107 protein-coding genes, 4 tRNA genes, 1 pseudogene and 1 riboswitch (2 of these 113 cut by a window edge) are annotated in these 115,343 nt (G+C 41.9%); of the genes and pseudogenes, 70 read left to right on the forward strand and 42 right to left on the reverse strand.

Annotated features, from left to right (window positions below):
* Window positions 1-1,180, forward strand: partial view of a 2-oxo acid dehydrogenase subunit E2 gene (locus FTU22_RS02065; RefSeq protein WP_180092724.1) — the 3' portion only. It extends 806 nt beyond the left edge of the window; 1,180 of the gene's 1,986 nt are visible here — the last part of the coding sequence; its start codon lies beyond the left edge, outside the window; it ends in the stop codon at window positions 1,178-1,180.
* A 48-nt stretch (window positions 1,181-1,228) separates the two neighbouring features.
* Here the strand turns inward: FTU22_RS02065 and FTU22_RS02070 are convergent, their stop codons facing one another.
* Window positions 1,229-1,936 carry a methyltransferase type 11 gene (locus tag FTU22_RS02070; protein ID WP_180092727.1) on the reverse strand — a complete coding sequence of 236 codons (708 nt, stop codon included), beginning with the start codon at window positions 1,934-1,936 and terminating at the stop codon, window positions 1,229-1,231.
* A 58-nt stretch (window positions 1,937-1,994) separates the two neighbouring features.
* A riboswitch (yybP-ykoY riboswitch) is annotated at window positions 1,995-2,137 on the forward strand.
* A 74-nt stretch (window positions 2,138-2,211) separates the two neighbouring features.
* Between FTU22_RS02070 and FTU22_RS02075 the strand changes: the two genes are divergently transcribed.
* The 7 genes from FTU22_RS02075 (at window position 2,212) to recJ (ending at window position 9,762) form a co-directional block, all read left to right on the forward strand.
* Window positions 2,212-2,790: a TMEM165/GDT1 family protein gene (locus tag FTU22_RS02075; RefSeq protein WP_078193209.1), complete on the forward strand. Its 579-nt coding sequence runs from the start codon at window positions 2,212-2,214 to the stop codon at window positions 2,788-2,790.
* 194 nt (window positions 2,791-2,984) lie between these two features.
* Window positions 2,985-3,782, forward strand: a complete 798-nt coding sequence (locus FTU22_RS02080; RefSeq protein WP_078190564.1) for an MBL fold metallo-hydrolase — start codon at window positions 2,985-2,987, stop codon at window positions 3,780-3,782.
* A 98-nt stretch (window positions 3,783-3,880) separates the two neighbouring features.
* Entirely contained in the window at window positions 3,881-4,246 is a 366-nt protein-coding gene (locus tag FTU22_RS02085) for a YkgJ family cysteine cluster protein (protein ID WP_078193208.1), read from the forward strand.
* 220 nt (window positions 4,247-4,466) lie between these two features.
* Complete coding sequence (gene guaB, locus FTU22_RS02090; protein WP_180092729.1) at window positions 4,467-5,933, forward strand: IMP dehydrogenase; 1,467 nt, start codon at window positions 4,467-4,469, stop codon at window positions 5,931-5,933.
* Window positions 5,934-6,051: 118 nt separating this feature from the next.
* Window positions 6,052-7,383 (forward strand): phosphoglucosamine mutase, encoded by a 1,332-nt coding sequence (gene glmM, locus FTU22_RS02095; protein ID WP_111884469.1) that lies wholly within the window; start codon window positions 6,052-6,054, stop codon window positions 7,381-7,383.
* A gap of 18 nt (window positions 7,384-7,401) precedes the next feature.
* The gene (gene pdxH / locus FTU22_RS02100) at window positions 7,402-8,058 is read left to right on the forward strand and encodes a pyridoxamine 5'-phosphate oxidase (protein WP_180092732.1); all 657 of its coding nucleotides are present in this window, start codon (window positions 7,402-7,404) and stop codon (window positions 8,056-8,058) included.
* Window positions 8,059-9,762, forward strand: a complete 1,704-nt coding sequence (recJ, locus tag FTU22_RS02105; RefSeq protein ID WP_180092735.1) for a single-stranded-DNA-specific exonuclease RecJ — start codon at window positions 8,059-8,061, stop codon at window positions 9,760-9,762. It begins immediately after the preceding gene.
* Window positions 9,763-9,832: 70 nt separating this feature from the next.
* Here the strand turns inward: recJ and FTU22_RS02110 are convergent, their stop codons facing one another.
* Both FTU22_RS02110 and FTU22_RS02115 read right to left on the reverse strand, forming a co-directional pair.
* Entirely contained in the window at window positions 9,833-10,618 is a 786-nt protein-coding gene (locus FTU22_RS02110; protein WP_180041702.1) for a putative porin, read from the reverse strand.
* A 324-nt stretch (window positions 10,619-10,942) separates the two neighbouring features.
* A complete protein-coding gene (locus FTU22_RS02115) occupies window positions 10,943-11,791 on the reverse strand; it encodes a porin (protein ID WP_180092737.1) in 849 nt (282 codons plus the stop codon).
* Window positions 11,792-11,972: 181 nt separating this feature from the next.
* On the opposite strand from FTU22_RS02115, the gene prfB reads away from it, so the two are divergent.
* The 5 genes from prfB to FTU22_RS02140 all read left to right on the forward strand — a co-directional run bounded on the left by prfB (window position 11,973) and on the right by FTU22_RS02140 (window position 17,051).
* Window positions 11,973-13,068 (forward strand): peptide chain release factor 2 gene (gene prfB / locus FTU22_RS02120; RefSeq protein ID WP_111884474.1). Its coding sequence is split into 2 segments (ribosomal slippage): window positions 11,973-12,044 and window positions 12,046-13,068, totalling 1,095 coding nucleotides; the frame shifts between segments, so codons are not numbered across the junction.
* Between the two features lie 154 nt (window positions 13,069-13,222).
* Window positions 13,223-13,522, forward strand: a complete 300-nt coding sequence (locus tag FTU22_RS02125) for a helix-turn-helix transcriptional regulator (protein ID WP_078190555.1) — start codon at window positions 13,223-13,225, stop codon at window positions 13,520-13,522.
* 37 nt (window positions 13,523-13,559) lie between these two features.
* Complete coding sequence (locus tag FTU22_RS02130; protein WP_180092740.1) at window positions 13,560-14,648, forward strand: alkene reductase; 1,089 nt, start codon at window positions 13,560-13,562, stop codon at window positions 14,646-14,648.
* Window positions 14,649-14,735: 87 nt separating this feature from the next.
* Window positions 14,736-16,016, forward strand: a complete 1,281-nt coding sequence (locus FTU22_RS02135) for a 3-deoxy-D-manno-octulosonic acid transferase (protein ID WP_180092744.1) — start codon at window positions 14,736-14,738, stop codon at window positions 16,014-16,016.
* Window positions 16,017-16,340: 324 nt separating this feature from the next.
* A complete protein-coding gene (locus FTU22_RS02140) occupies window positions 16,341-17,051 on the forward strand; it encodes a 16S rRNA (uracil(1498)-N(3))-methyltransferase (RefSeq protein WP_180092747.1) in 711 nt (236 codons plus the stop codon).
* On the opposite strand, the gene FTU22_RS02145 is transcribed toward FTU22_RS02140, so the two are convergent.
* Entirely contained in the window at window positions 17,037-18,008 is a 972-nt protein-coding gene (locus tag FTU22_RS02145) for a mechanosensitive ion channel family protein (RefSeq protein WP_180092749.1), read from the reverse strand. The genes FTU22_RS02140 and FTU22_RS02145 overlap by 15 nt on opposite strands.
* 123 nt (window positions 18,009-18,131) lie before the next feature.
* A complete protein-coding gene (locus FTU22_RS02150) occupies window positions 18,132-18,710 on the reverse strand; it encodes a DUF805 domain-containing protein (RefSeq protein ID WP_180022760.1) in 579 nt (192 codons plus the stop codon).
* Between the two features lie 284 nt (window positions 18,711-18,994).
* Here FTU22_RS02150 and acs point away from each other — a divergent pair, with 284 nt between their 5' ends.
* Together acs and FTU22_RS02160 are read left to right on the forward strand one after the other, a co-directional pair.
* On the forward strand, window positions 18,995-20,938 hold the full coding sequence (gene acs, locus FTU22_RS02155) for an acetate--CoA ligase (protein WP_111884479.1): 1,944 nt from the start codon (window positions 18,995-18,997) through the stop codon (window positions 20,936-20,938).
* A 305-nt stretch (window positions 20,939-21,243) separates the two neighbouring features.
* A complete protein-coding gene (locus FTU22_RS02160; protein ID WP_180092752.1) occupies window positions 21,244-22,422 on the forward strand; it encodes an acyl-CoA dehydrogenase family protein in 1,179 nt (392 codons plus the stop codon).
* Between the two features lie 71 nt (window positions 22,423-22,493).
* Here the strand turns inward: FTU22_RS02160 and FTU22_RS02165 are convergent, their stop codons facing one another.
* From FTU22_RS02165 to msuE, 4 genes are all read right to left on the reverse strand, one after another.
* Window positions 22,494-23,108, reverse strand: a complete 615-nt coding sequence (locus FTU22_RS02165; protein WP_111884481.1) for a riboflavin synthase subunit alpha — start codon at window positions 23,106-23,108, stop codon at window positions 22,494-22,496.
* 125 nt (window positions 23,109-23,233) lie between these two features.
* Complete coding sequence (locus tag FTU22_RS02170) at window positions 23,234-24,652, reverse strand: deoxyribodipyrimidine photo-lyase (RefSeq protein ID WP_180092755.1); 1,419 nt, start codon at window positions 24,650-24,652, stop codon at window positions 23,234-23,236.
* A gap of 495 nt (window positions 24,653-25,147) precedes the next feature.
* Window positions 25,148-26,254 (reverse strand): dimethylsulfone monooxygenase SfnG, encoded by a 1,107-nt coding sequence (gene sfnG / locus FTU22_RS02175; protein WP_078190545.1) that lies wholly within the window; start codon window positions 26,252-26,254, stop codon window positions 25,148-25,150.
* Window positions 26,255-26,293: 39 nt separating this feature from the next.
* Window positions 26,294-27,025, reverse strand: coding sequence for an FMN reductase (gene msuE, locus FTU22_RS02180; protein ID WP_180092758.1), 732 nt, complete (start codon window positions 27,023-27,025; stop codon window positions 26,294-26,296).
* A gap of 374 nt (window positions 27,026-27,399) precedes the next feature.
* Here msuE and FTU22_RS02185 point away from each other — a divergent pair, with 374 nt between their 5' ends.
* On the forward strand, window positions 27,400-28,050 hold the full coding sequence (locus FTU22_RS02185) for a response regulator transcription factor (protein WP_078190543.1): 651 nt from the start codon (window positions 27,400-27,402) through the stop codon (window positions 28,048-28,050).
* A gap of 168 nt (window positions 28,051-28,218) precedes the next feature.
* Here FTU22_RS02185 and FTU22_RS02190 read toward each other — a convergent pair whose 3' ends face one another.
* Both FTU22_RS02190 and FTU22_RS02195 read right to left on the reverse strand, forming a co-directional pair.
* A complete protein-coding gene (locus FTU22_RS02190; RefSeq protein WP_180092761.1) occupies window positions 28,219-28,986 on the reverse strand; it encodes a hypothetical protein in 768 nt (255 codons plus the stop codon).
* 429 nt (window positions 28,987-29,415) lie between these two features.
* On the reverse strand, window positions 29,416-32,904 hold the full coding sequence (locus tag FTU22_RS02195; RefSeq protein WP_078193193.1) for a PAS domain-containing hybrid sensor histidine kinase/response regulator: 3,489 nt from the start codon (window positions 32,902-32,904) through the stop codon (window positions 29,416-29,418).
* 181 nt (window positions 32,905-33,085) lie between these two features.
* Here FTU22_RS02195 and FTU22_RS02200 point away from each other — a divergent pair, with 181 nt between their 5' ends.
* Both FTU22_RS02200 and FTU22_RS02205 read left to right on the forward strand, forming a co-directional pair.
* Entirely contained in the window at window positions 33,086-33,418 is a 333-nt protein-coding gene (locus FTU22_RS02200; protein WP_078193192.1) for a DUF485 domain-containing protein, read from the forward strand.
* Between the two features lies 1 nt (window position 33,419).
* A complete protein-coding gene (locus FTU22_RS02205; protein ID WP_111884487.1) occupies window positions 33,420-35,135 on the forward strand; it encodes a cation acetate symporter in 1,716 nt (571 codons plus the stop codon).
* An 89-nt stretch (window positions 35,136-35,224) separates the two neighbouring features.
* On the opposite strand, the gene FTU22_RS02210 is transcribed toward FTU22_RS02205, so the two are convergent.
* Complete coding sequence (locus tag FTU22_RS02210; protein ID WP_180092764.1) at window positions 35,225-35,599, reverse strand: hypothetical protein; 375 nt, start codon at window positions 35,597-35,599, stop codon at window positions 35,225-35,227.
* Window positions 35,600-35,866: 267 nt separating this feature from the next.
* Here FTU22_RS02210 and FTU22_RS02215 point away from each other — a divergent pair, with 267 nt between their 5' ends.
* Window positions 35,867-36,562, forward strand: a complete 696-nt coding sequence (locus tag FTU22_RS02215; RefSeq protein WP_180008803.1) for an ion channel — start codon at window positions 35,867-35,869, stop codon at window positions 36,560-36,562.
* A gap of 58 nt (window positions 36,563-36,620) precedes the next feature.
* Here FTU22_RS02215 and omp33-36 read toward each other — a convergent pair whose 3' ends face one another.
* A complete protein-coding gene (gene omp33-36, locus FTU22_RS02220; RefSeq protein WP_078193188.1) occupies window positions 36,621-37,496 on the reverse strand; it encodes a porin Omp33-36 in 876 nt (291 codons plus the stop codon).
* Window positions 37,497-38,592: 1,096 nt separating this feature from the next.
* Here omp33-36 and FTU22_RS02225 point away from each other — a divergent pair.
* Window positions 38,593-40,299, forward strand: coding sequence for a diguanylate cyclase (locus tag FTU22_RS02225; RefSeq protein ID WP_180092767.1), 1,707 nt, complete (start codon window positions 38,593-38,595; stop codon window positions 40,297-40,299).
* 41 nt (window positions 40,300-40,340) lie between these two features.
* On the opposite strand, the gene FTU22_RS02230 is transcribed toward FTU22_RS02225, so the two are convergent.
* The gene (locus FTU22_RS02230; RefSeq protein WP_180092770.1) at window positions 40,341-41,150 is read right to left on the reverse strand and encodes a toxin-antitoxin system YwqK family antitoxin; all 810 of its coding nucleotides are present in this window, start codon (window positions 41,148-41,150) and stop codon (window positions 40,341-40,343) included.
* Window positions 41,151-41,352: 202 nt separating this feature from the next.
* Between FTU22_RS02230 and blaOXA the strand changes: the two genes are divergently transcribed.
* A complete protein-coding gene (gene blaOXA / locus FTU22_RS02235) occupies window positions 41,353-42,204 on the forward strand; it encodes a class D beta-lactamase (protein ID WP_373886232.1) in 852 nt (283 codons plus the stop codon).
* 187 nt (window positions 42,205-42,391) lie between these two features.
* On the opposite strand, the gene FTU22_RS02240 is transcribed toward blaOXA, so the two are convergent.
* Both FTU22_RS02240 and uvrA read right to left on the reverse strand, forming a co-directional pair.
* On the reverse strand, window positions 42,392-43,225 hold the full coding sequence (locus tag FTU22_RS02240; protein ID WP_180092773.1) for an AbiJ-NTD4 domain-containing protein: 834 nt from the start codon (window positions 43,223-43,225) through the stop codon (window positions 42,392-42,394).
* Between the two features lie 147 nt (window positions 43,226-43,372).
* A complete protein-coding gene (uvrA, locus tag FTU22_RS02245; protein WP_180092776.1) occupies window positions 43,373-46,204 on the reverse strand; it encodes an excinuclease ABC subunit UvrA in 2,832 nt (943 codons plus the stop codon).
* Window positions 46,205-46,383: 179 nt separating this feature from the next.
* Here uvrA and FTU22_RS02250 point away from each other — a divergent pair, with 179 nt between their 5' ends.
* The 3 genes from FTU22_RS02250 (at window position 46,384) to FTU22_RS02260 (ending at window position 48,152) form a co-directional block, all read left to right on the forward strand.
* Window positions 46,384-46,767, forward strand: coding sequence for a hypothetical protein (locus FTU22_RS02250; protein WP_180092779.1), 384 nt, complete (start codon window positions 46,384-46,386; stop codon window positions 46,765-46,767).
* Window positions 46,768-46,901: 134 nt separating this feature from the next.
* Window positions 46,902-47,240: a GlpM family protein gene (locus FTU22_RS02255; RefSeq protein ID WP_111884495.1), complete on the forward strand. Its 339-nt coding sequence runs from the start codon at window positions 46,902-46,904 to the stop codon at window positions 47,238-47,240.
* 189 nt (window positions 47,241-47,429) lie between these two features.
* The gene (locus FTU22_RS02260) at window positions 47,430-48,152 is read left to right on the forward strand and encodes a hypothetical protein (RefSeq protein ID WP_180092782.1); all 723 of its coding nucleotides are present in this window, start codon (window positions 47,430-47,432) and stop codon (window positions 48,150-48,152) included.
* Window positions 48,153-48,261: 109 nt separating this feature from the next.
* Here FTU22_RS02260 and tenA read toward each other — a convergent pair whose 3' ends face one another.
* Complete coding sequence (tenA, locus tag FTU22_RS02265; protein ID WP_111884497.1) at window positions 48,262-48,927, reverse strand: thiaminase II; 666 nt, start codon at window positions 48,925-48,927, stop codon at window positions 48,262-48,264.
* Between the two features lie 207 nt (window positions 48,928-49,134).
* Here tenA and FTU22_RS02270 point away from each other — a divergent pair, with 207 nt between their 5' ends.
* The 3 genes from FTU22_RS02270 to ssb all read left to right on the forward strand — a co-directional run bounded on the left by FTU22_RS02270 (window position 49,135) and on the right by ssb (window position 52,379).
* Window positions 49,135-50,220: a DUF475 domain-containing protein gene (locus tag FTU22_RS02270; protein WP_078193178.1), complete on the forward strand. Its 1,086-nt coding sequence runs from the start codon at window positions 49,135-49,137 to the stop codon at window positions 50,218-50,220.
* Between the two features lie 155 nt (window positions 50,221-50,375).
* Window positions 50,376-51,740, forward strand: coding sequence for an MFS transporter (locus FTU22_RS02275; protein ID WP_180035455.1), 1,365 nt, complete (start codon window positions 50,376-50,378; stop codon window positions 51,738-51,740).
* A gap of 51 nt (window positions 51,741-51,791) precedes the next feature.
* Entirely contained in the window at window positions 51,792-52,379 is a 588-nt protein-coding gene (gene ssb / locus FTU22_RS02280) for a single-stranded DNA-binding protein (protein ID WP_078193176.1), read from the forward strand.
* A 123-nt stretch (window positions 52,380-52,502) separates the two neighbouring features.
* On the opposite strand, the gene FTU22_RS02285 is transcribed toward ssb, so the two are convergent.
* Entirely contained in the window at window positions 52,503-52,967 is a 465-nt protein-coding gene (locus tag FTU22_RS02285) for a hotdog fold domain-containing protein (protein ID WP_168378960.1), read from the reverse strand.
* A gap of 132 nt (window positions 52,968-53,099) precedes the next feature.
* Between FTU22_RS02285 and FTU22_RS02290 the strand changes: the two genes are divergently transcribed.
* Complete coding sequence (locus FTU22_RS02290) at window positions 53,100-53,738, forward strand: TetR/AcrR family transcriptional regulator (protein WP_180092785.1); 639 nt, start codon at window positions 53,100-53,102, stop codon at window positions 53,736-53,738.
* 162 nt (window positions 53,739-53,900) lie between these two features.
* Window positions 53,901-54,464 carry an alkyl hydroperoxide reductase subunit C gene (ahpC, locus tag FTU22_RS02295; RefSeq protein WP_078190520.1) on the forward strand — a complete coding sequence of 188 codons (564 nt, stop codon included), beginning with the start codon at window positions 53,901-53,903 and terminating at the stop codon, window positions 54,462-54,464.
* A 67-nt stretch (window positions 54,465-54,531) separates the two neighbouring features.
* Here ahpC and FTU22_RS02300 read toward each other — a convergent pair whose 3' ends face one another.
* The gene (locus tag FTU22_RS02300) at window positions 54,532-55,455 is read right to left on the reverse strand and encodes a LysR substrate-binding domain-containing protein (RefSeq protein ID WP_180025069.1); all 924 of its coding nucleotides are present in this window, start codon (window positions 55,453-55,455) and stop codon (window positions 54,532-54,534) included.
* Between the two features lie 107 nt (window positions 55,456-55,562).
* On the reverse strand, window positions 55,563-56,195 hold the full coding sequence (gene ycaC / locus FTU22_RS02305; RefSeq protein ID WP_180092934.1) for an isochorismate family cysteine hydrolase YcaC: 633 nt from the start codon (window positions 56,193-56,195) through the stop codon (window positions 55,563-55,565).
* A 322-nt stretch (window positions 56,196-56,517) separates the two neighbouring features.
* On the opposite strand from ycaC, the gene FTU22_RS02310 reads away from it, so the two are divergent.
* The 3 genes from FTU22_RS02310 (at window position 56,518) to FTU22_RS02320 (ending at window position 59,954) form a co-directional block, all read left to right on the forward strand.
* Window positions 56,518-57,396, forward strand: coding sequence for a pirin family protein (locus FTU22_RS02310; RefSeq protein WP_180025915.1), 879 nt, complete (start codon window positions 56,518-56,520; stop codon window positions 57,394-57,396).
* Window positions 57,397-57,826: 430 nt separating this feature from the next.
* Window positions 57,827-59,125 (forward strand): FAD-dependent oxidoreductase, encoded by a 1,299-nt coding sequence (locus FTU22_RS02315; protein ID WP_180002759.1) that lies wholly within the window; start codon window positions 57,827-57,829, stop codon window positions 59,123-59,125.
* Between the two features lies 1 nt (window position 59,126).
* Entirely contained in the window at window positions 59,127-59,954 is an 828-nt protein-coding gene (locus FTU22_RS02320; RefSeq protein ID WP_180002761.1) for a cyclopropane-fatty-acyl-phospholipid synthase family protein, read from the forward strand.
* A gap of 51 nt (window positions 59,955-60,005) precedes the next feature.
* Here the strand turns inward: FTU22_RS02320 and FTU22_RS02325 are convergent.
* The 3 genes from FTU22_RS02325 to FTU22_RS02335 form a co-directional block, all read right to left on the reverse strand.
* Window positions 60,006-60,081: transfer RNA gene (locus FTU22_RS02325), tRNA-Thr, on the reverse strand.
* A gap of 190 nt (window positions 60,082-60,271) precedes the next feature.
* Window positions 60,272-60,499 carry a hypothetical protein gene (locus tag FTU22_RS02330; RefSeq protein ID WP_078190515.1) on the reverse strand — a complete coding sequence of 76 codons (228 nt, stop codon included), beginning with the start codon at window positions 60,497-60,499 and terminating at the stop codon, window positions 60,272-60,274.
* 430 nt (window positions 60,500-60,929) lie between these two features.
* A tRNA-Ser gene (locus FTU22_RS02335) sits at window positions 60,930-61,020 on the reverse strand.
* 122 nt (window positions 61,021-61,142) lie between these two features.
* Between FTU22_RS02335 and FTU22_RS02340 the strand changes: the two genes are divergently transcribed.
* On the forward strand, window positions 61,143-63,023 hold the full coding sequence (locus FTU22_RS02340; RefSeq protein ID WP_180009243.1) for a potassium transporter Kup: 1,881 nt from the start codon (window positions 61,143-61,145) through the stop codon (window positions 63,021-63,023).
* A 203-nt stretch (window positions 63,024-63,226) separates the two neighbouring features.
* Here FTU22_RS02340 and FTU22_RS16455 read toward each other — a convergent pair whose 3' ends face one another.
* A complete protein-coding gene (locus FTU22_RS16455; RefSeq protein ID WP_180092788.1) occupies window positions 63,227-63,943 on the reverse strand; it encodes a hypothetical protein in 717 nt (238 codons plus the stop codon).
* A gap of 263 nt (window positions 63,944-64,206) precedes the next feature.
* Here FTU22_RS16455 and FTU22_RS02350 point away from each other — a divergent pair, with 263 nt between their 5' ends.
* Both FTU22_RS02350 and FTU22_RS02355 read left to right on the forward strand, forming a co-directional pair.
* On the forward strand, window positions 64,207-65,295 hold the full coding sequence (locus tag FTU22_RS02350; RefSeq protein ID WP_078193159.1) for a DNA/RNA non-specific endonuclease: 1,089 nt from the start codon (window positions 64,207-64,209) through the stop codon (window positions 65,293-65,295).
* A 117-nt stretch (window positions 65,296-65,412) separates the two neighbouring features.
* Window positions 65,413-65,661 (forward strand): hypothetical protein, encoded by a 249-nt coding sequence (locus FTU22_RS02355; RefSeq protein ID WP_078193158.1) that lies wholly within the window; start codon window positions 65,413-65,415, stop codon window positions 65,659-65,661.
* A gap of 99 nt (window positions 65,662-65,760) precedes the next feature.
* On the opposite strand, the gene aqpZ is transcribed toward FTU22_RS02355, so the two are convergent.
* Window positions 65,761-66,447 carry an aquaporin Z gene (gene aqpZ, locus FTU22_RS02360; RefSeq protein WP_180063003.1) on the reverse strand — a complete coding sequence of 229 codons (687 nt, stop codon included), beginning with the start codon at window positions 66,445-66,447 and terminating at the stop codon, window positions 65,761-65,763.
* A 166-nt stretch (window positions 66,448-66,613) separates the two neighbouring features.
* Window positions 66,614-67,624: an AraC family transcriptional regulator gene (locus FTU22_RS02365; RefSeq protein WP_111884518.1), complete on the reverse strand. Its 1,011-nt coding sequence runs from the start codon at window positions 67,622-67,624 to the stop codon at window positions 66,614-66,616.
* A 111-nt stretch (window positions 67,625-67,735) separates the two neighbouring features.
* Between FTU22_RS02365 and FTU22_RS02370 the strand changes: the two genes are divergently transcribed.
* On the forward strand, window positions 67,736-68,356 hold the full coding sequence (locus tag FTU22_RS02370; RefSeq protein ID WP_111884519.1) for a hypothetical protein: 621 nt from the start codon (window positions 67,736-67,738) through the stop codon (window positions 68,354-68,356).
* 375 nt (window positions 68,357-68,731) lie between these two features.
* Here the strand turns inward: FTU22_RS02370 and hisF are convergent, their stop codons facing one another.
* On the reverse strand, window positions 68,732-69,493 hold the full coding sequence (gene hisF / locus FTU22_RS02375) for an imidazole glycerol phosphate synthase subunit HisF (protein WP_320109244.1): 762 nt from the start codon (window positions 69,491-69,493) through the stop codon (window positions 68,732-68,734).
* A gap of 110 nt (window positions 69,494-69,603) precedes the next feature.
* Here hisF and FTU22_RS02380 point away from each other — a divergent pair, with 110 nt between their 5' ends.
* The 3 genes from FTU22_RS02380 to FTU22_RS02390 are packed head-to-tail and all read left to right on the forward strand — an operon-like array spanning window position 69,604 to window position 71,640.
* Window positions 69,604-70,554, forward strand: coding sequence for a homoserine kinase (locus tag FTU22_RS02380; RefSeq protein ID WP_180092791.1), 951 nt, complete (start codon window positions 69,604-69,606; stop codon window positions 70,552-70,554).
* 27 nt (window positions 70,555-70,581) lie between these two features.
* Window positions 70,582-71,208 carry a DUF1294 domain-containing protein gene (locus FTU22_RS02385; protein ID WP_180010574.1) on the forward strand — a complete coding sequence of 209 codons (627 nt, stop codon included), beginning with the start codon at window positions 70,582-70,584 and terminating at the stop codon, window positions 71,206-71,208.
* A 39-nt stretch (window positions 71,209-71,247) separates the two neighbouring features.
* On the forward strand, window positions 71,248-71,640 hold the full coding sequence (locus tag FTU22_RS02390; RefSeq protein WP_168378990.1) for a hypothetical protein: 393 nt from the start codon (window positions 71,248-71,250) through the stop codon (window positions 71,638-71,640).
* Window positions 71,641-71,730: 90 nt separating this feature from the next.
* On the opposite strand, the gene FTU22_RS02395 is transcribed toward FTU22_RS02390, so the two are convergent.
* The 8 genes from FTU22_RS02395 to hisB form a co-directional block, all read right to left on the reverse strand.
* A complete protein-coding gene (locus FTU22_RS02395; protein WP_180092794.1) occupies window positions 71,731-72,618 on the reverse strand; it encodes a DMT family transporter in 888 nt (295 codons plus the stop codon).
* Between the two features lie 69 nt (window positions 72,619-72,687).
* A complete protein-coding gene (gene hisA / locus FTU22_RS02400; RefSeq protein ID WP_078190493.1) occupies window positions 72,688-73,419 on the reverse strand; it encodes a 1-(5-phosphoribosyl)-5-[(5-phosphoribosylamino)methylideneamino]imidazole-4-carboxamide isomerase in 732 nt (243 codons plus the stop codon).
* A gap of 193 nt (window positions 73,420-73,612) precedes the next feature.
* Window positions 73,613-74,377 carry a hypothetical protein gene (locus tag FTU22_RS02405; RefSeq protein WP_180092797.1) on the reverse strand — a complete coding sequence of 255 codons (765 nt, stop codon included), beginning with the start codon at window positions 74,375-74,377 and terminating at the stop codon, window positions 73,613-73,615.
* A 433-nt stretch (window positions 74,378-74,810) separates the two neighbouring features.
* Window positions 74,811-75,476 carry a 3'-5' exonuclease gene (locus FTU22_RS02410; RefSeq protein ID WP_180092800.1) on the reverse strand — a complete coding sequence of 222 codons (666 nt, stop codon included), beginning with the start codon at window positions 75,474-75,476 and terminating at the stop codon, window positions 74,811-74,813.
* 155 nt (window positions 75,477-75,631) lie between these two features.
* A complete protein-coding gene (locus tag FTU22_RS02415) occupies window positions 75,632-76,105 on the reverse strand; it encodes a DUF805 domain-containing protein (RefSeq protein ID WP_180092803.1) in 474 nt (157 codons plus the stop codon).
* 275 nt (window positions 76,106-76,380) lie between these two features.
* Window positions 76,381-76,845, reverse strand: a complete 465-nt coding sequence (locus FTU22_RS02420) for a DUF805 domain-containing protein (RefSeq protein WP_180092805.1) — start codon at window positions 76,843-76,845, stop codon at window positions 76,381-76,383.
* A 130-nt stretch (window positions 76,846-76,975) separates the two neighbouring features.
* Entirely contained in the window at window positions 76,976-77,593 is a 618-nt protein-coding gene (gene hisH, locus FTU22_RS02425; RefSeq protein WP_078193147.1) for an imidazole glycerol phosphate synthase subunit HisH, read from the reverse strand.
* A complete protein-coding gene (gene hisB / locus FTU22_RS02430) occupies window positions 77,593-78,186 on the reverse strand; it encodes an imidazoleglycerol-phosphate dehydratase HisB (RefSeq protein WP_078190487.1) in 594 nt (197 codons plus the stop codon). The genes hisH and hisB overlap by 1 nt, the downstream gene beginning before the upstream one ends.
* 97 nt (window positions 78,187-78,283) lie before the next feature.
* On the opposite strand from hisB, the gene FTU22_RS02435 reads away from it, so the two are divergent.
* From FTU22_RS02435 to FTU22_RS02480, 10 genes are all read left to right on the forward strand, one after another.
* Window positions 78,284-78,673 (forward strand): GNAT family N-acetyltransferase, encoded by a 390-nt coding sequence (locus FTU22_RS02435; RefSeq protein WP_180084397.1) that lies wholly within the window; start codon window positions 78,284-78,286, stop codon window positions 78,671-78,673.
* Between the two features lie 194 nt (window positions 78,674-78,867).
* Window positions 78,868-78,943, forward strand: a tRNA-Phe gene (locus tag FTU22_RS02440).
* Between the two features lie 137 nt (window positions 78,944-79,080).
* Window positions 79,081-79,156 (forward strand) — tRNA-Phe (locus FTU22_RS02445).
* 150 nt (window positions 79,157-79,306) lie between these two features.
* Entirely contained in the window at window positions 79,307-79,747 is a 441-nt protein-coding gene (locus tag FTU22_RS02450; RefSeq protein ID WP_180092807.1) for a hypothetical protein, read from the forward strand.
* A gap of 30 nt (window positions 79,748-79,777) precedes the next feature.
* Complete coding sequence (locus FTU22_RS02455) at window positions 79,778-80,503, forward strand: hypothetical protein (RefSeq protein WP_180092810.1); 726 nt, start codon at window positions 79,778-79,780, stop codon at window positions 80,501-80,503.
* Between the two features lie 103 nt (window positions 80,504-80,606).
* Entirely contained in the window at window positions 80,607-81,341 is a 735-nt protein-coding gene (locus tag FTU22_RS02460; RefSeq protein WP_180092813.1) for a class I SAM-dependent methyltransferase, read from the forward strand.
* Window positions 81,342-81,534: 193 nt separating this feature from the next.
* Window positions 81,535-82,062, forward strand: coding sequence for a hypothetical protein (locus tag FTU22_RS02465; protein WP_257225868.1), 528 nt, complete (start codon window positions 81,535-81,537; stop codon window positions 82,060-82,062).
* A 192-nt stretch (window positions 82,063-82,254) separates the two neighbouring features.
* Window positions 82,255-83,004 carry a hypothetical protein gene (locus FTU22_RS02470; protein ID WP_180092816.1) on the forward strand — a complete coding sequence of 250 codons (750 nt, stop codon included), beginning with the start codon at window positions 82,255-82,257 and terminating at the stop codon, window positions 83,002-83,004.
* Window positions 83,005-83,083: 79 nt separating this feature from the next.
* Entirely contained in the window at window positions 83,084-83,362 is a 279-nt protein-coding gene (locus FTU22_RS02475; protein WP_078190480.1) for a hypothetical protein, read from the forward strand.
* Window positions 83,363-83,738: 376 nt separating this feature from the next.
* A complete protein-coding gene (locus tag FTU22_RS02480; RefSeq protein ID WP_180092826.1) occupies window positions 83,739-85,100 on the forward strand; it encodes a GGDEF domain-containing protein in 1,362 nt (453 codons plus the stop codon).
* Window positions 85,101-85,155: 55 nt separating this feature from the next.
* Here FTU22_RS02480 and FTU22_RS02485 read toward each other — a convergent pair whose 3' ends face one another.
* Window positions 85,156-85,776, reverse strand: coding sequence for a hypothetical protein (locus FTU22_RS02485; RefSeq protein WP_180092829.1), 621 nt, complete (start codon window positions 85,774-85,776; stop codon window positions 85,156-85,158).
* Between the two features lie 297 nt (window positions 85,777-86,073).
* Here FTU22_RS02485 and tehB point away from each other — a divergent pair, with 297 nt between their 5' ends.
* Complete coding sequence (gene tehB / locus FTU22_RS02490) at window positions 86,074-86,946, forward strand: SAM-dependent methyltransferase TehB (protein ID WP_180092833.1); 873 nt, start codon at window positions 86,074-86,076, stop codon at window positions 86,944-86,946.
* Between the two features lie 337 nt (window positions 86,947-87,283).
* Here the strand turns inward: tehB and FTU22_RS02495 are convergent, their stop codons facing one another.
* The 3 genes from FTU22_RS02495 to fadB form a co-directional block, all read right to left on the reverse strand.
* Window positions 87,284-88,132: a hypothetical protein gene (locus FTU22_RS02495; protein WP_180092836.1), complete on the reverse strand. Its 849-nt coding sequence runs from the start codon at window positions 88,130-88,132 to the stop codon at window positions 87,284-87,286.
* A gap of 126 nt (window positions 88,133-88,258) precedes the next feature.
* On the reverse strand, window positions 88,259-89,431 hold the full coding sequence (gene fadA / locus FTU22_RS02500; RefSeq protein ID WP_078193136.1) for an acetyl-CoA C-acyltransferase FadA: 1,173 nt from the start codon (window positions 89,429-89,431) through the stop codon (window positions 88,259-88,261).
* 12 nt (window positions 89,432-89,443) lie between these two features.
* Entirely contained in the window at window positions 89,444-91,597 is a 2,154-nt protein-coding gene (gene fadB / locus FTU22_RS02505) for a fatty acid oxidation complex subunit alpha FadB (RefSeq protein WP_180024931.1), read from the reverse strand.
* Between the two features lie 471 nt (window positions 91,598-92,068).
* Here fadB and lpxO point away from each other — a divergent pair, with 471 nt between their 5' ends.
* The 3 genes from lpxO (at window position 92,069) to FTU22_RS02520 (ending at window position 95,015) form a co-directional block, all read left to right on the forward strand.
* A complete protein-coding gene (gene lpxO / locus FTU22_RS02510) occupies window positions 92,069-92,983 on the forward strand; it encodes a lipid A hydroxylase LpxO (protein ID WP_078190472.1) in 915 nt (304 codons plus the stop codon).
* A gap of 354 nt (window positions 92,984-93,337) precedes the next feature.
* Window positions 93,338-94,420 carry a diguanylate cyclase domain-containing protein gene (locus FTU22_RS02515; RefSeq protein ID WP_180092839.1) on the forward strand — a complete coding sequence of 361 codons (1,083 nt, stop codon included), beginning with the start codon at window positions 93,338-93,340 and terminating at the stop codon, window positions 94,418-94,420.
* Window positions 94,421-94,601: 181 nt separating this feature from the next.
* Window positions 94,602-95,015 carry a PH domain-containing protein gene (locus FTU22_RS02520; protein ID WP_180092842.1) on the forward strand — a complete coding sequence of 138 codons (414 nt, stop codon included), beginning with the start codon at window positions 94,602-94,604 and terminating at the stop codon, window positions 95,013-95,015.
* 53 nt (window positions 95,016-95,068) lie between these two features.
* Here FTU22_RS02520 and FTU22_RS02525 read toward each other — a convergent pair whose 3' ends face one another.
* Window positions 95,069-96,115 (reverse strand): AAA family ATPase, encoded by a 1,047-nt coding sequence (locus FTU22_RS02525; RefSeq protein WP_180092845.1) that lies wholly within the window; start codon window positions 96,113-96,115, stop codon window positions 95,069-95,071.
* A gap of 178 nt (window positions 96,116-96,293) precedes the next feature.
* Between FTU22_RS02525 and uvrC the strand changes: the two genes are divergently transcribed.
* The 3 genes from uvrC (at window position 96,294) to pgsA (ending at window position 99,716) form a co-directional block, all read left to right on the forward strand.
* Entirely contained in the window at window positions 96,294-98,093 is a 1,800-nt protein-coding gene (uvrC, locus tag FTU22_RS02530; RefSeq protein ID WP_078193131.1) for an excinuclease ABC subunit UvrC, read from the forward strand.
* A gap of 136 nt (window positions 98,094-98,229) precedes the next feature.
* Complete coding sequence (locus FTU22_RS02535) at window positions 98,230-99,024, forward strand: thioesterase family protein (RefSeq protein WP_180092936.1); 795 nt, start codon at window positions 98,230-98,232, stop codon at window positions 99,022-99,024.
* Window positions 99,025-99,128: 104 nt separating this feature from the next.
* Window positions 99,129-99,716 carry a CDP-diacylglycerol--glycerol-3-phosphate 3-phosphatidyltransferase gene (gene pgsA, locus FTU22_RS02540; RefSeq protein WP_078190467.1) on the forward strand — a complete coding sequence of 196 codons (588 nt, stop codon included), beginning with the start codon at window positions 99,129-99,131 and terminating at the stop codon, window positions 99,714-99,716.
* A 747-nt stretch (window positions 99,717-100,463) separates the two neighbouring features.
* Here pgsA and FTU22_RS02545 read toward each other — a convergent pair.
* Window positions 100,464-100,733, reverse strand: a complete 270-nt coding sequence (locus tag FTU22_RS02545; protein WP_078190466.1) for an oxidative damage protection protein — start codon at window positions 100,731-100,733, stop codon at window positions 100,464-100,466.
* A 27-nt stretch (window positions 100,734-100,760) separates the two neighbouring features.
* Complete coding sequence (gene argH / locus FTU22_RS02550; protein WP_171319324.1) at window positions 100,761-102,191, reverse strand: argininosuccinate lyase; 1,431 nt, start codon at window positions 102,189-102,191, stop codon at window positions 100,761-100,763.
* Here argH and FTU22_RS02555 point away from each other — a divergent pair.
* The 14 genes and pseudogenes from FTU22_RS02555 to trpE form a co-directional block, all read left to right on the forward strand.
* Window positions 102,182-103,335: pseudogene (locus FTU22_RS02555) on the forward strand (sensor histidine kinase). The gene argH and the pseudogene FTU22_RS02555 overlap by 10 nt on opposite strands.
* A 53-nt stretch (window positions 103,336-103,388) precedes the next feature.
* Window positions 103,389-104,129, forward strand: a complete 741-nt coding sequence (locus tag FTU22_RS02560; RefSeq protein ID WP_111886003.1) for a LytTR family DNA-binding domain-containing protein — start codon at window positions 103,389-103,391, stop codon at window positions 104,127-104,129.
* A gap of 95 nt (window positions 104,130-104,224) precedes the next feature.
* A complete protein-coding gene (hemC, locus tag FTU22_RS02565; protein WP_111886004.1) occupies window positions 104,225-105,142 on the forward strand; it encodes a hydroxymethylbilane synthase in 918 nt (305 codons plus the stop codon).
* A 3-nt stretch (window positions 105,143-105,145) separates the two neighbouring features.
* Window positions 105,146-105,925: a uroporphyrinogen-III synthase gene (locus FTU22_RS02570; RefSeq protein WP_180092851.1), complete on the forward strand. Its 780-nt coding sequence runs from the start codon at window positions 105,146-105,148 to the stop codon at window positions 105,923-105,925.
* Window positions 105,922-106,764 carry a hypothetical protein gene (locus FTU22_RS02575; protein ID WP_180092854.1) on the forward strand — a complete coding sequence of 281 codons (843 nt, stop codon included), beginning with the start codon at window positions 105,922-105,924 and terminating at the stop codon, window positions 106,762-106,764. Before FTU22_RS02570 ends, FTU22_RS02575 begins: the two co-directional genes overlap by 4 nt.
* 6 nt (window positions 106,765-106,770) lie before the next feature.
* Window positions 106,771-107,964, forward strand: a complete 1,194-nt coding sequence (locus FTU22_RS02580; RefSeq protein ID WP_180092857.1) for a heme biosynthesis protein HemY — start codon at window positions 106,771-106,773, stop codon at window positions 107,962-107,964.
* 9 nt (window positions 107,965-107,973) lie between these two features.
* Window positions 107,974-108,405, forward strand: coding sequence for a thioesterase family protein (locus FTU22_RS02585; RefSeq protein WP_180092860.1), 432 nt, complete (start codon window positions 107,974-107,976; stop codon window positions 108,403-108,405).
* Window positions 108,406-108,547: 142 nt separating this feature from the next.
* The gene (locus FTU22_RS02590; RefSeq protein ID WP_180078124.1) at window positions 108,548-108,874 is read left to right on the forward strand and encodes an H-NS family nucleoid-associated regulatory protein; all 327 of its coding nucleotides are present in this window, start codon (window positions 108,548-108,550) and stop codon (window positions 108,872-108,874) included.
* A gap of 167 nt (window positions 108,875-109,041) precedes the next feature.
* On the forward strand, window positions 109,042-109,785 hold the full coding sequence (gene gspN, locus FTU22_RS02595) for a type II secretion system protein N (protein ID WP_180092862.1): 744 nt from the start codon (window positions 109,042-109,044) through the stop codon (window positions 109,783-109,785).
* Window positions 109,785-110,651 (forward strand): type II secretion system protein N, encoded by an 867-nt coding sequence (locus FTU22_RS02600; RefSeq protein WP_180092865.1) that lies wholly within the window; start codon window positions 109,785-109,787, stop codon window positions 110,649-110,651. The genes gspN and FTU22_RS02600 overlap by 1 nt, the downstream gene beginning before the upstream one ends.
* A gap of 42 nt (window positions 110,652-110,693) precedes the next feature.
* On the forward strand, window positions 110,694-112,925 hold the full coding sequence (gspD, locus tag FTU22_RS02605) for a type II secretion system secretin GspD (RefSeq protein WP_180092868.1): 2,232 nt from the start codon (window positions 110,694-110,696) through the stop codon (window positions 112,923-112,925).
* Between the two features lie 77 nt (window positions 112,926-113,002).
* Window positions 113,003-113,752, forward strand: coding sequence for an FHA domain-containing protein (locus tag FTU22_RS02610; RefSeq protein WP_180092871.1), 750 nt, complete (start codon window positions 113,003-113,005; stop codon window positions 113,750-113,752).
* A 77-nt stretch (window positions 113,753-113,829) separates the two neighbouring features.
* Window positions 113,830-114,498, forward strand: coding sequence for a phosphoglycolate phosphatase (gene gph / locus FTU22_RS02615; protein WP_111886013.1), 669 nt, complete (start codon window positions 113,830-113,832; stop codon window positions 114,496-114,498).
* Window positions 114,499-114,615: 117 nt separating this feature from the next.
* On the forward strand, window positions 114,616-115,343 hold the 5' portion of the coding sequence (gene trpE / locus FTU22_RS02620; protein ID WP_078193306.1) for an anthranilate synthase component I. The gene runs 766 nt beyond the window's last position; the window shows 728 of its 1,494 coding nt (coding positions 1-728); the start codon lies at window positions 114,616-114,618; its stop codon lies off the right edge, out of view.

The raw sequence follows: 115,343 nt of genomic DNA on the forward strand, positions 1-115,343 counted from the left end.
AGACAAAGCAACGGTAGAAGTGCCAAGCTCTACTGCTGGTAAAATCACCGCGATTCATGTTCAGTTAGGGCAAAGTGTCTCTGAAGGCGTCGCTTTAGTGACGATTGAAGCTGAAGGTCAAGCTGTTGCAGCACCCGCGCCAGCAGCGAAACCTGCACCAGCTGTAGCACAGCCTGCGACAGTTGCACCTAAAGCTGAAAGCAAAGTTGAAGCAGCAGCACCGCAACCACAAGGCGCAGATAAGCTCACCAAAGAGCAAAATGCTGCCAATGCCAAAGTGTATGCAGGTCCGGCCGTTCGTAAGCTTGCACGTGAATTGGGTGTGGTTTTGGCAGAAGTAAAAGCATCTGGCCCGCATGAGCGTTTAATGAAAGAAGATTTATTCGCTTATGTAAAAACCCGTTTGACCACTCCGCAAGCTGCACCAGCAGCGCAAGCTGTGGCACAGGTTTCAGGTTTGCCGAAGTTGCCAAGTTTTGATGCTTTTGGTGGTGTCGAAGAGAAAGTTTTGACACGTTTACAACAAGTGTCGATTCCGCAATTGTCTTTAAACAACTTTATCCCGCAAGTGACGCAGTTCGATGCAGCGGATATTACTGATCTTGAAGCTTGGCGTAATGATTTAAAAGCTAACTTTAAGAAAGAAGGTATTGGCTTAACCATTATGGCTTTCATCATCAAAGCAGTGGCTTATTTGTTGAAAGAAGAGCGTGAATTTGCAGGTCATTTGTCTGATGATGGCAAGTCAGTATTGTTACGTAATGAAATCCATATGGGGATTGCCGTTGCCACGCCTGATGGTTTGACCGTGCCTGTACTGCGTAATCCAGATCAAAAATCGATTAAGCAGATTGCAATTGAGTTGGGTGAGCTGAGTCAAAAAGCACGTGACAAAAAACTATCGCCAAAAGATCTACAAGGTGCGAATTTTACCATTACCAGTTTGGGTTCAATTGGTGGCACGGCATTTACACCGTTGGTCAACTGGCCACAGGTGGCGATTTTGGGTATTTCACCTGCAACCATGCAGCCAGTATGGAATGGTGAAAGCTTTGATCCACGTTTGATGCTGCCGCTGTCATTGTCATACGATCACCGTGTGATTAATGGAGCGGACGCTGCACGTTTTGCCAATAAACTGACGAAGCTGCTCAAAGATATCCGAACTTTATTGATCTAATCTGACCTGTTTAAGTTTCAAAATGAACCCTGCTTTGGCAGGGTTTTTTTATGGCGTGGTGGTGGACTGACAAAGCCAATCAGGAAGTTCAATGGGTGAAGGGTAGAGCTTTAATGCCGAGTTTGCGTTGAGGTTATAGGTGAGTGGAAGCGTACGATGTGGCTGCGCCGTCGACCAAAGCTTATGTCGTAAATGTTCAAAGCGTTGGAAGTCTTTTAAAAATAAACCCCAAAACTTTTCATAATGTCCCAGTTCTTGCACATGTTGATGCTGATAAGCATGTGTTTGACCTTGTTGGTGTTGAAAGTCATAGCCCATCAGCCAAATACGATGCGGTTGAAAGAGATGTGCGAGTGAATAGGCTTGAAGGCCGCAATTATTACCATACACAAAGTACGGTGAATGAAATAACTCCGCTTGCGTATCGATGCGCACGGTTTTGAAGTTAATCACTTCATGTTCAGGATATGGACGGTTGTGACCTAAACCACATCCGCTAATGATGTCACCTTGAAAGGATGCATTAAGCATGGGGTGATACTGCAACCACCATGCATAGTCTGAATGATGGGCAATTTGAGCCTGAGGAAGTTGAAGAAAACTTTGATTACAGCAAATGATCAGCAGCTTTTTTGAGGGCTGAATGGTGGTTAAGTCGAAATTGAGCTGAGATGGACCACCTGCAATGATTAATACATCCTGCACATGCATATAGTGTTGAATAAATTCTTGAAATTTTTGATTATTGTTTTGCATATCAAATTGAGTCATCGAAAATTAAAATTGCGAAAACATGCATTCCTCGCTAGAATAGCATTACTTCATTGGGGAGTAGCCGCTTTTTACGCAAAGTAAAAAGGTGATGGTCAACATATTTGCTCTAAAACGAGCATGGTCATCATAGCAAAGAACCAAATGAGCTCTTCGTAGCTTTCTTTTGTTGGCAAGACCTTTGATTTATCACTCTGCACATTGGCTAGCAGGAGGGATAAGTCATCGGTATATGTTATTGCTAGCCAGAGAAATGCACCATGTTAACCGCTTTCTTCATTTCCCTTGCTGTTGTTGCCCTGTCAGAAATGGGTGATAAAACACAATTACTTGCCTTACTGCTTGCTGCACGTTTTCGTAAACCCGTTCCGATCTTAATTGCAATTTTCCTCGCGACTGTGGTGAACCACGGGGTTTCTGCTGTGCTGGGTCAATGGATTACCACCGTTTTAAGCCCAATCGTTTTATTGTGGATCGTTTCTCTGGGCTTTATTGCCATGGCGGTGTGGATGTTGATCCCCGATCAATTGGATGATGAATCTGAAAGTATCAATAAGTGGCAAAAATATGGGGTTTTCGGCGCCACTTTCGTTTTGTTCTTCTTGGCTGAAATTGGAGATAAAACCCAAATTGCCACTGTTGCACTGGCTGCACGCTTTGACAGTATTGGCTGGGTGACTTTGGGGACGACATTAGGCATCATGTTGGTTAATGCGCCTGCGGTATTTATTGGCAACAAACTAGCAGAAAAACTACCGATTTCACTGATTCATAAAATTGGCGCCTTGGTATTCTTGGTGATTGGTTTGGCTGCGTTGGCACAACACTATTTATTTTAAATAATGATCTCACCATATTAAAAATACATGAAATCCTGAGTTAAAAACTCAGGATTATTTGCCAATAAATGAGACCCAATTCACTGATATTTCAGATAATATTGACTGAATATTTATTGTAAGTTTCCCTAAATAAATATATGTTATTCACCTATAGAATATATATTTTTTGATAAAAAATTTGGGGAATGGGAATGGCTTTCGAACGCACAACATCACAGGTACTTTATGATGATGGAAAGCATAAATGTATTAGCTTTACCAGCTTGGTAAAAGGCGAGGGCGTACAGGCGAACCAGTTCCTGATTTTGGATAATGAGCGCGCAGCAGTGCTCGATCCGGGTGGTGACTTGACCTATGTCCCACTGACTATGGAACTGAATAAATATACCCGTTTGACCAATCTTGACTATGTGATGGCCTCGCATCAGGACCCTGACATTATTACTTCGATGCCACGTTGGTTGGTTTATACCGACGCCAAAGTGGTGGCATCTAAACTGTGGGCGCGTTTCTTACCACATTTAAACTCTGCATTCATGAGTGACCGCATGAAAGGCAACTGGTTGGATCGTCTGATCGAACTGCCAGATCATGGTCAGGTGATTCCATTAGGCAACAGTCATTTGGTGGCTGTTCCTGCACACTTCCTACATTCAGTTGGTAACTTCCAATTTTATGACCCGATTGCCAAAATTTTATTCTCAGGGGATATGGGCGCATCTATGGTGGATGATGCCTCTAAACCTTTAGAAAATTTTGCCGCCCATATTCCTAAAATGAAAGGCTTCCATCAGCGCTACATGTGTTCAAACAAAGTGATCCGTCTTTGGGTCAACATGGTACGGACGATGGATGTGGAAATGATCGTACCGCAGCACGGCACGCCATTTATTGGTAAAGAACAGATCAATCAATTCTTAGATTGGATCGAAACCTTGCAGTGTGGTGTCGATTTAATGGATGAAACAGTCTTTACTTGCCCAGTATAATGACTTGAAAATTTCAAAAAATAATTGAGTTTGCAGATAACATTTTTTAATATTTTTCGTCCATAAAATAAGCTTTTAGATGACGAGAATAGATAAAAATGTTGTCTCAAATACCGACTCAGGATGCATGTTTAACCTGTGGAGCATGTTGTGCTCACTATCGCGTTTCTTTTTATTGGGCAGAAGGGCTAAATATGCCTGAACATTATACGGAACCTGTGACATCGGTGTATTCATGTATGGTGGGTACGAATCAGGCAAATCCACGTTGTATTGCTTTAGGTGGAGAAGTAGGCAAACAGGTGAGTTGTAACATGTATGAGGCACGTAGTTCATCTTGTAAAGAAGTTCAAATCGCCGATGAGCAATGTAATAAAGCACGCATCGCGCATCAAATGATTCCATTGATCAGTATTCCACTGCATGATGCTGAAAATGACGAAGATTTCGATCAAGTCAGTTAAGGCTTTATTTCCAGAATAAATTTATTGAAATCTAAGAGGTAGAGTCTTCGGATTCTGCCTGTATTGCACTGGATGCTGACCAACCCCCAGAGTATTCTTGCTGAAAACAGCATATTCGATGGTTAATATTGAAAACTCCGTAAAGAATTGCCGCAATTAAAATGAAAATTGAACGGAAATTTGTATATAATGGCTCACGGAAATTACCAGCGAGACTGTTATGTTGACCATCGTTCAAGAAGCCCTAACCTTTGATGATGTCTTATTACTCCCTGCCTATTCTACTGTTCTCCCAAAAGATGTCTCTCTTAAGACACGTTTCACACGTGGCATCAATTTGAATATTCCACTTGTTTCTGCTGCAATGGATACTGTGACTGAATCACGTATGGCGATTGCAATGGCGCAAAACGGTGGTATCGGTATCCTGCATAAAAACATGGATATTGCTGCACAAGCTGCAGAAGTTCGCCGCGTGAAAAAATTTGAAGCAGGTATGGTGAAAGACCCAATTACCGTTACACCAGAAACGACTGTACGTGAGCTGATTGCTTTAACTCAAGCAAATAACATCAGCGGTGTACCAGTGGTGAAAGACGGTCAAGTGGTGGGTATTGTTACTGGTCGTGACACTCGTTTTGAAACCAATCTTGAGCAACCTGTTAGTAACATCATGACAGGTCATGATCGTTTGGTGACTGTTCGTGAAAACGAATCAAAAGAAAACATCCAAGCATTACTTCAAAAACACCGTATTGAAAAAGTCCTTGTTGTAAATGACAACAACGAACTGAAAGGTTTAATCACGGTTACTGATTTCCGTAAAGCTGAAAACTATCCAAACAGTTGCAAAGATGACTTAGGTCGTTTACGCGTTGGTGCTGCAGTTGGTACAGGTACAGAAACACCAAGCCGTGTAGAAGCATTGGTGGAAGCGGGTGTTGATGCGATTGTTGTTGATACAGCACATGGTCACTCTGCAGGTGTAATTGAACGTGTACGTTGGGTAAAAGCCAACTATCCACAAGTTCAAGTGATTGGCGGTAACATCGCGACTGGTGATGCAGCACTTGCATTATTAGATGCTGGCGCAGATGCAGTGAAAGTGGGTATTGGCCCAGGTTCAATCTGTACTACACGTATTGTGGCTGGTATTGGTATGCCGCAAATCTCTGCGATTGACAGCGTTGCCAATGCACTAAAAGATCAAATTCCATTGATCGCAGACGGTGGTATCCGTTTCTCTGGTGATATGGCAAAAGCGATTGGTGCAGGCGCGAGTACCATCATGGTAGGTTCATTGATGGCGGGTACGGAAGAAGCACCGGGCGAAGTTGAATTCTTCCAAGGTCGTTACTACAAAGCGTATCGTGGTATGGGTTCATTGGGTGCGATGGCAGGTGCAACAGGTTCTGCTGACCGTTATTTCCAAGACTCAAAAGCAGGCGCTGAAAAACTTGTACCAGAAGGTATTGAAGGTCGCGTACCGTACAAAGGCCCAATGGGTAACATCGTTCATCAAATGATGGGTGGTTTACGTTCATCTATGGGTTATACCGGTTCTGCGGTGATCGATGACTTACGTAAAAATGCACAGTTTGTCAAAATTACTGCGGCAGGTATGTCTGAATCTCACGTACATGACGTGACTATTACTAAAGAAGCACCAAACTACCGTGTTGGTTGATATTTAGTAGCTTTTAGCCAAAAAGGCCGTCATTAATATGACGGCCTTTTTGTTTTTGGTGTAAAGTATTTGCAGTAAAAAGTGATGATTAAGATCACCATTAAGAAGTGAGTACAACATGAGTTATTTTGGTACAGATGGCATTCGTGGCAAATTCGGTGAATTGCCTATTACCCCTGAATTTGCATTAAAACTAGGATTTGCCGCAGGTAAAGTATTAAAACAATACAGTAAAAAAGCAAAGCCCATCGTTGTACTAGGTAAAGATACCCGATTATCGGGCTATATTTTAGAGTCAGCATTACAAGCCGGTTTAAACGCAGCAGGTGTTTATGTTCATTTGTTGGGTCCATTACCTACACCCGCAATTGCCCATTTAACCCGTGCATTACATGCCAGCTTAGGCATCGTGATCTCGGCGTCGCATAATCCGTATTTTGACAATGGTATTAAGTTTTTCTCGAGCGAAGGTAAAAAATTGCCGGATGAAATTCAAGAAGCCATTAACAAAGAACTTGAAAATGACTTGGTGATCGAAGACCCTGCAAACTTAGGTAAAAGTGTGCGTGTAAAAGATGCCAATGGTCGTTATATCGAGTTTTGTAAATCAACCTTCCCGTACCATTTTGACCTGACAGGCTTAAAAATTGTGGTGGACTGTGCCAATGGTGCAGCCTATAGCGTCGGCCCTTCGGTGTATCGTGAACTCGGTGCAAAAGTGATTGCGCTGTTTAACGAACCGGATGGTTTAAACATCAATAAAGACTGTGGTTCGACACATCCTGAGTTTTTACAAAAAGCAGTGGTTGAACATCAGGCAGATTTAGGGATCGCTTTTGATGGTGATGCCGACCGCGTGATTATGGTCGATAAAAACGGTCAGCAAATTACTGGTGACCATATTCTTTATATTTTAGCCACTCAAGCGAGTCAAAAACCTGCGGGTATCGTGGGTACCGTAATGAGCAATATGGCGCTTGAAATTGCTTTAGATCAAGCCAAAGTGCCGTTGCTTCGTGCCAAAGTTGGTGACCGCTATGTTCTACAAGGCCTAGAAGAAAAGGGCTGGGTAACGGGCGGTGAACCATCAGGTCATATCTTGACTTTGGACAAGAGCACCACAGGTGATGCGATCATTGCTTCACTTCAGGTGTTAACGGTGATGGTTGAGCAAGGTAAAGCTTTGCATGAATTGGTGGAAGGGTTTGAGTTATTACCAAATGTCTTGGTGAATGTTCGCTTGGCTGCGATGTTTGATCCCTACGCCGTACCTGCACTGGTGAGCGAGTTTGAAAAAGCTGAAGCTCAGCTTAAAGGGCGTGGTCGCATCTTGATTCGTAAATCAGGCACAGAGCCGGTCATTCGTGTCATGGTTGAAGGTAATGACCTTGAAGAAGTCACCGCATTGGCAAATCATTTGGCCGATGCTGTTCGTGCCAATGCAGCTTAAATCAAGAGGGGAAATTGCATGAATGATGTGATTAAGGACTTAAGTGAACTGCGTTTAACTTATCAAAAAGGTGAGTTGCATGAAGATCAGGTGAACCGTGATCCGCATGAGCAGTTTTTATTATGGTTTAACCATGCCTTAGAAGCACAATTGCATGAACCCTATGCTATGTCTTTGGCGACGGCAAATGCCCAAGGTCGTCCGCACGTGCGGACGGTCCTGTTGCGCGGTGCGACCCATTCAGGTTATGACTTCTACACCAACTATGACAGTCAAAAAGGTAACGATCTGCTCAATAATCCTTATGCAGAGTTATTGTTTTATTGGCAAGAGCAGGAACGTCAAATTCGGGTCAGTGGTCGTGTGGAAAAGATATCTCTAGAAGAATCTACGGATTATTACCATAAACGACCGCGTGACAGCCAAATCGCAGCGCACATTAGTACTCCACAAAGTGGTGTTATCGCCAGTCGTGAAGAATTACAACAGCGTTTCCAAAATTTGCATGATCAAGTGGAAAGCAAAGACGTTTTGGAGAAACCTGAGTTTTGGGGCGGCTATCGTTTAGTTCCGGATTATTATGAATTTTGGCAAGGCCGTCCGAATCGTTTACATGACCGATTGAGTTATAAACTACAGGATGGTCAATGGGTTTTACAGCGACTGATGCCATAAATGTCTAAACTTTTAATTCAACAAAGACCCTATTTGACGCGCCCTGAAGATATTCAGGGCGTTGCCCCGTTTATTGCTGATTTATTGGCACGTCGCGGGGTTTCTTCCGCACAAGAGCTGGAATTGAAGCTTAAGCATTTACATGCCCCGACCTTAAAAGGCATGCAGCAAGCCATAGAGTTGATCGACCAAGCCATTGATGCACAGAAAAAAATCGTCATTGTGGGCGACTATGATGCCGATGGTGCGACTAGTACTGCATTGATGGTCTTGGCACTGCGTGATATGGGCGCGGATGTTGAATATCTGGTTCCAGATCGTTTCAAATATGGTTATGGCCTGACACCCGCCATTGCCGATTTGGCCTTCGTGAGCTTTACCCCAGATGTGTTGATTACAGTCGATAATGGTATTTCGAGTCATGCTGGTGTAGCACAGGCACAGGCGCATGGTATGCAGGTGATCATTACCGACCATCACCTGACCACAAAGGAAACACCACAAGCAGAAGCGGTGGTAAATCCCAATCAATTGGGATGTGAATTTCCAAGTAAAGCCTTGGCTGGCGTAGGTGTTGCATTTTATGTGTTGGCAAATTTGGCCAGTATGCGTAAAAAAAATGCTAAATCCACAGCCAACCTCAGCCAATATTTGGACTTGGTGGCCTTAGGCACTTATGCCGATGTTGCAAGTCTAGATCTGAATAATCGGATTTTGATTGATGCTGGTTTGAAGCGGATACAGCAAGGATTATGTCGTCCAGGGATCAGTGCATTATTGGATATTGCCGGTCGTGATCCTGCACAGTTAAAAGCACAGGACTTGGGCTTTGTAGTTGGCCCACGACTCAATGCAGCTGGGCGTATGGAGACTATGGATATTGGGATTGAGTGTCTGATTGCGGCAGATTTAAGTACGGCTTATCCGATTGCGCAGCAGTTGAATCAACTCAATATTGAAAGACGCCAAGTCGAAGGGCAGATTAAACAGGAAGCTCTGGCTGAGTTAGAACATATTCAGCTTGATCAGGATAACTTACCTGCAGCCTTGATCATGTTTGAACAGCATTGGCATCAAGGGGTGATTGGGATTGTTGCAGGGCGTTTGAAAGAACAATTCCATAGACCTGCAATCGTCTTTGCCGCAGATGAGGATGGCGTACATATTAAAGGCTCTGCGCGTTCTATCGAAGGTATTCATATTCGAGACAGTATTGAGCGTATTGCTGAATTACATCCGCATTTGGTGAGTCATTTTGGTGGACATGCTGCCGCAGCAGGACTAACCATTCAAAAGCAGCATTTTTCTGAATTTAAAACCGCTTTTGAAGCACTCATCGCTGCGCAAGATGAAAATTTATTTCAGGCCACTATTTGGACAGATGGCGAATTGCCCGATTCGGCCATTAATGTCGAAACCGTCGATCTTTTGCAAAATTTAAGTCCATGGGGACAAAAATTCCCTGCACCGGTCTATGAAGGCCTATTTAAAGTTTTAGATTATCGTTGGTTGAAAGATGTGCATCTGAAATTAAAACTTGCTTTAGATAATGGCTTAATGGTGGACGCAATTGCATTTAATGCGGCAGAAAAATATGAATTTAATCCTATGCAAGATAAAATCCGCTTGGTCTACGAACTCGATAAAAATGAATTTAGAGGAAATGTCAGTGTTCAATTGAGAGTTCTACACTTGGCTCAATAAATTCTATTTTTACAGGCAAATAAAAAACCGCTCAGAAGAGCGGTTTTTTTATGGTTTTGACTTCAATGGATTAGAAGCGGTATTTCGCTGCTACACCAAATGAATTGTAGTCATTGTTGCCAACTTCACCGAAACCAACACGACCTTCAAGGCTCACTTGTTGGTTGAAGAATTTACGTGCATTGATCCCTACTTCGTTACGATCAGTGACATCATTGTTGTAGTAGTCAGCACCAACACTGAATGTTTTGTCGATGAAGTAATCCGCTGCTAGATTGAATTCATCTAGATCACCGAATGCTGCACCCGCTTCAAGGTTGATGTCTTTACCATTGCTTAGTGTAGTGACATATTTTGCACGAAGTGTTGGATCTACACCGTCGTCATCGTCATTGTCCCAACCTTTTAGACCGGCAGCAACTAAGAAACCAGGTGCAGGAAGGTAACCCACTTCAGCTGCATAATAAGTTGTATCGTTATCTACTGTGCCGAATGGAGTGTCAACTTCGACATTATTACGGCTTACATCACCAGATACATAGAAATCTGAGTTTGGTACGAAATATTCGATACCAACGCCATAAGTATTGTCGTCAACATTGCCACGGTCAGCGAAAGTTGCATGTGCATTTACGTTACTTGCACGGTTTAAGAATGCAGCTTCTGCAAGAGGAGCGTTACGCGTTTGAACAGGGTTGAAGTAATAAGTACCGTTTACACCAAATTCACTGCCAGAGCTTCCATTATCTGGGTCGATGTAACCAGCTGATGCGCCTACTTCTGCTTGATAAGCATGAGCTGTACCTGTAATAGCAAGTGCAGAAAGAAGTGCTGAAGCAATTGCGAGTTTTTTCATGGAAACTACCCCTCTAAATTGTTTGGCTAAATTTAATACATTTTTTGTTACAAGTTTTAGTCTAGAGAATTTTTAGAGATGGTCAATCGCTGCAAAGTTGCAGAACTGTGTATTCGGTAATTTTATGTAATTTTAATAATTTAAGATGTTGAAAAATATATAATTATTATTAATGTTTTGTTTTATTAAAACTGTGTAGATATTATGAATTTGTAGACTATTTGGTCAATAACTGGACTTTTTTTAAAGTAAATATTACATCGAAAAGAAAAAAGCACCTCAAAATTGAGGTGCTTTTTTAGCAAACTTCTAATTCAAACGAAATTAGAAACGGAAAGTTGCATTGATGTTGAACGCTTGAACGTCATCACCAAAACCAACTTGACCACCGATTGCTAGGTTCGGGTTAAGGAAATATTTTGAACGAATAGCGAAGTAATCCGTGTCTTCATCACCATCATCTTCGATGTTATAAGATGCACCAATGCTAAAAGCTTGGTCGAAGTAGTAGTCTGCACCAATCGTAACAGAATCAATGTCACCAAAAGCACCGTCTGCTTCAAGGTTGATGTATTGACCATTGTTCAACGGCGCAACATATTTTGCTTTAACAGCAAAACGGTTATCGTCATCACCATCTTCAACTTTAACGCCGTCAACACCAGCAGCTAAAAGTAAATTAGAAACAGGTAAGAAGCCAACTAATGCACGATAAGTTGTTACATCATAGTCGTCTTTATAAGAACCTGACCAACTTGGGAATTTATAGTTTTCTTTGTACTTAACTCGAGAAGTACCAATTTCACCGTTTACATAAAATTGTTGATAGTAGTATTCGATACCAGCCGAAATTGAATGTACATCTTGTTCATCAGTTTCAGTACCAAGTTCAACGCCATCAAAAATTGCGTAATCAACACTTTCTTTGCGATTAAAAGCATATTGCGCATAGACGTTGCTATTATGCCCAAGGAATGCGGCTTCATTTAACGGACCATTACCAGTTTTTACTGACTCAAAGTACAATGTACCTTTTACATCAACAGAATGATCTGAATCTGTATAGTCATCATCCCAATCCGTATATGTATAACCACCATCAATTTGCGCATCATAAGCAAAAGTTGATGAAGTGATAACAGCTAATCCTAGTGCAAGTAATGTCTTTTTCATAAAACCCTCGAAACATTATTGTTGTAAATAAAATGTAATAAATAGTAACGCGAGCGTATTGTTCATATTATGTGCATTGAAGTCAATGATTTGGATGATCAATCTGGCTGAATCTGTGCAAATTCTCTGTGATATAATAGACGGCTATTTAAGCCAAATTTTTTGATTGAGAGTAATTCACGTGGAAATTAATCCGTATCTATTACAGCTAAAAGACTTAAACGACCGTGGTCAAACATTACGGGGGTATCTTTGACTACGATCTGAAAAAAGAGCGTTTAGAAGAGGTTCTACGTGAGCTGGAAGACCCAGCAATTTGGAATGATCAAAGCCGTGCACAAGCAATGGCAAAAGAAAAAGGTGAACTCGAAAACGTCATTAACGTGCTCGAAGGGCTTTCAACTCAGCTAGAAGATGCGCAAGCGATGTTGGATCTTGCGGTTGAAGCAGAAGAAGAAAGCTTACTTGCGGATGTGCAAGCAGAGTTAACTTCAGCGGAAGCAGAACTTGCGAAATTAGAATTCCGTCGTATGTTCAGTAATCCGATGGACCCGAACCCATGCTATGTCGAAATCCAAGCAGGTTCTGGTGGTACTGAAGCACAGGACTGGGCATCGATGTTACTACGTATGTATCTACGTTGGATTGAACGTCATGGCTTTAAAGCAGAAGTGATGGAAGAGTCTGATGGTGATGTGGCAGGGATCAAGTCTGCAACGATCCGTGTAGAAGGTGAGTATGCATATGGTTGGTTACGTACAGAATCTGGCGTACACCGTTTAGTCCGTAAGTCACCTTTTGACTCAGGTAATCGTCGCCATACTTCATTCTCAGCGGTTTTTGTATCGCCTGAAATTGATGACAATATTGAAATTGAAATCAATCCAGCTGATGTACGTACTGATACCTATCGTGCATCTGGTGCGGGTGGTCAGCACATTAACAAAACAGACTCTGCGGTACGTTTAACTCACGCTCCAACAGGGATTGTGGTGGCTTGTCAGAACCAACGTTCACAGCACGCCAACCGTGACCATGCATGGAAACAGCTACGTGCAAAATTGTACGAACTTGAAATGCAAAAACGTAATGATGCGGCACAAGCGTTGGAAGATACCAAGTCAGATATCGGTTGGGGCAGTCAAATTCGTTCATACGTTTTAGATGACTCGCGTATTAAAGACTTACGTACTAGTGTAGAAAGTTCAAACACCGGTGCAGTGCTTGATGGTGATTTAGATAAGTTTATTGAAGCCAGCCTCAAACAAGGTTTGTAATTTAAATTTATATAGAAAACAAAGTTCTATCTGTTCTTGATCAATATATCTAAAAAAATCGATATAAAAATCGAAAAAATACGATATAGTGTATTCAAGATGCTGAATAGAACTTTGTTGTCCAAATTTTTATTTAATTAAACCCGTTTAAATTATGGATATTGATTTAATTTTTAAAGCACTTGCCAATCCGACTCGACGTCAAATCTTGGAATGGTTGAAAACACCAGAACAGTTTTTGTCAGAAGAACAATGTGGCGGCTTTAATCGTGGTGTATGCGCTGGCAATATCGAAAAACTCGGTAATGTTTCGCAGTCTACGATGTCTAATCATTTGTCTGTGTTACAACAGGCGGGCTTAATTCAAGCCGAGAAATATGGTCAATGGTCGTATTTTTCACGCAATGAAGAACTCATTCAGCAATATATTGATTATCTGCAGAACTCACTTTAAATCATTTTTCGCATTTGAAGTGTCAGGCGAGACATATATGGCTGAACTTAATACTCCTCTCATTTTGGGTGATTTACACCTCAAAAATCGCGTTGTAATGGCGCCACTAACCCGTAGTCGTGCAACCATTGACCGTGTTCCAACGCCGATGATGGCTGAATATTATGCACAGCGTGCAAGTGCTGGATTAATCATTTCAGAAGCAACAGTCATTTCAGAAGCAGCTAATGGCTATTTGCAGACGCCGGGTTTATTTACCGATGCTCAAGTTCAGGGCTGGAAATTGGTGACCCAAGCCGTACATGAACAGCAAGGTTTAATTGTGGCACAATTGTGGCATGTCGGACGTGTCTCACATCCCGACCTTTTGAATGGTGATACACCAGTTTCTGCCAGTGCGGTACAACAGGCGGGTTATGTGAGTCTGCTTCGCCCAAAACGCGAATATGTCGTGCCACGTCCATTAGAGATTGCAGAAATCAAAAGCATTGTAGAACAATACAAACAGTCTGCGATCAAAGCCAAAGAAGCGGGATTTGATGGTGTGGAATTGCATGCGGCCAATGGTTATTTGATCGATCAATTCCTACAAAGCAAAACCAATTTACGTGAAGATGAGTATGGTGGTTCTGTAGAAAACCGCGCACGTTTATTGCTTGAAGTGGTGGATGCGCTGATCGAAGTGTGGGGGGCAGGTCGTGTAGGTGTGCATCTTGCGCCGCGTGGTGATGAACACGACATGGGCGATCATGATCCACGTGAAACCTTTGGCTATGCTTTAGAGCAGTTGGGGCAGAGGAAGATTGCATTTTTCTTTACCCGTGAATATCTGGCGGATGACAGTATTAGTGATTATCTTAAAAAGCGCTCAAATGGTGTGCCATATATTGCTAATATGCGTTTAAGTCGTGAAGATGCGGTAGATTTATTGGCCTCAGGTAAAGCCGATGCGGTGTCTTTTGGTAAAGCCTATATTGCCAATCCAGATTTGTTTGAACGTTTGCTGGCGAATGCTGCACTGAATGAATTGCAGTTGGAAAATATGATTGGAACAGATGTTGCCGAAGGCTATATTGATTATCCAAGCATGAAAAATAAATTTGGTTCAGGTCGTTCAACCTATTAATCGACACTTGAATACGCATTATCCATTAACATGTGGATAATGCTCTGATATATTCTGCCGATTCAAACCGTTTTTGAGCGTAATAATTTGACTACTCCTTTTTGGTATAACGCAGCTTTGGCACTGATTAAGCCGCTATATCAATGGCGCCTCAAAAAACGTGCTGAAGATCTCCAACTATATCAGCAAGAGTGTCTTGAGCGCTTTGGGCCATTTCAGCCAGTTAAAAACCGCGATGCAATTTGGTTTCATGTGGTTTCCGTAGGAGAAACCAACGCTGCACAGCCGCTGATTGAACATTATCTCAAAGCAGGTCATCCGGTCTTAGTCACCAATACTACCAAAACCGGACAAGCGCGTGCGAAACAATTATTTTTAAAAGCACCGTATGAATCACTGTTTCAGGCCGTGTATTTGCCGGCAGATCAAAAAAAGTTAGTCCGTCGTTTTATCGAAAAATATCAACCTAAAATGTTGGCTCTGGTCGAAACTGAACTCTGGCCAAATTTGATGATTGAAGCCGATCAGGCCAACGTTCCGAGTTTATTAATTAATGCCAGATTATCTGAAAAATCGGCGAAGGGTTATGGCAAAGTTCCGAGTTTGACGCAGCCGATGCTAAAGAGTTTGAAACAATTATTGGCGCAAGATCAGGCAACTTTAGCGCGATTTATTGAGTTGGGTGCAAACCCGCATACCAGTCAAGTCGTGGGAAGTATCAAGTTTGATATTCATGCGCCCGAAAGCTTTGTGCAACAAGCAGCGCAGTTACGACAAGATTGGGATTTGCAAGGCCGTAAAATCATTACCATTGCCAGTACACATGCACCAGAAGAACAAAAACTACTCGCTGCGCTGCAGCCGATTTTGCAACAACAGCCTGAGCTGTTATGTATCGTCGTACCACGTCATCCTGAACGCTTTGATGAAGTTTTTGTAGAAGCGCAGAAACTGAATTTACGCACACAGCGCCGCAGTTTAAACCAAACGATTCAGCCTGAAACGCAATTGTATTTAGCGGATAGTATGGGTGAATTATGGCTTTGGCTGGCACTGAGTCAGGCGTGCTTTGTCGGCGGGTCTTTAAATGAACCAGGCGGTGGACATAATATTTTGGAGCCTATCGCGTTACATGTCCCGACAGTATTAGGTCAGCATTATTTTAATTTTCAAACCATTGTGGATGAATTTGTAGCAGCTGATGCGGTTGTGGTTGTGCAGGATTTTGAGCAGGCGGCCAGTGCATTGGTTGAGATCATTCAAAATACTGCGAAAGCGCAGGCTTTAAATGATGCAGCGCAGCTGATTATGCAAAAGAATACCGGGTCGCTGCAAAAGCATATTCAGGTGATTGATCAGTACCTTTGATTTTTCAACCATGATTTGAATTGGTTGTTGCTTTAAACAGATGAATGAATAGGCTCGGCGGAGTCTTATATCTAAGGTTTGAAGAAAGGGCTTAGCCTTTGGCTGGAGGTACTCTTACGAAACGTTGTTCTCATTCGGCAAAATGGAATGCGAAGCTTCGTAAGGAAGCCATCTTGCGGTGCAATGCAGCTCACCGACAAAACACGTCGAATTTTTATGTCTAACAAATAATCGCTGAAACTTGAGTGATTCTATTGAGTGTTGCCTCGAACAGTTGTGGATGACGTTTTCGCATATCCAATTGAACTGGGTAAGAGAATTTTTATGAACATCGTCTTGCTTGACCCACGTCAAACTGAATCTGAACTGTGGAATATCAGTGCCAAACGCCAAATTGAGCATTTAAAAACCCATGTCGATGTACAAGTGGGCGATACCCTCAAAGTCGGGATTCGGGAAGGAAAACGCTATTTAACCCAAATCGTCAGTATTACGGATAACGGCATTCAACTTAAACCCTTACAAGAAGAAGAAGTACCAGCAAAGCATCCGGTGACTTTAATTGTGGCAATGCCTCGTCCGAAAGTGTTGCGCCGTCTGATCATGGATGCCGTCACCTTAGGCGTAGAAAAAATCATTTTGCTGCACAGTTATCGCGTGGATAAAAGCTATTGGCAGACCCCATTTTTACAGCAGCTCGATCACTATGTGACCTTAGGTTTGGAGCAGGCTGGTGACACTATTGCGCCCAAAATTGAACTGTATAAACGTTTTAAACCCTTTGTGGAGGATGTTCTACCGAGCATGATCTCGTCAGACTATCCCGCTTATGTGGCGCATCCTTATGTCGAAGATGTGATGCCTACAGGAATTCAACATGGATGTACGATCATCATTGGACCTGAAGGTGGATATATCCCTTATGAGGTAGATTTACTCATAAAAAACGGCTGCCAAGCAGTCAGCTTAGGCAACCGAATTATCCGTACAGAAACAGTGATTCCGTACGTTTTAGGGCGATTATTTAGCTGTTGACGCTTCTGCCTCAGCGTGATCACCACGGTAAACTTTCACTTCCTGTACAGGGTACGGAATTGAAATACCATTTTGATTGAATGCTTGGATCAAGTGTTCTTGTACTTCACTGATTGAGTTCGCAGTGGTGGTTTCTGTGGTATCTACCCACCAACGGACATTCAGATTGACCGAGAAATCAGCCAAAGCATTCACGTTTACGGTAAACGCAGGTTGGCTCAAAATGGTCGGGTCTTTGTCTAAAATGGCCAAAACAATGTTTTTAGCTTTTTGAATGTCATCTTCATAACCAATACCCACCACAAATTCACAACGACGACGTTGATAAGCGGTATTCACCGTTACCGCACTGGTGTAAACCGTCGCATTTGGAATCACGATACGACGACCATCGGGAGAGCGTAGGAAGGTTGCACGAATTTGAATATCTTCAACTGTACCTTCCATTCCTGACACAATAATGTCGTCACCGATTTTGAACGGTTCACCGAGGAGAATCAAAATACCCGACAGTAAGTTCTGGAAAATATCTTTAAACGCGAAACCGATTGCAACCGAACCAATCCCCAAGGCACTCATGAGCTGACCCGGTGTGAAACCAGGGATCGCAATGACCATTGCAATCAGGAAACCGAAGAACATAATGGCTGAGCTACCGACACGGTTCAGGACCAAAACTAGATTTTGTTTTGAATAAGAACGGTCAGTGAGTGCTTTACGAACAAAGAATCTAAAGAGTTTTGACAGTAGATAGAAGATCGTAAAAACAATTAATGCGATACAAATATAAGGCAGGCGTTCCCAAAATCCATCGACAAATTTATCGATCGTTGAGTATGCGTCATTATATTTAGAGGTATGTTCCAGCACGGTTTGTGCGGTTTTTTCTGTTGCCTCTTGCAAAAGTTGAGTCGTGCCTTGAGTGACATCACTCAAGGCATTTTCTTTTTCAGCCACGAGTTTTCCAAATGTTCAGATTTTTCGCTATTTTGCCTGAAATTAGTGGCGAAAATAACCCTCATTTACAGGCTTGCGAACAGATGTATCAAAATTCAGACAGGCTCAAATTCGGTCAGTGGCTTAGAAGTATTCAGTACCTTGTTGAATGATTTCTGTAGGCGATTCAATTTCTCCGCTACCCATCATATAAGACGTGATGCTACCTGTAGCCAAGAGCGACAAGACACTGATTAAAATCATCAACCATGCCAGAATTTTTTCCCAAACCGCAGCAGGGCGTGGCGCGCCGTATTGATTTACGGTCGGTGTGCCTGAGGCCAATAATAAATACAGGATAAAGAACAGATTGATCACGGGGATAAATAATAATAGTAGCAACCAACCGGCTTTATTGAGGTCATGCAGCCGACGCACGACAAAGACACAATAAAAATAAATGTAGAGAATAATAATCGCCAAATAGGCGAGGCCAGATACCCCGGTGAATATGCCAACAAATTGCTCATTTAACGCCATAGTATTGATATTGAAAATCCCAACGGCAAGGCTTAAAGCGATCAAGGCAAAAAAGCTGATGATATTGAGAAAGCCGTACCAACCAATCATGCTCAGTCGACCAAAACGTCCATCAGGTTTCAGGGGATTATCCGATGTAGTGGTCGTCTGACGGGAAAAGAAAGAAGAGTCATTGGTATTCATGCTTGGGTCAACTCAACGTGTATGGAAGAATAAAAAAGCGGAATGCTGAGTAAAATTACCTTTGCATTATAGGTTCAAATGAACTGATCAGATACTGAATTGAAACATGTTTTTGTTGAAATTTTGCTCAAAAATATGCTTTAAATGGGAAAGAATAATACGACCAAAGCATGATTGCTGCGATTAAAAATTAATCGTCATACTGCTGTGATGCAGAAATTATAAAAGTAGAAATGTGGCATGGCATCTCGTGATGAGATGAATCAGATCAAGGAAAATACAATATGAAAGAGATCTATCCAGTACCTGAAAGTTTCAAAAAAACCGCGCGCATCAATGAGTCGGAGTACTTTGAGCGTTATCAAAAATCGATTGAACAACCAGATGAGTTTTGGGCAGAGCAAGCGCAAAAGATCGATTGGATCAAACCGTTTACCCAAGTTAAAAATACCAATTTTAAGCAAGATGATTTTAAGATCGAGTGGTTTGCTGATGGTGAATTGAATGTCAGTGCCAACTGTCTCGATCGACATTTAAAAGAACATCCACATAAACCGGCCATTATTTGGGAAGGTGATCATCCTTCACGGCATAAAATCATTTCTTTTGAAGAACTGCATGATGAAACTTGCCGTTTTGCTAATGTGCTGAAAAAACATGGCGTGGGCAAAGGCGACCGTGTGGTGCTGTATATGCCAATGGTGCCCGAAGCGGCTATTGCTATGTTGGCCTGTACCCGAATTGGAGCAGTACACTGCGTGGTTTTTGGCGGGTTCTCACCAGACTCATTGGCAAGTCGTATCGATGATAGTCAGGCGAAAGTCGTGATTACTGCGGATTGTGGGATGCGTGGTGGTAAGCCCATTCCACTCAAAGAAAATGTCGATCTTGCACTCGACATTGAAGGCACATCTTCGGTTCAAAATGTCATTGTGGTGCACCGTACAGGTAACCCGATCGAAATGAAAGCAGATCGTGATTTGTGGTATCACATGGAAATCATGTCGGTCAATGATATTTGTCCACCTGAACCTATGAATGCCGAAGACCCGCTGTTTATTTTATATACATCAGGTTCGACAGGAAAACCGAAAGGTGTATTGCATACCACAGGCGGCTATTTAACCTATGTGAATTGTACCTTCCGTGAAGTTTTTGACCTTAAACAAGATGATGTGTTTTGGTGTACTGCCGATGTTGGTTGGATTACGGGACACTCTTATGTGTTGTATGGGCCATTGTCGAATGGCACCACGACCGTGATGTTTGAAGGTGTACCACAATATCCAAGTTGGGCTCGGACCGGACATATTGTTGATAAACACAACGTCACTATTTTATATACGGCACCGACTGCAATTCGCGCCATGATGCGAGAAGGGGATGCCTTTGTCCGAGAAAGTGACCGCAGTAGTTTGCGTTTACTGGGTTCGGTGGGTGAACCGATTAACCCAGAGGCATGGAATTGGTACTACACCGTGGTAGGTGAAAGCCGCTGCCCAGTGGTGGATACATGGTGGCAAACAGAGACGGGTGGTTTCATGATTACGCCATTGCCTGGAGCAACCGATTTAAAACCAGGTTCAGCGACGCGTCCATTCTTTGGTGTGCAACCTGCGATTGTCGATGCTGAAGGCAATGAGCTTGAAGGTGCCGTAGAAGGTAACTTGGTGATTAAGGATTCTTGGCCGGGACAAATGCGAACCATTTGGGGTGATCCTGAGCGCTTTATTGAGGCCTATTTCTCCACTTATCCGGGGACGTATTTTACAGGTGATGGCGCACGTCGTGACGAGTCTGGCTATTATTGGATTACGGGTCGTGTGGATGACGTCTTGAACGTTTCAGGACACCGATTGGGAACGGCTGAAATTGAAAGTGCATTGGTTGCACATGATGCTGTGGCAGAGTCTGCAGTGGTGGGTATGCCGCATGATATTAAAGGGCAAGGGATTTGCGCCTTTGTCACCCTACAAGCAGGGACAGCAGAGACGGATGAGTTACGTCAGGAACTGGTGGCTTGGGTACGCAAAATCCTTGGACCAGTGGCAACGCCAGATGCATTGCATTGGGCGCCGGCCTTACCAAAAACCCGTTCTGGTAAAATCATGCGCCGTATTTTAAGAAAAATTGCGGCCAATGAATTGGACTCTTTAGGTGATACCTCGACCTTGGCAGAACCTCAAGTGGTTGAACATTTGATTGCTACGGTTTATCCGAAGTCATAAAAACCATTTGAGCGTGAGTGATCACGTTCTGATGAAAGTTCACTATGGCTTATACGAAGGATTATTAAAGCAATAATGAACGTCCTTTCTCCTATAAAAGTTGATTAGGATGAAGGGCCGTTCATGATGCATTTTATCCATCCTAAATACGACGTATAAAATGATCAAATTATAAGTCGCCTGAATCTTGGTGACTTAGATTTCATTAGATATAGATTTTACAGATATAGACTGCAGGCATTGAGATAAGCTGAATGCCTCTACTTTGTTAAGCTAAAACGGTAACAGAATAATCAGACAGATATATGAACGCTTCAACTCCATTGACTCAAGATCCGATCGACATTGCCAAAAAACTGGCGGCAGAATTTGCCACGACGGCTGCTCAGCGTGATAAGCAGGGGGGAAATCCCAAAGCTGAACGTGATTTGATTCGTCAAAGTGGTTTGCTTGCACTTTCCATTGGAAAACAATACGGTGGACAGGGGGCAGATTGGCTGACGATTTTTAAAACCATTCAAACCATTGCTCAAGTGGATAGCTCATTGGCGCATGTTTATGGTTTCCATCATTTATTAATTGCAACGGTACAGTTGTTCGCGCAGCCAGAGCAATATGGCCCGTGGTTTGAACAGACTGCACGTGAGCATTTATTTTGGGGCAATACCTTAAACCCCTTAGACCGTCGTACTACAGCGACGCAACTGTCTGAACACGAATACGTCTTTCATGGCGATAAAAGCTTCTGTTCGGGTTCTATGGATTCAGACATTTTGTTGTGTTCTGGCTTCAATGACGACGGAAAATTATTGATCGGGGTGATTCCTACAGCACGTGAAGGCGTCAGTTTTCTCGGCGATTGGGACAATATGGGACAACGTCAAACCGACAGTGGAAGCAGCCATTTTGAACAAGTTAAAATTTCCAAAGATGAATTACTACTGAACCCAGGCCCATTAAGTAAACCTTATTCGAGTTTACGCCCTTTGATTGCACAGTTGATCTTTGTACATATGTTTCTAGGGGTGGCAGAAGGGGCTTTTGAAACAGCAAAACAGACGGTTCAAAACCAAAAAGCATGGTCAAAATCATTGGTTGAAAATGCAGTGAATGACCCTTTCATTCAAAAGCATTTTGCTGAGTTTTATGTGCAATTAGAAAGTGTACGTTTATTGGCAGATAAAGCGGTTCAGCGTTTGCAATGGGCTTGGGAGATTGGTGAAGCTTTGACGGCGGAACAACGTGGAGAAGTCTCTATTGCGATTGCAACTGCCAAAATCGCAGCCACCAATAGCTCGCTATACATTACGCAAAATATTTTCCAAGTGATGGGCGCACGTGCCACAACTGCCAAACTAAATTTAGATCGCTTCTGGCGCAATGTACGTACCCAGACCTTACACGATCCGATTGATTATAAATATCAGGAGGTCGGTGAATGGGTGCTCACAGCGAAAGTGCCAGATCCAAGTTTTTATTCTTAAACGTATATTGCACATGAGCCAATAAAAAGCCTCCGTTTTGGAGGTTTTTTTGCAATGTGCTGTCAGTCGATTTAACGCTGATGAATATTTTCTAAGGTATCAACTAAGGTTCGCGTTGTTTGATCAATCTCATAATTCACGGCATCACCGACTTGGACATCTTTCCATGTAGTGAGGCGCAGTGTTTCAGGAATAAGATCGATTGAAATTTCACTATTGGCACGATCAACACGGTTCACAGTCAAACTACAACCATTGAGCCCAATAAAACCTTTGAGAAAGAAATATTTAATATTGCCTGCCGGAATGTGAATATCGAGATGAAAGGTTTCCCCGCGATGCTCTAAGTTTTTGATCGTGGCTGTGCCTTCGATATGACCATATAGATTGTGACCACCATTTTCTGCTCCAACTTTGGCTGAGCGTTCGACATTGACCTCATCACCAGCTTTGAGAGTTTTCAGCGTGGTGAGTTGATTGGTCAAATCAGAGACATCAAAATGCACTTGGTTGGCTGCCAAATCAATATGTGTAGCCGTTAAACACACGCCATTAATCGCCACACTTGCCCCGATAAAGACATCATGAAAAAAATTCTGATGATTTGAAATCACCAAGGTTGTGAAGCCATTACCTTGACGAATCTCTAAGACTTTTTCTAAACCTTGCACGATGCCTGTATACATGGGAGCGTCTCTAAAATGATTTGCGTTTTCTATATTGTAGGGACAAAACGAACGCTCGGCTATGCCTTAGAGTGACCATTTCAGTACAGCATTTTGATCTGTCGCAGTTCGATTTTGGCAATGGCCTACAATGCTCGGAATGTTTCAATTGCCGCTAGGCGAGACTGTTTTAAGTCAACGATCGGCTGAGGGTAGTTCAATTCCAATTGAGGATTTTTGGCAAAGGGTTGGTGAATTTGCTTTGCATCCAAATCTGCCAGCTCAGGTAGCCATTGACGTAGATAATCTCCGTTCGGATCAAATTTCTGAGATTGGCTGATTGGGTTAAAAATCCGAAAATAAGGTACAGCATCTGTACCCGTCGAGGCGCACCATTGCCAACCGCCATTATTGGCCGCTAAGTCGCCATCGACAAGGTGCTGCATAAACCATTGTTCCCCCAACCGCCAATCGATCAGTAGATTCTTACTGAGGAACATGGCACAAATCATCCGCACCCGATTATGCATCCAACCCGTAGCCAGTAGTTGACGCATCCCTGCATCGACGATCGGAATGCCCGTCTGGCCGTATTGCCACGCAGCAAAGTCTTGTGGTGCATGGCGCCATTTTATTTTTAAGGTTTTGGTTTGAAACGGCTGGTGCTGAGAAACTTGCGGGTAGTCAAATAAAATGTGCTGGTAAAATTCACGCCAAAGCAGCTCATCGAGCCAAGTTTGTTGTCCTCTGTGGTCGATCTGGAAATAGCCGCCTTGTTCACGAAAAAGGGCTTGCAGACATTGGCGAATAGACAAGATGCCCAAGTTTAAATACATGCCAATTCGACTGGTTCCATTGAGCGCAGGAAAGTCCCGATCATCAGCATAACGATGCAGATGTTGTTCAATAAATTCATCTAAGCACTGTAGTGCGTGATCTTCTCCAATCGGCCAAAGCTCGATTTGAGCAGCTAACAGCCCTGCGGGATAAAAAGGACGCAGATCAAATTCATTTTGCCACAGCGGATGCGGTTCGAGAGCCGCTTGGGCTTCAATAGCGGGATAACAAGTAGGCAAACTGATGCTCAGTTTCTCGTAGCAATTTTTCTTAAATGCACCGAAAACTTGATAAGGATGTCCAGATTGATTGCGAATACTGCCAACAGGAAACAGGGTGCGGTCATGGTACAGCTCAACAGAGATGTGCTGCTGTTCTAATAACTGTTGTACTTCGCGATCTCGTTTAAGTTCATTCACACCATGTTCAATATGTGCATGAACAGTGTGTATATTGAGCTGAGTACATAGGGTTAATAGCTCAGTGGCGATGTCTGACCAATGGGGAATATGCTGAATAATCAGTGGAATATTTAGCTCAGCCAATTGCTGTCGCAAAAGTTCCAGTTGGGCAAGATAGCGATGGATTTTAATGGGGGCATCGTCATGCCTTGCCCATTGTTCAGGAGAAAGCGCAATAAAGGCAATCGTTGGACCAGACTGTGTCGCCTGCCACAGTGCGCTATGGTCATGTCGTCTTAAATCTTGTCGAAACCAAACCAGTTGCATATTTATTGCCTCGTTTGTGTTGGAAATATCACTGGAATTACGGGGGTGTCAATTGGTGATAAAATCATCTAAAAAATATCGATTTTAATAAAAAACCATATAATATCTATGGTTTAACTTAACCGATTGCGCACAATTCTGTCAGCTTAAGCGTACAAGCAACGAAGTTTTTGACGCTAGGCGCACTTTTAAATTTTACCTAAGATGAACTCATACAGGAACAGGACGTTCCGGAACATAAAACAATAACAAAGTGTTCACCATCAGGACTGTGAAGCAAGACAGGAGTCAGGCTTAAGTATCCATATAGAAAAAGCCCGACAGGATGTCGGGCTTTTTCTTTGTTTACAGATCCGCTCAATTTATAGAATCAGAGCATGTCTTTAAATGATACTCGAGATAAAAAATCCCCTAAGCCGAGCCTTAGGGGAGGAAAGTGAAGTGAGCCAGTTGTGATTATTATGCTGATTACATGAGCTGTGACTGCATCAACAATTATGCTGATTTAGCCTGCACAACTTGCTGCTGTTGAGCTTCCAGTTCACGAACCAGTGGCAACACTTTTTCGCCAAAGTATTCCACTTCTTCAATGAAGTGGAGAAAACCTGAGAGAACCAAATCGACACCTACACTTTTGAGTTCCACAATGCGTTCGGCAATTTGTTGTGGCGTGCCAATCAGATTGGTTTTAAAGCCGTCGTTATATTGAACCAAATCTTCAAAAGTAGATTTTGCCCAGTTACCTTCTCCTTCTTTGGTGGATGCACCTGCTTCACGAGTTGCATCGCCAAAGGCATTGACCGCTTCGGTATTGGCATTGTCGATAATAGCTTGAAGCACCGCTTGGGCTTCTTCCTCCGTATCTCGGGCAATGATGAAGGCATTCACCCCGATTTTGACCTGATGGTTGTTAGCTTTGGCTTTTTCACGAATATCATCGATCTGCTTTTTCAACTCAGCAGGGGTATTGCCATTGGTGAAGTACCAATCGGAAACACGTGATGCCATGTCACGTGCTGCACGTGAACTGCCACCTTGGAAGATTTCAATATGCGGTTTTTGCACCGGTTTTGGAGATAGGGTGTAGTCTTTAAATTGATAGTATTTACCATCAAAACTAAAGTTATCCTGCGTCCAAACGCCTTTTAAGCTACGAATGAATTCTTCAGAACGCGCATAGCGTTGATCATGTTCGGGCCATTCTTCACCAATCGCATCAAACTCACCACGGAACCAGCCACTCACAACATTGATTGCAATACGGCCATTGGTAAGATGATCGATGGTCGCCAATTGTTTTGCAGCCAAAGCCGGTTTCCAAGGGCCGGGTAAAATCGCTGCAATGACTTTGAGTTTTTCAGTTTTGGCCAAAATTCCATGGCTGAAACTAACCGACTCATGTTGATTTTCGGCGTTATAGCCTGCGGTAAAACGAATTTGAGTCAGCGCATAATCAAAGCCGCTTTTTTCTGCAGCTTGTGCCAAACGCACGTTATAGTCATAGCTCCAATCGGTACGCTGTTCAATATTACTGACCACCAAACCACCACTGACGTTTGGTACCCAATACGCAAATGTAATGTTTTTTTCTTGTACTGACATTTTGCAAACCCTCGGGATCGAATTGTTATGCTGTGGTGTTTAGGCCACTTGCGTTTTTGGCTTTTTACTATGCAGTCGAGCTTCAGCGGCATCCAAACTTGGAACAGCTGCAGAAGGAAGGACTTCTTCTTGCTCGATTTGCTTATTAATGCCCAAGTTTTGGTTGGCTTGTTGAGACTTGGCTTTCACCACTTCAGCACGCTGACCTTTGGCTGGAGCCCATTCCAAAATCGGCAGCGCACGTGCTACAGCTAAAGTAATGCGGTCACGGAGTAATTCACTATGAATGGTGTATTCAGGGGTGAAATCACGATCTGTTGCGTAGACCCCAATCGGTAATGTTTGCGCTTGGAAGAAACTGAACAATGGGCGCAGTTGATGTTCAAGCACTAAGGCATGGCGTTCAGAACCACCCGAAGCTGCAAGCAAGACAGGTACATCGACCAATGCAGTTTGTTCGACAAAGTCAAAGAAGTGTTTAAACAGGCCTGTAAATGAAGCACGGTAAACTGGCGTTCCAACAATCAGTGCATCAGCAGCTTCAACGGCAGCAAGGTCATCTTGTACACGTTGTGGCAATTGGTTACGGTAAATTGCGCCACCTAATAAATTGCCAATTTCGCTAAACTTAATAAAATGCACATTGATTGGAGTCGCATCACCGAGTTCATCAACAATAGCTTGCACCAAAGCTTCAGTTTTAGATGGATTGTTTAGACCACCTGACACAGCAACAATATTCAGGGGTTTTTGTAGATCAACTTGAGACATTTTTTAAACCTAAAAGTGTGGTTTCTCGGAATGCCTTTTATTAATCCCGATGGGTGGATCACTGTAAAATAACGAAAATCAGAAAAGTTATCTTATTTTTAGATATGTTGTAAAAACCTCAAGATTGGTGAAATTTCAAATTTTAAACTGTTGATATTTAAACATATAATGCTTAGATATAAGCATTTTTACTGAGTTGATAAAATTTATATGAAAATATGATTAGATTTAAAGATTTATAGAAAATGCGAAAAAAGACGCATTTTAGGTGAAAATCTACATTTTAAATGCAAAAAAATAAGTTCTTGCATATCCTTCACATAGCATGTGTGGTTAGAATAGGGGCATTGTGCACAAGATCTCTCACGTTGCTTATGAATATTTTAATCGTTGATGATCACCCGCTGTTTCGTCATGCTTTAATTCAGGCGGTTCGTTATAGTTTGCCTCAGGCGCAAATTCATGAGACTGCAGCAGTCAATGAATGCTATGAACGTCTTGAAAATGGCCCTGAGCCTGATCTTGTGTTATTGGATTTAAACTTGCCGGGTGCTTCAGGCTTTTCTGCCTTGGTACATATTCGCGCACAATATCCATCGATTCCAATCATTGTGGTCTCTGCGCATGAAGAAGCGTCGATTATCCAACGTGCGATTGCACATGGTGCGATGGGTTATATTCCAAAATCTGCACATCCAAGCCACATTGGTGAAGCGATTCGTCAAGTCTTAGAAGGCGAGATTTGGTTGCCACCAAATTTACCAGCCAATATGAACTTTGACCCACGTGCTGCAGATGAAACAGCATTGGCAGAACGTATTCAGTCTTTAACACCGCAACAATTCCGCGTGTTAATGATGGTGGCGGAAGGTTTGTTGAATAAACAAATTGCCTATGAGTTGGATGTGTCTGAAGCAACCATTAAAGCGCATGTGACGGCGATTTTCCGTAAGTTGGGCGTACAAAATCGAACTCAAGCTGTATTGGCAATTAATGCACTGAATATTGAAGAAAAGAAAATCTAAGGATTTTTTCAAAAAAAAAGACCTCCATCGTGGAGGTCTTTTTTTTTGTTTAAGCACTAAGGCTGGCGCTAGATCATTTCGCATTTTAAATGCCGTTTGGTCTTTACATGCGGTTTAAATGCAATAGAGCAATGCAACTTAACAATGACTTAAACAGACCACTTCAACTTAAGCAATATAGTCTTGCTTAGGCGTCAAATCCGTACAGTACAAAGGGTTGAGCGCACATTGCAGCTCATCAATTTGTTCATCGGACACATAGCCGCGCGCTTTGAGATAATCCGCGACACGGTCATCACGTAAACTTAGAAAAGCAGCATCATAAACACCCAAATCCACAAATAGGGCTGCAGTTTCTAAGCTGTTAAAACGGTCCAGATAGACATCATTGTCGTACATCAGGAAGATATGGTCTTGCTTGGAGTTGGCATCGACATTTAAACGTTGAGCCAATTCAAATGGCGCTGTTTTAATAAACAGTAAATCGGATAATTCATCAAACTGTGTTTTATCCAGCTGGTTTTGGTCGGTTTTGACTTTACCAAGCCACGCTTTAAATACCAAAACCGCACCACCACGCAGTAGCATGCTCCAAATCTGATGACGGGTGTCCAAACCCAAGCTATTGGATTCTGCTTCTAAATTCTGCAGCAGTAGATCTTCTTGTTCTGCCAGTCGATCGAATAAGCCAAGACCTTGGGGTTTGTAGGCATTTGGTGCAAAGACATCAAAATTCAGTTCGTCAAACACCTGCAACGCGAGAGGAACGGCACTGCGATAGAGCGTTTCTAGCGCTTCGACATGCACATCACTTAATTTGCTGAACTTAAATAGCTGACGCCAATCGATCTCTGGCAAAATGGCATTGGCACCATACTGACGATGAAACTGTAGATTTTGATCAAAACCATGCGGCATTGTTTCTGAAATATTCACAAGATCACTCCTAATATGCGGGGGAGATCAGCTTCTCAAGTGTTGAGTTATGACGCTTCTTGAATTGGCTTGAAACTGATCAACTTCTTATGAATATTTTTAAAACGAACGGCGGCAGCTAAATATAAGACTAAAGTTTTAGTTTTTATTTTAACCTATAAAATACTGAGTTAAATCAAATAGATTTTTAATTGTAACTAAGTGTACAAGTGTTCACTCATGCATTCGATATCTTTTGCCATAGGCAATCAAAATTTGATATTTATGGCTAATAAATAGACGAAATATCGGGGTGATTTTGAATGATCTTGCCGCTGAGAAAAATTTTTTTGCCAGTTAGGTAAGTTTAAGTAAGAACAAGGTAAACAAAAGCCCATTTCATGTGAATGAAATGGGCTATTTTTCACAGAGCGATGTCATGTAACAGAGCTACTGATTTGAAATCTTCAAACCAGATAACCATGAACGGAGTGAAGCCGGTTTCAACGGTTTTTTCAGTAAGACGATGTTTAACTCTTTTAGACGTTGCGGTAATTCAGGATCAGAATCTGCGGTAATCAGCGCCACAGGGACATTTTCCTGACGGTTATCTAAAATAAAGTCGAGACCGATCTTATTATTATTTAAGTGTTGGTCAACCAACCAAACTTGAATATTTTCTTGTTGAATCAACTCCATGGCCTGTTCAGGTTCAGTGGCTTTAAAGACTTGATAGCCCCATTTGGTCAGTAAGGTCGACATCCCTTCCAAAATCGTTTCATCATTGTCTAAGCACAGAATCTTATAGGCTTTGGTTTTCAGCGGAACGGCTTGAGTCGGTGCAGCGACCACTTTTGGCGCAGCGACTACAGGGACTTCAATCATAAAGCATGAACCATGACCAAGTTCTGAGAACACATGTACTGGGTAGTCGAGTAAGCTGGTCATGCGTTGCACGATGGCTAAACCTAAGCCCAGACCCTGTTCACCCCATGGAGAGGTGTGTCCACAGCGTTCGAACTCTTGGAACAACTTAATGCGCTGTTCTTCCGCGATCCCAGGACCTGTATCCCAAACGCCAATACGAATATGCCCCGGACGTGCTGAACGTAGCACACCCACCACAACACGACCACGCGCCGTATAGCGTAGGGCATTGCTGACGAAGTTTTGGATAATACGACGAATCCACTGTGGGTCGGTGTCAATCCAGAACTGAGCATCGTGTACGGTCAGTTTGATATTACGCTGTGCTGCAATCGATTTAAATTGCAGTTCAAGATCACTGAGCAAGTCATGTAGTGGATAAGGCTGACGTTTCGGTTGAATGGTTCCACCTTCGAGTCGTGCAATGTCCAAGAGGGCAGAGAGCATACTTTCCGCACCATGCAGCGCACGATCAAGTTGCTGAAGCGTTTTACGATCATCATCATTTTGTACGCTTTGCTCGAGGGCGGTACTAAACAGACGCGCAGCATGCATCGGTTGCAATAAGTCATGGCTTGCAGCAGCAATAAAGCGGCTTTTCGACATATTGGCTTTATCGGCTTGCTCACGTGCCAATTGTTGTTCAGACAGGGCATCTGCCAACTGTTGGGTACGGTCTTGTACACGTCCTTCAAGCAAGGCTTCATTTTCACGGAAAGCAGTAATATCGGCAAAGGTCGTGACGAAACCACCGCCTTCGATTGGGTTGCCGCGCATCTGAATCACACGACCATCTTTACGAATCCGTTCAAATTCGTGTGCGCTGCCGACTTGCATCCAATGCATGCGTTTACGCACATGTTCCTCGACTGAACCGGGACCACATTCGCCGCGTTCAGCGTTATAACGAATCAAGTCTGAAATTGGGCAACCGACGTAGACAATGTCTTTTGGATAATCAAACAGTTTGAGGTATTGATTGTTCCATGCCACCAAACACATATTTTCATCAACCACAGACACACCTTGAGTCATATGGTCGATCATGGTCATGATCAGGTTTTGGTTAAAGCGCTGCCACTGTGAGGCTTGGTCAAGAATATTGGCGACCTGACCGAGTGCTAAACCATTATTAACCATGGCTGTGGTGAGTAAGGTACGGGCAGATGCCGCACCGATGGTGCCTGCAAGATACTGTTCGGTAAAACGCCACCACATGCCGTTGGCGCTGCTATTTTCATTTAAAACGACATTGTTTTGTGCGCAGAACTGGTTGAAGGCACGCATGGTTGGACCTTCACCGGTAATACGTTTTGCCAAGGTAATCAAATCACCTACTTTTAGACGCGCCACATCATGGTGAATATAGCTGATGTCATTCGATGTACTTTGAGCAGGAAGGGGCTTGGTTTCATAATAAAAGAAACTTTCGGCCTGAATTTGCTCGGCAACACTTGGACGGAAGACGCGGGAAATCCAAATATAGAGGGTGATATTTAAACCGAGCGCCCAAACTACGCCATGGGTAAGTGGATCGAAAGATTCAAACCCTAACAGTGCTTCAGGACGTAACCAACTCAAGCCTAGCGGACCCTGACTTAAAAGATTTTCGGTAAATGTTTTAAATTGTTCAGGTAAGCTACGCAATACGGTTGGTAATAACAGGGTATAAGCCCACATGCCAAAACCGACCAACAAACCCGCATATACACCTTGCTTACTTCCGCCACGCCAATACAAACCACCAATTAGCGCCGGTGCAAACTGTGCCACAGCACTGAAGGCCAATAGGCCAAATACTGATAATTGGTCAATGTCATTGAAGAAATGGAAGAACAAGAAGCCCAATAACATGACCGCTAAAATACACACACGACGTGTGAATTTCAGTACGAGTGGTAGGCGTTTGTCATGACGTGACAATAAGCGTGTACGCCACAGTGCAGGCATGATCAAGTCATTACTGAGCATAATCGACAAAGCCACTGAAGACACCAACAGCATACCTGTCGAAGCTGAAAAACCACCGAGAAAGGCAAGTAAAGTCAACCAGTCTTGGTTATAACTTAAAGGCAGTGAGAGCACAGCAACATCGGGGATTGCCAAGTAGGCAGGTGCTGCATGCAGCGCCCAACTGGCAATCGGGATGATCGCGATAATGGTTAAAATCAGATAAATGGCAAACCAACGACGAGCACCACGGATATGCTTTTCATCACGTAGTTCAACCACCGCGACATGGAACTGACGTGGTAGACAAATAATCGCTAAAGCAGCCAATAATGTTTGAATCCAAAAGCTTTCTGGCACACCTTTGAGCTGGACATCTTTAAATGTACTGCTAATGTCATGGCTGATTTGCGCCATGTTTTCAGGTGATTCAAAAACAAAGAAAAATGCGACTGCAAGTAGTGCAAACAGCTTGACGAAAGACTCAAATGCCACAGCCAACATTAAGCCGCCGTGCTGTTCAGTATTGGCAATCTGTCGTGTCCCAAACATCATCGCCAAAATCGCCAATACACCGGTCAAAAACAGCACACTATTGGTGGTACCTGTCAGACCAGCGGTCGGTTCTAAAATGACCGTTGCACTTAGGGCAATCGCACGTAGCTGCAAGGCTAAATAGGGAATAATGGCAATTACGGCAAGGATCGTGACCAGTGAAGCTAAGGGGCCACTTTTACCATATCGTGCTGCTACAAAGTCGGCAATCGATGAAATGGCATGATGCTGACGGACACGCCCTAAACGTCGCCAAATATCATAGCCGAGCGCAACAAATAGCAGCGGTCCCAGATAAATTGGCAGGAAAATAATGCCCTCACGAACGGCGGCACCTGTTGCGCCATAAAATGTCCAAGATGAACAGTAAACCCCTAAAGTTAGGCTAAAGAGAAGCATTCTGCCGCGAGTACTGAGCCTGCTGGCATGCTTTTCACCAAAGAATGCACATACAAAGAGTAATGCGATGTAAAGGGCCAATACCCCGACGATAAGCCAACTATTCATAAAGCCTGCAGCATATTAATTCTCGCTTAATGATAACGCATCCATAGGCTTAGGGAGGTTATTGCTCAAAATTTAACGACCAAAGTCTAAATTACAAGAGATAAGGAACATTGGTAAGTTTAGCTTCGAAATAATTCGAATTAGAAAATTGCGCGCCAAGGTTCGGCGTAAGGAGAACATTATGGATGAGAGACAGGTAGAACAAATTCTACAGAATCCAAAATTTAAGGAAATGGTCAGCCGTAAAAGTAAGTTGAGCTGGACTTTGACGATCATTATGTTGGTGGTATATGTCGGCTTTATGCTCCTTGTGGGCTATAACAAAGAGTTCTTGATGCAATCCGTGAGTGGTGGTGTGACCACGATTGGTATGCCATTAGGTCTAAGCATTATCGTATTGTCATTCTTACTGTGTGGTGTTTATTCGTATATTGCAAACAACAAGTTGGATGCATTAAACGCAGAAGCAATGCGTGAAGTAGAAGCAATTACTCAAGAAAAAGGACCGCACTAAGATGAAATGGAATTCATTGAAAGCAATAGTATTAGCGGCTCCTGCTCTGCTCATGTCAAGCATGGCAATGGCTGGACCAGATTTAGGTGAAGCACAGCAACAAGCGACCAACTGGCATGCGATTATCATGTTCGCAATTTTTGTTGGCTTGACTTTGTTTATTACCAAATGGGCAGCGAAGCAAACCACCAACACAGCTGACTTCTATACAGCGGGTGGTGGTATTTCGGGTTTCCAAAATGGTTTAGCGATTGCCGGTGACTATATGTCAGCAGCATCGTTCCTCGGTATTTCCGCAATGGTATTCAGTTCAGGCTTTGACGGCTTGCTGTATTCATTGGGCTTTATGGTGGGTTGGCCAATCGTATTGTTCTTGGTGGCTGAGCGTCTGCGTAACTTAGGTAAGTTCAACTTATCTGACGTGGTGTCATTCCGTCTAGCTGAGAAACCTGTCCGTACCCTTGCAGCAGTAAGCTCGCTTGTGGTTGTAGCGTTCTACCTGATTGCACAGATGGTGGGTGCAGGTCAGTTGATTAAACTGCTATTCGGTTTGAACTACAACATTGCGGTTGTGATCGTTGGTCTACTGATGATGGCTTATGTAATCTTCGGTGGTATGTTGGCAACAACTTGGGTACAGATCATTAAAGCAGTGATGCTACTTTCTGGCGCAAGCTTCATGGCATTCATGGTCATGAAAGGCGTGGGCTTCAGCTTCTCTGAAATGTTCACTCAATCGATTCAAGTTTTCTCTAAAGTACATGACGTATCTTTAGCTGAAGCTGCAAACATTATGGGTCCAGGTAAACTTGCAGCCAACCCAATTGATGCGATCTCTCTAGGCCTTGCATTGATGTTCGGTACAGCAGGTCTTCCACATATTTTGATGCGTTTCTTTACTGTAAAAGATGCTAAAGAAGCGCGTAAATCTGTGGTTGTAGCAACAGGTTTCATTGGTTACTTCTACCTACTGACTTTCATCATTGGTTTTGGTGCGATCCTTTATGTTTCAAACAACCCACAATTCCTTGATGTAGCGAAAATGGCGGTAACTGGCAAGTTAGAACTTGTTGGTGGTAACAACATGGCTGCGGTTCACTTGTCTGATGCATTGGGCGGTGACTTGTTCATGGGCTTTATTTCAGCGGTAGCATTCGCAACAATTCTTGCAGTAGTTGCAGGCCTAACATTGTCTGGTGCTTCAGCAATTTCACATGACTTGTATGCAAACGTATTCAAGAAAGGTCAAACTACACCTGAATCTGAACTTCGTATGTCTAAAATCGCGACTTTAGGTCTTGCGATCTTCGCAATGATTTTAGGTATCTTGTTCGAGAAACAAAACGTTGCATTCATGGTCGGTCTTGCATTCTCTGTAGCTGCATGTGCAAACTTCCCAGTGCTTGTATTGTCGATGTTCTGGAAAGGTTTAACGACGCGTGGTGCAGTGATTGGTGGTGTGGTTGGTCTAGCAACTGCTGTGATTCTAATTGTATTGTCTAAAGCAGTTTGGGTAGATACATTCGCAATCTCTGAAACACCAATTAACCCATTCAATGGTCCTGCTATCTTTGCAATGCCATTGGCATTCATCTGCTGCTGGTTGTTCTCTGTAACTGATAATTCAGCACAAGCACAAGCTGAGCGTAAAGCATTCGATGCACAGTATGTACGTTCACAAACTGGCATTGGTATCTCTGGTGCTTCAGATCACTAATCTGAATCGCCTAAAAAGCCCCCTAATAAGGGGCTTTTTTATATTTGAGTGAATGATATGAAACAGAGGTTTGTAGACAAATCTCTGTCCTATTTGCGTGTATAATTTTCTCCATTGATCGACATTTTCCAATGGCCTTGATCATCTTGATCAGGCGAGCGCTGAATGGTGAATTGTTGAGAGAAATTATCCTGACCGATGCTAAAGCTCTGATCACCAAAACTGCTCAAATGGGCTTTTATTCGCGACTGTTCAGCACCACTGAAGGTTTGGTTGGCAATACTTTTTTCGGTATGTTCTTGATGGTGATACGTCACTTCGCCCGACGCTTTGATCACTAATTCACTGTGGTTGTTTTGCCAAGTCCCCACATAATTTTCATGGCCTTTGAGGAGTGGACTGTCTTGTGTACAGGCAGAGAGCATGAGTAGACAGAGGGGAGCAAATACGAGATGTTTTTTCATAATGAAATCTACCACGCAGGAGATTTCTTTAAATGTGCGCCTGAATGCTGAAACTTACAGTAGGTTTTTTGAACTTCTTTGGTAATAAGGAACCCATCTAGAACAGTGCTCATATAGATGCTTTTTCAGATTAAGATCAACAAATTTTTGCAATAAAAAAAACTCACTTCGTGCTAATTTAAAATCAATCAGTTGATGATGCTTCAGATCGATCATTTCAGCGCATGAAAAAAATATAGAGATTGAAAATTATAGAGATTGAAAATAATGCAAGGTTTTGTAGATTTTTGGAAAAGCTTTAGACTTTTACCCTCAGCATGGCTGTTACTGGTGCAGTTTCTGATCTTGGTTTTAACCGCGATTACCCGAGAAAGTCTGTCTTTTCGTGCGCTAATTTGGGTACTTGGGGTGTCGGTACTATTGATCATTGCCAAAGTGATTCGCCAAACTCCAATGTTTACGATTCTAGGACTGAGTTTTGTTGGCTGCGCCGTATTGTTTTCTACTTTGATTATGCTCGGTGTAAATCATCCCAATATTCAAATTATTGCGCATGGTTTTGAAGCATGCGCATATTTTAGTGCAGCCTATGGCTTATTACGCTATATGTTTGCCGATCGTTATTTAACCAAAGACGAACTTTTTGCAGCCGGGGCAGTATTTACCCTCATCGCATGGGGTTTTGCTTTTCTCTATAGTATTTGTCAGCTGATTTATCCGGATAGTTTTGTGAATCCTGCAGAGCCGGGCATGCAGTCGTGGTTAGATTTATTATTTTTAAGTTTTAGTTTGCAGTCTGCCACGGGCTTGTCGGATCTCATGCCTGTGAGCGCGCCTGCACGGGTGTTGGCTATGCTTCAAATGTTTTGTGGGGTGATGTATTTGGCTCTCATCGTTTCACGCTTAATTGCTTTGCAATATATTGCCCATTTACCGGAACGCCATGAGCCCAAAGACAAATAATGGCAGAATAAAAAAGGACGCAAATGCGTCCTTTTTGGTATTCAGTATCTAATATGAATTAGAAACGGAATTTAGCGTTTACGCCAACAGTTTGAGTGTCAAGCGCAACTTCTTCAGCATTAGCATTTACATAGCTAGCACCAACTGCAACAGCAGGAGTGATGAAGTAGTTTACGTTCGCGCCCCAAGCTGAGTCTGGAGTACCAGCAAAGCTAGATTCAGCGTAAGAAGCACCAACGCTTAATTTAGGAGTTACGAAAAGATCAGTTTTGAATTGGTAAGCAGTGTCATCACCGTAGATGATGCCTGATTCGAAACCAATTGCCATGTTAGTGTCGTCGATTGCGCCAACATATTTAGCACGTGCAGTGATTGCGTCTTGGTCTTGGCCAATAGTTGTAGCTTCAGCAACAGCTTTAGCAACACCGTTACCCATAACGTTGAACGCGTCAACAGCAGCTTGGTCAGCAACGCTAGTGTAACCAACAGCAACTAAGAAGTTTTGAGTTGGAAGCGCACCAACTTCTAATGCATAACGGTCGCCGTTGTCATCAGTGTTGTTTGCATTTTTGCTGTCAAGGATAGTGTGGCTGTAAGAAGCACTAGCGTATACAGGAACAACTTTAGTTGGAACATAAGCTTCAGCTTTAGCACCGAAGTTATGAGCAATTACGTCAGTACCTTTTGAACCAACTTCGCCGTAGTTGTAAGCAACAGATACGTTAGAAGCTTGGTTTAAGAATGCAGCTTCTGCTAAAGGACCTTTTGTAGAGTCAACATTTTTGAAGTAGTAAGTACCTTGAACACCACCAATGAAATCTTTGTCATTTGCAGTTGTGTCGATGTATTCTGCTTGGCCTTGAACTTCAAATTGGTAAGCTTGAGCACCGGTCATGGCTAATAATAAAGCAGTGGCTAAACCGAGTTTTTTCATGATTTTCTACCAGTTGTTACAAATGGATTAAACATTGAGCATTGTATTGTAACAATATATTAAGTCAATGATCCTAAAGGTTATTATTCAGTCTCTGACTCAGATCTTTATTTCATAATAAGAAATTCAGTTTTTACTCTAACTAATAAGTCACTGAAAAAAAATCATTGAGAACAATTAAGTAAGTTTTATTAAATTCTTAATTAAAAAAATACACTTGAAAAAATACACAACTTTTCAATCTAAAATAACAATTATTATTGTTATTTTAATTCAAAATAACATTTATTGTAGTGGGTAAATTCTAACGCTTTTCACGCATTTGAGGTAATAAATCGGGACTTTGACTGCTGAATTGTTGGGCTAAAACCACTTATTTGTATATTAAATAGACATTTTTGTTTTAAGTTTGAGGGATATGTCACTTAAATATGTGTCTTTGTGATATTTTTAATATCCTAGTGAAATACTTGGCTTTACATCAGGTTTTATTTGATTCATAATTTGCCAATCGAGTCGTCACACGGTTTAAAAGTGTGACTTTGACCCTGATTCTCCATTATTGTTTTTTATTCGCCCAGCTTTCCCCAAGGTTGGGCTTTTTTTTATTCAAAAATGCAACTTTATATTAAAGATAAAATATAGAGCAAATATCTTGTAGAAATAAATGCACTTTTATGGTGCGTTAATAATTCTATTTATCTTTCAATTAAAGTGATATAGACAAAAAAAATCCTGATTTTCAAGGAAAATCAGGATTTTTTAGCCAAAATTTTCGGGAAACTAAAATATTCTGCTGAGGAAGAAATCTAGTGTGCCCTAATACGGTGCATTCTGCACCAATTTATTGCAATTGTAAATATTTATTTAAACAAGTTAATAAAAAATATTTCGCTTTGAAATATGCTGCTGTTTTTTAGCAAATTATCTCGTTCTAAAGTGATAAAAATGTGACAGATTAAGCACATTTATATAGAATTTAGAGCTATAAATGTTCACTTTACAAATTAATAAATTATTGGTCATTAATTTAAATATTCCCGCGTTTAGTTGAGAAGTGGGTTGGGGTATGCAACAAGTGTGGGGCATAAAATAGATGGAAACATTACGAACAGAGCATATTAGTAAGCGCTTGCAACTTGCGATGCTAGTAATCGTCTTGTCTATCGTATTTATCAGTGTTCCATTGATTGTGAGCAGCAATCAACATTACCTCAAAAGTGCCGGAGCGCTGAAAGAAATTCAGATGCTGAAAATGGTGGCAGATTTAACCAACCAAATTTCCCGTGAACGTGCGCCAGCTAACAGTGCAATGTCGAGTCAAGGTGAACAGCGCGAGCAAAAAATTATTGAGTTGGCTGAATATCGTCAAGGCGTTGATCGGCAATATCAAGATACACTGAAAGTTTTAAAAGAAACGGGCTTTGCACCGATCGCCCAGCAGTTAGAGTCCAATTTATATCCATATTTGTTGCAGGGTCGCAAAACGGTCGATCAATATATTGCGCTGCCGACACAACAGCGTGAAGCTAAAAAATTGGATTATGCCATTTTGGCGATGTTCCAAGCTTGGGATCAAAGCTATATTGCCATGCAGAAATTGGTCAATCATTCACATGGTAAAGATACCCGTGTATCGAATTATTACACGCTGATTTTATTACTGGCAGAATTACGTGATCAGGCGGGAAGAGTCGCATCAAATATTATGGCTGCGGTATCATTTCAACAGGAAATTCCAGAGCAAAATTTAGCGCGGAGTTTACAAACCCAGCGTCAAACACGCTATCTATGGGAATTGATCAATGTCGTGCAGTCTGAACATGACAAAACTCCCGAGTTTAAACAGTTACATCATGCGGTACGAACGGAATTTTTAGATAAAGGTTTGCCAATTATTGATGGTTTGACTCAAAAAAGTCTTCAACATCAGCGTTATCACATGGATGGCACCCAGCTCACTGATGCAATGGTCAACAAATTTGTCACAGTGGTGGAATTGCAAAGTTATATTTTAGATTACAGTCTCAAAGTAGCTGCGGATGAACAACGTGAAGCGCGAAATAAATTGATCTTTACGCTTTTTGTCTCACTCGTGTCATTACTGACTGCATTATTAACGATGTTCTATGCCAAGAAATGGGTGTTTGAACCTTTAATTCGTGCTCGTAATCAGTTATTTAAACTGGCTCGGCACCGACAAATGGATCAAGGCGTGATTGAACCTGCCAAAGTAAGTTATCTCAGTTTATTTGACGCCATTCAGCATATTGAAAACATGCTGGAACAGCGTGATGCCTTTGAATTTCAGCTTAAACATATTGCCAATACTGACTCACTCACCAATGTCGCCAATCGTTTTGCCTTAGATGAATATATTAAATTTCGCGACAGCCAAAATTCAGGCTTTTTACATACAGCACTGATCGTGATTGATATTGATCACTTTAAACAGGTGAATGATCGCTATGGGCATATTGTCGGCGATTTGGTGATTCAACATGTTGCCAATCAATTACGACAACATATTCGTTCATCCGACTTGGTGGTGCGATATGGAGGAGATGAATTTTTAGTCCTGATCGAGGGGATTAATATGCTCAAAGCCCAACACATTGCCGAAACTATACGGCACGATATTCAGAATGTGAATTTTAATTTGGCAAAGGACGAAGCCGATCTCATTGTGACGGTGAGTATTGGTGTGGCAGTGGGGGCCGAAAACTGGATCGATTTATTAGAGCGAGCAGACCAAGCATTGTTTAAAGCCAAAGCTGCGGGGCGTGATCGTGTTTCAGTCTAAACGCAGCTTGGCAGATTCATAAAGTTAGCCAGACAAATGAATTAATCTTCATCTTTATATAATTTATTGCAGGCTTGTTGGTTCATTTGACTACCATCTTCATTCCAACACTGGGCTTGGGTAATTTTGCCTAAATCGTACTGAAGCACCGCTTCAGGTTGCCCATTGTCATACCAAATTTTATAACTGTTATGACGAACGCCATTACGATAATAACCTTGGCGTTCTAGTTTGCCGTTTTCAAACCACATTTTCAGCTCACCAATCAGTTTATTATTTTGAAAATTGGCATAAGTCCATGGTTTACCATCGCTATACCAGCGTTGGCGCAGGCCATTTTCGAGACCATTTTTATAATTTTGAGAAAAAGCCAGTTGCCCATTTGGATGCCAAATTTTGTAATCCCCCTGAGATTCACCATTGATGATGCTACTTTCTTGCTCTTTTATCCCATTGGCAAACCAAAACTCAAGTTTGCCCTCGTACTCCCCATTTTTATAAGCAATGCGGCTACGGGGTTTGCCGTTGGGGAAGAAACTTTCAAATACGCCTGAGCCTTGAATACCATCAGGAAAGTGAATGAGATGTTCACATTCACCATTTTTAATTTTGCTGTTGCTCAGAAAGATGGTGGTCAGGGCATTGCCATTGGCATAGACATATTGATTTTCATAGATCCCTTTGTGTGAAGTCGGGGTACTGAGGGCTTTACACTGCGGCTTATCTTTCCATGGGCTAAGATCGGGGTCTTCTTGTGAGACAAACAGCACCATGTATTCGTTTAGATAGCCATCGGCAAAGCTATATATTGGACATAATAAGAGACTGAAAATTAAGATAAATTTATTCATTGTTAGTATGCTTTTATATTTTAAAAAGTTAAAAATTATTCGTTGTTGAGTCCACGATAGGCGTCATCATAAGGATGTTTTGTTTAAAAATAAATAGTCGATATGCTGAGTTTTCGACAGATTGAAGACTGTTGAAAAGTACACAATTCAGGTTTGAACTTCATCTTATACTATGGACTTTAAACACCATAAAAATAGTGCAATGAAAAAAATATATCTATCGTTGATGACTGTCCTAAGTTTGACAGCATGTACAGCAAATGAAGGCATGTTGGATTCATCTCAACACTTAAAACAAACCACTCAAGCCAATTTAGAAAATTCACGGGTGAGTGAGATTCTGTCTTTATTTAATCAAGCACAGACACAGGCGGTATTTGTCACATTTGATGGTCAGCGTTTGAGCCATTATGGCAATGACTTACAGCGCGCCCACACCGAATACATTCCCGCATCTACTTTTAAAATGTTAAATGCATTAATTGGTTTGCAGCATCAGAAGGCGACAGCCACTGAAGTTTTTAAATGGAAAGGTGAAAAACGTGCTTTCCCGTCATGGGAAAAAGACCTGACTTTGGGTGAAGCGATGCAAGCATCTGCAGTTCCTGTATATCAGGAACTGGCAAGGCGAATAGGTTTGGCGTTAATGCAACAAGAAGTCAAACGGGTCGGTTTTGGCAATGCCAATATTGGCAAACAAGTGGATAATTTTTGGTTGGTTGGGCCGTTAAAGATTACGCCTGAACAAGAAGTCAAATTTGCGTATCAGCTTGCGACAGAGAAATTACCGTTTGATGTTACGGTACAAAAGCAAGTCAAAGACATGCTTTTTATTGAAAGCCGTGGCGATGCAAAGTTATATGCCAAGAGCGGTTGGGGCATGGATGTTGAACCCCAAGTCGGTTGGTATACCGGTTGGGTGGATGATGGTCATGGCAAGATCACGGCGTTTAGTTTGAATTTGCAGATGGCAGCAGGGGATGATGTGGCAGAGCGTAAGCAGTTAACTTTGGATGTGTTGGATAAGTTGGGTGTGTTTTATTATTTACGTTAATTTTTTGAGTTTTGAGTTTTGAGTTGGCACGTCCTCGCTTTGCATTAGGTTTTAGCTTCCATTGCGTAGGATTTATCTTACTTTTGAAAGCACAAAAGTAAGCAAAATGCTTTTGTTTGACTGAGGGCACATCCGTGCTGCCCCAGTCAAACAGGCGACATCCATGTCGCCGTCATGTGATTGAATTTCAGTTTTGATCTTTGGTTTTATCAATTAAATAGTTAATAAAGTTTGTGCATGCAACGAGCATAAATTTAGCTTCACTGTAGGTAACGGTGGATTCATTTGGTGAACCGTGTCTTATACCATCTTCATCACATGTATATGCATACAATTTGTCTAGACTAGCTAATAAATTTTGGTGCAATTTATACTTATTTTTAAGTTGTGGAATCGCTTTTCCTAAAGTAATAGATTCATGATTCAATAATTTCATCGCTAAACCTTCAACCCCGCTTATTGATTCTTGCATGGATTTGGCATAGTTAGGACTTTGGCGATCTGACATTAATTCTAAAGCACGTTTTAAATGTTGTTGGACACCTGAATATAGACTTGTATTTTCTAGAGCTTCTTCTATGGATTGTATTTCTTGTTCGGAGGTAATTTCTGTAACCTGATTATCTATAATTCGATAAGCTGAATTTTCTTCTTCTAAAATGATATTTAACTCAAGAAGAAAGGATGATTTAAGTTTATAGATGTTTGGGTAAATTTTTATAATTTCTTCAACTAGATCATATATTTCATACCATTTTGAGTTGTTGAAAATTATTCTGATCTGTTTGGTTGCATCAAATGATGAAGAGGGAAGTGTGTCTATCGGTTTTTTTAAAAAGTTTTGCCAAAGTAATTTAGTTTGAGGTTCGTAATAGATTTTATATGTATACGAAGACTGATACATATCAAAAAAATGATTATATAAACATGACCATAATCTATTTTTTAAGTCATCATCTATACTTTCTTTTTGAATAATTTCACGTACAGGCTTATATCCATATCTTTCTGAAAACCGCATTATTTCCCCCAAAAATTTTAATCTTATATTTTATTTTTAATCTCCCCTAACCCCTCTTTTTCAAAGAGGGGAACAGCATTTTGCTGGTAATGGAAACTCCCTCCTTTTTAAAGGAGGGTTGGGGAGGATTAAGTAAAATAAATCGCGTTATTTCAACATCGGCTTTAAAAACTTCGCTGTATGCGACACTTTATTCTTCGCAACAAATTCAGGTGTACCTTCCGCAATAATCATACCGCCACCTGCACCACCTTCAGGGCCTAAATCCACAATCCAATCGGCCGTTTTAATCACATCCAAATTATGCTCAATCACCACGATGGTATTGCCCTTATTACGTAGCTCATGCAGGATGTCGAGTAACTTGGCAATATCATGGAAGTGCAGACCTGTCGTCGGTTCATCAAGCACGTACAAGGTTTTGCCTGTATCACGTTTCGCCAACTCACGTGCCAATTTCACACGCTGCGCTTCACCACCTGAAAGTGTGGTTGCAGACTGACCCAAACGGATATAGCCCAAGCCTACTTGGTTCAAGGTTTCCAAACGACGGTGAATCACAGGAATAGCGTCGAAGAAATGCATCGCATCTTCAACCGTCATTTCTAACACATCTGAAATATTACGACCTTTATAACCAACTTCTAACGTTTCACGGTTATAGCGCTTGCCATGGCAGGCATCACACGGTACGTACATATCAGGTAAGAAATGCATTGCGACTTTAATCATGCCGTCACCTTCGCAGGCTTCACAGCGACCACCTTTCACATTAAATGAGAAACGACCCGCCGCATAACCACGTGCTTTAGCTTCAGGGGTTTGCGCAAACAGTTCACGAATTGGGGTAAACAAACCTGTGTAAGTTGCGGGGTTTGAACGTGGTGTACGACCGATCGGGCTTTGGTCAATATCAACGACTTTATCGAGGAACTGTAAGCCATCAATCGAGTCAAATTTTTCCGCAGTCAGTGTGGTTGCCCCGTTCAATTGAGTTGCTGCAAGCGGCAATAATGTCCGGTTAATCAGGGTCGATTTACCTGAACCCGACACACCCGTTACACAGGTCATTACCCCTAAAGGAATGGTCAGGTCGACATTTTTTAGGTTATGACCCGCAGCGCCCATCAATTTGATTTGTTCTTCAGGTTTTGGCGGTTGTGTTCGTGTTTTCGGCACATCAATACTGAGTTTTCCTGATAGATATTGACCGGTTAATGAATCTGGATTTGCCAAAATTTCGTCATACGTCCCTTCGGCAATCACATGACCGCCATGCACACCTGCACCTGGGCCGATATCAATAATATGGTCAGCCGCTCGAATGGCATCTTCATCATGCTCAACGACGAGCACGGTATTACCCAGGTCACGTAGGCGAACTAAGGTTTCAAGCAAGCGATCATTATCACGCTGATGTAGACCAATCGATGGTTCATCGAGGACATACATCACGCCCATGAGGCCCGCACCAATTTGTGAAGCCAGACGGATACGCTGTGCTTCACCACCCGACAGTGTTTCTGCCGAACGCGATAAACTTAAATAGTTCAAACCGACAGAGACTAGGAAGTGCAAACGTTCACGGATTTCTTTGAAAATCTTGTCGGCAATTTCGCCTTTGGCACCGCTTAAGTTGAGATCTTGATAATAGCTTTCAGCATCGCCAATCGACATCTTGGTGATTTGCGCGATGGTTTTATCTTTAACTCGGACATGGCGTGAAATTTCATTGAGACGTGAGCCACCGCAAGCATCACATGCGGCATTTGACAAATACTGTGCTAAATCCTCACGCACATAGTTCGACTCCGTTTCACGGTAGCGACGTTCTAGGTGCGGCAAAATCCCTTCAAAGGCTTGCACACGTTTGTGTGAGCGACCACGTTCATCAATATAGCTGAGGTCAACTTTTTCCTTGCCTGTACCATAAAGGAATTTCTTTTTGGTGTCGGCATCGAGTTTATTCCACGGTGTGTCTAAAGAATAACCAAAATGATCTGCCACTTTTTGGATCATGCTATAGTAATACGGACGTTGACGGTCCCAACCGCGAATCGCCCCTTGGCTAATCGAAACTTCATTATTAGGAATCAATTTGTCAGCACTAAAATGGCTGCGTGTGCCTAAACCATCACAAACAGGGCAGGCACCGAATGGGTTGTTGAAGGAAAATAGCCGTGGTTCAAGTTCACCAACGGCACGTTCACATTCAGGGCAAGAGTGTTTGGCTGAAAATACGCGATCTTCTTGTTCGCCTTTCATCCACGACAAAATGGCAATATCGCCGCCCATGCGTAAAGCCGTTTCAAAGCTTTCTGCAATACGGTTACCGAGGTCATCACGAACTTTAAAACGGTCAACAACGACTTCGATGGTGTGCTTTTTCTTTTTGTCTAATTCGGGTGGTGTGTCGATATCAATAACTTCACCATCGACACGGGCACGGACAAAACCCTGACCTTGTAATTGTTCAAATAAGTTGGTGTATTCACCCTTACGGTCACGGACCACAGGGGCAAGCAACATAAGCGCCGTACCTTCTTCTAGACCTTTGACGGTATCGACCATTTCAGACACAGTCTGAGCTACCATCGGGAGGTCATGTTCAGGACAATACGGCGTGCCGACACGGGCATAGAGTAGACGTAAATAGTCGTAAATTTCGGTGATTGTTCCCACTGTTGAGCGTGGGTTGTGGCTCGTTGATTTTTGTTCGATGGCAATCGCAGGACTCAAGCCTTCAATCGAGTCAACTTCGGGCTTTTCCATTTGCGAAAGGAATTGGCGTGCATAGGCAGATAAGGACTCAACATAGCGACGTTGACCTTCAGCATACAAGGTATCAAAAGCCAAAGAGGACTTCCCTGAACCAGAAAGACCCGTAATGACCACAAACTTGTCGCGTGGAATATCGAGTGACACATTTTTTAAGTTATGGGTACGTGCGCCTCGAATACGGATATGGCTTTGGCTCATGCAAGGGGTCCTAAAATATTCATCGAAAAACCTATATATGATAGCGCATGAAAAATGTTCAAGTGTAATTTAAACCTAGATTTATGCGTGACTTTGTGAGAAAAATGGCCGAATCAAAATATAGCTGTCTGTGCCGATGCCCTAAAACATCCGCAAATCAGCAATCTAGGACTTTTAACATGAAATGGCAACTTCATCTCAATCCAACATTAGGTGTGATGGGTTTATTGATGTGTAGTGTGTTTTTGAGTGTATGTACCCCGAACCACACACCGAAAGCGCAAAAATATGACAGCTTAGAACAAGCAACTTTGGCGCTGAATACCGAAAGTGAAAAAATTGATCTATATATTGCGAAATTAGGTCAAGCCAAAACAGAAGCTGAAAAAAAGCATCTGGCTTGCGAAAAAATTCCTCAACAGTTTGATTTGGTTTTGGCAATTGTTGAAAACAATCAACATTTGATGAGTGCTGAAGATTTAAAAGTTCAAGCGCAGTTTAAGCAAATGGCTGAGCAACAAAAGGCGCGCTTTACATCTAGCCTGTGGTGTAAAGGTGCATAAAGATAAAAGCGCTATGACTTTTTTGAGTTCATCGTTTAAATCTCCTGTGTCATGCGTATAACAATCCATTGGAAAATCTCAGGACTATCGCAGAAAAGGCGTAAAATGCAGTTTTCTCGAAACTATAGAATGCCATGTTGTCCTTATTTCTCAAAAGCTTAATGGGTGCCTTTGTTGTGGTATTAATTGCTTTGCTGTCTAAAAGTAAGGCGTTTTATATTGCAGGTTTGGTTCCATTGTTTCCGACTTTTGCGTTGATTGCCCATGTGATCGTGGCAAATGATCAGGGTGCAGCCGCATTACAAAAAACTGCACTGTTTGGACTCTGGTCTCTCATCCCCTATTTCATTTATTTATTGATGGTATACCTGCTCGCAACACGTGTGAGTTTAACGGCATGTTTGAGTGTAGCAACGTTGAGTTGGGTGCTTGCTGCGGCTGTTTTGATTTATGCATGGCAGAGTTTTCAGTAAGCATCAAAAGCCTATATCGATGCTGATTTAGATCAATTTTTTATGGGTTCTAGATCATTTATAAAACAATAGATTTGTATTAAATTATGATGAATTTCCAATCACTAAATGTGTGATTTAAAATGTAAGTATTTGAATAATTAATTATAATTCTGCCAGAACAGAAAATAATCATGATAAGAGCAAATAATGTTAAAACAATTTTGGGTGATCATCTGCCTCATGTTTTCAAGCCAAATCCTGTGGGCTGAAGACAGTCAAATCCTCGCGTTTGAACAATTTATTGACCCGGCAGCAGAGCAGCGCTATAGCGTGAGCGTGCCTACGGTCGCGCAAAATGAACAGTTATGGTCTGTGGTCTATATGGTGCTGCAAACCAACCAAGTCCCTGACAACACCGTATTGGACTTTAAAGTCGTTCCCCAAGGTTTATTATCGAAAAATAATCCTGCACAAAAAATACAAGAGTATGCTTTTGACGGCGTGCAGTTGGCACAGAAAAAAGACTATGTACTGTCCCAATTTTCCGATTTGATTGAACAACTGGAAGATCAAACGGGCAAGAAAGTGCAGGATGCATCAATCTTTGATATTAGTCGTGCCCATGTATATGCCCGCGTAGAAGATTGGGTGCCTGACTATAATGCACAAGCTACTCAACTGAATATTGAACTGGGTAAACTCAATGAAATGCAGGTGAAAGGGCTGTATTTCATTTTAGGCAAAGGTGAGAAACCTAAGGATTTATTGGCCATTGCTCAACTAGATCCGATGATCAAATCACAATTTCATTCAGAAGAAATGCAGGAACGCAAAGCAGCGCGCAGTGAATTGCGTGAAGCACGTTTTGCGATTTTTTTGGTGATTATCGCGATGGGGATTTTCCTCGGATGGTATCGTTTTAAACGCTAATACACTGAATGATCGTGCAAGGTCATTTGAACCGAATCCAACCGTATTAAAAAAAGGATCTAAAAGTAATTTTAGATCCTTAAATTTTTATACAGCTTAAATCACAGGTTTATTCAATGGGCCATGTCCGCTGTTGATATGCGCTGTCCCAGAACATCCATTCTAATTTTGCGCCGTTTGTGTAAGCGGCATGCATTTTTTCACGTGTATCTGCATCGCAGCGAGCCGCAACTCGATCAATGGTTTGAATCACGTTTTGTACAGCGGTATTAAAGTCTTCACCTGAGTAGGTGTCGATCCATGCTTGGTAAGGGTTATTCGGCACAGATTGGCTGACAATGGCTTTGCCGACTTCAGCATAGATCCAAAAGCAAGGCAGGAGTGAGGCAAGGACCACAGGGTAACTTTCTGACCATGCTGTCGCTGTTAGAAACGAAGTGTAATGATGGCAGGCAAGGGTTAATGGGGTATTTTCAAACTGTTCTTTGCTGATGTTGAAACCTTGCATAAAGTCATTGTGCAGACTGCGTTCCACCACGATGGCAATTTTTGCCGCTTCAGAAAACTGAATCACATCGTCGGCATCAAATGCCTTGGCTGCACACACTGCAAGTGCACGACCATAGGCCAATAAATAATGGGCATCCTGAATGACATAGTGACAAAAGGCGTCGCGGCTTAAACTGCCCTGAGCCAATTCCTGATTAAAAGGTAGATGGAGTATCTGCTGATATAACGCGGTATTACGTTGCCAAACTTCTTCAGAAAAACGCATTGAACATTCCTGTCGTTAAAAATGAAAGACGGGTCTACACCATGATGCGATGTAATTGAGAGCCTCCATCTTAGAGTGTTTATTCAAAATGTAACGAATAATTTTTGGTTTCAATCCTGAAAAGCTGCATAATTGCGCCATAAACTTAGCTTCAAACTGGGTATTCCCTCATTTTGAAATCTTATTGAATGAATAGGTCGATCTATCATGATGAAACATTTTGGTTTCTCAATCGTCTTTACGATCGTGTGTCTTGCCATTTCTGCATATTGGGGTCTGAATCATGGCCCAAATGCAGGTGTGCAAGCCATGCTGACAGCACTGACCATCACTGCCATTTTAGCGGTGATGGAAGTGTCTTTGTCTTTTGACAATGCCGTTGTCAATGCATCTGTACTCCGTGGTTGGGATCATTTTTGGAAAATGATTTTCTTAACCGTCGGGATCGTGATTGCTGTCTTTGGTATGCGTCTGATTTTCCCAATTGTGATCGTGGCTGTTACTGCAGACATGGGCGCTATGGAAGTGGTGCAATTGGCATTGAATAATCCAATTGAATACTCTGCAAAATTGATGGCCCATCATGCAGAAATTGCGGCCTTTGGTGGTGCTTTCTTATTGTTGGTGTTCCTGAACTTCTTCTTAGATGAAGGGAAAGATACCCATTGGTTCCGTTGGCTAGAGCGCCGTTTGGCCAATCTTGCAAACGTTCCTGCGATGTCCGTGTTTATTGCCCTAATTGCGTTATTGATAATGGCAGCAAACGTGGCCGAAGCCTCTCGTCTAGCGGTAGTGATGGCGGGTATCTGGGGGATCGTGGTGTATATCGGTGTCCAAGTACTGAGTCATTTATTGGGTGGTGAACCTGAAGTTGATGAAAACGGTAATGCGGTTGGACATGACGCAAATGGCGTACCGACAGGCGTGATCAAAGCAGGTTTTGGTGGTTTCCTTTACCTTGAAGTACTCGATGCCTCATTCAGTTTTGATGGTGTGATTGGTGCATTTGCGATTACCTCTGATGTCGTAATCATTATGCTCGGTCTTGCTATTGGTGCTATGTTCGTGCGTTCAATGACCATTTACTTAGTGGATAAAGGCACCTTAGATGCTTATATCTTCCTTGAACATGGTGCGCATTATGCGATTGGTGCTTTGGCCTTCATTATGTTGGCGAGTGGCACAGGTCTTCATGTCCCTGAAGTGGTAACGGGTCTAATTGGTGTGGCATTTATTGTTTGGGCTGTGATTGCCTCAATTCAATATAAAAAGCGTCAAGAAAATTTAGGCTAATTTAAATTTGCCTAAAATCTCCCAAAAAGCGCAGCATCAGCTGCGCTTTTTATTTGTCCAATCATCAGGATATTTAAAATCAATAAAAATCCTGCTTCGCTTTAAGCTGAATGTCCTATAATCCCATTCCAAGATTAATGAATTTTTAACCAGCTATGATGAATGCTCTTGAACGACGCTCAACTTTTGCTTTGAGTAGTATTTTCGCCTTACGTATGCTGGGGCTGTTCATGATTATTCCTGTTTTCTCTGTGGCAGGTCAGCAATATGCAGGGGCAACACCAGCACTTATTGGTTTAGCGGTGGGTGTTTATGGTTTAACTCAAGCGATTTTACAGATCCCGTTTAGTCTAATTGCAGACCGTTATAGTCGTAAACCGTTGGTGGTAATTGGGCTGCTGTTGTTTGCTTTAGGCGGTGCAATTGCTGCAATGTCCGATAGTATCTATGGCGTGATTATCGGGCGTGCGATTGCCGGTGGTGGTGCTGTATCTGCCGTAGTGATGGCTTTGTTAGCCGATGTCACACGTGAAGAACAGCGTACTAAAGCCATGGCCATGATGGGGATGAGTATCGGTTTGTCCTTTGTGGTCGCGTTCAGCCTTGGGCCTTGGCTCACAGGTTTAGTCGGCATCTCGGGTTTATTTTGGGTGACCACCATCATGGGACTTGCCGCGATTGCGATGTTGCTATTGGTACCGAAAGTAACGCGTCATCATAAAAATTTTCAACAAGGTTATCTGACGCAGTTAAAGCAAGTACTGAAAATGCCTGATCTAAATCGTTTACATGTTTCAGTCTTTTCATTGCATTTACTGCTCACAGCGATGTTTATCTATGTGCCGTCTCAGTTGATTGACTTCGCCAATATTCCCTTGCATTCGCATGGTCTGGTGTATTTGCCGCTTTTGGTCGTGAGCCTGTTTTTTGCATTTCCAAGTATTATTTTGGCGGAAAAATATCGCAAAATGCGCGGCATTTTCTTGACCGCCATTGGTGGCATTATTTTAGGATTGGGCATCTTAATTTTTGGTTTCGAATCAAAATATATTTTGCTGACAGGCTTAGGTTTATTCTTTATCGCATTTAATGTGATGGAGGCATTATTACCGTCATGGTTATCGAAAGCAGCTCCAATTCAATCCAAAGCGACTGCCATGGGGGTGAACGCCAGCAGTCAGTTTCTGGGGGCATTTTTTGGTGGTATGATTGGTGGGCAACTTCTGTTGCTAAATGATACGGCAATGGGATGGGGCATCCTGACAGCGCTAGCCATTTTATGGTTGATCATTAGTTTTGGGTTGGCTCAGCCGCGTTATTTATCGTCTATGGTGTTTAGTTTGCCTGAAGATAAAGAAACGGATGAATGGACTTCTCAGCTTTTAGCAATTCGTGGTATTGAAGAAGTTGTGGTGATGTCTGACCAGCAAGTGGCTTATGTAAAAGTGGATAAGCAGCAGATGGATGAATCTGCGCGACAACATTTAACGCACTTGTTAGGGAAAGAGGTAGCCATTTAACCATAACTCTTATAAAGTAAATAATAGAAACAAATAGGAAGAATACGTCTGATGCGTGGTGTAAATAAGGTCATTTTAGTTGGTACTTTGGGTCGTGACCCTGAAACAAAAACTTTCCCAAATGGTGGTTCTCTCACTCAGTTCTCAATTGCAACGAGTGATTCATGGACAGATAAAAATACAGGTGAACGTAAAGAGCAAACAGAATGGCACCGTATTGTGTTACATAACCGCTTAGGTGAAATTGCACAGCAATATTTGCGCAAAGGTTCTAAAGTGTATATTGAAGGTTCATTACGTACTCGTCAGTGGACAGATCAAGGCGGTCAAGAGCGTTACACGACTGAAATTCGTGGTGAACAAATGCAAATGCTTGACAATAATCGCCAACAAGGCGAACAAGGTCAAGGCGGTGATTTTGGTCAGCCTCGTTTTAATAATCAACAAGGTGGTTATAACAATAACCAAAACCAAGGTGGCTACGGTAATAGCTCAAACCAAGGCGGTTATGGCAATAACCAACCGGCTCAAGGCAATAGCTATGGCAATAACAACCCAGGTGGTTTTGCGCCAAAACAACAGCCTGCACCGACACCGGCTCCTGCAGCAGCAGATTTAGATGATGACTTACCGTTCTAATGAACCTTAAACACAGCGTTTAAAACGGTAGATCATCATCAAAAAAAGCCCTCAATCTTGAGGGTTTTTTTTCGCAGGTCTCATCTTGAAAGATCAGTTTCATTTTGCAATTGAGTCGACGACTTATTTTTTTTCAGAAACCCACATGGTAATTACGGCTTTAAAAACGGCTTCATTACGCGTGTTGTTCACCACGACATTCACCAAATAATCACTCCCTGCATTCCACGTAAAATTAGCATCGACAGGCGTGGCAATGGCCGTTAAATCTGTATCGGCTTTTTTCAAATATTCCACAGTCATGCCTTTGGGAATCCAACGATGGCTGCTCGGAACGGTTACATCCGTCATGGTACCGCCAGCCAATTCGGCCATATTACACATGGCAATCGCGTGGACAGTGCCAATATGATTCAACACACTGCGCTGTTTTTTAATATGTAGTTCACAGTATTGGGGCTTTAATTCATCAAAAACAGGCGAAATACTGCTGAAATACGGTGCTTTTAAACACAGCAATTTAGAAAAAGTCCATTTCCCTGCGGGTTTGTTTTGGAAGGTCTTCCATAATTTTAATGCTTGGCTCATGCTTAATTATCCTTCATTATTCAGAATATAATTCTAATGCAGAATAATATTCTGTTAGTGGCGTAAATGACGTCACAGCTATAAAAAAAAGCCAACATTGTTTTAAAATGACCCGAGCAAAGGAAAGTATCGATGTCGTCAAATCAAGCATTATTGCAACGAATTTACAGTGGTCGCAGAGCGGAACTTAAAAGGCAGATCTTAGGAGAAGCCCTTGCATGTTTTGTAGAACAAGGGATTGAAACGACGACGATTGAACATGTACGAGACCGTGCAGAGACCAGTGTTGGAGCGATTTACCATCATTTTAAAAATAAAGATGGTTTAGTAGCAGCATTGTATTTTGCGGCATTGCAAGATCAATTTGCGAAAAGGGCAGACGCCTTGACACAGGCCCAATCGCTGCAGGAAGGCATTCAAGCCATTTTGTGCTCGTATATAGACTGGGTCGAAGCCTATCCTGATTTTGCAGAATTCTTATATGCTGCAGGGTTTAGTATGCGTAAGGAAACGCTACAAGCCGAGTTAAAACAACATAATCTACAACGCAATACCGCGCTGCTGGGTTGGTTGACCGCACAATCCGATTGGCATTTGATCGAGCATCTACCCAAAGAATTAATGATGTCTTTGGTCTTAGGGGCAACGGAAAATTATTGTCGGGCATGGTTATCGCATAAAGTCAAAACGCCACCATCACACTATAAACAACAGTTTACACAGGCTGCTTGGCAGGCCCTCTGTATGGATATAAAGCCTTGCTCTCATTGAAATTGATTGGTTTGCTCGATGGAAAGGTAAAGATTGATTTAAATAGTAAATCTAAAAATCCGATAGTTTTTATAAAAAAGTTCGGTTTTACCTATGATTTGATAAGTCGTATTCTAGCTTCAACAGATAAGCAATCCCTGAAATGAGTTAGAGGAATATCAAATGAGTTTAATTAATACTGAAGTAAAACCATTTAACGCTACCGCTTACCAAGACGGTCAATTTATTGAAGTTTCAGAAAAAGACTTCTACGGTAAATGGTCTGTGGTGTTTTTCTATCCTGCTGACTTTACTTTTGTATGTCCAACAGAATTAGGCGATCTTGCTGATCACTATGCTGAATTCAAAAAAATGGGCGTAGAAATTTATTCAGTATCTACTGATACACACTTCACGCATAAAGCTTGGCACGATTCTTCTGAAGAAATTAAGAAAATCGAATACCCAATGGTTGGCGATCCAACTTGGACACTTGCGAAAAACTTTGATGTTTTAATTGAAGCGGATGGTCTTGCTGACCGTGGTACTTTCGTAATTGACCCTGAAGGTAAAATCCAAATCGTTGAAATCAATGCAGGTGGTATTGGTCGTGATGCTTCTGAATTGATGCGTAAAGTAAAAGCTGCTCAATATGTACATGCACACCCAGGTGAAGTATGTCCTGCAAAATGGAAAGAAGGTGAAGCGACGCTTGCACCATCGATCGACCTAGTGGGTAAAATCTAATTTGGTGATCCAACCGTAGATTTAAAAAAGCCAGAACTCAGTTCTGGCTTTTTTGTGGTTTAGATCATTAGACTAAATAGCCATCATGTTCTGGAGCATAGCCACGAACTCCATCGACTAAATAGTCAATTAATCTTTCCATGACTAGGCGTTGACCTTTGCGCGAAGCATATACCAATTGCACCGTACCGACATTTGAGCACCATTCGGGGAAGAGGTGAATTAAACGACCTGCCTCAATATCTGCTTGCACGGTTAAATAGGGTAAGTCTGCAATGCCTAAACCATCGAGTGCTGCATAATAAGTACCGGCTAAGTCATTGCTTTTAATCCGAGGCTGTAAGGCAATTTCAATCTGTTCTTGCTGTCCTGTATGATGCAAATGCCATTGATAGCGGTTTTTCTGTGTGCCCAAAACGATACTCGGAAATTCTGTCAATTCGGTAATATGCTTTAACTCGCGTCCTTGTAAAAGTTCAGGACTAATCACTAAGCAATGCACGGTTTTAATCACGTCACGTACAATAATACTCGAGTCTTCATTCTTACTAAAATTGGTGCGAATCGCCAAATCAATGTCGTCATGTAAGACATCCACACGGCGGCTAGACAGCTCGAGTTCGACCTGAACTTTGGGATGATCTTTTAAAAACTGATTTAACAAGGGGCGAATTTGATGTTCCATCATGACTGGTGGACAGCTAATTTTAACCAAGCCTTCAAGTTCACTTTTTTGCTTCAAGAGCACCTGATGCGCACATTCGACTTGTTCGATCACTTTTATGCATTCTTCATACAATTCTTGGCCTAATGTCGTGACCTTAAAGTGTCGGGTAGAACGCTGAATAAGGGTGACATTATATTTGGCTTCAAGATCTAAAATGCGTCGGCTTAATTTTGATTTTGTAATATTCGATGCTTCACTTGCAGCGCTAAAACCGCCATGTTTCACCACCAAGTAAAAGTAGTAATAGTCATCAAATGAATGCATGGATCACCTTATGCAGTGAAAAATTATTTCAATTCCAATTATCATACGTCAATTTATACATCAGGTATAAAAAAAGCGGCTCGAAGCCGCTTTTTACTACTGGAGGATTATTTCTTTTCAGTATTTTGCGTATAGCTGTTGATGAGGTTACGGTAGTCTGGAATATGGTTGCCGAAAAGCGCACCTAAACCTTCAATATCATTACGCCAGTCACGGTGTAATTCACACGCGGTACCAAACCACGTCATGAGCTGTGCACCCGCTTGCGTCATACGTTCCCACGCTGAGTCGCGGGTTAAATGGTTGAAAGTACCTGAAGCATCGGTCACCACAAAGACGTCAAAGTCTTCTTCTAAAGCAGACAAGGTTGGGAAAGCCACACAAACCTCAGTCACTACACCAGCAATAATCAATTGTTTTTTGCCGGTTGCTTTGACTGCTTTCACAAAATCTTCATTATCCCAAGCATTAATTTGACCTGGTCGTGCAATATAAGGTGCGTCAGGGAACATTTCTTTGAGTTCTGGAACTAATGGCCCGTTTGGACCTTGTTCAAAACTGGTGGTGAGAATTGTTGGAAGATTAAAATATTTAGCGGCTGCAGCCAGTGCGAGCACATTATTTTTAAATTTATCTGGATCAATGTCGCGAACCAATGAAAGTAGACCTGTTTGATGGTCAACTAAAAGTACCGCGGCATTATCTTTGTCTAAACGAACGTAAGGTTTGCCCCATTTTATTGTCCTCTTTCCTGTTTGCAACTACGCAGGATCAGATGAAATCTGCGTGTTAACTAGATTTAGAATAGTTGTAAAAATGAGACAATGAAATGGGTTTAAATGAGAAGCTCAATCATAAAATTGGGATAATTCATCGTTGTATATGTCTTAAACCTTAGAATTTCGAAATTAATGCTTGGTTTTGAGTGAGGTGCAGATTTTATGTCTGAGTATTGTTCTAATTTTGAGATATAGAATGCTATCTGGAAGATGGTCAGTAAGTATTTCAAAGCTTAAAATAAGCGCTATGTTCATCCTATCGTATGAATATAGGAGCTAAGAAATGAAAAAAGTAATTGGTGTTTATCGTAATCAGCAAATGCACTGGGTGGGCGATGGTTTTCCAGTCAAAAGCTTATTTTCCTATGATCGTCTAGGTCAGGCGATTAGCCCATTTTTGCTTTTGGATTATGCGGCACCTTATCAGTTCGATCCCACCACTGCACGGCATGGTGTAGGTTCACATCCACATCGTGGTTTTGAAACGGTGACTATCGCCTACAGCGGTGAAGTGACTCATAAGGACTCAAGTGGTGGTGGCGGCACAATTCAAACAGGCGATGTGCAATGGATGACCGCAGGGTCGGGTCTGGTGCATGAAGAATTTCATTCGCCTGAATTTGCTCAAGCAGGTGGTCTTTTTGAAATGGTTCAATTGTGGGTGAATTTACCGGCAAAAGACAAAATGACCCAGCCTCGTTATCAAGCGATCACACGCCAAGATATTCCTCGCATAGACATGGATGAAGGTGCAGGGCATATTCGGGTGATTGCTGGTGAAATGGGTGGTCACCTTGGGCCTGCACAAACCTTTAGTCCAGTGAATGTCTGGGATGGTGAATTGAAAGCTCAATATGAAACCACCTTACATGTACCTGAAGGGCATAACACCATTTTGGTGGTCTTGAAGGGTGAGGTTGTGGTGAATGAAAGCCATAAAGTTCAAGACAGTTCGATGGTCATGTTTGCCAAAGATGATATCGCCATTCAGCTACAAGCGTTGCAGGACACACAATTTCTGTTACTTAGCGGTGAGCCACTAAATGAGCCGATTCAAGGTTATGGCCCATTTGTGATGAATAGCAAAGCTGAAATTATTCAAGCCTTTGATGATTTCAATAACGGAAAATTTGGTGAAATTGCGCTAGCGCATGAGGCTTAAGTGAAATTCATGCCGTTGAAATAGCCGAAAAAAAAGCCTCTGAACAGTCAGAGGCTTTTTTATTGAGCGCTGTAGTATTTATAGTTGTCATGATTTAAATATCATTTTACTTTTTATAAATTGTGATGAATTTATCACTTTCTTATGTGGCGCATCTTAGCGAGACTTGGCTTTAAAGTAAACCGAAAGTTATAAAAATGGTTAATTTAATTGTTTGGTTTTATAGGGTAATTAAAATTTTAAAGAAAAATATGTTTAAAAAACAAAGCTTAAATTGTGTGCTTTTTGACTGTAAATATTTGTAAATTTAACTTAAAAACGGCTGTACTGAAATCCATACAAAAAGTGCGAATCTGGTATTTTTTAATAGCTATTTTTAACTTCTGATCAGTCATACTTTTAAACTGTGTTTTATAGATGGAAAAGAAAATTGGAAATTGCAGTCATCGGTAGTGGCATGGCTGGGCTGGCTACCGCAAGAATTCTTAAAGACGCAGGGCATAACATTACAATTTTCGAAGCTCTGCCGGGTCGTGGTATGGATAGCCACAGCACTGAGTTTGAAGGCGGCTTGATCGATGCCCCTTTGCGTGTGATGAATCCACACCTCTGGAAAAATACCTTAAGTTTGGCGACCCATTTAGGGATTAAAACCTTCCCAGTCCGTACCTATATGGCATGCAGTTGGCTATTTGAAGATCGTACAGAAACGTGGTTGACCACCAGTCGTAGCCGTATTGGTAATTTCCCAATTATTAATAATCGTAAAGGCTTACAACAATATGGCTGGCGTTTAGTCAAAGGAATGTTGCAACTCAAAGCCGCGATCACTCGATTTTTTAAATCAAAAAATCAGGATATTACGCTTGCTGAATTCATTAATAAAAATGAAATTGAAGAAGTATTTTGGCATGGTGCAGTCATGCCTGTGTTGTATACCATTTGCACTTGTAACCCGAAAACGATTGGCGAATGGCCTGCGAAACCGCTGTTGATTTTCTTGCGTCAATTGACCAATGGTGATGCCTTGTTGCGTATCCAAGGTGGTACACCTGCGTTGGTTGATAAACTGATTGAAGGTTTAAATATTCAAAGTGGTACGGCAATTACCAAAGTGCTCGAGCAAGACGATAAAGTCTTGGTGGAAACTGAGGCCGGTGCACATCATCTATTCGATCGCGTGGTTGTTGCGACACCAACCACCAAAACGGAAGAATTTTTAGATTCTACTCAGTTTGCTGACGATATTGAGCTCTTAAAGAAATTTAAATTTGAGCAAGGTCAGTTGGTGATCCACACTGATCAAACGGTGATGCCGCCGAAGCGCAAAGATTGGTCTGTACTAAGTTATATGATGGATCGTAAATTTACTCGTCAGCAATTTACCGTGTGGCTTAACTCAATCGAGCCGAGCTTGGTGGGTAAAACTCCAGTGTTCCAAACTTGGCAGCCAGTGACACCGATTGATCCTAAAAAAGTGATCTCTTCGGTCAGTTTGACACGCGCAGTGGTGGATTCACATACGGTGGCGCTGAATAAAGAGTTACAGCAACGACATTTATCCCCTGAGCGTAAAGTCTTCTTTTGTGGCTCATGGTCTTGCGATGGTCTGCCGATTTTAGAGTCTGCGGTAACGTCTGCTATGCATATTGCAGAAATTTTTGGTGCGCCATTGCCGTTTGTGGGTTTAAAACCTAAAGTGGAGGTTGCCCCTCAACTCGGTTACTAACATGAAATGGCTTCAAGCAATTCGTCAGTACGTCCCTAGCCATAAATATGCGATTAACAGTCGACTACTCGGAGATGATGCGGAGCTTGCTTGGAGCAATTTGGGCTATTGGAATGATGCAAAATCATCCTATCCTGCAGCCTGTCAAAAACTCGCTTTCCATCTTGCCGAATCCATTCAATTAAAATCTACAGATCGTGTTTTAGACCTTGGTTGTGGGCAGGGCGCGAGCTTGGTTTTTTGGATGGAACATTTTCAAATTCAAAACTTATCCGCAGTCGAATTGCAAACCGAATGTGTGGAAAAAATCCAAAAAAATTTAAATTCAAAAATCAAAATACAACAAGATTCATTTTTGAATTTAAAAAATATTTATCCACAAAACTGTATGGATGCCGTACTGTGTATTGATGCTGCGTATCATAGTGATTTGAATTTATTGCTTTTATCAGTTGTTAATGTTTTGAATTCAAAGGGACGCTTTGCTTTTCACTATTTGATGTTGTCCGATGCGTTTTTGAATTTAAATTCAGTGCAACGATTGAAATATCAAAGTCTGTTGAAAGCAGCAGATGTGAATTTGAAAAATTTAAATTCAAAGCAAAATTTACAACACCAAGTGCAACAGGCAGGTTTCGAAAATATCCAGATTGAAGATATCAGCGAATTCGTATTTCAGGGTTTTGCCGATTATATTCAAGAACAAAAAAGTCAGATGAGCCTGAGTCATGTGGATCAATTCAAAATCAAGATGACGGCAAAATTGTGTGAGAAGTTGTATCGAGACGGGCTGATTCGTTATGTGCAGATTAGCGCGAGGAAGCCATAAAAAAGAGGCTTTAAAAACATCAAAGCCTCACTAAAAAGCGAGGCTAAGAAATGGTGCCGGCACACGGATTCGAACTGTGGACCTACTGATTACAAGTCAGTTGCTCTACCAACTGAGCTATGCCGGCGTTGTGGAATGCATTCTACAGATTTTTTGAAGTGGTGCAAGTTAAAAAAACAGCAAATCGAATGTAATTTATACGTTTGATTTATTCAGCATTCGACCGATGTTTGGCTCTAAAAACCAGAGAAATAAAAATAGGTAATGTTTCGCCCACAAGATGTGGGCGAAAAAATAGGATGGGTGAGCGTTGAGTGCTATTTCATTCTTAAAATTTGGTCTAGATCCTGTGCGCATTCTTCAAGTGTATATGCCATCTCCAGTTGCATTTGGGGGCGGAGTTCATTGGCGAGCTTTCGCCATTCGTCAATCAGACGCTGTGCTTTTTGAATTTTATGTTTATTAATGTCTTTGGCAAGGGTTGGGGTATAGCCACCACGTTTGGCGTTCTTGATCTGCTTAACATAGTTCTGGCTGTTATTCATGTTCTCTCCGGAATAGCAGTGATATATGAAAGGTGTTTTTTAAGTTTTTCGTTGATCAAGTTAAAAGTACCGCAATCGCGTTTCAGTTCTATGATGTTTAAATTAATGAATAATTTTTTGAATAGCACCTATATTGAGAGGATGATTTATTTTTAGCATAGGCTTAAGTAATTGTCTTTAGAATATAAAATTTGTATTTGTAAATAAACGTGTCCTTATTACTGTCAATAAAAAATCCATAAGTCGTGCATTAGGAAAGAAACGTGTGAATTAAATCCATCAATCAGGACTCAAATACTGTGAAGTCATTGAGCCAAAAAGTTTAAAGATCAATTAGGGAGAAATATTTAATATTGAGAACAATAAAATTAAAAAAGGCCTAAATTTTATCAATTTAGACCTTCATTCTGCTTGGTATAGCAGTTTATTCTGGCGGTGAAAGAGGGATTCGAACCCTCGAAACGCTATAAACGTTTACACACTTTCCAGGCGTGCTCCTTCAGCCACTCGGACACTTCACCTTTTGCGCGGTGGATAATAGCGAAAAAAATATATTCTGCCAAGAGAAACAATTGAATTAGACAAAAACATCTTGAGCGGTGCTATGATTCGCAAAAATCCTGTCTAAATTGAAGACAATTATATGCAAAGTACTGCACAAAAAGCCGCATTGCCTGCCATCACCTTGGCAGCTTTGGGCGTAGTATTCGGAGACATTGGGACGAGCCCGTTATATGCGCTGCGCCAATGTTTCCTCACAGCACACTTGGCGATTAGCGAAGCGTCTGTGCTGGGTATTCTGTCCCTGATTTTCTGGTGCATCATGCTGACGATTAGTTTTAAATACGTCAGCATCATTATGCGCGCAGATAACAATGGCGAGGGCGGTATTATGTCGCTGTTGGCCTTGAATCTACGAACCACACGAATTGCCGAAAACAAAAAAATCTACCTGATCGCTCTTGGTTTTATTGGGGCATCTTTGTTCTTTGGTGATGGGATCATTACCCCCGCAATCTCTGTGTTATCTGCGATTGAAGGCTTAAGTATTGCGACGCCGATGTTTAACCAATGGCTGCAACCCTTATCGATCGGTATTTTGGCGGGGCTATTTTTAGTGCAACGCCATGGCACAGGCACGATGGGTAAATTCTTTGGTCCCTTGACGCTTATGTGGTTTTTATCCATTGGTGGTTTTGGACTATGGAGTATTTCGCAAACACCATTTGTGTTGACCATGATCAGTCCGCATTGGGCTTTCAATTTTGTGGTACAGCAGCCCTATGTTGCATTCTTGACCATGGGTGCGGTCATCTTGACGATGACAGGTGGTGAGGCAATCTATGCCGATATGGGGCATTTTGGCCGACTCCCAATCCGCTTGGCATGGTTTATTGTGGTCATGCCGTGCTTGCTGTTGAACTATGCAGGCCAAGGTGCCTTGCTACTGCGTAATCCTGAAGCTTTAGCCAATCCATTTTATATGCTGATCCCTGAATGGGCATTGTATCCAATGATTGCTTTGGCGACAGCGGCCGCGGTGATTGCCTCTCAAGCGGTGATCACAGGGGTATTCTCTATGGTCAATCAGGCGATTCAATTGCGTTATTTGCCGCGTTTGACAGTGAAACATACCTCTGAAGTTGAACGTGGTCAGATTTATTTGCCATTTATTAACTGGGCATTGTTTATCTCGGTGCTGATCTTGATCTTGCTGTTTGAAAACAGTGCGAATTTGGCCAGTGCCTATGGCGTAGCTGTGACCATGACCATGCTCTGCGGTACGATTTTGATCTCAGTTTTAGCTTATGGTTTATGGCGTTGGCCGGTTTGGAAAGTGGCGATTTTTGCAGTGCCATTTTTATTGATTGATTTGATCTTTGTTGCATCGACATCATTAAAAATCGCAGCGGGCGGTTGGGTTCCAATCCTGATTGGTGCGGTATTGTTTACGATTTTAATGACGTGGAAAGATGGACGGGCATTGGTGCTCAATCGGCTCGGTAAAGATGCTTTGCCTATTGACCTGTTTATTCGCAGTGTCAGCATGGGTAGTGAAACCAAGTTTGTTCCAGGTGATGCCGTATTCTTAACCGGAACGCCTGAGATCGTGCCTCATGCCATGTTGCATAATATTAAGCACAACAAAGTTCTGCATGAACGCAATATTATGGTTACGGTCAACACCCGAGATGTGCCATTTGTACCCGAAAATGAGCGGGTGATCACGGAACAACTAGATGATCGATTCTATCGAATCACGATGTTTTATGGGTTTAAAGACCAGCCGAATATTCCTGCGGCTTTGGAGCATGCGTATCGTGAATTGGGCTTTGAATTTGATTTAATGCAAATCAGTTTCTTTATTTCCCGAGACCGCATTATTCATACCTTGGGTGAAGGCATGGCACCTTGGCGAGAAAAGCTGTTTATCTCTATGCAGCGAAATACCAGTCCAGTCAGCGATTTTTATCAAATTCCAACCAACCGTGTGGTTGAGTTGGGCAGTCAGATTGAAATTTAAGACCTAGATTGAACTTTTAGGCATAGATTTAAAAGTTAGACACGAAAAAGCCAGATCAATTCTGGCTTTTTTTTATCTGTAATAATTAAACTTTTTTAGTCCAAAGACATAGAGATCATTCTGTTACTTTTTCCTGGGAGGAGTATGCGAGCAAAACAACAGAATGAAGATGTTGCGTTATTTCATCCTTGAAAATACGCTGATTAGTTGATTGTCGCGTCTACATCTGCAGAGGCTTCAGGCGCAGCTTGGATGGCTTCGTCAGCAACAGGTGCTTCTGGGTTGGCTTGAATTGATGCATCTGCAGGATTTACACTTTGAGTCTCAGGTGCTGCCATAAAAGCATCTTGTTGTGCTTGAGGAGCTTCAGGCAATGCAGCCGATGTGCTATCGGTATTCACTGGCGCTTCTGCAGAAGAGGCAATGACGGGTGCAGCGTTGTTATCCGCTGATACGGCTTCAGGTGCTTGCTGTGCTGTTTCCACAGGTGCTTCAGTTACCGCGGCTTCAGGTGTATTGGCCACTGCTGTTTGTTCAGTTGGAACGGACTGCTCTGTAGGTGCAGCAGCTACACTTTGTTGTTCATTTGCGAGTGCATTTTCCGCTTCAGTCACGGCTTGTTCAGCATTTGCAGGGACTGCAGGTGCATTCGGATCGATTTGGTTTGCCTGAGCCTGTTCAGGGTTTAAGGGCTGTTCTGTTGCAGCGGCATTGACTTGTCCGGCAGGTACTTCAAGCAATTGAACTTGACCACTTGATACCAAGTCCTGAATAGAACCGGGTTGACCATTCACAGTGGTCACAATTTTGACTTTAGACAAGCTTTCTAAAGTGTCACCGGGTTGAATCGGCGGCTCTGCAAATGCTGCTGCGCTCATTAAACCTGAAATTAAACCTAAACCTAAAATTTTAGAATGCATAATCACTCCGTATATTTTTATCGCAATTTTTCGTATTTTTACCTTGTCATAATTCTTGAGGCGAATTCAATGAAACATACGCAACTGCTTCATGACCTCCTATAAAGAACTGCACAACTGCGACATAAAGTTACATCAACTGCTGCTTTGTTAAACAATATTTGTGTGATTGTTAAGCAAATTAAAAAAGAAAAGTGTACTAAAATATGCACCCTTGCTAAGCTGCGGAAAAATAGTCCTTTTAGAAGTCATTGTTGTAAGTCATGGTCAAAAAGAAACGCAATTCAGCAAATCCACTTTCACAGTTATTTGGGCAAAATGGCATAAAAGTGCTGTTGGGTCTGGTGGCAACAGGAAGCTTTGCTATTGCTTTCGGGCAAGAAAAAATTCAACAACTTGTTTCTATGAGCAGCACTTCAAATAGCGCCTGTTTGGACCAATTTTATCGTGAAGTGCCACCTTATTTGGTCCGTGAAAGCCTACATAAAAACAGTTTTCCACTGTGTTTTAATGGCTTTAATGTCATGTATTCAGGGATATCCAAGACACCGCTTTGGGTTGCAGAAGCATTAACCCCCGCACGCCTGAGTCAAAAAATTCCGCGTGAAGATAACTTTCATGAAGAGACTCGCGTGCCGTCTGAATATCGGGCTTTGCTTTCAGACTATAAATCTTCAGGCTATGACCGTGGACACATGGCGCCAAATGCCGATATGCCCAATAAAGCTGCGCAGTTAGACAGTTTTTCTTTGGCCAATATGGTGCCGCAAGCTCCAAAAAATAATCAGCAAGTGTGGCGTGAGTTAGAAGAAGCCACACGGGCGATAGTGACCAAACAAAAGCAAGATGTCTATGTGGTAACGGGGCCGGTATATAGTGCGAAAAAATTAAAAACCATCGGGCAAGGGGTCATCGTGCCGACCGCCACTTATAAGGCGATCTATTTGCCGAAAAAAGGTGTTGCAGGCGTGTACTATGCAGACAATACCTTGCGAGATACGGCACCGACAGTCAAAGTCATGAGTATTTGTGCGCTAGAAGAACTGACTGGAATTAATTTCTTTCCAGAATTAACTGAAGACCAAAAGCGTAATACCTACCGTTTGCCACTCAAAGCCACCCAAGTAAAAGCAAATCAAGATATCGCTTATTTGCATTGGGATGCTGAAAGCCAGTGTGCTGCAGATGTCGCAGAAGACAAGATTTTAAGTTTGCAAAAAGAGTTTAAATCGAGTGGTGGTTCTGTGGGAGAGACATCCATGGCAAGCAGTGAAAATGACAACAATCAAGATGCCTTGGTCAAACAATTGATTGAAGAAATTTTGCAATATCTGCTACAAATTTTGAAATAATCGAGCAGATAATAGCGTTGAACTGCGAGCGATGAAGAGGAGCATTGCTTGCAGTTGAAATCTTTTTCACGTATTTCTATTGCAGCATCAATACAACAAAAAAGAAGGATATCCAACATGTTTAAAGCATTTGAAAATGACACAGCGTCGCATGCAATTCATGACTTAACACTAGAAAATGGCCAAGATCGAATTAATATTTATGGCAACTTACAGGTGACGAAAGACCAAGCTGGTTTAGCTGCAGCGAAAGCTTTACAGGCATTTTTCAATGATGTGGTGACCACGCTTGAGGCAGAAACCAACTTAGCTGAAAAAATAGCGCAGGGCGGTGAAGACAACGAAGTGGAAAATCCATTTCTTTAATGCTGTGTCATCGGCTGTCGAAGGACGCAATGCTCAATTCGGGATGAATGAAAAAAAGCTCACAACCTGTGAGCTTTTTTTTGTTGCGTATTTTTCTATTTATGCGTCTTTTGCCATCAGTTTATAAATGACCGCACCAATCACTGCGCCAATGATTGGGGCTACCCAAAACAGCCAAACTTGCGACAGCGCAGCAGTTTCAGCAAAGAATGCGACACCCATACTACGCGCTGGGTTGACTGAAGTATTGGTGACGGGAATGCTGATGAGATGGATCAATGTGAGCGCAAGACCGATCGCAATTGGGGCAAAGCCAGCAGGGGCGCGTTTATCTGTTGCTCCCATGATCACAATCAGGAAGCCAGCCGTCAGCACAATTTCAATAACTAACGCTGAGAGCATAGAGTATTTGCCCGGAGATAATTCACCATAGCCATTGGTGGCAAAACCGCCGACGCCTGTAAATCCAGCCTGACCTTGCACAATGATGAATAGAATAAATGCGGCGAGGGTTGCACCCAGCAATTGAGAAATAATATAGGGTGCTAGTTCTTTGGCTTCAAAACGACCGCCTGCCCACAAGCCAATACTCACGGCAGGGTTAAAATGTCCCCCTGAGATATGACCCAGCGCATAAGCAGCCGTTAATACGGTTAGACCGAAGGCCAGTGCCACGCCAGCGAAGCCAATGCCAAGTTCAGGAAAGGCTGCAGCCAAGACCGCACTACCACAACCACCAAAGACCAGCCAAAACGTACCAATCAGTTCTGCTAAATATTTATTCATTTAAAACTCCATTTGTTTTTGTCATTTGGAATAGATTTTCAATCTTTCACTCAGCATGAGTGCAATCTAGTTGTGAAGTGTTGTTTTATTCATTTATTGAATATGCATAGATTTAATGGATTTTGCTGAAAATCACAACATTTAAAATGATAACTGTGTCACATTTTTAACTTGCTGCTTCAATTTGCGATAAGCGCCATTGCTGTGGGGTTAAGTTTCGCCATTGTTTAAATGCACGTTGAAACGCACTCTGTTCTGAATAACCCAGCAGTAACGCAATTTCTTGCAAACTTAAATGCGGGTCTCTTAAAAATTCTTCTGCCATCATGCAGCGGACTTCCTGCATACGTTGCTGATAGGTGCTGCCTTGTTGTTGTAAATGGCGTTGTAATTGTCGGACGGACAGATTCAGTTGCGTAGCGACATGTTCAATTTGGAACTGATTTTTTTGCAAACCCATTAAGATGGCTTGCTGTAAGCGTTGGTCGATTTGCGTGGTATTCGGCAGTTTTTCTAATAAAGACTGTGCCTGTTGCATCAACAGTTTTTGTAAGGTCTGATCGCCTTGGGAAAAAGGGCGAGACAGTTCTTGAATGGGAACGATAACCTTCGACTTTTCTTGGGAAAAACGAACTTTGCAGCGAAAATATTGTTCATACTGAGCGACATTTTTCGGTGCAGGATTATGAAAATGCACTTCGTGTAAATTGATATCTTCAAAACGCATAAATAATTTTAGAAACTGCAGCATTAACGCAATCGCAATTTCATCGGTCAATTGATTGGCCATATTCATGGGTAAATCATTCCAACCGATAGAGAAAAAATCATTTTGAATATCAATCAGCAATGGACTGCCATCGAAGATTAAGCGATGAAAATCATGGTAGCGGAGCAGCGCTTCGCCCAAGTTTTCACAGGACAGGGCAATATACGCAATAATGCCAATATGTTTGGGTTGCACATGTTCAGCAATTTCTAAACCCAGCGCCGGCTTTTGGATCTTTTGATCTAAATCCATCAATAAATCACGCCAAATGGCATAATCAAAACGCTCTAAGTTTTTAACTTTATTCAATTTTTCAGGAATAGCAATGCCTTGAGCTTGGTGATAAGCATAGAGCAAATGGCCCAGTCCTCCATAGACCGATCCTGTATAGTCCTTGAGTTGTTGCATATTTTTTTAATTCTAAATTTTGTCGTGTTTTGTCAATAATATTAAAAAAAACGGTCAATATCTAGCCCTTTTCATTACCTATAGTGGAGCTAAGAAAAGGAGATATTGGTCATGTTAAAAGGTTTTATTGCAGGGTTGGTCGTCGCCAATGCCTTTGAATGGTTCGCGCATAAATATGTTTTGCATGGGACACATCGGTCAGGCAAGCCACGTTTTAGTCCAGTACCGAAAAGCATGAAATCACATTGGGAACATCATCGTGAAGTTCGAAAAACAGATTTTCATGATCATGGCTATGTTGAAGGTGTACAGAACTGGCGCACGAAAAATGAAATATTGTCACTGGTGGCAGTTTCAGCGGTATTTGTCCCGCTATTTTATCCCATTTCCAAAGGAATGAGTTTGTCTGTGCTGTATTGCGCAGGGAATTATTATTATATCCATCGTCGCGCACATCTTGAGCCAGAGTGGGCGATGAAAAAGATTCCATGGCACTATGACCACCATATGAACTCAAATCAGGATGCCAATTGGTGTGTGACTAAGCCGTGGTTTGACTATATTTTAGGGACTCGAGTGATCTCCTCGGCGAAATTACAGGAACAGAACCCATTGGGTGTGCTACTGCCGACAGCGATTGCGAAACCATTGTCACACTGGGTGAATCGGGTATTTCCTGCAAAGTGGGTGGCTGAGCGTGAAAAGCCAGCTGCACTTCTTGAAACGGTCTAATATGGATGCACTGTGCGTTTTGACAACGAGCGTTGCTATCCAATTGGGCTGTCGCAATTTGTCAATAAATTATGAATCTACTGTCAATCAAATACAGTGTAAATGCCCTATATTTAAATCATCAAAAGGCTTGTACACGACGAGTTGATTGATGAAGTTGCTATGTATATTTTTTCATTTGTTTTAAGTATCAGACCAAGTGCTGTAGTTTTTCTTGGTTTATAGGAGCCGACAAGGCTCCTTTTTTTATGTCTATAGTAAATGAATTGTATGGACGATGCTCTGCTAAAACGTCAATGACGTGGCATCAAAGCAACAAAGCAAAAAAAAGAGCGAATCATCGCTCTTCTTCAATCTTCATTGAAAATGAATCAATTAAAGACGCATTTCAATACCTTGTTCTGCTAGATATTTTTTCGCTTCAGGAATGGTGTGTTGACCAAAGTGGAAAATAGATGCTGCAAGCACAGCATCTGCACCGCCTTTTAAAATGCCATCGGCCAAATGTTGGAGATTACCGACACCACCAGAAGCAATGGTTGGAATGGTCACACGGTCATTGATGTTACGCATCAGTTCAATGTCATAACCGGCTTTGGTTCCATCAGCATCCATCGATGTGATGAGTAATTCACCTGCACCGAAGTCCGCCATTTTTACTGCCCATTCGATGGCATCGATACCGGTTTCTTTACGACCACCGTGGGTGAAAATTTCCCATTTATTATCTCCGGTTTTTTTCGCATCAATAGCAACCACAATACACTGTGCTCCAAAACGCTGAGAGGCTTCTTGTACAAATTCAGGATTATAAATAGCTGCAGAGTTAATCGAAACTTTGTCCGCACCAGCATTTAATAACAGGCGGATATCTTCTACTTTACGCACGCCACCACCGACTGTTAATGGCACAAATACAGACTCAGCCATACGCTCTACCGTACGGTAAGTGGTATCACGACCATTTGAGGTTGCGGTAATGTCTAAGAAGGTAATTTCGTCCGCACCTTGTTCGTTATAACGGCGTGCAACTTCAACTGGATCGCCTGCATCACGAATATCAAGAAATTGAACACCTTTCACTACACGACCGTTGTCCACGTCGAGGCAAGGAATAATACGTTTAGCAAGCATAATTTTTTCCAAAAATAACAGCCGATTATGAAACTTCGCGACTTAGATGCTACACCTTAGTAGTCGGAGCGGTTATTCTATCAAAAATATGTAAGTTTTTTCGCAGGTTTTCTATGTCGGTTTATACCACTTTGACTTTAAAGGAAGTTCAGGATTTTGCAGCACCTTATGGACTGGAGGTGATTGACCTGATTCCGATTCAAGGCGGTATTCAAAATACCAACTATTTTATTGTTTGCGAAAATGGCACGCAGTATGTATTAACTGTTTTTGAAGAGATGGATGAGCAAGGTGCAGGGGAGCTGGTGCCTGTACTCGAACATTTGGGGCAGGCTGGTCTAGCTGTGCCTGTACCGCTGAATCATTCGGGTAAAGCGATTCATAGCTTAAAGGATAAACCTGCACAGATTGCGCCACGCATGCAAGGTCAACATCCCATGCCTGCGAGCTTAGTGCAAGCAGAAGCGATTGCTGTAGCCCAAGCGAAAATGCATGTGGCTTTACAAGATTTCCCTTTGGAACGTGCAGAATATCGTGATCATGCTTATTGGTTACAAGTTTCACGTGATATTCGTCCAACATTAAATGAAGCAGATACCACGTTACTTAACAATCTGTTGGGCTTATATGACATCTTAACGGCGATGTATCCAGACCGTCCTACCGGTTTTATTCATTCTGATCTGTTCCGTGACAATACTCTATTTGAAGGCGATCAACTCAACGGCATTTTAGACTTTTATGAGTTAAATAAAGACGAACTCTTGTTTGATATTGCTATTACTTTAAATGACTTCTGTACTGAATATCCGGATGTACATTTGAATGAAGACAAAGCCATTGCCTTTTTAAATGCCTATGAAAGCGTGCGTCCATTAACCGCAGATGAAAAATCATGCCTAGAGTTATATTTGGCGATGGCGGCGGGTCGCTTCTGGATGATGCGTTTACAGGTAGCACAGAAAAATGCTGCAGAAGGCCGTACAGGGGATGATATTTTGCAGAAAAACCCTGCTGAAATGCGTAATATGCTGATTGAACGATTAAAATTCGTCACAGCATAAATATTAAAAACAACGAGAGGTAAAAGCATGCGTGATCAAGGACGCTTAGTAGAATGGTTTGATGACAAAGGCTACGGCTTCATTCAACCGAACGATAGCACCAAAGATCGCGTATTTTTGCACATTAAAGATTTTTCCCGTCCCGGCCCACGACCAATCGTGGGCTGCGCGTTGGATTATGCTGTGATCTTAGACGAACGCGGACGCTTTCGTGCGCAGCAAGTGCATTATTTAAAAGCCTCACAAACCAAAGCTACACAACGCCCCAATAAAAAAAATGTGGTGCAGATGCCGCGTCAGGCACAGCCGATGCAAATCTTGTGCATTGTGTATATCCTAGCCTTGGCGGGTTTGTCTGTGGCGGGTTTACTCAGTGGCATGGTGCTGCTTTTTGTGAGTATTATCAATGTCCTGACCTATTGGTTCTACGCTCAAGATAAAGAAGCTGCGCAAATGGGGAACCGACGCGTGCCAGAAAATACACTGCATCTTTTGTCTTTTTTAGGTGGGTGGCCGGCGGCATGGCTGGCGCAGCAACGTTTGCGGCATAAAACACAAAAACAACCATTTCGAAAAATATATTTCTGTACTATAGCCTTTAACATATTACTGATTTTATGGCTAATTTCACCATTTAATATCCTACATATTTAGGGTGGAATGATCCGCAAAATCATCATGACGGAGAGCGAAATGAATTATTCCATTGATAAAGATCCAAACCGCCTGCTCACGATTATTTTGTATATTCTTTATATTGTGGCGATTTTTTCTGCCGGCTTGCTTGCGGTCCTCGCGTTGATTATCAATTACGTCAAACGCAGTGACGTCCGCGGTACGATTTTTGAAAGCCATTTTACTTGGCAGATTCGTACGTTTTGGTGGTATCTCATTTGGAACATCATTGCTTTCGTGCCGTTTATTTTTCTGTTCTTTACTGGCAATAATGCCAATGCCTTTGCGGGGGTGGCACTGGGAGCAAGTACCTTCTGCGTCACGGTGATCGGACTGTCTTGGTTATGGATTGTGTACCGCGCGATTAAAGGTTTAATTCGTGTCAATGACAACCGACCGATGTATGAGTAATGCGAGTTCAGAACTTTTTGGCATAAAAATCTTGGCATCAAAAAAGCGACCGTATGAGTCGCTTTTTTGATCTAATAGAGGATGCAGAAATTAGCGTTTCTTTAACCATTTCGGCCGCCATTCACTCACAATCACACCAAGCACTACACACAGTCCGCCAATGAGAGCGAGCGGTGTTAAGCGTTCACCCGCAAGCCGCCCAATGATTGCGGCCCAAACCGGTTCACCTGCATAGATGATTGCCGCCTGTGCAGGATCAACCATACGCTGCGCCCAGTTCATCACCAGTTGAATCACGGCGCTAGCCAGCCCCAATCCGCACAGTACAGCGATTAATGGCCATTCAAATTTGGGCAATGTGGTTTCACCTACCAGTGGAGCAAAGCAAAAACAGAACAGTGAAGCAAATGCCAATTGTAGAACCGTCACTCTGCGTAGATTGACGCGGGGTGCAAAATAACTGATCAAGATAATTTCAAAGGCAATGGTAATTGACCCGAGCAACGTAATGATTTGTCCAAAATTGAGCTGAATAGCCCCAAAACCATTACCAGTTAAAAAGACCAAACCGACAAAAGCCAAACTTACACCTAGCCATGTCATCAGATGTGGTTTATGCCGAAAACACAGCCACATAAAAATCGGCACCAGCGGCACATACAGCGCAGTTAAAAAAGCCGATTCGCTGCTGCTGATACTTTGCAAGCCGACCGTTTGCGTCGCATAGCCGATCGCAATCACCGCGCCAATACTTGCGCCCGCAATGACATCATGTTCAGAAAAATGTCTAAGATATTTGAGCGATAACAGACTCACAGCCAGTGTAGCTGCGGCAAAACGCAGACCGACAAACAGCACGGGACTGCTAAAATTTAAACCGTATTGCACGGTGATAAAACTGGCGCCCCAAATCATGGTAATCAGGATGAGTGCGAGCTGCGGAAACTTGGCTTTCCAAGCAGATTGGACGGTTGGCATGTGTATTTGAATGTTCAAAGTGGAGAAATAAAAAAAGAGGCCCGAAGACCTCTTTTCTGCTCGGGTAAATTACAAGCTTTGTTGATCAAGCAGTAATTGAGCTTCACGAAGGTTCAATGTGCCTTCATAAATTGCACGACCGGTAATCGCACCTAAAATGCCCGGTTGGCCTTTTAAGTTACGTACGTCGTCAAGGTTAGTCACGCCACCCGATGCAATAACAGGTAAGCCTGAATATGTTGCAAGGTTTACGGTTTGTTCAACGTTCACACCTTGCATCATGCCATCACGTGCGATGTCGGTGTAGACGATGCTCGATACGCCGGCATCTGCAAAGCGTTTTGCCAAATCAGTAGCTTTCACATCAGTGACATTTGCCCAACCATCCGTTGCTACCATGCCGTTCATGGCATCTATACCGACAATGATATGGCCTGCAAATTTTTTGCACGCTTCTTCAACAAATTCAGGCTCTTTTACCGCTTTTGTACCAATGATGACAAACGAGACGCCTGCATCAAGGTAGTGTTCAATGGTTTCAAGAGAGCGGATACCACCACCAATTTGAATTGGTAATTCAGGCTGTGCTTTAGCAATCGCTTCAACCACAGGCTTATGAATCGGTGTACCAGCGAAAGCACCGTTTAAATCTACCAAATGTAAGCGACGCGCGCCTTCATTTACCCAATGCTGTGCAGTTGCCACTGGATCGTCAGAAAATACGGTATCGTCTTCCATACGACCTTGTTTTAAACGGACACATTTGCCATCTTTCAGGTCAATTGCAGGGATGATCAGCATGCTTTCGCTCCTTGCTCAATCAAATTAAGAATGAATTTGTACCTAATCTTATCAAATAAACGGCTATTCACTAAATGCTAATATCAGAATTGATGAATTAAAAAAGCCTGACATAGGTCAGGCTAGTGCAAATAAAGGATTGGATTTTATTGTTGGTCTATAAAAATGCGCTGTGTATTAGCGTTTTTAGTCATTAAACATAAGCGGTTGTTTGTAATAAATCGCTGTTTACGGATTGAAGTAAGCTACCGACATCGTATAAGCCTTGATTGAGGGCTGTAGTACTTTCACCGACCACTTGAACGAGATCACCGACCACAGGGAGTTCAGTGGCAATCGATGTAATCGGTACAATGTCATCCAGTAAGGCATCTAAAGTGCCTGAAACATCTTGCACGACACTACCCATACTTGCTAAAGGATCATTCAGGACGGATGTTAATAATTCGCTAGGATCAATACTGGCTACATAGTCGCCCGTTTCAGCCAACAAGCCTGTTAAATTCCCCGTAGTTTCGCCTACTGCATCCAATAGACCGCCCAGCAATGGCAGGTCAGAAAGTACATCTGTGATTGGTGCAGCCACGCCACTGAGATGATCAACCAAACCTGCAACTTCCGTCACGGTTTGGCCGACCACACCAGTTACGCCATTGAGAGCGGTTTGTACACCGCCGAGAAGATCACCTGTCGCTAGTTGATCGGCTACCGCATGTAAGCCATCACCTAAGGTGCCGACCAACTGATTTTCAACCGCGAGTACTTTTTCGATGGTCCCACCAATGAGCGGAAGCTCAGTCAGTGCATCCGTTAAGGGCGCTGTTAAGCTACTTACGGTCTCTAATACGCTGTCTACTGTATCCAAAACAGTATTTAAAACCAGTCCAACCGCTTTACTGATCCCTTGTAAAGTCAGGCTGAGTACACCGCTGATTTTTCCTGTAAATAAGTTCAACATGTCAGGTTCTCCAAGCTTTTAAATTATGATGTGTTATGTATTTGGCAGACTTGTTTTAGCAAAAGGAGATTGATGAAAACAAATTATGAAAGTATAGAAAGAATGAGATAAATCATGTAATTCTGCTAGAAAACCCAGAGAGATCAAAACCTTAGCTGAATAAAAATATAATTGTATATTAATGTAATTAAAATGAGTTAAATCAAAGATATAAATGTACTTAAAAGGTGCGATTTTATTGTTTTTAGACTGTGTTGTGACTATTTTTAAGGCAATAAGGTACTGTTTAAATCTCTAGTGCAAATAAACTGCAAATTCATTGACACTCTTCAGCCGATCTTTGCACTTGGTCATGCCATAGATTGGGGCAATATCCAGTTACAGAGCGGTTACATCGCTGAATATAAATTAAATCATTAAAATAATTAAGGATTTATAAATTCATGTGCGGACGAATTCTTAGTTTGAGAGAAGTATTGGGAATGGTTTTGGGTAATAAGCCACGTTGTAATAATTCTTCAAAGACCAAAACAGGGGCATAGGCATCGGCAGCGGCATAACGAATTTGCTCCGGACTTAAGCGCTTTTTGGCCCAATTCGAGGTGCTGACCGATTTAGATTTTGGAAAATTCACACGAAAAAGCAGTGCCATGGCATTTTTTAAACCTAAAGGTTGGCTTAAGCCAAAAGAAGCAAAGCACTTGGAGAGTTCCAATACACTATTCAGTTCGATGCCTTTTTTACGAAATAAATGCGCATCATTTTTTAAGCCAAAACCCACTTTAATTTGATCACGATTACTCAAGATTGGTCTTAAAAAATCCCAAGTGCATTCGTTCATTTGAAACAACCATGCCTGTTGCGCCGTCGCGAGTTGGATTAAATGTGGGCCGGTAGAGACCTCACCTTTACGAAAAGTCGGCTTAGATTCAGAGTCGAAACCGAATAAGGCAGTTGTCTGTAATTCATCGGACCAGTGTTGGCATTGTTCGGCATTGTGAATGACATGGATCTGCTCTGGCACTAAATTTTGGAACAATGGAAAATCTTTAATCTGTTCTTTTGTTGGCAAAATAGGTGTCAGTAGAGCATCAGTCATTGTGATTCAATTCAAAGGCTTGTTGTTGCAGCCTAGAGCGTTTAGTAGGGAAATGCAAATACCGAGAAGTGGCGTTGAGCATGAGCCATTGACTCACCTGCCTGTCATACCGCGTTGCTATGACAGTGACCAATAGGCTTAAAGTCAGTGACGACTTAAAATAGAAAACGCGCAGTAAATAATACATTTACCAAGATCAGTAAGAATAAACCGATAAAGAGAAAGGCGAGGACCACTTCCCATGTTTTGGATGTACGTGGCTCGCCATATTGATTGGCATTTGCAGACCCCGGGATGAGTATCAGCGCAATGCACATGACGATATTGAGCAACGGAATCAACTCTAAGAGTGCAAACCAGCCTGAGAGATTAAAGTCATGCAAACGACGCACTGAAAAAATCATCAAAGGGATCAGCATTAAAATATTTAGGATCAATCCAATCACTTGCGTCATTGGATTTTCAGCATGAGCTATTAGGGCATTGAGGGTATTGGGCATCATGCTGACGATCAGTAGCATCAATATGCTCAGCATGAGGCCATAGAAGACATTCCAACCGATAAAAGACATGCGATTAAAACGACCGTCACGGTTCCAACCAGAGTTTATATTGGGTGAATTATTCATATTAAATGATCTTAAATTATCGTAAAAAGTATAGTTATCATTCATTTTTAGCCGCAAAAAAATTGAGCTAAAAACGACATAAAAATGTGAAAAAGTACAGGATTTGATCCTGAACATAAAAAGCGCGTTGATTATAAAGGTAAAGTACAAAAAAAGCCCACATGTGTGAGCTTGTTTGAGTAGATGTATTGCTGTTTAGAGTGATCTAGGCGGCATCTAATGATTTATCATTATTGTTGTTGAATCGTGGCTTGTTGAGAGCGGATCACATAGTTTTAGTAAGAGGGAATCATGATCGCAGCAAGTATCCCGACTATAAATACTACGATATACAAAACAGCCAGCACGGTTTCCCAGCCTTTGGTCGGGCGTGGTTGTCCAAAGCTATTACTACCGCTATTACCCGGTGCAAATAACACATAGAGCGCAAACAATATATTCACTACAGGAACTAAGATCAGCAGTGCAAGCCATCCAGAATGGCCACGATCATGTAAACGACGGATTAAGAAAATGACGCTGTAATAAATGACGATGGCATACATGATAAAGAAAATAATCATGAGTGGCGTCGACATTGCACCCTCAGTCAACGCATTTTGCGCACCGGGTATGAGCAGGCCGACTACAACAGCAATTAGCGTAAAAATAATGCCGAGAAGTAGATTCCATGCAAGATAAGCGCGCCGGCTAAAGCGACCACTGGCTTGGGTCGGTGAGTCAGATGTGAATGTATTCATTATTATTCCTAGGCTTTGGTATTTTTATAAGTAGGCAAATTCTAAAATGAATATGTAGAAAATAAAAGGATGAAAAATAAACAGTACAAAAAGGCCCGCAAGGAGCGGGCTTTTTTGCGGTGAAGGAATTTTAAATATCCCATTCCACAAAGTTTTTCAGCAATTGCAGACCGGCTGTATGACTTTTTTCTGGGTGAAATTGTGTCGCAAACAAGTTTTCCTTGTGAATTGCGGTACAAAATTCCAAACCATAGTCACAGGTAGCAGCGACAATGCTTGAGTCTTGCGGCTCTACATAGAAGCTATGTACGAAATAGAAACGTGCATCTTGCTCAATGTTTTTCCACATCGGGTGGCTTGGGTCTGCCTGATGCACTTGGTTCCAGCCCATGTGCGGCACTTTTAATCCCTCTACATCAGGGAAGCGTTTAACCGAACCTTCAAAAATACCCAATGCATCTGCACCGCCATTTTCTTCGGAATGCTGCATTAGGGCTTGCATACCGACACAGATCGCAAGCACAGGTTTATTAAATGCCGCTTTACGGACGACTTCATCAATCCCTGCATCATGCATGCCTTGCATACAGTCACGCATTGCTCCCACACCGGGGAACACAATTTTATCTGCTTGTGCAATCAACTTAGGATCATTGGTGACATCAACAGTTGCACCCACGTGTTCGAGGGCTTTTGCTGCTGAGTGAAGATTTCCCATGCCATAGTCAAGAAGGGCAATACGGGTCATTACAATGTTCCTTTGGTAGACGCAACAGTATTTTCGGCACGAGGGTCAACTTCACACGCCATACGTAATGCACGGGCAAAGGCTTTAAATACGCTTTCAATTTGGTGGTGGCTGTTTTTACCTTTTAGGTTGTCGATGTGCAGCGTCATTAACGCATGGTTCACAAAACCTTGGAAAAATTCAGAGAAAAGATCCACATCAAAAGTCCCGATGCGCGCGCGAGTGAATGGAATATCCATCCACAGACCCGGACGGCCAGATAAATCAACCACGACACGACTCAGTGATTCATCGAGCGGCGCATAGAAGTGACCGTAGCGACGTAAGCCTTTTTTATTGCCCAGTGCTTGAGCAAAGGCTTGGCCAAGTGTAATCCCACAGTCTTCTACGGTATGATGATCGTCAATTTCAAGATCGCCATCACAATGAATATCAATATCAAACAGACCATGTCGCTTGATTTGATCAATCATATGATCTAAAAATGGAACACCAGTGTTTAAAGTGCCTTGACCAGTACCATCAAGATTCACACGAACTCGAATTTTGGTTTCGTTGGTGTTTCTTACCACTTCACTGATACGATCTGTCATAGACACGTTCCTCAAATACGTCAAAATGATTGATGTAAAAATATTTTCGCTGTGACGAAAAGTCACCGCATATTAGATTGCTCAGGAGGGTTTATCAATGCCTATTACCGTACATGCCTATACTTCTTTGGAAAATGATGAAGTGCGCAGCCAGCTTGAGCGACTGTATGACACCAGCCCTGAGTTTAGCGACGGTTCCGATGCGATTGAACAACTTGAGCAGAACTTAGCTCAGTATACCTTAGTTTATACTGCAGAATTTAATACAAAATTGATTGGCGCGATTTGGTGTACAGGCCAAGGTGAAAGCAAAACCCTTGAATATATTGTGGTACACCCAGCAAATCGTGGGCGTGGTGTTGCAGAACGTCTAGTGAGTGAAGTGACACGTATGGAGGAAGAAAAAGGGGTGAAAACTTTCGAGCCAGGTTGTGGCGCGATTCATCGTTGTTTAGCACACATTGGTAAAATTGACGTAGTTGAGTAAAGTTCAATTTTTAAAAGACAGTCTCCGTGCTGTCTTTTTTTCGTCTGAATAATTAAATTGACTCAGACTTAAATGTAAATAAGACAAAAAGTAAGCGATTAGTGTGAAATATTGATTTAAAAATAAACATTTGAGAAAAAAGCCCATGCTTATGCTTGACGGCATCCAGCTTAAATTGTTTAATACGCCCCATCGGCGTGATAGCTCAGTAGGTAGAGCAACGGATTGAAAATCCGTGTGTCCCCAGTTCGATCCTGGGTCTCGCCACCATATTCAAAACTGATTTTTCAGTTTATCAATCCCTGATCCCATCAGGGATTTTTTTTGCCTAAAAAATATGCATACAAAAAATATTTTTATAAATATGATTGACTAATTAACTAAGATACGGCTTAATACACCGCATCGGCGTGATAGCTCAGTAGGTAGAGCAACGGATTGAAAATCCGTGTGTCCCCAGTTCGATCCTGGGTCTCGCCACCATATTCAAAAAACCTCAAACGATTGTTTGAGGTTTTTTTTGTCTGCTGTTTTTTAGTTGTTGATATTTTGCACGGTTTAACTGATACAATCGATGCCAGATGATGAGCTCAATGGCTATTAGAAAATTATTAAAAAATAAGGGTTAAGGTTATGAAAAAAATATTATTTCCTGTTTTGATCGGCATGAGTGCCTTGCTGAGCGCATGTGGTGGCGGGGGCGGCAGTAATGTCGATTCTTCCTATTCTAAAACCATTATTAAAAATGGTGTGACCTATGAATGTAAAAGTGAAAATGCAGCAGCGCTTTGTGATAATGGCAATTGTTCTTCTTGTGAATCATCGCTCGATAAAATAATCACAGCATCATGCAGCACTAGTATTTCCGCAGGGCAAACAATTTATGCCGTGACCAAAACGGGCTGTGTATCCAATATGAAATCGGGCAGCAGAATAACTGCAGCATGTGATAATGGTCTGCTTAAATTAAAAGTTGGATCTAACTTTAGCTTAAATCAGGTGATTAATACGGGTACGACGATGAGCTCTGGTGAGTATATTGTCGGTACAGAAGTGCTCCGCTGTGGCTTTTAATCAAATGAACATAGGTTCGTGGAGTGACAGTTGAAGCGACTTCAATATGCGGCGCTTGGACTGCTCTGTTTTGCACTGGGCTATATTGCGGCATCGTGGAATGACCAACCAAGCTTGACGTCGCCGCCACCTGAGCACTCGCTTGTCTCTTTGGCGACGAATAATCCTGTGGCACTCTTGGCTTTAGATCGAGATGCCTCGGATCAGCCTCATTCTAAAGATATACAGCAACAACTCAAAGGCCAACATCTTCAGCTAAAGAGGATTATTCAGCAGACTTCAGATCAACAATTGGGGCAATATTTACAGCAGGCATTTCCCAATTACAGTTTTGCAGGGATTCAAAATAAGCAGCAGTTTGCGCAGCAGATATTAGACGAATTTCTACAAGCCAAAAATGATCCGCAGCAGCGATTGGCAGGGCAAGCCTATGTGACTGATCAATCACAGACAGATGTAGATCAAGTTTTACCTCGTGAAATCTATGTCACACAGCCGTTGTATGCACATTTTGATACCATGGGTAAAGTTCCAAACAATACGCAAGTTATGGTGCGTTGGACGCATCGTGATAGTGGTGAAGTGCTGCTCTTTACGCCACGCAAAGTTAGTGAGCAACAGCAACAAAACTGGGTGAGTTTCTATCCTATGACTGGATGGAAAACTGGTCATTATGATGTGAAATATTATCAAATGAATGATCAATTAAGCCCGATTGCACAGACCAGTTTTTATATACAGCACGTGATTGAGTAAATATTTGAAGCTCAAATTTTATCGCTGAAGCTAGGACTTAAGTGCTAGTTTCCGACTCTAAAAATTCGATTAAACTGATAAAAAAATAAATAATGAATTTACAATGAAAGACCTTTTCTCTACAGGGAGTGCGCTGTATCAACAATCACGTCCAAGTTATTCTGCTGAAGTCGTCGATAGCATCTTGCAGCATGTTGCCGTACGTGAACTGGCATGGGACTGTGGTGCAGGTTCAGGTCAATTTACCAAAGGTTTGGCGTCCTATTTTCAACAGGTTTTAGCGACAGATCTGAGTGCCGAACAATTGGCACAAGCACCCAATTTAGACAATGTGCGTTATGAGCAAGCCAGCGCAGAACATTGTCCGCTTGCAGACCATTCAGTGGATTTAATCACAGTTGCGCAAGCGATTCATTGGTTCGATTTTGCTGCCTTTTATGCAGAAGTACGACGAGTATTGAAACCCCATGGTCACATCGCCATTGTGGGCTATGGTCTGATTCGATTTGAACATGCGGAATTGAACCAGCTTTTACAGGATCTGTATTTTGTCATGTTAAAGGGCTATTGGGATGCTGAACGTCGTTACATTGATGAAGAATATCGCAGTATTCCGTTTCCATTTCAGGAGTTAGCGACACCTCAGCTATTTTTAAATTACAGGTGGAGTGCACAGCAAATTTTGGACTATTTGCAAACGTGGTCTGGGCTAAAACACTACCAACAGCAACATCCGACACATCAACCGTGTGCAGCTTTGAACGACTTCTTTAGCCGTCATCCGCAGCAAGAGTTTGCTTTGTCATTTCCTGTGCTATTAAGAATCGGGACCGTATAAAAAAGAAAAAGTAGCCGCAATATAGATAGACAAAGGATGAAATCTTAAGTCTAGAATGAGCAACATGAGGTTTGAATCGGCTGTACTTTCGTGCCGTTTGTCGGGGTTAAATCTAGTGAATTGATTAATTGTTGTACAATAATAGCAGTGTAAATTTTTTCAATTTTCTATTTTTAAATCTCTCGGAATGAACATGATGAATCTCCCTAAATCTGTTTCTGTTTTGGTTTTTGTTAGCGCAGCAATGACGGCTATGAGTACTTTGGCTGCGGAAAAAGTCACTACAAAAGCTGAGGATACCGAACAAAAAGCTATCCAGATGCCTGCTTTAACCATTATGGCAGAGCGTGAAATGCGTGCAGAGACGGGCATTGTTGAATATCAAGAGCAGGTCGATCGCCGTAAAGCCTTACAGCAACGGGTGATGCAACTTGAGCGCGATACGCAAAACAAAGGTGTCGATGCAACAATCGTGTCAAATGTAGATGTCTTGCCTGCGACAGCAGTGCCTGATATGTCCAATTTATCACCTTTGATGCAGCAGCATGTTTTAGATATTGCCGCAGGTTTGCAGTCTTCTGACCCACGCAATGGTTTATATATTATGTTGCAACCCTTTGGGATAGACCGAAATGCGACCAATGTGCAAATCAGTCGTGATCAAATTAATCTTGGCAATATTGACCGTCAGTTAAATACCAATCCGATCAAGACCCCATAATCGAATACATCTCTACAGCAAATTGAAGGCGAAAATTCATGTTTTATCCATGAATTTTCGTTTTGATGACATGCGCAATTTAAGACTTTCTATATTGATGATTTCAAATAGCCTCCTTAAAAAGCATGGCTATTTTATCGTCAATCTTCAAACTTTTGGTTAAACTGAATAAAAGGGCATTCGGAGCTCATTATGCCGCGTATCTTTGTTGTCTTAGCCAGTGCTACGGTATTGGTCTTTGGATGGATGTTTTATCAATATTCAGTACAGCAAAAAGAAGCTGTGCAACTCTCGACCTATGAAACGGTTTTGCGTGAAAAAACCGAGCAAATTTTTCAGCAAGCTCAGCACTGGGAAGAGCCGATACAACTCAATGTGACAGATGCACGGCTAACGGGTGATTATAAAATCATGTCGGATTTTATTTTGAGCCAAATGCTGCAACGTGCAGAAGCGCGGAATCAATATATTCGTGATCTTAAAGCACTGAATTGGGATAAATTTCTCGACATCGATCGCTTATTAAAAGATAAAAAAGACCAATATCAAGAGACTGAGCAAATGCTGCAACAGGTGCATGCTGTGGTCGATGCTTATGAACAAAAAACCACACAGCAAGAGGAAAATGGTTTAGCTCAGGCCAAACAGTTGGCGGTCAAACAGGTGTTTCGTCAGCAAATTGCCCAAAGTTTAAGAGACAGTCGTGATAGTGATGAGTCGCATGCTTTATTTGAGTTAGAAAAGCAAAGCTTGGCGAAGGCTGATGAGATTTTTGCTGTGCTGAAAGCCAATAAATGGGAAAAGAAAAATAAATTATTTATGTTCTATGAAGATGCGCCTTTAAAGCAGTTTAATCAGCTTTATACAGAGATGTTAGCGCTCAATGCGCAAATGGATGAGATCCGCCAAAAGAACCGTTCAGAGTTGAAACAAAAGCTTTAACTGACTGTCATCACTCTTTCAAATTTGCGCGATAAAGTGGCTTTTAGCAGGGTTTTACATCATATAGAGGTCCATGCTCATGCGAGCTATTCAGATTTTTGATGATATTCAGCAGGTCTATATCGACTTTATCGCAAACCGCCAATATCCACGTTTGGAAAGTCTAAACAATTGGGGCAAGAACCGGTTTTTCTTCAGTCAGTATTTTCGCATGATTGAAGATTGGCATCTGACTGAACAAATTGTGATTGAATTTAATCAACAATTTTATAGTTTGGATACAGGGACGGCCCCTGACTTTATGGATCAAGATAAATACATGGCTTGGTTGATGGAACAATTACAAATATTAAAATAAGTCCTTTTCATTCAAATTATTCAGCACAGCTTCGAGACATGTTATACAAGTGAAAGCCATCCTTTAGCGGATGGCTTTTTTGTTGCTATCGAGCATCAATTTGGGAGCTGAGTTCCGAACTAGCATGAATAACGCAAAAAACATTGGCTTTAAAACAGTCTTCGATTGTTTAAATTGCAAATTTAATACAACTATTAATCAATAGTGTGACTTAAATCACTTAAAATACGCCGAAAATTTAAACATAAATTTTTAGCCAGCAGCCCATATCGCATAAGAAGCTGAGCTGTATTGAACTTGCAAGCATTCTAACCTTAGACCGATTGGCTTTGAATGAAAGGTTTATCGCCATTTTTAGAGACGATTTTTTTAGCGTATGAAAAAATTAATACTGCTATGGCTTGCCATATGTGCGGTTTCATTGGTGTCGATAGGCTATACCTATGAATTATTCATTAGCCCTGTTTGGGTGGTAAATGCATTCGCTGCCTATGGCATGATTTTAATGCGGAAGCATTTAAGCCACGATTTACTGATCGTACTCTATGCTTTTAGTGCGATTTTTGTGGCTTCGCTGATGGTCGATCCCGCCAAGACATTAGAAGATAAATTTCTCCTGTGTGCGATTTCGGCATTTCAAATTTGGGTATTTATTAAAGCCTATTTGGCACTGAGCCATTTAAAAAAGCGCCGCTTTAAACGAACCTTGATGCTAACTGTTCCGAGTATCGTGGGTGCTTTTGCAGGCAGTCTATTATTCGTGGCATGCTTTCAGATGGACAACCAATACTTTGCCTTTGTTGATTATTTTCTAGAGCAATTTGCAACAAGTTTGGCTGTGGTATGTTTATTATTTGGTGTTCAGCGTTGGGTGAATGTGCCGTGGGTGGATTATGGCTATCTGATCGTGGCATTGGCCGTGCAATATGTGATCTCAAATGATCAGATCTTCTATGCCTGCATGGTCTTGCCTTTATTGATGTGTTATTACGCGATCAAATACGACCTCAAAACTTTTTGCTGGATGATTGGTTTAATGACGCTGATCTGTGGCTGGTATGGTGCCATGCCATTGGCTGGGGAATATTGGTCAGATGCACAGGTACATATGCTCTCGCGGATCAGTTCTTATCGTTTGGCATTGGGTATTTATCTGATCATTTTTCTGTTTATTTGTGAGCTATATGCACGAAATAAACGCCTGTATTTGGCTTTGCAACGTGTGAGTTTTTGCGATGAGTTGACGGGACTGAAAAATCGCCATGCCTTTAAAGAACAAATATTTATAGAGGGTGCGGTTGATAAAGGCTGTGTCATTTTGCTCGATGTCGATAATTTTAAAAAAATTAATGACCAATATGGGCACCAAATGGGGGACTGTGTTTTGGTGCATTTGGCAAAAATCTTAAAAAATTGTAGTCCACGCGCGAGTTTTATCAGTCGCTGGGGCGGTGAAGAATTTTTAATTTTGCTCGAAGGTGCCGATTTGGAGCAGGGTAAAATGTTGTGTGAAACAATTTTGGAACGCTGCGAACATGTACCGTTTCGAAAAGATCAATTAAGGCTAGATGTCAGCTTTAGTATGGGCTTGGCCGAGTTTCAACAGTTGAGTTTGTCCAATTACTCCACAACTTTACAGCATGTCGATGCCTGCTTATATCAGGCGAAATCACAAGGGAAAAATCAGTTTGTTTATCAAAAGATTATTCCGTTGGCAGAAAGCAGTATTGTGGTCTAAATGGGTATAAAAAAAGATGCCGTGAAGGCACCTTTTTTTAGCATTTAATCAACGATTAAGCTGCTTTTTTGAACCAAGAAAAGAACCCTTTTTTCTCAGCTTTTGCAGCTTCAGCTTTTTTCTCTGCACATTTTTTAGCGCAGTCTTTTTTCGCTTCAGCTTTTACTTCTTCAGTTTTAGTTTCAACAGCTTCTTTTGCATCAGTTGCTTTTTCTACAGCTGCATCTTTTGCTTCAACAGTTTTTGCAACGACAGCATCTTTAGTTGCTACAGTTTTTGCTACAGTCGCGTCTTTTGCTGCAACAGTGTTCGCAACAACAGCGTCTTTAGCAACTACAGTTTTTGCTACAGTTGCATCTTTTGCTGCAACTGCAGTTTCTTTAGTTGCTGCTGCTTTTTCTACAACTGCTTTTTTCATGTCAGCAGTTTTTGCTTTAGTGGTTTCTTTCACTGTTAAAGTTTTAGTTTGAGTCGCTTTTTCTGCAACAGCCACTTGAGTTTTAGCAGCATCTTTAGTTGCTTGAGCAGCAGCTACAGTTGCAGTTTTCGCTTGTGCAGCTTGAGCTTTTACAGCTTCAACAGCAGTCGCAGGTTTTTGTTCTACAGCAGTAGTTGCCATAGCAGAAGTTGTAGCAGCAACTAAAGCAACAGCTAAAGTAGTTTTGATCGCGTTCATAGTCATCACTCTATAAAACTTAGTTAAAATAAGGCATTGTAAATTTTATGCCTTATCAACAGCGCTTAGGTTACATGGCACAGAGTGAGGGATTTGATTGTGTGAATATTCCACCAATGTTACAAACGGATAACATGGTGTTACGCAGAAAAACAAACAAAAACAGCGTACATTGCACAGCATTCGAAATTTTCAATTCAAAGCTGATTTAAAATCACTGTTAAAGCCGTTATGGTGAATATACATTTCCGCTATTGGTATGGCATAAAAATAACGTCGCATGAGGGATAACGTCAGATGCAGCAGCTTATTTGTTATAAACAGCTCCCTGTGTGGACACAGCAGTCGATTCCACACGGTTTTAAACAACAGCACAATACCAAAGCAGGCACATGGGCAAAACTCACCGTGCTGCAAGGTGAAGTAAATTTTGCCATGTTAGATGCGTCTGGAAATGTCCTCTCGACGCATGTATTTAGTCCAGACCTACCACCGCCGTTTATAGAACCACAGGCGTGGCACAAGATTGTCTCTGCGAGTGACGATGTGCAATGTCAGTTAAGTTTTTATTGCTTAGCACAGGATTATTTTTATAAGAAGTATCAACTCAGCCCAACACACTCAGAAATTTTGGCTGCAACACCGTATTTGCATGGTGGACGTGCTTTGGATGTCGGCTGTGGGCAGGGGCGTAATTCGCTGTACTTAAGTCAGTTGTCTGAGCAGCGTTTTGAGGTGGATGCATGGGATGTTAATCCACACAGTTTACACAAGCTGCAAGAGGTAATCGCTGCGGAAGGCATTGAAAATATTCATGTACAGCAGCGTGATCTAAACGCTGACCCAAGCATTACAGGTACATACGACTTTATTTGCTGTACCGTGGTGATGATGTTTTTAGAGGCCAATACAGTCAAGCCGCTGATTCAGCAGATTCAGCAAGCGACAAGTGTAAATGGCTATAACCTGATAGTTTGCGCTATGGATACGCCTGATTTACCTGCGCAGCCTGACTTTCCATTTAGCTTTAAAGCAGGAGAGTTAAGTGCGTTGTATGAAGGCTGGAATATTGTGAAATACAATGAAAATGTCGGTGAGCTGCATCGGGTGGATGCTGAAGGGCAGCGGATTCAACAGCATTTTGCGACTTTGTTGGCGCAGAAAATTTAAGCCAAGAATTGTAGGATGTTGAGTTGAAGGATTGGTGATTAACTCAACACTTACTTTACTTAAATTGGAAAAAGGGAACCATTTTTGAGTTAGTTTGGCAGTATTTATATTTAGGTCGAGTAATTTAATAAAATGTACCCAAATGAGTAATTTAGGTTAATAAATGATGTTGATTATTTTTTAGTGGTCATAGAATATTTTAACGAAATGAATTTTTAAACTTATTTAGAGCTGACCCTTGTTAAGCCTAAATGTGGTAAATTTGAACACTTAATCTCTGTTGTTGCATGCTGAAAAGCGTTGTACTCAGCATGCAACTTTATATCTGAGCCTGAACTTAATTTACTTTAGTTTCAAACAATGGATTAAGGATTTGGTCTGCTTGTAAATTATGGTTATTAGTAGAGTAGATTCTACCTTTAAGTAAGTCAGCTTTATGCCATTCAAATGTTTGTTTATCTAAGTCTAATAAACGAACTGAGTATTGCTGACCCTCCTTAGGCATGTATGCTGTAACTATTCCAGCACCTGCACCCATAGTTGCTAGTGTTACACCTACACTTAAGGCACCCATTGCAAATTTACTTCCTACAGATGCATTCAATCCATCAAGCGAAACTAAAAAAATATAGTTTGAGTTTGCCCATTCTTTTAAAGTCTTGACAGTTGTTTCATCAAGCTGAGGCATATCTAGTTTTGCATTTCTATTTCGAACATTTGATAAATTTACAGCATCTGTTTTGGCTATAAACTGAGTAAGTGCAAATGCTGCTGCACGTTGATCATCAGTCATATTGCTATTTTGATTTAGAAGAGGATATGTGCTGATAGGCGCTCTTTTAGAATTGCTATCAACCTCAAATTCGTATTTTTTAAGCTGTTCTTCAGGCATTGAACCACAAATAAACGGCGTAGCAGAGGTACTAACAGTGACATTATGTTGGTTTAACTGTTGTGTAAAAGTTTGAATAAACTTCTCACTTGTAAGTTTAGTAGGCTCGATGAGTACTAAATCTTTCCCTAATTCATTGGTTAAAAGGCATGAGTTCACAAAAATCGCTACAGGTTTTACTTGGATTGCAGCTTGGGTCTGATTTAATTTTTGGCGCGACTCTTCGGAGATTTTTGTTGTTGCACAACCTGTAAATGCAAGACTGGCGATCAGTGGTAACACAATATTTTTCATAGAAACTCTTGTTTGGTTTTGTTTGATTTCTATGCGTATTATGCATAAATTGTGTTAATAATCTAATTAAATCTTTATTAAAAAACCCCGCAAAAGCGGGGTTCTTTTTAGTCACGTATTTAAGAATTAAACACGTTCAATCACTGTTGCGATACCTTGACCTAGACCAATACACATGGTCGCAAGACCGATTTGTGTATCTTGCTGTTCCATAACGTTCAGCAAAGTCGTTGTGATACGTGCGCCAGAACAACCCAATGGGTGACCCAAAGCGATTGCACCACCGTTCAAGTTCACACGGTCTTGTTGGTCATAAATGCCTAAGCCTTTAAGAACAGACAAACCTTGTGCTGCGAACGCTTCGTTCAATTCAAACGTTTGAATATCAGCAATTGACAAGCCAGCACGTTTAAGCGCTTTTTGAGTTGCTGGTACAGGACCATAACCCATGATCGCAGCATCACAGCCTGCAACCGCCATAGAACGAATCACAGCACGTGGCTTAAGACCTAAAGCTTGAGCACGTTCAGCAGACATCAGCAACATTGCAGAAGCACCATCAGACAAAGCTGAAGATGTTGCAGCAGTTACTGTACCGCCTTTCGGATCGAATACTGGACGTAAAGCTTGGAATGCTTCAAGGTTTGCATCAGGACGAATCACTTCATCGATATCGCACAGAATTTTGAAGCCATTTGCATCGTGACCTTCAACGCCCACGATTTCATTTTTGAAACGACCTTCTTGTGTTGCAGCCCAAGCACGGCGATGAGATTCCACACCAAATGCATCTTGTTCTTCACGCGAAATACCGTTCATACGACCTAACATTTCAGCCGTTAAGCCCATCATGTTAGATGCTTTTGCATAGTGCTTAGACGCTTCAGGGTTGATGTCGATGCCGTGCATCATGCCAACGTGACCCATGTGCTCTACACCACCAATGATGAAGATATCACCTTGGTTGGTTGCAATTTGCGCAGCCGCTGTGTGGATTGCTTGCATAGAAGAACCACAAAGACGGTTCACTGTTTGACCTGCAACAGTCTTTGGAAGATCAGCCAATAACGCAATGTTACGACCAATGTTCATACCTTGCTCTAGGGTTTGGTTTACACAGCCCCAGATTACGTCTTCAACTTCATTGGTATCAAACTGGTTACGAGCAACAAGCGCGCGTACTAATTCAGCAGATAAGCTGTCAGCACGTACGTTACGGAACATACCATTTTTGGTTTTACCCATTGCTGAACGTACGCCATCAACGATGACAACGTCACGTGGATTTAAAGTAGCCATTCACGTTGCTCCTTAACCGTAGAATTTTTTGTTGTTTGCAGCCATGTCACGCAACATTTGTGGCGCTTCATAAGCCTTACCTAAATACGCATATTTGTCGCAAAGCGCTACGTATTCAGCGACACCTGTTTGGTCGATGTAACGGCATGGACCACCACGGAATGGAGGGAAACCTACACCCATGATCATCGCCATATCTGCTTCAGCAGCCGTTGCAACGATGTTGTCTTCTAGGCAACGAACAGTTTCGTTACAGAACGTCAGCATCATACGGTCAATGATTTCTTGAGCATCAAATTCACGTTTTTCCGCAGTTGCAACAGAAGCCACAAGTTCGTAAGCCACTGGATCAACCACTTTGGCTTTCTTACCTTTACGGTCAAGTTCGTATTTGTAGAAACCAACGTCATTCTTTTGACCCAAACGTTTTGCTTCATACATCGTTTGAATTGAACCTTTGAAGTCAGGCTTCATACGGTCAGGGAAACCTTCCGCCATTACTTCTGCACCGTGTACGCCTGTGTCGATACCCACAACGTCGATGAGATAAGCAGGACCCATTGGCCAGCCGAATTTTTCCATCACTTTATCAACTTGCTGGAAGTCAGCACCGTCTTTCAGTAGAAGGTCAAATGCACCAAAGTAAGGGAACAATACGCGGTTCACCAAGAAGCCCGGGCAGTCATTGACAACGATTGGGGTTTTACCCATTTTCTGAGCAAGAACCACAGTCGTTGCGATTGCCTCAGCAGATGTTTTCTCACCACGGATCACTTCAACCAATGGCATCATGTGAACTGGGTTAAAGAAGTGCATACCTACGAAGTTTTCAGGACGCTCTAGGTTTTCAGCCAAACGTGTGATTGAAATGGTTGATGTGTTAGACGCAATGATCGTGTTTTCACGAACATTCTTCTCAGTTTCAGCAAGTACGATACCCTTAACTTTAGGGTTCTCTGTAACTGCTTCAATCACGATGTCCACTTCTTTAAACTCGTCATAGCTTAAAGTCGGACGGATGCGCGCAAGAGTTTCACCCATTTTCGCCGCAGTCATTTTTTTGCGATCAACTTGTTTAGTCAACAATTTGTTCGCTTCAGACATACCTAACGCCAATTGTGGGTTACCAATGTCTTTCATGATGATTGGTGTGCCTTTGCTTGCCGCTTGGTAAGCAATACCACCACCCATGATACCCGCGCCTAATACAGCGGCTTGGTTGACAGGGTGAGCACCTTTTTCATATTTCTTCGAAGTTTTCTTCACAATTTGGTCGTTAAGGAATAAACCAATTAACGCACCTGCTTGTGGAGTCACAGCCGCTTTAGCAAAACCTTGCGCTTCGATTTTCAATGCTTCATCACGTGGAAGGCTTGCACCTGCTTGTAATGAGTCTAGAAGAAGTTTTGGCGCTGGGTATTGTGCAGGGTTTGCTTTAGCAAGAACTGCACCTTTCGCTGTATTGAATGCCATCATTTGTTCAAGCATGTTCAATTTAACAGGATCTAATTTTTCTTGACGTTTTGCTTTCCAGTCTACACGGCCAGCAATCGCTTGTTTCACAAGGTCAATTGCAGCGTCTTGTAGTTTGTCTGCAGCAACAACTGCATCAACAGCACCGTCTTTGAGCGCAGCAGCCGGCTTTTTCGGTGCAGCCATTGCCATCCATTCAACCGCATTGTCGATACCAATCACGCGGCTTAAACGAACCGTACCACCAAAACCAGGGTAGATACCCAGTTTGATTTCTGGAAGGCCAACTTGTGCAGCATCTGACATCACACGATAGTCACACACTAAGCACATTTCAAAACCGCCGCCCAATGCCATACCATTGATTGCAGCAACTTTAGGAACGTTTAGATCTTCAAACGCATTGAAGATGTCGTGAACAGGCAATGCCCAATCCACAATCGCTTGTTCGCCTTGAGCGAAGTTGTCACCGAATTCAGTGATATCTGCACCCACGATAAATGTAGATTTACCTGAAGTAACGATTAAACCTTTGATGTCACCGTTTGCTTTAACAGCGTCAATTGCAGCTTTAAAATCTTCAATTGTTGCGCGGTTAAATTTGTTGACCGACTCACCTTGTAAGTCAAAGCGGAATTCTGCAATTCCGTCCGAAAGCATTTGGACGGTAATGGCATTGCCAGCGTGGATCATGCCTGATCTCCTTTATTTTGGAGGACTTCTAAGTTGATGTTGTGAAGCGAGTACGCGGTTCCTGCGTACACTTTATGCCTCGCTAATCTTACGATAACTATATCTAAAAAGAACATAACAAGTTGTATCAAGCCGTGACGCTAGGGTCATCAAAATTTCTTTTGGAAATAGCCTTCGGATCTGCCTTTAAACGCTATCGCTCTAATTAAATATGTTGAAGCTTATGTTTCAGTTCACATTTTTTTATAAATGTAAGCTATAGATTGAGATGCGAAAGAAAAATTCAAGAAAAAAGCAAGTGTATTTTTCGGCAGAATGGTCAATTCACTTTTAACATTGTCATCCATCTTTGCTGAGACACAGTGTTCTATGCTGCTTATTTAGGCATCACTGAGCACTATGCTATACTCGCCGCGTTCTCAAAAGTTAATTTTTCATTAAGCACAATGCTTATTAGCACCAGGTCCTCATATGATTAAGTGGATTATCCTGGCGGTCTTTGTCATTTCTGCGTTTTATATCCAGCAACGCGGTAAAGTCCGTCATTCATTTTATCGTCAGTTTTTTGATCATTCGACATTGCTCGCACCGATCAATTTTCTTATGTACATGTTTTCAAAAGTGCCGAGTCAACCCTATATCGACACGCAGCATTTTAAAGATTTAAAAGTCTTAGATGAAAACTGGGAAATGATTCGTGATGAAGCCAAGGCCTTGTATGAAAAAGGGGGCATCAAAGCATCGAGTACTTATGATGACCTTGGGTTTAACTCGTTTTTTAAAACAGGTTGGAAACGCTTTTATTTAAAATGGTATGACTCAGCCCATCCTTCGGCTGCTGAACTTTGCCCAAAAACCACGGCCTTATTAAAAAACCTACCCACCATTAAAGCTGCGATGTTTACCGAGTTGGCGCCCGACAGTCGTTTAGTCCGTCATCGTGATCCCTATGCAGGTTCATTGCGTTATCACTTGGGCTTACTGACGCCCAATGATGACCGTTGTTTTATTGATGTCGATGGTCAGCGGTACTCATGGCGTGACGGCGAGAGTGTGGTGTTTGATGAAACTTATATTCACTATGCTGAAAATAAAACGGATCAGAACCGGATCATTTTCTTTGCAGATGTTGAACGGCCATTAAAGTCAAAGTGGATGGAAGCTTTTAACCATTGGTTTGGTAAAAATGTCATGACTGCTGCAAGTTCACCGAATGAAAGCGGTGATAAAACAGGTGGTTTAAATAAAGTATTTGGCTATGTCTATCAAATTCGCATAAAAGCCAAAGCCTTGAAAAAAACCAATCGTTCACTGTATTACTTTTTAAAGTGGTTCCTGATGTTGGGGCTGTTTTTCCTGATTTTTGTACGTCCATATTTATTTTAAAAGTGGAATAAATATTGAAAAAATGCGCTCTTAGGGGCGTTTTTTTATGCTGACAGTCAGCGAAATATCAGTTATCGTGCAAGCAGAATAAAAATAATCATGCAGAGCAAATCAGCCAAAAGCAGAAATAGCGTTAGCCAGAATAAGCCAGAAAAAATGAGCCAATAGACGAGGAATATGATGTTGACGTCCAAACTTAAGCCCATGCAAAACCGTTGAGCTGAAAGAAAAGTGTCATCATCAATGATAGCCAAAACCCAAGGGTGAAAACGGTGGAAACATTGCAGACCTACTGCATAGAAACCCTGTGTAAACGCCTGAAGGGAAGGATTTGGCGGGAAGGGGATCCGATTCATGAAAGCAACCAACCAAACATTGATGCATCAAATGCATATTTCGATGCAAGATATAGAACGACGTAAACAGTTGCTTGGCTTGACTGATTTAGAGCTGGCGGAACTGGCTTCGATTGGTGGAATTGTGGCGCCAATACTCGACAGTATGGTCGATGAATTTTATGAAAATCAGACCTCAATTCCAGAAATTGCCACTTTGATTGGTGATCTTGATACCTTGAAGCGTTTGCAACGCGCGCAGCACCAGTATTTATTGGACTTATTTTCGGGACGCTATGACAGCGCTTATGTGAATAACCGTTTACGGATTGGTTTGGTTCATAAGCGTATAGGTGTAGAGCCGAAATTGTATCTCTCTGCGGTGCATACCCTAAAGACTATGTTGTTCCGCTTAATTCAGCGTACCTTTAATGATACGGAACAGTATCAGCGGATTATTAACACCTTGGAAAAGCTCTTTATGTTCGACACTACATTGGTGGTGGAAACCTATGTATGGAGTTTGATTAATGAGGTGAAGATCTCCCGTGAAAAAATGGAACAGTATGCGCATGCGCTAGAGTTTCGTGCACAAGAAATGGAAGAACTTTCACAGCGCGATCCATTAACAGGACTGTTAAATGTCCGGCATTTATCGACCTTATTGACCAGTATTTTATATACCGCACAGCGTAATCATGAACCCGTAACAGTAGTGTTTATTGATATCAATGATTTTAAAAAGATCAATGATGAACAAGGTCATCCACGTGGAGATCAGGTACTACAAACGGTTGCTGCGGCCATAAAGTCGGTTGCACGTTTAGATGATCATTGCTTCCGTTATGGCGGAGACGAATTTTGTTTGGTCTTGCCGGGATGTAGTGAAAAGCATGTGGAAGCGAGTTTTATCCCGCGTTTATTAGAATCGGTGGCTGAAATGGAAGCAGGCTTAAGTTTAAGTATTGGGCTCTGTCAAACAGACCATCAGCAAGGCTATATAGATGCCATGAGTTTGGTACAACAAGCCGATGCTAAAATGTATCAAGAGAAAAAGAATTATAAACGTTTGCAGGAACAACCTATATCGAAAGAAGCGTGATTCGAGCGTAAAGAACGCCAAAAATAACAATAGATGAATAGCGGTACTTGAGCGAAATGGTTCTCCATATTCTTGAAAATAATGTGATAAATACGCTTATTTCCTGCAAAAATAAAAGCTGAAATAGCAGATGCATCCTGCAAAATCTTGTATAGAATAAAAGCAGTTGATGGGAGATAAGATGCAAGTTTTTCGTTCAAAAAAAGATTGGTGGGTGGTGGCATTTATTGTTTGTATGAGCGGTTTACTCATTCAATTATTACTCACCATGCAAGCCAAAGGTACGATGCAGCAATATCCTCTTCATACCGCGGTGTATATTTTGACGGTGTTACTGCTGTGGTGGCCAATACTCAATACACGTTATCAAATTTCCGCTACAGAATTAAACGTCCGTAGCATGTTGCTACGTTGGCAGATTCCTTTGCAGGATATCCAACGCATCAGTGCAAGTCAGGATTTGTCTGCGGCACCTGCGCTTTCCATTAAACGTTTAAAAATTGAATATATACAGAATGGACAACGCAAATTCGTCATGGTTTCACCGAAAGATCCGCAAGCTTTTGCTAAAGCGATTGGTGTTCCAATCCAATAAATATAAGAATGCTGCATAAAGGTATGTGAGCATGCCTTTTAAAGACCAGTGAATTATTTAATAATAACCAATTGTCCAAGTTGTGCATCTAGGTGTATTTTAGTTTGTTCGGGATGATTCAAAAAATACACCGCCAAAATAGGCTCAAGCTCGACCCGCATTTTTCGTGCTAAATGTCGTGCGCCATAACGAATATCATGGTTCTGATAAAAATGTGCTTTGGCTGCATCTGTGAGTTTGATACTGCGTTTTTGATGTTGTAGGCGTTGATTAAGTTTTTCCAGTTCAATCTCCACCAAACGGGGCAAGGCATCATCTTGAACGGGTTGATATTGTAGTACACGATCAATACGGTTAATAAATTCAGGGTCGAATTTACGTTGCATGACTTTTTCAATAATGCTGCTGACCGGCACGCGTTTGAGACAAACCTTCTGTATTTTTTCGGGTAAAAAATTTAACTTATCTAGATATTGCTGTGCCGCTTGTGCACCGACATTGCTGGTCATAAAGATCATACAATTACGAAAGTCGATGGTTTTTGTACCTGAGGTTAGGGTTAATTTTCCGCTATCTAGCACATTCATTAAGCCGCGAAGCACTTCGGTTGACGCTTTTTCCAGTTCATCAAAAAGCACGATGCCCGGACGGGTATGACTACCTGCAATGGCAACTTCATCAAATAAACTATGGCCTTCTTTAGAACCGACATAGCCCGGAGGCGCACCAGTAATGGCAGCCGCATAATGTTCCTGTGCGAGCGTGTTCATATCAATACGGCAAAAGGCATCAGGTCGGCCATAAATCACTTCACTGATTAAACGCACAGTTTCGGTTTTACCAACACCTGTCGGTCCAAGCATTAAGGTTACGGAGAGCGGTCGTTCAGGACTGGAAAAATCAGCCTTGACCACATGCAGCATTTTTTCAATTTCGTCTAATGCTGCTTCTTGTCCAATGATCCGTTGCTTTAGGCGTTGCATAACGTCATGCGGTTCAAAATGAAAACGCGGCTTACCCATCAAACGGTTTTTTTCAGCAGTGCTATGCGTCGAAGTTGTCGGGTGTGCGACATGGATGGCGGGATTGGCGTTCGTCATGCATCATGTTCCTAAAGCGGGATGTTTTGAGCATAGCAAATTTAGAATTTTGCATTAATAGCTTTTAGCAATCAGATCATTGCTATGAGTAACAATAAATTTGCGGGATTGCTTGAAAATGTAGGTAAAAGCATCACATCATGTCAAAGAGCAATATCGAAGACGGAACAAGGCAAAAGTGAACGAAAACGCACGCGAACATATTGAAAAAATTCTTGCCAATATGACGACTCTACCCGGTGTTTACCGCATGCTGGGTAAAGACGGTGAGTTGCTGTACGTGGGTAAAGCAAAGAATTTAAAAAATCGTGTGTCGAGTTATTTTGTGAAAACTATTGAGCATCCCAAGACGCAGGCTTTGGTTGCCCGTATTTATGATATTGAAAGTTTGGTGGTGCGTTCTGAAACGGAAGCCCTATTGCTCGAACAAAACCTGATTAAGTTGCATCGTCCGCCGTATAACATCATGCTGCGTGATGATAAGTCTTATGTTTATATTTTTATCTCTGCCGATAAACCCTATCCACGAATTGCCGCAGGACGTGGGAAAGGTAAGCATCAAGCTGGTAAGTTTTTTGGGCCTTATCCGAGTGCTTATAACGCGCGTGATACTTTGGTGGTGCTGCAAAAATTGTTTAATGTGCGTCAGTGTGAAAATAGCTATTTTTCGCAGCGTAAACGACCATGCCTGCAATACCAAATTAAGCGCTGTTCCGCGCCTTGTGTGGGGTTGATCTCACCCGAAGATTACAAAGAAGATGTCAATAACTCGATTCGGTTCTTACAAGGCGACACCAAAGAGCTCAATCAAGAGCTGATTGGGAAAATGGAAGCTGCGGCAGAAGCTTTGGAGTTTGAAAAGGCAGTGTTTTATCGTGATCGTATGGCACTGCTACGTGATGTGCAAACTCAGCAAGCGATTTATAAAGTCAAAGGCGAGGCAGATATCATTGCCATTGCTTATCAAGCCGGTGTGACCTGTGTGCAAATCATGCATGTGCGCAATGGCAAAATGCTCGGCGGAAAGAGTTATTTCCCTGATATGCAGGGTGATGATCTAGGTCAAATGCTCTCGGACTTCATTGCCAATTTCTACTTTCAAGTTGCAGATGAGATTCCAACTGAGCTCATCATCAATGTCGATATTCCAGATCGCAAAGACATGGAAGATGCACTACATCAGCACTTTGATAAAAAAATTCAAATCAAACATAAAGTGCGAGAAACTCGTGCCGAATGGCAAGAATTGGCACAGATGAATGTGCAGCATGCGATTAAAGGTAAACTGGCTGACCATTTTGAATTGAATGAGCGCTTTCATCAGTTAGAGCAAGTCGTTGGGCGACCAATTGACAGTATTGAGTGTTTTGATATTTCTCACACTATGGGGGAGGCAACTATCGCGTCTTGTGTGGTCTTTGATGCTGGCGGTGCAAGAAAGCGCGACTATCGCCAATTTTCCATCAATGACATTACCGAAGGCGATGATTATGCTGCCATGCGTCAAGCACTGACCCGCCGCTATAAAAAGCATATGTTGCCCGATTTGCTATTAATTGACGGAGGCAAAGGTCAATTACACATGGCGATGGAAGTCATGCAGGAGCTCGAGCTCGATGCCTTTATGGTCGGGGTGTCCAAAGGTGAGGGGCGTAAACCAGGTTTGGAAACTTTGCACTTTACCGATGGTGAAAAAATTCAATTGCCCGAAGACCATAAAGCCCTGCATTTGATTCAACAGGTTCGTGATGAAGCCCACCGCTTTGCTATTACCAAACACCGAGCGAAACGAGATAAAAAGCGCGGCTCATCGGTACTTGAGGTGATTCCGGGCTTAGGGCCAAAACGTCGTCGGGATCTGTTGACCCATTTTGGTGGCATTCAGGGGGTACTCAAAGCTTCGGAAAATGATTTAAAACTAGTGCCGGGCTTAGGCGATGTGATGGCGCGCACCATTTATAAAATCCTGCATGAATAGCGCGAACTAAGCCCAATCGATGACGCATCAAGTCTGAATTTGCCAAAATGCTCATTGACGCATGAGTCACTAATCATTCACATCATTCGATTTTTATACAATGATATAAAAATCAAAAAAATGATCAGGGATGATGATGTCACTCGCACAGTTGTATCAACATATTGAACACAATGAATGGGTTGAGATTCCAGAAGGATGGTTGCAAGGACGTACGATCTATGGCGGCTTAGTGGCTGGCATGATGATGCACAAAGCCGTTGCCACCATTGCCGATCCGCAGCGACGTTTACTCAGCTGTAGTGTGACATTTGTAGGCCCAGTACAATTGGCGCCCGTGCGTTTAAGTGCTGAAATTTTAAGACAGGGCAAATCCGTCACCACTATCGAAGTTCGACTTTGGCAAGATGATGCCGTACAAAGCATTTTATTGGCGAGCTTTGGTGTTCCACGTGAATCAAGCATTGCCGTCAATCAGGAGCGTCAAGCACCCGATTTTCCTGAAGTGAGCAGCTTAAAGATTGCCGAACATCATCCACTTGCACCCCAGTGCTTTCAGCAAATGGATTTGGTCTGGGTAGATGGGCAGTATCCATGTACAGCAAGTCAAAAGCCTGACTTTAGTGGTTGGATGCGTTTTAACCCAGAACGTCATGATAACCGTAAGATGACTGTTGCTGACCTAATGGTCTCGATGGATATGTGGCCTCCCGGCGTACTGCCTATGTACAAAACCATGGCGCCTGCGAGTTCTTTAACATGGACATTGACCTATGTACATCTCTTGCAATCAAACTTACATAATTGGTTTAAATATAAAGTATTTACCGACTATGCTGCGGATGGCTACGCTACAGAATATGCTCATTTATGGGATGAAAATAACCAGTTGATAGCGATTGCGCGACAGACTGTTACGGTGTTTGCCTAGTGACACTGAGGGGCATTTCGTATAAAGTGAGTGCAACTAACGATGGATAAATCCTCAAATTATTTTGCATTTTCATCGTGCATGAGGGGAAAACTGGGGTGTCTATGACAACAGGTCGAATCCTGAATATTCCTAATATTTTAACATTGGCACGAATTGCTTTAATTCCTGTGTTTTTGTTGGTGGCGTACTGGCCACCTGCAATGGGCGTGGGTGAGCATGCTGCAAGCATGTCACGTCATATATTGCTGACCGCTATTTTTGTGATCGCAGCTGTCACTGACTGGTTTGATGGCTACCTTGCAAGAAGTTTAAATCAGACTTCAGCATTTGGACGTTTTCTCGATCCTGTTGCAGATAAACTGATGGTCGCAACTGCGTTGATCGTCTTGGTGCAATGGCAACCGACTATTTCGATGGCCTTTGCAGCGATTGTAATTATTTCACGTGAAATCACGGTGTCTGCGCTTCGTGAATGGATGGCTGAATTAGGCGCGCGTACCAGTGTTGCGGTTTCAACCGTTGGTAAATATAAAACAGCATTTCAGATGATTGCGATTTCAGTGTTCTTGCTAAATTGGCAACCCCTAGAAATGTTGGCGTATGGATTGCTCTATACAGCCGTAGTTTTAACGTTATGGTCGATGTTTATATATTTGAAAGCCGCATGGCCGTATTTAAAGCAACCTTGATTTAAAGTAAGTTATTAAAAGCTCCGTGATCGGGGCTTTTTTATTGCCGAGTTTTTAGAAAAAATTGAGGGTTTGACTAGTTTGAACAGCGCTTCATTTGATTAGAGCTTGAAGTTAAATGTGAGACGTTAGTGCAAATTTTGGATAAAAAAATTCCCAGATTTTGGGGGAAATCTGGGAAGGAAAATCGGGGTTACTTATCGCTATTATGGAAGATGTTTCCATCTTCTTGATTGCTATTATAGGAAAGCAGATTTAGAAATACATGGAGTTTATTGTAGTGTAATGTTGTGTTTTATTGAGAAATGTATCACAAATTTACATTAAGAATTTTTGATACAAATTGGCCGATAACTTTGGTAGGTTTTGTTTGGATTTAAACATTGAAAATCGATATATGTGATGATAAAAATACATTTAACATTATTTAAATAATAAATACATTTATTTAAGTTTAAATAAAATTGATCAATGGATAAAAGATATTTCAGCAATGATGAAGATCATTTCCCAATGAAAGCTTACACAGACGTCATCTTTGTTTTGCGAAAATAGCAGTGCTCCGAAGCACAAAAAAAGAGCCTTTTTAGGCTCCTTCATGACATTTGAAGCTACGCGCTTCGCTTGTCTTGCGTAATTTTTAGAGCAATAAAAAAGAATCCCCAAGATTGGAGATTCTTTTCAATTAAAGCCTACGCACAGCATAGCTGCTTGTCTTGCGTAAAACTTAAAGCAACGCTTTAAGTTTTACTCAGGCTTTAGGCCTTCGGCTTTTTCTAAAGATTCATCATTGCTGAAGAATTTTTCACGTTGCTCTTCAAGGAACTTTTTCGCGTCAGCTTCAAACACGTTTAAACGTTTTTCATTGATCAACGTCGTTTGGTGTTTTAGCCATTCTTGCCAAGCTTGTTTAGATACCGTATCAAACAATTCTTGTCCCTTCGCACCCGGGAATGGTGCAAAGTCTAAACCTTCCATTTCAGCCTGATATTTACGGCAAAAAACTTGTCGAGACATATCAATACTCCATTTAACTTGAAAAAGTTATGCGTAAAGTTTTTCTAAACGTGCGTGTGCGCGTTCAATTGCTGCTTCAACTTGAGCAGGTGCAGTACCACCAATGTGGTTACGTGCATTGACAGATGCTTCAAGTGTTAATGCTTTTTCGAAGACATCCGCTTGAATCAAGTCAGAGAACTGTTGAAGTTGCTCAAGGGTTAATTCTGAAAGGTCTTTGCCTTCTTGAACACCGAGAGCAACTGCTTTACCCACAATTTCATGCGCATCACGGAATGCCACGCCATTTTTAACGAGGTAGTCGGCAAGGTCAGTTGCAGTTGAGAAGCCACGAAGAGCTGCTTCACGCATGATGTCAATGTTTGGCACTAGTGCAGGGATCATGTCGGCAAATGCCATGAGTGAGCCACGAACAGTATCGATTGCATCGAATAGTGGTTCTTTATCTTCTTGGTTGTCTTTGTTGTATGCCAAAGGTTGACCTTTCATTAGGGTCAATAGGCTCATCAAGTCACCATATACACGGCCAGTTTTACCACGGATCAACTCAGGAACGTCTGGGTTTTTCTTTTGCGGCATGATTGAAGAGCCAGTGCAGAAACGGTCAGGGATGTTCACAAATTTGAACTGAGCCGATGTCCAAAGAATCATTTCTTCTGACATGCGTGATAAATGCATCATGATGAGTGATGCTGCCGCATTGAATTCAATACCAAAATCACGGTCAGATACGGCGTCTAAAGAGTTTTCAGCGACAGCTTCAAAACCTAGTAATTCGGCAGTGAATGCACGGTCAATTGGGTAGGTTGTTCCTGCAAGTGCAGCAGAACCTAAAGGCATACGGTTGGTACGTTTACGGCAGTCGATTAAACGCTCTGAGTCACGTACCAACATTTCAAACCACGCCATTAAATGGTGACCAAAAGTCACTGGCTGTGCAGTTTGTAAATGCGTGAAGCCCGGCATGATGGTATTGGTATTTTTCGCCGCTAAGCCTAGGATGCCTTTTTGTAATTTTTTCAATAATTCTAAAATCGCATCGATTTCGTCGCGAACATACAGACGGATATCGGTTGCAACTTGGTCATTACGACTACGACCGGTGTGTAGTTTTTTACCTGTAATACCGATACGTTGAGTCAAGCGTGACTCAATATTCATGTGCACATCTTCTAGGTCAATGCGCCATTCGAAGTTACCCGCTTCAATTTCTGCTTTAATGGTGTTTAAGCCATTAATAATATCGTCACGCTCTTGTTCAGTTAGAACGCCAACTTTTGCAAGCATGGTTGCATGTGCAATTGAACCTGCAATATCTTGTTTATAAAAGCGTTGGTCAAACTGTACAGATGCTGTAAATTCAGCAACAAAAGCGTCAGTAGCTTCGGAAAAACGACCGCCCCACATGCCTGAAGTTTGGGCTTGTGACGGATTTGAGGAATTAGAAGATGTGGTCATGTCGGCTCAATAAGATAAAAAGCATAGAACTGAGCAAGAGTATAGCAAATTCGAACCCAGTTGCCGAAGGGCAAGTTGATCAAACTTTTAGACAAGGTTTGGGCCTATGACAATTTCTGTATTTTCAGGAAAAATGGGCCGTTGGCACTATCTGTGGGAGCTGTTTCTTGCGGGCAATATTGTGGCTTTGGTCTTGGCCTTGGCCCAAGCTCAATCGTGGCATGCTTTAAGTTTTTCCAGTGTCATGCAGCATGTGTTGTTTATTAACTGGATTTTATTGGCATTTGCTGCATTTTCAGAGCTATTGCAGAGTAAGACGCGTGGTTTAAGCATGAAAATGCTCATGTTTGGCGGGTTTGTTTTATTGCAAGCTTTGGTGTTGTTCACCACCATAACTTTAAATGTTTTGATCTATTTTGGTGAAAATTTCAGTTTAGCTGGTTTGAGTGCAGACGTTTTAACTGCTGGTGTGGTTTTAAATCTGAGCTATGGGGTGTTGCTTGGGGCATTTTGTTTTCGATATTTATATTTAAGAGAACAGTGGGGTCGACAACATCATAGTGAATTAAACTCACGCATTCAGGCTATGCAAGCTCGGATTCATCCACATTTTTTATTTAATAGCTTAAACAATGTGATTAGCTTGATTGCGATTGACCCAGATAAAGCGGAGCAAATGCTACTGAATTTATCTCGATTGTTCCGTGCAAGTTTTCAAGAATTGAAGTTGGTAAGTCTCAAAGATGAGATCGATCTGTGTCAGCGTTATTTGGCCATTGAACAAATGCGTTTAGGTGATCGGCTTAAGGTGGAGTGGAAACTAGAAGGTATTGAACAATACGCTCAAGTACAAATTCCACTATTAACTTTACAACCTTTATTAGAAAATAGTATTTTTCATGGAGTTGAAAAGATTTTGACAAAGAGTACGATAAATATATTGATTGAAATATTACAAAATCAAATTAATATCGTTATTACAAATCCCTATACACAGGATACAATTAAATTACGTCAGGGGAATGGTATTGCCATCGAAAACGTGAAACAGCGACTTGAGGCATATTTTGGTCAGCATGTCACTTTTCAAACCTACGCAGGCGAGGGAATGTATACGACTGTGGTGCAATATCAATATAAATAGAAATCTCAGTTGACCAATAAAAATAAATGACGTTAACGAGATAAGGAGGAGAAATGGACATCCTAATCTGTGATGATGAGCCTCTAGCAGTAGAGCGATTGTCACGTTTAGTCACTCAACTTGGACATCAAGTGGTTGCGAAAGCTTCACATGGTCAACAAGCGATTGACTTGGCTCAAAGCCTCGAGCCTGATGTCATCTTACTAGATATACAAATGCCTGAAATGGATGGGTTGACTTGCGCGAAATTGTTGCGTGAATTAGACCCCATGCCCGCTATTATTTTTTGCACTGCATATGATCATCATGCACTTGATGCATTTAAATCGAATGCAGAGGGATATTTACTAAAACCGGTTATGCAACAGGAATTGCAGCAGGTTTTAGATCATTTAACTAAATTAACCCAAGCTCAATTGAGCACGATAAAACAAAAAGAAAATATGGACGAAATTAAAATCAGCCGCCATCAAATCGCGGCAAAGACCTATCGTGGTGTAGAGTTGGTACCTGTGGAAAATATTTACTATTTTCTTGCAGATCAGAAATATGTCACTGTTCGGCACAAAAATGGCAGCGTACTCATTGATGAAACGCTGAAAGATTTAGAGCATGAATTTGGTGATCGCTTTATACGCATCCATCGTAATGCCTTGGTGTCTGTGAGCTTTTTAGATGGTTTAGAGGTTGTAAGCTCAGGGCAATATCAAGTGCGTTGTCGAGATTTAGACGAGCGCTTGGCGGTCAGCCGTCGGCATTTACCGAATTTACGCGAGCGAATACAAAAATTATAGGGCAAGGGTTGAAGCACATTGCGAATTAAGCTTGCATTTTCAACTGAGCAAGTTAAGTTTAGAATAATAGCCCTATAGACTGTATTTTAAAATTTATGAATATCCTTAAGATCGCAACTCGACAAAGCCCGCTTGCACTTTGGCAGGCGGAACATATTCGTGCACGCTTAGAAGCACTTCATGCAAATTTGAAAGTTGAGTTGGTTACTTTTGTGACCCAAGGTGACAAGATTCTAGATACCCCTTTAGCCAAAATTGGGGGAAAAGGATTATTTGTAAAAGAATTAGAAGCGGCGTTGTTGGATGGTCGTGCAGACTTAGCAGTTCATTCGATGAAAGATGTGCCGATGGCATTGCCTGAAGGTTTAAGCTTGGCCGTGATTTGTGAGCGTGAAGATCCATTAGATGCTTTCGTTTCAAATACCTATAACAGTTTTGATGATTTACCACAAGGTGCGAAGGTTGGGACATCGAGCTTGCGCCGCAAATGCCAAATTTTAAAACAACGTCCAGACCTCGAAATTATTGATCTGCGTGGCAATGTGGGTACGCGTTTATCTAAACTCGATGCGGGCAACTATGATGCGATTATTTTGGCCAGTGCAGGGTTGAAGCGTCTGGGTTTAGCAGAGCGTATTCGTCATACTCTTGAGCCTGTTGTGAGTTTACCTGCAGTTGGACAAGGTGCATTGGGCCTAGAATGTCGTAGCCAAGATCAAACTGTATTGGATTTAATTTTGCCCTTAATGCATACAGAGACCAATGCCTGTGTACGCGCAGAACGTGCATTTAATGCATATCTAGAAGGTGGCTGCCAAGTACCGATTGCAGGTTATGCAACCTTAGAAAATGGTCAGATTCATTTGGAAGGTCGTGTCGGTAGTGTTGACGGTCAAACCTTGTTGAAAGCACAGCAAGTAGGTTTTCCTGAACAAGCTGAACAGCTCGGTGTCAAATTGGCACAAGACTTGTTAGCCCAAGGTGCAGGTGAAATTTTAAAGGCACTGTATTAATACATGCTTTTTATCAATACACGTCCAGCAGATCGTGCAACGCAGCTTAGCTTGACGCTGCGCTCTGCGGGTATTGCTGTGGCTGAGCTTCCATTACTTGAGCTCAAGCCACGGGCATGGTCAGAAGCATTGGCAGCGTGCTACGCCCAGTTGAGTGCTGCGGATGTATTGGTTGTGGTGAGCCCTTCTGCGGTTACCTTTGGAATGCAAGGTTTGCGTAAGGCAGGTATTTCATTAGAGCAGCTCGAACATATTCAATGGGTTGCCGTCGGTGATGCAACTGCAGCAAAGCTGGCTGATTATGGTATTCACAGTGTCGTACCGCAGGTGGAAACCTCGGAGGGAATGCTCACCTTAAGCCATTTAGAACAATTAGAGGCCGGGGCTTGTGTAGCATTTTGGCGCGGTGAAGGTGGTCGTCAATTTATGATGCAGCAGTTGCTAGCACGTGGCATTCAGGTTCTCAATTTTGTGCTATATGAACGGCATCTACCAGAAGAGACCATCCAAAAAGTAAAAACACTCATTTCTGAACATCAGTTGTCATCTCCATATTGTATGTTGATTACCAGTGAGGCCAGCTGGCTCAATTGGCTTGACTTGATTCAGTCGCATTTATCAGTGCTGAGTCATGCACATTTTTTAGTTTTAGGTGTAAGGTTGTTCGAGCTACTTGAGCAAAGTCGTATAACACTGAACAAAGATTTTAAAATTATTCAACTCGAAGATTTAAACGCGACACACATATTGCAGCATGTGCAAGTCGTGCAGGGAAATACATGAAGAAGTTGTTTGTCGTTGTGGTCATTGTCGCCGTACTTTGGTTGGCTAAACTCAGTTTTGATCTATTTCAAGTCAATGCTCAACAAACCGAACTGATGCAACAACAAACTTTATTGCAACAGCGCAATGCCGGTTTGAATGATCAGGTTGTGGCTTTGAAACGACAGTTGAGCGGCAGAACGACCGAGATGTCGGCTGCAACGACATCGAATGCTTCGATTGCTGCTGAGGCGACCCATAGTATTGAGCCGATGTTGGTTGTGGGCCAGCAACTTGATTTGGTTGAATTTGCCATGCAGCAACAACAATTTGCTGTCGCCTTGGAAAAATTAAACCAATTAGACCAACAATTAGATCAGTTGAGCTTGGCACCTGCACTGCGCATGAGTTTGCATCAGGTGATTCAAAAAGACCGTGAAACCTTAAAGCAATATGTGACAGAGCGTCAGTTGCAGTCTGATAAAGTGAAAAATACTCTGCAATCGATCGATCAATTGTTAGAAAAAGAAATATTAAAGCCCTATAGTTCTAAAGAGCAGCAAAAAGGTCTTTCTTTTTGGCAAAAATGGATTCAAGTCGAATCGGTTGAGCAACCGAGTCTCGTATTAATGCAGCGTAGCTTGGTATTAAAAGAAATGCAGTTACGTTTAATTTTGGCTCAGCAAGTTTTAAATCAAGGACAATATCCTCAGTTTCAACAAGAAATTACTGAAATTATGCAAATTATGCAGCAATTGCCAGATGCTTCATTAAAACCGATACGCCAGCGTTTAGAACAATTAAAGGACATTCCGGTTATTTCTGTACCGCTATTAAATACTCGGGCACTCATAGGATAATTGACTATGAAACATATATTATTGGCCTATTTATTTATTAGCTTATTGGTTGTTGCCATTATTAGTTTGCTGAGTTTTGGACATGGTGCAGGCTATGTGTATTTATACTGGCGTGAATGGCAAGTTCAATCTAATATTTGGTTTTTAGCATTATTGCTGGTACTACTGAGTTTAGTCGTGCAAATGCTTTGGTATGCGGTTAAACGTTATTTAAGTCGAGAACAACGTAAATCTGAAACGGTCTTTAGTTTTAATAAACTACATCCCTATGAGCAATTGGCTGTCATTTGGCTTTTAAATGCTGCGCAAGATCAAAAAAACTTTATTCAGCAAGCTTTTACTGAGTCTGGATTATTAAAAGGGGTGATCGATGCGCGTTTATATTGGATTCAGCAACAATATGAAACAGCATTAAATGCATTAACTCAGACCAATCCAATGGCTTTTGAGCTTGCAGAATTGCAACGGATTGAAATTTATTTATCTCAACAAGAGGGTGAAAAGGCTTTAACGCATCTTGAATTTTTAAATCAACATGAACTATCGCCATGGTTGCAAAAAGTCAGTAGTGCCTATGAGCAGCGCCTAACCACGCTATGGGGCATGTTTGCATTGCAGTTTCCTTGGTTGTATTTGCGTTCGACACGTTATGGACATTTAGATGAGCTGACAAAACAAGCTTGGTTGGAGCAATTATTATCAGCGTTTGATCAAGCTGATGTCGATGACTTACAGCATTTAAAGCAGCGTTATTTGGATTTACAAGATCAAATCACAGAGCGTAAATATGCGGTCAAAGTGCTTTGGTTAAAAGTCTTGTCTCGTATGCCAGAGATGAGTCAGGAGCATGAGCAATTGGCCATTCATTTGCTGGAACAGCAATTTAACAAAGAAGTGTTCTTTTTGTGGTTCCAGCAAAAAATGCTGAAGCAAAACCCTGACTATGTGGCTGTAGAACAGCAGATTCAACGTTGGGAAGAAAAGTATCCTGCGCTGCCTGTTTTTAGTTTTGCAAAATGGAATATTTACCAAGCGACAGCACGTCAAGCTGAAGCAGATGCATTGTTAGAATTATATCCAAATGATGTATTAATGAGTTATTTACGCATCAAGTCAGCTTTAAATCAGCAGGATGACTTGATCAAACAATTAAATTTAATATTTGAAAATAATGCCAATTTTATGGAAATTCGAATATAAGGACATTATATGCGAGAAGATTTAGCTCAATATTCATTGGTTCATACTCAACACGTCGCTTGGGGGGATATGGATGCTTTTGGTCATGTAAATAACGTGCATTATTATCGTTATATGGAAAGTGCGCGGATTGGTTATTTAGATCAGTTGGATATATTTAATCAGTCTGTGGTTACGGTTGTGGCTTCAAGCCAATGTAAATATTTAAGTCCCGTGGTTTATCCTGATATTTTAAAAGTGGCAACGCGCGTTGAAGAATTAAGAAATAGTGCATTTCGTATGAGTTATATATTATGGAGTGAACAGCAACAAAAAATCGTTGCAACAGGCGATGCGGTTATTGTGTGCGTGGATAAAACTACCCTACAAAAAACTTCAATTCCAGAAAGTATAAAAACTAAAATAAAAGCTTTGGAGATTTCAGTCGGAAATAATATTTAAATACAATTTAATTTTATATATTTTAAGGAGTCGTGTTAAAATATTGTAGTAAAATGAAAATTATTTATTGAATAAAAATTTTATTATAATATTATGAGCGAGTTTTCATAAGCATTATTAAAATGAAATTTCGGAGTTAAAGATTATGCCTGATATTAGTAATTTATCAGTTGAAGAGTTAAAGAAGCTTCAAGTAGAAGCTGAAGCACTGATTGCATCTAAAAAAGATCAAGCGATTGAAGATGCATACAACCGTATTATTGAAATTGCAGAAAATTTAGATTTAAGTGTTGAACAAATCCTTGAATTTGGTTCAAGCAAACGTAAAAAATCAACTCGTAAAGCTGTTGAGCCACGTTACCGTAGCAAAACCAATGCAGATGACACGTGGACCGGTCGTGGTAAACAACCGCGTTGGTTAGTGGCTGAATTAGAAAAAGGCGCGAAACTAGAAGACTTCTTAATTTAAGAATAATTCATGAAATCGTCATATCCTGAGTTCAGGATAATTAAACCAGGCAAATGCCTGGTTTTTTTATCTCTTTGAATTGGCTATGCAGAAAAAGTATGCATAATGTGTCTATAAAGAAAAATGTTTAAATGATGGAAAAAGATTGATGGATCGGTTGTGGTGGGATGATCAATAAAACTAATAATATTCGGTGGCTCATTTTTGCTGCGATCAGTTTTTTAATTTTCGTTATGCTGCAAGTACCTGCAGCTTGGCTCATTACAAAATTTTATAAAAATAACCAAATGCTACATAACGTCAGTGGCAATATTTGGCATGGGCAAGCAGATTGGACACGAGGAAATTTGAAAGGCTCGTTAAACTGGAGCACACGCCCGTGGGACTTGATTTTATTGCGCTTGGGTGCAAATGTTGAAATTCATAGTGGCAATACCAAACTGCAAGGTGTGATGGGGTATGGTTTTGGCAAAAGTATCAGCATCAAAAACTTAGAGGGTCAAATTGCTCCTGAAACCTTAAAAAGTTTTGCCGATTGGCAATGGCCAACGAATGCCATTCAATTAAATGATGTGCAGTTTAAATATAAGCCACAACAGGGATTTAGTCAGTCATCAGGTGAGATGCAGTGGGCAGGCGGGGATTTATCCTTTAGCTTCGCACAGCGTCAAGAGTCAATGAATGTGCCTGCCATGTTGGCCCAATTAAAAGATGATAATGGCAAATTATCGATTGATGTTCGAGATCAACGTGAACAAAAAATGATGAATTTGTCACTTGAGCCAGACCTCATGTTGGATGTGCAATTAACCCAGCGCTTTTTGATGAATGTTGCTTCCTATGAAGGTAAGGCCGGATTAGATACGTATGTGATTAGTTCGCGTCAACCCCTATTGAGTGGGGTGAACTGATGGCTGACTATTTAGACAAAATCCGCGAGATCAATTGGAAGCAAACAGATCGTCTTGCACCTGTGGTCTTGGCTTTAATAATTTTGTACCTGTGCTGGAAGTTAGCTGCTTTATTTTGGTTATTGATTGCACCGCCACAAGCCATGCAGTTAGACCGAGTTGAATTGGGTTCACAGCAAACGCAAGTTCCTAATATTAGCTCTTTTGCCTTGTTTCAGGAAAACCGCAGTTCAGCAACTGACGCGCAGTTAAATATGGTGTTACAAGGTGTGGTGGTTGGACAGCCAAGTCGCTACTCGTCGGCAGTGATTAAGGTTAATGAGAGTTCAGATCGCTACTTGGTTGGAGAAACCATTCAAGGTTCATCATATCAACTGGCTGAAGTTTATTGGGATAAGGTGATTTTAACGCAGGGTAATGGTGCACGGCGTGAATTGGCGTTCCAAGGTATTGAAAACGGATTAGATCAACCGATTGTCCCTACAGCCAATGCAACATCAGGCGGATCTTTGCAGAATAACAGCATGCAAAATACAACTGATCCTGCAAATTTAGGGCAAAGCACAACGCAGTCCGCGATTGGTCAGGCCGTACAACGCATGACTGAAAATCGTGAACAATATATGCAGGAAATGGGGGTAAATCCATCAGTTAATGGTGGGTTTGAAGTTTCAAATCGAACACCTGCAGCCTTAAGAAATAAATTGGGTTTGCAGCCGGGTGACCGCATCATGTCTTTAAATGGGCAGGCGGTCGGTGCAGGACAATCTGAGGCGCAATTATTAGAACAAGCCCGCCGTGAAGGGCAGGTGAAACTTGAAGTCAAACGTGGTGATCAAGTGATGACCATACAACAGGATTTTTAGTGATGTCTCATCACTTTATAGGGTTAGGAAACACAGGCGTATATGGCTTTATTTAATAATAACCGTTCAACTTTAGCTGCCTATGCCATGGTGCCCTTGGTTACTATGGTTAGCACAGCAAGTTATGCACAAACTTGGAAAATCAATTTACGTGATGCAGATCTTACGGCATTCATTAATGAAGTCGCAGATATCACGGGGAAAAATTTTGCAGTTGATCCACGGGTACGAGGAAATGTAACGGTTATTTCCAATAAGCCTTTAAATAAAAATGAAGTCTATGACCTGTTTCTCGGTGTATTGAATGTGAATGGTGTGGTGGCGATTCCATCAGGCAACACCATTAAACTGGTTCCAGACAGTAATGTAAAAAGCTCGGGCATTCCTTATGATGCGCGCCACCGTGCGTCTGGAGACCAAATTGTCACCCGAGTAATTTGGCTTGATAACACCAATGCCAACGACTTAATTCCAGCCCTACGTCCCTTGATGCCACAATTTGCACATTTGTCGGCAGTGGCGGGGACTAATGCGCTGATCGTCTCAGACCGTGCTAGTAATATTTACCAGCTCGAAACGATTATTCGTAATTTAGATGGAACGGGTCAAAATGATATCGAAGCCGTGACGCTGCAATCGAGTCAGGCCGAAGAAATGATTGGACTGTTAGAGTCGATGAGTTCGACCGGCGCATCAAAAGACCCGAAAGGGTCACGAATTCGTATTATCGCGGACAATCGAACCAATCGCATTATCATTAAAGGTGATACAGCGACACGTAAACGCATTCGTAAGATTATTGAAACCTTAGATGTACCTGCGGCAGATCGATTAGGTGGGTTGAAAGTCTTCCGTTTGAAGTATGCAAGTGCAAAAAACTTGTCGGAAATCTTACAAGGCTTGGTCACGGGGCAAGCTGTTTCGAGTACGAATTCATCGAATAGCTCAAACAGTAGCACGATGAACAGCTTAATGAATGATAATAACAGCTCAAATTCACAGTCATTCAGTTCACAAAACAACACCAGTTCAGGCATTAACCTCAACAGCAATAACTCTTCCAATAATACGCAAAATGGTATTTCAAGTTTTAATGCCAATGGCGTGAGTATTATTGCCGATACCACACAAAATGCACTGATTGTGAAAGCAGATCCGCAGCTCATGCGTGAAATTGAATCTGCGATTTCTCAGCTTGATATTCGTCGTCAGCAAGTGCTGATCGAAGCGGCGATTATTGAAGTCGAAGGCACGGATACCGATCAACTCGGTGTGCAATGGGCGTTGGGTGATATCAGTAGTGGTATCGGCTTAATTAACTTTGATAACTTTGGTTCGAGTTTAAAAAATATTGCCGCAGGATATTTAACTGGCGGCGCTGCGGGTGCAGGTAGCGCGGTGAGTGCCGGTACTTCTTTGGTCCTTGGTGATTATCGTGAAGGCAGTGATGGTTCACGCAAACTCTATGGTGCGATGATTCAGGCCCTAAAAGAAAAAACCAAATCCAATTTATTATCTACACCGTCGATTGTGACGATGGACAACGAAGAAGCCTATATTGTGGTGGGTGAAAACGTTCCATTTGTGACAGGTTCGGTCATCACCAATGGTGGCACAGCCAATCCATATACATCGATTGAGCGTAAAGATGTCGGTGTGACTTTGAAAGTTGTGCCGCATATTGGCGACGGCGGTTCGGTGCGTTTAGAGGTCGAGCAAGAAGTTTCTGATGTAAAAGACAATAAAGGTCAAGCGTCGGATTTGGTTACGACTAAACGCGCGATCAAAACCTCGATCTTGGCAGAGCATGGTCAAACAATTGTGTTGGGTGGTTTGATCTCTGATAATACATTGCATGGGCGTCAATCCGTTCCGGGGCTAGGGGCTATTCCTGTACTGGGTAAACTTTTTAGCTCGGAAGGAAAGTCCAACAGTAAACGCAATTTACTGATCTTTATTCATCCGACTATTGTTGGAAATTCTGCCGATGTGAAGAGAATGTCTCAGCAGCGCTACAGTCAGCTCTATAGTCTGCAACTGGCATTGGATAATGACGGTAATTTTGCGAAATTACCTGAAAATGTGGACGATGTGTATCAACAGCGCATACCTGTTTCAAAAGGTACAGCGCCAGCCCCTGTGTATAAGACGGTACCGACAGCACCACAAATGACACAGCCAGCGGCAGTGGTCTCCACGCCAGTCGCCATTGAACCTGCGGTGAAGCGCCAAACCATTACCGTACCGAATGGCAAAGTGGCGGGCATGCCTTAGGTTAGACAGCAGAGTGGTTTAGCTTTGAAACCACTGCATGCTATGATGAAAAAAACGAGCAATAGAGAATTAACTTCATGACTTGGAAAATTCAAGCAATTTCTGGTGATTTAACAGGACAAGAAATTAGTATTGAGCGAGATATGTTGGTGGGTCGTCATCAACAAGCAGATATTGTTTTGCAAGAATCTGATGTATCGCGTAAACATGCTGCCTTTGTACTGAAAGATCAGGCACTCTGGTTACAAGATCTTAATTCATCCAATGGGACGTTTATTAATGATGTTCGTTTGACTGGTGAATCACTTTTAAAAGAAGGTGATATTGTACAGTTTGCCAGTGTGAAGTTTAGTGTATTGGCTCCAGCTAAAGCTGTTCAGATTCCAGCGGATATCGAACAAAGCGTTGAAGCATTGCAAACAGAAGAAATTACACCTGTTCAGCAGCCGTCTGAAGCTGTTGCAGTTTCTGAAACTGTAGCACAAGAGTCTGTAGCAAACACGTCTGAAACTAAGGCACAAGAGCCTGTTGTTAAAACCGCAGCACAACAAATGAATGATCAAGGTATGCCAGAGTTGAAAGAGCGAGATGGCTCGGTTCAATTGACTCGTGATGGTATGCCGACCAATGTAGGTGTGCCTAAACCTGCACCAATTCCTGAGGGAATTGACGTAACTGCTGTTCCGAAAAATGAAGCATGTGATGTAGAAATTCCAGCGACATGTGTAGAGCAAGAGCGTGAAGCGCAAAAAAATGCCTCTGTGGGCTTAATCTCAGTCATTGTTTTAATCATTCTTGCAATTATTGCATGGGTCTTGTTTAAATAAACCGAGACATTCCTCAAAAGGCATGCATGGGCATGCCTTTTTTATGGGGAAAATTTACAAAAAAATAGAGGGACATTATGTTTGAAGTTCGTTTAGCAGAACGCCAAATGATTTTATTTGATCTGGATGGAACGCTAGTCGATTCAGCATCTGACTTACATCGTGCGATGAATATGAGTTTAAATGCGTTGCAATTACCGTTGGTCACAGAAGCGCAGGTGCGAAACTGGATTGGGAAAGGAACTTCATTGTTTTGTCATAGCGTACTTGAATACTTGACCGGGAAGGTGGATGCCGCACAGCACCATCTTTTACTGGAAACTTTTCTAAAGATTTACAATGCAGATCCTTGTGTTTTGACGCAGCCCTTTGACGGCATTCTAGCGTTCTTGGATTGGGCAAAAGCAGAAGAGAAAATTCTGATTTGTGTGACCAATAAACCAGAGCAACCGGCACGCAGTATTGTGCAGGCACTAGGTATGCATGAATACTTTGATGATGTGATTGGCGGAGATCGTTTTGAAGAGCGTAAACCACATCCCAAGCAGCTAGAGTATTGTGCGGAGCATTATGCCTTGCCGAAACAGCAAATTTTGATGGTGGGTGATTCTGTCAATGATGTAGAGGCAGCACGTCGTGCGGGTATTGATTGTATTGTGGTCAGCTATGGCTATAATCATGGTGAAAATATTCGAGATTGTCAGCCGCAGCACGTGGTTGATAACTTAAAAGAATTATTGGGTTGAAATAAGTAGGGTTAAGGAAGTGAAAATGAGCAAGTGTGTAGTATTTCGATGGCGTCACTCAATCAGCATGAGAAGAAATTAACTGAAATTGACCACGCGAAATATAGAGAAACCCAAATGACTACACAAACTCAATTTGAACAACTGAAAACTGCTGGATATAACTTGATTCCAGTATATCGTCAGCGCTTGGCAGATACAGAAACTCCACTTTCTGTCTTTGCGCGATTAAAACAACATAAACAAGCCTATTTATTTGAATCTGTAGAGGGTGGCGAAAACTGGGCGCGTTACTCCATTATTGGCTTGGGCGAGTCCACCGTATTTTCGTGTAATGAAGGGCAGTTAACCGTTCAACATGCTGATGGCTCGGTTGAAAAACAACAATGTGCTGACCCATTTCAATACATTCGTGACTTCCAAGCACAATATAAAGTGCCTACACAGCAAGATTTGCCAGCGTTGCCGAGCTTTACCGGTGGATTGGTTGGATACTTTGGTTATGATGCTGTACGTTATATCGAACCAAAGCTCAATAACGTTCCAGAAGCTGACCCGGTCGGGATTCCGGATATTTGGATGATGTTATCAAAAACCGTCATCGTCTTTGATAACCTTAAGGATACCTTATTCTTAATTGTGCATGCCGATGTAAATGATGCTGAGGCCTATACCAAGGCGCAGCAGCAATTGGATGAGCTAGAAGAACTTTTGGCAACCCCAATTGCACTCAAAGCAAATAAGCATACTGCACCACAGTTTGAATCCATCACTGGACATGACAACTTTATTGACTCTATTGCGAAAGTAAAAGAGTACATTAAGGCCGGTGATGTGATGCAGGT

The sequence above is a fragment of the Acinetobacter sp. YH12076 genome, from assembly GCF_013419525.1.
In the GTDB taxonomy this organism is placed as follows: Bacteria; Pseudomonadota; Gammaproteobacteria; order Pseudomonadales; family Moraxellaceae; genus Acinetobacter; species Acinetobacter amyesii.

What these genes read in the sequence shown, in the direction of transcription:
- FTU22_RS02600 (WP_180092865.1), top strand. Translation starts at nt 109,785, where the DNA reads ATGGCTGACTATTTAGACAAAATCCGCGAGATCAATTGGAAGCAAACA.
- acs (WP_111884479.1), top strand. Translation starts at nt 18,995, where the DNA reads ATGAAAGAGATCTATCCAGTACCTGAAAGTTTCAAAAAAACCGCGCGC.
- FTU22_RS02170 (WP_180092755.1), bottom strand. Translation starts at nt 24,652, where the DNA reads ATGCAACTGGTTTGGTTTCGACAAGATTTAAGACGACATGACCATAGC.
- FTU22_RS02260 (WP_180092782.1), top strand. Translation starts at nt 47,430, where the DNA reads ATGTTAAAACAATTTTGGGTGATCATCTGCCTCATGTTTTCAAGCCAA.
- FTU22_RS02160 (WP_180092752.1), top strand. Translation starts at nt 21,244, where the DNA reads ATGAACGCTTCAACTCCATTGACTCAAGATCCGATCGACATTGCCAAA.
- FTU22_RS02290 (WP_180092785.1), top strand. Translation starts at nt 53,100, where the DNA reads ATGTCGTCAAATCAAGCATTATTGCAACGAATTTACAGTGGTCGCAGA.
- sfnG (WP_078190545.1), bottom strand. Translation starts at nt 26,254, where the DNA reads ATGTCAGTACAAGAAAAAAACATTACATTTGCGTATTGGGTACCAAAC.
- uvrA (WP_180092776.1), bottom strand. Translation starts at nt 46,204, where the DNA reads ATGAGCCAAAGCCATATCCGTATTCGAGGCGCACGTACCCATAACTTA.
- FTU22_RS02230 (WP_180092770.1), bottom strand. Translation starts at nt 41,150, where the DNA reads ATGAATAAATTTATCTTAATTTTCAGTCTCTTATTATGTCCAATATAT.
- hisH (WP_078193147.1), bottom strand. Translation starts at nt 77,593, where the DNA reads ATGACCCGTATTGCCCTTCTTGACTATGGCATGGGAAATCTTCACTCA.
- hemC (WP_111886004.1), top strand. Translation starts at nt 104,225, where the DNA reads ATGAATATCCTTAAGATCGCAACTCGACAAAGCCCGCTTGCACTTTGG.
- tenA (WP_111884497.1), bottom strand. Translation starts at nt 48,927, where the DNA reads ATGCGTTTTTCTGAAGAAGTTTGGCAACGTAATACCGCGTTATATCAG.
- FTU22_RS02520 (WP_180092842.1), top strand. Translation starts at nt 94,602, where the DNA reads ATGCAAGTTTTTCGTTCAAAAAAAGATTGGTGGGTGGTGGCATTTATT.
- ahpC (WP_078190520.1), top strand. Translation starts at nt 53,901, where the DNA reads ATGAGTTTAATTAATACTGAAGTAAAACCATTTAACGCTACCGCTTAC.
- FTU22_RS02270 (WP_078193178.1), top strand. Translation starts at nt 49,135, where the DNA reads ATGATGAAACATTTTGGTTTCTCAATCGTCTTTACGATCGTGTGTCTT.
- FTU22_RS02075 (WP_078193209.1), top strand. Translation starts at nt 2,212, where the DNA reads ATGTTAACCGCTTTCTTCATTTCCCTTGCTGTTGTTGCCCTGTCAGAA.
- FTU22_RS02415 (WP_180092803.1), bottom strand. Translation starts at nt 76,105, where the DNA reads ATGAATAATTCACCCAATATAAACTCTGGTTGGAACCGTGACGGTCGT.
- FTU22_RS02320 (WP_180002761.1), top strand. Translation starts at nt 59,127, where the DNA reads ATGAAATGGCTTCAAGCAATTCGTCAGTACGTCCCTAGCCATAAATAT.
- FTU22_RS02070 (WP_180092727.1), bottom strand. Translation starts at nt 1,936, where the DNA reads ATGCAAAACAATAATCAAAAATTTCAAGAATTTATTCAACACTATATG.
- FTU22_RS02495 (WP_180092836.1), bottom strand. Translation starts at nt 88,132, where the DNA reads ATGAAAAATATTGTGTTACCACTGATCGCCAGTCTTGCATTTACAGGT.
- FTU22_RS02225 (WP_180092767.1), top strand. Translation starts at nt 38,593, where the DNA reads ATGGAAACATTACGAACAGAGCATATTAGTAAGCGCTTGCAACTTGCG.
- FTU22_RS02460 (WP_180092813.1), top strand. Translation starts at nt 80,607, where the DNA reads ATGAAAGACCTTTTCTCTACAGGGAGTGCGCTGTATCAACAATCACGT.
- FTU22_RS02390 (WP_168378990.1), top strand. Translation starts at nt 71,248, where the DNA reads ATGAATTATTCCATTGATAAAGATCCAAACCGCCTGCTCACGATTATT.
- FTU22_RS02205 (WP_111884487.1), top strand. Translation starts at nt 33,420, where the DNA reads ATGAAATGGAATTCATTGAAAGCAATAGTATTAGCGGCTCCTGCTCTG.
- FTU22_RS02125 (WP_078190555.1), top strand. Translation starts at nt 13,223, where the DNA reads ATGGATATTGATTTAATTTTTAAAGCACTTGCCAATCCGACTCGACGT.
- FTU22_RS02115 (WP_180092737.1), bottom strand. Translation starts at nt 11,791, where the DNA reads ATGAAAAAGACATTACTTGCACTAGGATTAGCTGTTATCACTTCATCA.
- FTU22_RS02475 (WP_078190480.1), top strand. Translation starts at nt 83,084, where the DNA reads ATGCGAGCTATTCAGATTTTTGATGATATTCAGCAGGTCTATATCGAC.
- FTU22_RS02465 (WP_257225868.1), top strand. Translation starts at nt 81,535, where the DNA reads ATGATGAATCTCCCTAAATCTGTTTCTGTTTTGGTTTTTGTTAGCGCA.
- FTU22_RS02405 (WP_180092797.1), bottom strand. Translation starts at nt 74,377, where the DNA reads ATGTTGAACTTATTTACAGGAAAAATCAGCGGTGTACTCAGCCTGACT.
- gph (WP_111886013.1), top strand. Translation starts at nt 113,830, where the DNA reads ATGTTTGAAGTTCGTTTAGCAGAACGCCAAATGATTTTATTTGATCTG.
- msuE (WP_180092758.1), bottom strand. Translation starts at nt 27,025, where the DNA reads ATGTCTCAAGTTGATCTACAAAAACCCCTGAATATTGTTGCTGTGTCA.
- blaOXA (WP_373886232.1), top strand. Translation starts at nt 41,353, where the DNA reads ATGAAAAAAATATATCTATCGTTGATGACTGTCCTAAGTTTGACAGCA.
- FTU22_RS02300 (WP_180025069.1), bottom strand. Translation starts at nt 55,455, where the DNA reads ATGCATTCATTTGATGACTATTACTACTTTTACTTGGTGGTGAAACAT.
- FTU22_RS02195 (WP_078193193.1), bottom strand. Translation starts at nt 32,904, where the DNA reads ATGAATAGTTGGCTTATCGTCGGGGTATTGGCCCTTTACATCGCATTA.
- FTU22_RS02085 (WP_078193208.1), top strand. Translation starts at nt 3,881, where the DNA reads ATGTTGTCTCAAATACCGACTCAGGATGCATGTTTAACCTGTGGAGCA.
- glmM (WP_111884469.1), top strand. Translation starts at nt 6,052, where the DNA reads ATGAGTTATTTTGGTACAGATGGCATTCGTGGCAAATTCGGTGAATTG.
- pgsA (WP_078190467.1), top strand. Translation starts at nt 99,129, where the DNA reads ATGACAACAGGTCGAATCCTGAATATTCCTAATATTTTAACATTGGCA.
- FTU22_RS02545 (WP_078190466.1), bottom strand. Translation starts at nt 100,733, where the DNA reads ATGTCTCGACAAGTTTTTTGCCGTAAATATCAGGCTGAAATGGAAGGT.
- FTU22_RS02580 (WP_180092857.1), top strand. Translation starts at nt 106,771, where the DNA reads ATGAAACATATATTATTGGCCTATTTATTTATTAGCTTATTGGTTGTT.
- FTU22_RS02560 (WP_111886003.1), top strand. Translation starts at nt 103,389, where the DNA reads ATGGACATCCTAATCTGTGATGATGAGCCTCTAGCAGTAGAGCGATTG.
- FTU22_RS02310 (WP_180025915.1), top strand. Translation starts at nt 56,518, where the DNA reads ATGAAAAAAGTAATTGGTGTTTATCGTAATCAGCAAATGCACTGGGTG.
- FTU22_RS02330 (WP_078190515.1), bottom strand. Translation starts at nt 60,499, where the DNA reads ATGAATAACAGCCAGAACTATGTTAAGCAGATCAAGAACGCCAAACGT.
- FTU22_RS02250 (WP_180092779.1), top strand. Translation starts at nt 46,384, where the DNA reads ATGAAATGGCAACTTCATCTCAATCCAACATTAGGTGTGATGGGTTTA.
- FTU22_RS02435 (WP_180084397.1), top strand. Translation starts at nt 78,284, where the DNA reads ATGCCTATTACCGTACATGCCTATACTTCTTTGGAAAATGATGAAGTG.
- FTU22_RS02255 (WP_111884495.1), top strand. Translation starts at nt 46,902, where the DNA reads ATGTTGTCCTTATTTCTCAAAAGCTTAATGGGTGCCTTTGTTGTGGTA.
- FTU22_RS02380 (WP_180092791.1), top strand. Translation starts at nt 69,604, where the DNA reads ATGTCGGTTTATACCACTTTGACTTTAAAGGAAGTTCAGGATTTTGCA.
- FTU22_RS02525 (WP_180092845.1), bottom strand. Translation starts at nt 96,115, where the DNA reads ATGACGAACGCCAATCCCGCCATCCATGTCGCACACCCGACAACTTCG.
- FTU22_RS02410 (WP_180092800.1), bottom strand. Translation starts at nt 75,476, where the DNA reads ATGACTGATGCTCTACTGACACCTATTTTGCCAACAAAAGAACAGATT.
- FTU22_RS02285 (WP_168378960.1), bottom strand. Translation starts at nt 52,967, where the DNA reads ATGAGCCAAGCATTAAAATTATGGAAGACCTTCCAAAACAAACCCGCA.
- FTU22_RS02570 (WP_180092851.1), top strand. Translation starts at nt 105,146, where the DNA reads ATGCTTTTTATCAATACACGTCCAGCAGATCGTGCAACGCAGCTTAGC.
- FTU22_RS02240 (WP_180092773.1), bottom strand. Translation starts at nt 43,225, where the DNA reads ATGCGGTTTTCAGAAAGATATGGATATAAGCCTGTACGTGAAATTATT.
- aqpZ (WP_180063003.1), bottom strand. Translation starts at nt 66,447, where the DNA reads ATGAATAAATATTTAGCAGAACTGATTGGTACGTTTTGGCTGGTCTTT.
- FTU22_RS02485 (WP_180092829.1), bottom strand. Translation starts at nt 85,776, where the DNA reads ATGAACGCGATCAAAACTACTTTAGCTGTTGCTTTAGTTGCTGCTACA.
- FTU22_RS02080 (WP_078190564.1), top strand. Translation starts at nt 2,985, where the DNA reads ATGGCTTTCGAACGCACAACATCACAGGTACTTTATGATGATGGAAAG.
- FTU22_RS02385 (WP_180010574.1), top strand. Translation starts at nt 70,582, where the DNA reads ATGCGTGATCAAGGACGCTTAGTAGAATGGTTTGATGACAAAGGCTAC.
- FTU22_RS02365 (WP_111884518.1), bottom strand. Translation starts at nt 67,624, where the DNA reads ATGCAACAACTCAAGGACTATACAGGATCGGTCTATGGAGGACTGGGC.
- FTU22_RS02480 (WP_180092826.1), top strand. Translation starts at nt 83,739, where the DNA reads ATGAAAAAATTAATACTGCTATGGCTTGCCATATGTGCGGTTTCATTG.
- FTU22_RS02350 (WP_078193159.1), top strand. Translation starts at nt 64,207, where the DNA reads ATGGTCAAAAAGAAACGCAATTCAGCAAATCCACTTTCACAGTTATTT.
- FTU22_RS02210 (WP_180092764.1), bottom strand. Translation starts at nt 35,599, where the DNA reads ATGAAAAAACATCTCGTATTTGCTCCCCTCTGTCTACTCATGCTCTCT.
- FTU22_RS02215 (WP_180008803.1), top strand. Translation starts at nt 35,867, where the DNA reads ATGCAAGGTTTTGTAGATTTTTGGAAAAGCTTTAGACTTTTACCCTCA.
- FTU22_RS02150 (WP_180022760.1), bottom strand. Translation starts at nt 18,710, where the DNA reads ATGAATACCAATGACTCTTCTTTCTTTTCCCGTCAGACGACCACTACA.
- FTU22_RS02370 (WP_111884519.1), top strand. Translation starts at nt 67,736, where the DNA reads ATGTTAAAAGGTTTTATTGCAGGGTTGGTCGTCGCCAATGCCTTTGAA.
- FTU22_RS02165 (WP_111884481.1), bottom strand. Translation starts at nt 23,108, where the DNA reads ATGTATACAGGCATCGTGCAAGGTTTAGAAAAAGTCTTAGAGATTCGT.
- FTU22_RS02515 (WP_180092839.1), top strand. Translation starts at nt 93,338, where the DNA reads ATGAAAGCAACCAACCAAACATTGATGCATCAAATGCATATTTCGATG.
- pdxH (WP_180092732.1), top strand. Translation starts at nt 7,402, where the DNA reads ATGAATGATGTGATTAAGGACTTAAGTGAACTGCGTTTAACTTATCAA.
- ssb (WP_078193176.1), top strand. Translation starts at nt 51,792, where the DNA reads ATGCGTGGTGTAAATAAGGTCATTTTAGTTGGTACTTTGGGTCGTGAC.
- fadB (WP_180024931.1), bottom strand. Translation starts at nt 91,597, where the DNA reads ATGATCCACGCTGGCAATGCCATTACCGTCCAAATGCTTTCGGACGGA.
- FTU22_RS02585 (WP_180092860.1), top strand. Translation starts at nt 107,974, where the DNA reads ATGCGAGAAGATTTAGCTCAATATTCATTGGTTCATACTCAACACGTC.
- FTU22_RS02395 (WP_180092794.1), bottom strand. Translation starts at nt 72,618, where the DNA reads ATGCCAACCGTCCAATCTGCTTGGAAAGCCAAGTTTCCGCAGCTCGCA.
- FTU22_RS02110 (WP_180041702.1), bottom strand. Translation starts at nt 10,618, where the DNA reads ATGAAAAAACTCGCAATTGCTTCAGCACTTCTTTCTGCACTTGCTATT.
- FTU22_RS02200 (WP_078193192.1), top strand. Translation starts at nt 33,086, where the DNA reads ATGGATGAGAGACAGGTAGAACAAATTCTACAGAATCCAAAATTTAAG.
- FTU22_RS02610 (WP_180092871.1), top strand. Translation starts at nt 113,003, where the DNA reads ATGACTTGGAAAATTCAAGCAATTTCTGGTGATTTAACAGGACAAGAA.
- FTU22_RS02420 (WP_180092805.1), bottom strand. Translation starts at nt 76,845, where the DNA reads ATGAATACATTCACATCTGACTCACCGACCCAAGCCAGTGGTCGCTTT.
- FTU22_RS02275 (WP_180035455.1), top strand. Translation starts at nt 50,376, where the DNA reads ATGATGAATGCTCTTGAACGACGCTCAACTTTTGCTTTGAGTAGTATT.
- gspD (WP_180092868.1), top strand. Translation starts at nt 110,694, where the DNA reads ATGGCTTTATTTAATAATAACCGTTCAACTTTAGCTGCCTATGCCATG.
- FTU22_RS16455 (WP_180092788.1), bottom strand. Translation starts at nt 63,943, where the DNA reads ATGCATTCTAAAATTTTAGGTTTAGGTTTAATTTCAGGTTTAATGAGC.
- recJ (WP_180092735.1), top strand. Translation starts at nt 8,059, where the DNA reads ATGTCTAAACTTTTAATTCAACAAAGACCCTATTTGACGCGCCCTGAA.
- FTU22_RS02185 (WP_078190543.1), top strand. Translation starts at nt 27,400, where the DNA reads ATGAATATTTTAATCGTTGATGATCACCCGCTGTTTCGTCATGCTTTA.
- FTU22_RS02340 (WP_180009243.1), top strand. Translation starts at nt 61,143, where the DNA reads ATGCAAAGTACTGCACAAAAAGCCGCATTGCCTGCCATCACCTTGGCA.
- FTU22_RS02575 (WP_180092854.1), top strand. Translation starts at nt 105,922, where the DNA reads ATGAAGAAGTTGTTTGTCGTTGTGGTCATTGTCGCCGTACTTTGGTTG.
- FTU22_RS02535 (WP_180092936.1), top strand. Translation starts at nt 98,230, where the DNA reads ATGTCACTCGCACAGTTGTATCAACATATTGAACACAATGAATGGGTT.
- hisB (WP_078190487.1), bottom strand. Translation starts at nt 78,186, where the DNA reads ATGACAGATCGTATCAGTGAAGTGGTAAGAAACACCAACGAAACCAAA.
- FTU22_RS02130 (WP_180092740.1), top strand. Translation starts at nt 13,560, where the DNA reads ATGGCTGAACTTAATACTCCTCTCATTTTGGGTGATTTACACCTCAAA.
- argH (WP_171319324.1), bottom strand. Translation starts at nt 102,191, where the DNA reads ATGACCACATCTTCTAATTCCTCAAATCCGTCACAAGCCCAAACTTCA.
- omp33-36 (WP_078193188.1), bottom strand. Translation starts at nt 37,496, where the DNA reads ATGAAAAAACTCGGTTTAGCCACTGCTTTATTATTAGCCATGACCGGT.
- fadA (WP_078193136.1), bottom strand. Translation starts at nt 89,431, where the DNA reads ATGGCTACTTTAAATCCACGTGACGTTGTCATCGTTGATGGCGTACGT.
- guaB (WP_180092729.1), top strand. Translation starts at nt 4,467, where the DNA reads ATGTTGACCATCGTTCAAGAAGCCCTAACCTTTGATGATGTCTTATTA.
- FTU22_RS02450 (WP_180092807.1), top strand. Translation starts at nt 79,307, where the DNA reads ATGAAAAAAATATTATTTCCTGTTTTGATCGGCATGAGTGCCTTGCTG.
- FTU22_RS02140 (WP_180092747.1), top strand. Translation starts at nt 16,341, where the DNA reads ATGAACATCGTCTTGCTTGACCCACGTCAAACTGAATCTGAACTGTGG.
- lpxO (WP_078190472.1), top strand. Translation starts at nt 92,069, where the DNA reads ATGATTAAGTGGATTATCCTGGCGGTCTTTGTCATTTCTGCGTTTTAT.
- gspN (WP_180092862.1), top strand. Translation starts at nt 109,042, where the DNA reads ATGATCAATAAAACTAATAATATTCGGTGGCTCATTTTTGCTGCGATC.
- FTU22_RS02470 (WP_180092816.1), top strand. Translation starts at nt 82,255, where the DNA reads ATGCCGCGTATCTTTGTTGTCTTAGCCAGTGCTACGGTATTGGTCTTT.
- FTU22_RS02355 (WP_078193158.1), top strand. Translation starts at nt 65,413, where the DNA reads ATGTTTAAAGCATTTGAAAATGACACAGCGTCGCATGCAATTCATGAC.
- hisA (WP_078190493.1), bottom strand. Translation starts at nt 73,419, where the DNA reads ATGCTGATCATCCCTGCAATTGACCTGAAAGATGGCAAATGTGTCCGT.
- tehB (WP_180092833.1), top strand. Translation starts at nt 86,074, where the DNA reads ATGCAGCAGCTTATTTGTTATAAACAGCTCCCTGTGTGGACACAGCAG.